Source organism: Variovorax atrisoli 110B, assembly GCF_000382045.1.
Classification (GTDB): Bacteria; Pseudomonadota; Gammaproteobacteria; order Burkholderiales; family Burkholderiaceae_C; genus Variovorax; species Variovorax atrisoli.
Map to the genome: position 1 here is coordinate 57,265 of NZ_KB907463.1, position 109,902 is coordinate 167,166.

The 109,902-nt window shown below is 68.4% G+C and carries 113 protein-coding genes, 1 tRNA gene and 1 pseudogene (1 of these 115 only partly in view); 50 read left to right on the plus strand and 65 right to left on the minus strand.

From position 1 onward, the window contains the following. Together G369_RS0128845 and rocF are read left to right on the plus strand one after the other, a co-directional pair. Positions 1 to 1,395 carry the 3' portion of a prolyl oligopeptidase family serine peptidase gene (locus G369_RS0128845; RefSeq protein WP_019657545.1) on the plus strand. It extends 663 nt beyond the left edge of the window, so only the last 1,395 of its 2,058 coding nucleotides appear in the window; the start codon falls outside the window, past its left edge; it ends in the stop codon at positions 1,393 to 1,395. A gap of 1 nt (position 1,396) precedes the next feature. Further along, positions 1,397 to 2,317, plus strand: coding sequence for an arginase (rocF, locus tag G369_RS0128850; RefSeq protein WP_019657546.1), 921 nt, complete (start codon positions 1,397 to 1,399; stop codon positions 2,315 to 2,317). 133 nt (positions 2,318 to 2,450) lie between these two features. On the opposite strand, the gene G369_RS0128855 is transcribed toward rocF, so the two are convergent. From G369_RS0128855 to G369_RS0128925, 15 genes are all read right to left on the minus strand, one after another. After that, a complete protein-coding gene (locus G369_RS0128855; protein ID WP_019657547.1) occupies positions 2,451 to 3,014 on the minus strand; it encodes a DUF805 domain-containing protein in 564 nt (187 codons plus the stop codon). Between the two features lie 55 nt (positions 3,015 to 3,069). Continuing rightward, a complete protein-coding gene (locus G369_RS0128860; protein WP_019657548.1) occupies positions 3,070 to 4,461 on the minus strand; it encodes a DUF58 domain-containing protein in 1,392 nt (463 codons plus the stop codon). Between the two features lie 118 nt (positions 4,462 to 4,579). Then, the gene (locus tag G369_RS0128865; protein ID WP_019657549.1) at positions 4,580 to 5,575 is read right to left on the minus strand and encodes an AAA family ATPase; all 996 of its coding nucleotides are present in this window, start codon (positions 5,573 to 5,575) and stop codon (positions 4,580 to 4,582) included. Positions 5,576 to 5,589: 14 nt separating this feature from the next. Next, entirely contained in the window at positions 5,590 to 6,867 is a 1,278-nt protein-coding gene (locus G369_RS0128870; RefSeq protein WP_019657550.1) for a DUF4350 domain-containing protein, read from the minus strand. Then, complete coding sequence (locus G369_RS0128875; RefSeq protein WP_019657551.1) at positions 6,864 to 7,553, minus strand: DUF4129 domain-containing protein; 690 nt, start codon at positions 7,551 to 7,553, stop codon at positions 6,864 to 6,866. The genes G369_RS0128870 and G369_RS0128875 overlap by 4 nt, the downstream gene beginning before the upstream one ends. 268 nt (positions 7,554 to 7,821) lie before the next feature. After that, on the minus strand, positions 7,822 to 8,553 hold the full coding sequence (locus G369_RS0128880; RefSeq protein ID WP_026346730.1) for a hypothetical protein: 732 nt from the start codon (positions 8,551 to 8,553) through the stop codon (positions 7,822 to 7,824). Further along, entirely contained in the window at positions 8,543 to 9,532 is a 990-nt protein-coding gene (locus tag G369_RS0128885) for a stage II sporulation protein M (protein WP_019657553.1), read from the minus strand. The genes G369_RS0128880 and G369_RS0128885 overlap by 11 nt, the downstream gene beginning before the upstream one ends. After that, positions 9,529 to 10,269: an RDD family protein gene (locus tag G369_RS0128890; protein WP_019657554.1), complete on the minus strand. Its 741-nt coding sequence runs from the start codon at positions 10,267 to 10,269 to the stop codon at positions 9,529 to 9,531. The genes G369_RS0128885 and G369_RS0128890 overlap by 4 nt, the downstream gene beginning before the upstream one ends. 15 nt (positions 10,270 to 10,284) lie before the next feature. Continuing rightward, entirely contained in the window at positions 10,285 to 10,803 is a 519-nt protein-coding gene (locus tag G369_RS0128895; RefSeq protein ID WP_019657555.1) for an RDD family protein, read from the minus strand. Positions 10,804 to 10,875: 72 nt separating this feature from the next. Continuing rightward, on the minus strand, positions 10,876 to 11,877 hold the full coding sequence (locus G369_RS0128900) for an FUSC family protein (protein WP_019657556.1): 1,002 nt from the start codon (positions 11,875 to 11,877) through the stop codon (positions 10,876 to 10,878). Next, complete coding sequence (locus G369_RS0128905; protein WP_019657557.1) at positions 11,874 to 12,353, minus strand: MarR family winged helix-turn-helix transcriptional regulator; 480 nt, start codon at positions 12,351 to 12,353, stop codon at positions 11,874 to 11,876. Before G369_RS0128905 ends, G369_RS0128900 begins: the two co-directional genes overlap by 4 nt. A gap of 37 nt (positions 12,354 to 12,390) precedes the next feature. Further along, complete coding sequence (locus G369_RS0128910) at positions 12,391 to 13,143, minus strand: DUF2242 domain-containing protein (protein ID WP_019657558.1); 753 nt, start codon at positions 13,141 to 13,143, stop codon at positions 12,391 to 12,393. Between the two features lie 86 nt (positions 13,144 to 13,229). After that, positions 13,230 to 13,892, minus strand: coding sequence for a nucleoside/nucleotide kinase family protein (locus tag G369_RS0128915; RefSeq protein WP_019657559.1), 663 nt, complete (start codon positions 13,890 to 13,892; stop codon positions 13,230 to 13,232). Positions 13,893 to 13,953: 61 nt separating this feature from the next. Continuing rightward, positions 13,954 to 14,475, minus strand: coding sequence for an alpha-ketoglutarate-dependent dioxygenase AlkB family protein (locus G369_RS0128920; RefSeq protein ID WP_019657560.1), 522 nt, complete (start codon positions 14,473 to 14,475; stop codon positions 13,954 to 13,956). A 34-nt stretch (positions 14,476 to 14,509) separates the two neighbouring features. Further along, positions 14,510 to 15,784 (minus strand): Glu/Leu/Phe/Val family dehydrogenase, encoded by a 1,275-nt coding sequence (locus tag G369_RS0128925; RefSeq protein WP_019657561.1) that lies wholly within the window; start codon positions 15,782 to 15,784, stop codon positions 14,510 to 14,512. Positions 15,785 to 16,019: 235 nt separating this feature from the next. Here G369_RS0128925 and G369_RS0128930 point away from each other — a divergent pair, with 235 nt between their 5' ends. From G369_RS0128930 to G369_RS0128940, 3 genes are all read left to right on the plus strand, one after another. Beyond that, entirely contained in the window at positions 16,020 to 16,343 is a 324-nt protein-coding gene (locus G369_RS0128930) for a DUF4148 domain-containing protein (protein WP_020723340.1), read from the plus strand. 125 nt (positions 16,344 to 16,468) lie between these two features. Further along, positions 16,469 to 16,927: a hypothetical protein gene (locus G369_RS0128935; RefSeq protein ID WP_019657563.1), complete on the plus strand. Its 459-nt coding sequence runs from the start codon at positions 16,469 to 16,471 to the stop codon at positions 16,925 to 16,927. Between the two features lie 148 nt (positions 16,928 to 17,075). Continuing rightward, positions 17,076 to 17,543: an Lrp/AsnC ligand binding domain-containing protein gene (locus tag G369_RS0128940; protein WP_019657564.1), complete on the plus strand. Its 468-nt coding sequence runs from the start codon at positions 17,076 to 17,078 to the stop codon at positions 17,541 to 17,543. A 10-nt stretch (positions 17,544 to 17,553) separates the two neighbouring features. On the opposite strand, the gene G369_RS0128945 is transcribed toward G369_RS0128940, so the two are convergent. Continuing rightward, positions 17,554 to 18,258, minus strand: a complete 705-nt coding sequence (locus G369_RS0128945) for a YggS family pyridoxal phosphate-dependent enzyme (RefSeq protein WP_019657565.1) — start codon at positions 18,256 to 18,258, stop codon at positions 17,554 to 17,556. A gap of 51 nt (positions 18,259 to 18,309) precedes the next feature. Here G369_RS0128945 and G369_RS0128950 point away from each other — a divergent pair, with 51 nt between their 5' ends. Both G369_RS0128950 and G369_RS0128955 read left to right on the plus strand, forming a co-directional pair. After that, complete coding sequence (locus G369_RS0128950; RefSeq protein WP_019657566.1) at positions 18,310 to 19,353, plus strand: type IV pilus twitching motility protein PilT; 1,044 nt, start codon at positions 18,310 to 18,312, stop codon at positions 19,351 to 19,353. Between the two features lie 136 nt (positions 19,354 to 19,489). Beyond that, on the plus strand, positions 19,490 to 20,626 hold the full coding sequence (locus G369_RS0128955; RefSeq protein ID WP_019657567.1) for a PilT/PilU family type 4a pilus ATPase: 1,137 nt from the start codon (positions 19,490 to 19,492) through the stop codon (positions 20,624 to 20,626). A 13-nt stretch (positions 20,627 to 20,639) separates the two neighbouring features. Here G369_RS0128955 and G369_RS0128960 read toward each other — a convergent pair whose 3' ends face one another. Then, positions 20,640 to 21,266, minus strand: coding sequence for a TetR/AcrR family transcriptional regulator (locus G369_RS0128960; protein WP_019657568.1), 627 nt, complete (start codon positions 21,264 to 21,266; stop codon positions 20,640 to 20,642). Positions 21,267 to 21,322: 56 nt separating this feature from the next. On the opposite strand from G369_RS0128960, the gene G369_RS0128965 reads away from it, so the two are divergent. Continuing rightward, positions 21,323 to 22,054: a nitroreductase family protein gene (locus tag G369_RS0128965; RefSeq protein WP_019657569.1), complete on the plus strand. Its 732-nt coding sequence runs from the start codon at positions 21,323 to 21,325 to the stop codon at positions 22,052 to 22,054. 81 nt (positions 22,055 to 22,135) lie between these two features. Here the strand turns inward: G369_RS0128965 and G369_RS0128970 are convergent, their stop codons facing one another. Continuing rightward, positions 22,136 to 23,689 carry an MFS transporter gene (locus G369_RS0128970; RefSeq protein ID WP_019657570.1) on the minus strand — a complete coding sequence of 518 codons (1,554 nt, stop codon included), beginning with the start codon at positions 23,687 to 23,689 and terminating at the stop codon, positions 22,136 to 22,138. Then, complete coding sequence (locus G369_RS0128975) at positions 23,686 to 24,168, minus strand: MerR family transcriptional regulator (protein WP_019657571.1); 483 nt, start codon at positions 24,166 to 24,168, stop codon at positions 23,686 to 23,688. Before G369_RS0128975 ends, G369_RS0128970 begins: the two co-directional genes overlap by 4 nt. A gap of 89 nt (positions 24,169 to 24,257) precedes the next feature. On the opposite strand from G369_RS0128975, the gene G369_RS0128980 reads away from it, so the two are divergent. Then, on the plus strand, positions 24,258 to 25,166 hold the full coding sequence (locus G369_RS0128980) for an NAD(P)-dependent oxidoreductase (protein ID WP_019657572.1): 909 nt from the start codon (positions 24,258 to 24,260) through the stop codon (positions 25,164 to 25,166). A 68-nt stretch (positions 25,167 to 25,234) separates the two neighbouring features. Here G369_RS0128980 and G369_RS0128985 read toward each other — a convergent pair whose 3' ends face one another. From G369_RS0128985 to G369_RS0128995, 3 genes are all read right to left on the minus strand, one after another. Further along, positions 25,235 to 26,047 carry a BON domain-containing protein gene (locus G369_RS0128985; protein ID WP_019657573.1) on the minus strand — a complete coding sequence of 271 codons (813 nt, stop codon included), beginning with the start codon at positions 26,045 to 26,047 and terminating at the stop codon, positions 25,235 to 25,237. Beyond that, a complete protein-coding gene (locus G369_RS0128990) occupies positions 26,044 to 26,655 on the minus strand; it encodes an SIS domain-containing protein (protein WP_019657574.1) in 612 nt (203 codons plus the stop codon). The genes G369_RS0128985 and G369_RS0128990 overlap by 4 nt, the downstream gene beginning before the upstream one ends. Positions 26,656 to 26,740: 85 nt before the next feature. After that, complete coding sequence (locus G369_RS0128995) at positions 26,741 to 27,118, minus strand: YraN family protein (RefSeq protein ID WP_019657575.1); 378 nt, start codon at positions 27,116 to 27,118, stop codon at positions 26,741 to 26,743. A gap of 69 nt (positions 27,119 to 27,187) precedes the next feature. Between G369_RS0128995 and rsmI the strand changes: the two genes are divergently transcribed. Beyond that, positions 27,188 to 28,138, plus strand: coding sequence for a 16S rRNA (cytidine(1402)-2'-O)-methyltransferase (rsmI, locus tag G369_RS0129000; RefSeq protein ID WP_019657576.1), 951 nt, complete (start codon positions 27,188 to 27,190; stop codon positions 28,136 to 28,138). Between the two features lie 144 nt (positions 28,139 to 28,282). Here rsmI and G369_RS37835 read toward each other — a convergent pair. Further along, a pseudogene (locus G369_RS37835) lies at positions 28,283 to 28,684 on the minus strand (RNA 2'-phosphotransferase); the annotation flags it as partial. Continuing rightward, positions 28,681 to 29,574, minus strand: coding sequence for a LysR family transcriptional regulator (locus G369_RS0129010; protein ID WP_019657578.1), 894 nt, complete (start codon positions 29,572 to 29,574; stop codon positions 28,681 to 28,683). The pseudogene G369_RS37835 and the gene G369_RS0129010, both read right to left, overlap by 4 nt. A gap of 132 nt (positions 29,575 to 29,706) precedes the next feature. On the opposite strand from G369_RS0129010, the gene G369_RS0129015 reads away from it, so the two are divergent. Continuing rightward, positions 29,707 to 30,210, plus strand: a complete 504-nt coding sequence (locus G369_RS0129015; protein ID WP_020723342.1) for a hypothetical protein — start codon at positions 29,707 to 29,709, stop codon at positions 30,208 to 30,210. A gap of 36 nt (positions 30,211 to 30,246) precedes the next feature. Here G369_RS0129015 and G369_RS0129020 read toward each other — a convergent pair whose 3' ends face one another. From G369_RS0129020 to G369_RS36550, 11 genes are all read right to left on the minus strand, one after another. Further along, the gene (locus tag G369_RS0129020; RefSeq protein WP_019657580.1) at positions 30,247 to 30,975 is read right to left on the minus strand and encodes a glutathione S-transferase; all 729 of its coding nucleotides are present in this window, start codon (positions 30,973 to 30,975) and stop codon (positions 30,247 to 30,249) included. Positions 30,976 to 31,037: 62 nt separating this feature from the next. Next, positions 31,038 to 31,514, minus strand: coding sequence for a hypothetical protein (locus G369_RS38790; protein WP_157773814.1), 477 nt, complete (start codon positions 31,512 to 31,514; stop codon positions 31,038 to 31,040). A gap of 80 nt (positions 31,515 to 31,594) precedes the next feature. Beyond that, positions 31,595 to 33,472: a LysM peptidoglycan-binding domain-containing protein gene (locus tag G369_RS0129025; RefSeq protein ID WP_019657581.1), complete on the minus strand. Its 1,878-nt coding sequence runs from the start codon at positions 33,470 to 33,472 to the stop codon at positions 31,595 to 31,597. Positions 33,473 to 33,489: 17 nt separating this feature from the next. Further along, positions 33,490 to 36,225: a type VI secretion system Vgr family protein gene (locus G369_RS0129030; RefSeq protein ID WP_020723343.1), complete on the minus strand. Its 2,736-nt coding sequence runs from the start codon at positions 36,223 to 36,225 to the stop codon at positions 33,490 to 33,492. A 276-nt stretch (positions 36,226 to 36,501) separates the two neighbouring features. Further along, positions 36,502 to 37,626: an FAD-dependent monooxygenase gene (locus tag G369_RS0129035; protein ID WP_019657583.1), complete on the minus strand. Its 1,125-nt coding sequence runs from the start codon at positions 37,624 to 37,626 to the stop codon at positions 36,502 to 36,504. 21 nt (positions 37,627 to 37,647) lie between these two features. Then, positions 37,648 to 38,745, minus strand: coding sequence for an ABC transporter substrate-binding protein (locus tag G369_RS0129040; protein ID WP_020723344.1), 1,098 nt, complete (start codon positions 38,743 to 38,745; stop codon positions 37,648 to 37,650). A 54-nt stretch (positions 38,746 to 38,799) separates the two neighbouring features. Further along, the gene (locus tag G369_RS0129045; RefSeq protein WP_019657585.1) at positions 38,800 to 39,693 is read right to left on the minus strand and encodes an ABC transporter permease; all 894 of its coding nucleotides are present in this window, start codon (positions 39,691 to 39,693) and stop codon (positions 38,800 to 38,802) included. Between the two features lie 27 nt (positions 39,694 to 39,720). Beyond that, on the minus strand, positions 39,721 to 40,521 hold the full coding sequence (locus tag G369_RS0129050) for an ABC transporter ATP-binding protein (protein ID WP_019657586.1): 801 nt from the start codon (positions 40,519 to 40,521) through the stop codon (positions 39,721 to 39,723). A 19-nt stretch (positions 40,522 to 40,540) separates the two neighbouring features. Next, positions 40,541 to 41,317: an alpha/beta fold hydrolase gene (locus G369_RS36540; RefSeq protein WP_019657587.1), complete on the minus strand. Its 777-nt coding sequence runs from the start codon at positions 41,315 to 41,317 to the stop codon at positions 40,541 to 40,543. Continuing rightward, a complete protein-coding gene (locus tag G369_RS36545) occupies positions 41,314 to 41,736 on the minus strand; it encodes a VOC family protein (RefSeq protein ID WP_020723345.1) in 423 nt (140 codons plus the stop codon). The genes G369_RS36540 and G369_RS36545 overlap by 4 nt, the downstream gene beginning before the upstream one ends. Beyond that, entirely contained in the window at positions 41,727 to 42,302 is a 576-nt protein-coding gene (locus G369_RS36550; protein ID WP_019657589.1) for a hypothetical protein, read from the minus strand. Before G369_RS36550 ends, G369_RS36545 begins: the two co-directional genes overlap by 10 nt. A 74-nt stretch (positions 42,303 to 42,376) precedes the next feature. On the opposite strand from G369_RS36550, the gene G369_RS0129070 reads away from it, so the two are divergent. Next, positions 42,377 to 43,348, plus strand: a complete 972-nt coding sequence (locus tag G369_RS0129070) for a LysR family transcriptional regulator (protein WP_165924626.1) — start codon at positions 42,377 to 42,379, stop codon at positions 43,346 to 43,348. 375 nt (positions 43,349 to 43,723) lie between these two features. Here the strand turns inward: G369_RS0129070 and G369_RS0129075 are convergent. Together G369_RS0129075 and G369_RS0129080 are read right to left on the minus strand one after the other, a co-directional pair. Beyond that, positions 43,724 to 43,798: transfer RNA gene (locus tag G369_RS0129075), tRNA-Arg, on the minus strand. Positions 43,799 to 43,840: 42 nt separating this feature from the next. Continuing rightward, positions 43,841 to 44,512, minus strand: a complete 672-nt coding sequence (locus G369_RS0129080) for a TetR family transcriptional regulator (RefSeq protein ID WP_019657591.1) — start codon at positions 44,510 to 44,512, stop codon at positions 43,841 to 43,843. A gap of 179 nt (positions 44,513 to 44,691) precedes the next feature. On the opposite strand from G369_RS0129080, the gene G369_RS0129085 reads away from it, so the two are divergent. The 4 genes from G369_RS0129085 (at position 44,692) to G369_RS0129100 (ending at position 51,572) form a co-directional block, all read left to right on the plus strand. Then, on the plus strand, positions 44,692 to 45,990 hold the full coding sequence (locus G369_RS0129085; protein WP_019657592.1) for an efflux RND transporter periplasmic adaptor subunit: 1,299 nt from the start codon (positions 44,692 to 44,694) through the stop codon (positions 45,988 to 45,990). Between the two features lie 18 nt (positions 45,991 to 46,008). Next, positions 46,009 to 49,176 carry an efflux RND transporter permease subunit gene (locus G369_RS0129090; protein WP_019657593.1) on the plus strand — a complete coding sequence of 1,056 codons (3,168 nt, stop codon included), beginning with the start codon at positions 46,009 to 46,011 and terminating at the stop codon, positions 49,174 to 49,176. Positions 49,177 to 49,332: 156 nt separating this feature from the next. Next, complete coding sequence (locus G369_RS0129095; protein ID WP_019657594.1) at positions 49,333 to 50,763, plus strand: efflux transporter outer membrane subunit; 1,431 nt, start codon at positions 49,333 to 49,335, stop codon at positions 50,761 to 50,763. 152 nt (positions 50,764 to 50,915) lie between these two features. After that, positions 50,916 to 51,572, plus strand: coding sequence for a c-type cytochrome (locus G369_RS0129100; RefSeq protein ID WP_019657595.1), 657 nt, complete (start codon positions 50,916 to 50,918; stop codon positions 51,570 to 51,572). Between the two features lie 72 nt (positions 51,573 to 51,644). On the opposite strand, the gene G369_RS0129105 is transcribed toward G369_RS0129100, so the two are convergent. The 3 genes from G369_RS0129105 to G369_RS0129115 form a co-directional block, all read right to left on the minus strand. After that, positions 51,645 to 52,199, minus strand: coding sequence for a DUF2946 family protein (locus G369_RS0129105; RefSeq protein WP_019657596.1), 555 nt, complete (start codon positions 52,197 to 52,199; stop codon positions 51,645 to 51,647). 4 nt (positions 52,200 to 52,203) lie between these two features. After that, positions 52,204 to 53,229, minus strand: coding sequence for a YheT family hydrolase (locus G369_RS0129110; RefSeq protein WP_019657597.1), 1,026 nt, complete (start codon positions 53,227 to 53,229; stop codon positions 52,204 to 52,206). Between the two features lie 77 nt (positions 53,230 to 53,306). Further along, complete coding sequence (locus tag G369_RS0129115) at positions 53,307 to 53,759, minus strand: YybH family protein (protein WP_019657598.1); 453 nt, start codon at positions 53,757 to 53,759, stop codon at positions 53,307 to 53,309. Between the two features lie 218 nt (positions 53,760 to 53,977). Here G369_RS0129115 and rutA point away from each other — a divergent pair, with 218 nt between their 5' ends. The 6 genes from rutA to rutF are packed head-to-tail and all read left to right on the plus strand — an operon-like array spanning position 53,978 to position 58,324. Beyond that, positions 53,978 to 55,090 (plus strand): pyrimidine utilization protein A, encoded by a 1,113-nt coding sequence (rutA, locus tag G369_RS0129120; RefSeq protein WP_019657599.1) that lies wholly within the window; start codon positions 53,978 to 53,980, stop codon positions 55,088 to 55,090. Positions 55,091 to 55,106: 16 nt separating this feature from the next. Continuing rightward, positions 55,107 to 55,916, plus strand: coding sequence for a pyrimidine utilization protein B (rutB, locus tag G369_RS0129125; RefSeq protein WP_019657600.1), 810 nt, complete (start codon positions 55,107 to 55,109; stop codon positions 55,914 to 55,916). A gap of 38 nt (positions 55,917 to 55,954) precedes the next feature. After that, a complete protein-coding gene (gene rutC / locus G369_RS0129130; RefSeq protein ID WP_019657601.1) occupies positions 55,955 to 56,347 on the plus strand; it encodes a pyrimidine utilization protein C in 393 nt (130 codons plus the stop codon). A 5-nt stretch (positions 56,348 to 56,352) separates the two neighbouring features. Further along, the gene (gene rutD, locus G369_RS0129135; protein ID WP_019657602.1) at positions 56,353 to 57,159 is read left to right on the plus strand and encodes a pyrimidine utilization protein D; all 807 of its coding nucleotides are present in this window, start codon (positions 56,353 to 56,355) and stop codon (positions 57,157 to 57,159) included. Then, a complete protein-coding gene (locus tag G369_RS0129140; protein WP_019657603.1) occupies positions 57,156 to 57,752 on the plus strand; it encodes a malonic semialdehyde reductase in 597 nt (198 codons plus the stop codon). Before rutD ends, G369_RS0129140 begins: the two co-directional genes overlap by 4 nt. Positions 57,753 to 57,766: 14 nt before the next feature. Next, a complete protein-coding gene (gene rutF / locus G369_RS0129145) occupies positions 57,767 to 58,324 on the plus strand; it encodes an NADH-dependent FMN reductase RutF (protein WP_019657604.1) in 558 nt (185 codons plus the stop codon). 128 nt (positions 58,325 to 58,452) lie between these two features. Here rutF and rutR read toward each other — a convergent pair whose 3' ends face one another. Then, positions 58,453 to 59,157, minus strand: a complete 705-nt coding sequence (gene rutR, locus G369_RS0129150; protein ID WP_019657605.1) for an HTH-type transcriptional regulator RutR — start codon at positions 59,155 to 59,157, stop codon at positions 58,453 to 58,455. Between the two features lie 223 nt (positions 59,158 to 59,380). Here rutR and G369_RS0129155 point away from each other — a divergent pair, with 223 nt between their 5' ends. The 12 genes from G369_RS0129155 (at position 59,381) to G369_RS0129210 (ending at position 71,267) form a co-directional block, all read left to right on the plus strand. Then, a complete protein-coding gene (locus tag G369_RS0129155; protein WP_020723346.1) occupies positions 59,381 to 60,382 on the plus strand; it encodes an isopenicillin N synthase family dioxygenase in 1,002 nt (333 codons plus the stop codon). A gap of 23 nt (positions 60,383 to 60,405) precedes the next feature. After that, positions 60,406 to 60,792, plus strand: a complete 387-nt coding sequence (locus tag G369_RS0129160; RefSeq protein ID WP_019657607.1) for a VOC family protein — start codon at positions 60,406 to 60,408, stop codon at positions 60,790 to 60,792. Between the two features lie 80 nt (positions 60,793 to 60,872). After that, a complete protein-coding gene (locus G369_RS0129165) occupies positions 60,873 to 61,976 on the plus strand; it encodes a BMP family ABC transporter substrate-binding protein (protein WP_019657608.1) in 1,104 nt (367 codons plus the stop codon). Between the two features lie 25 nt (positions 61,977 to 62,001). After that, positions 62,002 to 63,528, plus strand: coding sequence for an ABC transporter ATP-binding protein (locus G369_RS0129170; RefSeq protein WP_019657609.1), 1,527 nt, complete (start codon positions 62,002 to 62,004; stop codon positions 63,526 to 63,528). Next, entirely contained in the window at positions 63,521 to 64,711 is a 1,191-nt protein-coding gene (locus G369_RS0129175; RefSeq protein ID WP_208604413.1) for an ABC transporter permease, read from the plus strand. The genes G369_RS0129170 and G369_RS0129175 overlap by 8 nt, the downstream gene beginning before the upstream one ends. Next, a complete protein-coding gene (locus tag G369_RS0129180) occupies positions 64,708 to 65,640 on the plus strand; it encodes an ABC transporter permease (RefSeq protein ID WP_019657611.1) in 933 nt (310 codons plus the stop codon). The genes G369_RS0129175 and G369_RS0129180 overlap by 4 nt, the downstream gene beginning before the upstream one ends. Then, positions 65,637 to 66,350, plus strand: coding sequence for a cysteine hydrolase family protein (locus G369_RS0129185; RefSeq protein WP_019657612.1), 714 nt, complete (start codon positions 65,637 to 65,639; stop codon positions 66,348 to 66,350). Before G369_RS0129180 ends, G369_RS0129185 begins: the two co-directional genes overlap by 4 nt. 13 nt (positions 66,351 to 66,363) lie before the next feature. Continuing rightward, positions 66,364 to 67,338 (plus strand): isopenicillin N synthase family dioxygenase, encoded by a 975-nt coding sequence (locus G369_RS0129190; RefSeq protein WP_019657613.1) that lies wholly within the window; start codon positions 66,364 to 66,366, stop codon positions 67,336 to 67,338. A gap of 35 nt (positions 67,339 to 67,373) precedes the next feature. Further along, entirely contained in the window at positions 67,374 to 68,420 is a 1,047-nt protein-coding gene (locus tag G369_RS0129195) for an ABC transporter substrate-binding protein (protein WP_019657614.1), read from the plus strand. After that, complete coding sequence (locus tag G369_RS0129200) at positions 68,417 to 69,532, plus strand: ABC transporter ATP-binding protein (RefSeq protein WP_019657615.1); 1,116 nt, start codon at positions 68,417 to 68,419, stop codon at positions 69,530 to 69,532. The genes G369_RS0129195 and G369_RS0129200 overlap by 4 nt, the downstream gene beginning before the upstream one ends. Then, entirely contained in the window at positions 69,529 to 70,452 is a 924-nt protein-coding gene (locus tag G369_RS0129205; protein WP_019657616.1) for an ABC transporter permease, read from the plus strand. The genes G369_RS0129200 and G369_RS0129205 overlap by 4 nt, the downstream gene beginning before the upstream one ends. A gap of 2 nt (positions 70,453 to 70,454) precedes the next feature. Then, positions 70,455 to 71,267: an ABC transporter permease gene (locus G369_RS0129210; RefSeq protein ID WP_157773815.1), complete on the plus strand. Its 813-nt coding sequence runs from the start codon at positions 70,455 to 70,457 to the stop codon at positions 71,265 to 71,267. 3 nt (positions 71,268 to 71,270) lie between these two features. On the opposite strand, the gene G369_RS0129215 is transcribed toward G369_RS0129210, so the two are convergent. Beyond that, positions 71,271 to 72,023, minus strand: coding sequence for a hypothetical protein (locus G369_RS0129215; RefSeq protein WP_019657618.1), 753 nt, complete (start codon positions 72,021 to 72,023; stop codon positions 71,271 to 71,273). A 46-nt stretch (positions 72,024 to 72,069) separates the two neighbouring features. Between G369_RS0129215 and G369_RS0129220 the strand changes: the two genes are divergently transcribed. The 3 genes from G369_RS0129220 to G369_RS0129230 all read left to right on the plus strand — a co-directional run bounded on the left by G369_RS0129220 (position 72,070) and on the right by G369_RS0129230 (position 74,203). Continuing rightward, on the plus strand, positions 72,070 to 72,669 hold the full coding sequence (locus G369_RS0129220) for a LemA family protein (RefSeq protein ID WP_019657619.1): 600 nt from the start codon (positions 72,070 to 72,072) through the stop codon (positions 72,667 to 72,669). 137 nt (positions 72,670 to 72,806) lie between these two features. Further along, on the plus strand, positions 72,807 to 73,652 hold the full coding sequence (locus tag G369_RS0129225) for a TPM domain-containing protein (protein WP_051127669.1): 846 nt from the start codon (positions 72,807 to 72,809) through the stop codon (positions 73,650 to 73,652). A 5-nt stretch (positions 73,653 to 73,657) separates the two neighbouring features. Further along, a complete protein-coding gene (locus tag G369_RS0129230; RefSeq protein ID WP_026346736.1) occupies positions 73,658 to 74,203 on the plus strand; it encodes a TPM domain-containing protein in 546 nt (181 codons plus the stop codon). A 113-nt stretch (positions 74,204 to 74,316) separates the two neighbouring features. Here G369_RS0129230 and pdeM read toward each other — a convergent pair whose 3' ends face one another. Beyond that, positions 74,317 to 75,090 (minus strand): ligase-associated DNA damage response endonuclease PdeM, encoded by a 774-nt coding sequence (gene pdeM / locus G369_RS0129235; RefSeq protein WP_080647937.1) that lies wholly within the window; start codon positions 75,088 to 75,090, stop codon positions 74,317 to 74,319. Here pdeM and trxC point away from each other — a divergent pair. Next, on the plus strand, positions 75,065 to 75,514 hold the full coding sequence (gene trxC, locus G369_RS0129240) for a thioredoxin TrxC (protein WP_019657623.1): 450 nt from the start codon (positions 75,065 to 75,067) through the stop codon (positions 75,512 to 75,514). The genes pdeM and trxC overlap by 26 nt on opposite strands. 12 nt (positions 75,515 to 75,526) lie before the next feature. Here the strand turns inward: trxC and G369_RS0129245 are convergent, their stop codons facing one another. The 20 genes from G369_RS0129245 to G369_RS0129340 all read right to left on the minus strand — a co-directional run bounded on the left by G369_RS0129245 (position 75,527) and on the right by G369_RS0129340 (position 96,968). Next, positions 75,527 to 78,316 carry a ligase-associated DNA damage response DEXH box helicase gene (locus G369_RS0129245; protein WP_051127663.1) on the minus strand — a complete coding sequence of 930 codons (2,790 nt, stop codon included), beginning with the start codon at positions 78,314 to 78,316 and terminating at the stop codon, positions 75,527 to 75,529. Then, the gene (locus tag G369_RS0129250; protein WP_019657625.1) at positions 78,313 to 79,968 is read right to left on the minus strand and encodes an ATP-dependent DNA ligase; all 1,656 of its coding nucleotides are present in this window, start codon (positions 79,966 to 79,968) and stop codon (positions 78,313 to 78,315) included. The genes G369_RS0129245 and G369_RS0129250 overlap by 4 nt, the downstream gene beginning before the upstream one ends. Next, positions 79,965 to 81,095: a ligase-associated DNA damage response exonuclease gene (locus G369_RS0129255; protein WP_019657626.1), complete on the minus strand. Its 1,131-nt coding sequence runs from the start codon at positions 81,093 to 81,095 to the stop codon at positions 79,965 to 79,967. Before G369_RS0129255 ends, G369_RS0129250 begins: the two co-directional genes overlap by 4 nt. Before the next feature lie 97 nt (positions 81,096 to 81,192). Then, positions 81,193 to 81,756 (minus strand): DUF3617 domain-containing protein, encoded by a 564-nt coding sequence (locus tag G369_RS0129260; protein WP_019657627.1) that lies wholly within the window; start codon positions 81,754 to 81,756, stop codon positions 81,193 to 81,195. A gap of 77 nt (positions 81,757 to 81,833) precedes the next feature. After that, complete coding sequence (locus G369_RS0129265) at positions 81,834 to 82,556, minus strand: phosphatase PAP2 family protein (protein ID WP_051127664.1); 723 nt, start codon at positions 82,554 to 82,556, stop codon at positions 81,834 to 81,836. Positions 82,557 to 82,581: 25 nt separating this feature from the next. Then, positions 82,582 to 83,748 (minus strand): Gfo/Idh/MocA family protein, encoded by a 1,167-nt coding sequence (locus G369_RS0129270; RefSeq protein WP_019657629.1) that lies wholly within the window; start codon positions 83,746 to 83,748, stop codon positions 82,582 to 82,584. 168 nt (positions 83,749 to 83,916) lie between these two features. After that, on the minus strand, positions 83,917 to 84,879 hold the full coding sequence (locus tag G369_RS0129275) for a substrate-binding domain-containing protein (RefSeq protein ID WP_019657630.1): 963 nt from the start codon (positions 84,877 to 84,879) through the stop codon (positions 83,917 to 83,919). 160 nt (positions 84,880 to 85,039) lie between these two features. Beyond that, positions 85,040 to 86,050, minus strand: a complete 1,011-nt coding sequence (locus G369_RS0129280) for an ABC transporter permease (RefSeq protein WP_019657631.1) — start codon at positions 86,048 to 86,050, stop codon at positions 85,040 to 85,042. 160 nt (positions 86,051 to 86,210) lie between these two features. Then, entirely contained in the window at positions 86,211 to 87,824 is a 1,614-nt protein-coding gene (locus G369_RS0129285; RefSeq protein WP_019657632.1) for a sugar ABC transporter ATP-binding protein, read from the minus strand. After that, the gene (locus G369_RS0129290) at positions 87,824 to 88,993 is read right to left on the minus strand and encodes an ROK family protein (protein ID WP_019657633.1); all 1,170 of its coding nucleotides are present in this window, start codon (positions 88,991 to 88,993) and stop codon (positions 87,824 to 87,826) included. Before G369_RS0129290 ends, G369_RS0129285 begins: the two co-directional genes overlap by 1 nt. 228 nt (positions 88,994 to 89,221) lie before the next feature. Further along, a complete protein-coding gene (locus G369_RS0129295) occupies positions 89,222 to 89,641 on the minus strand; it encodes a F0F1 ATP synthase subunit epsilon (RefSeq protein WP_019657634.1) in 420 nt (139 codons plus the stop codon). Positions 89,642 to 89,653: 12 nt separating this feature from the next. Continuing rightward, positions 89,654 to 91,054: a F0F1 ATP synthase subunit beta gene (gene atpD / locus G369_RS0129300; RefSeq protein ID WP_019657635.1), complete on the minus strand. Its 1,401-nt coding sequence runs from the start codon at positions 91,052 to 91,054 to the stop codon at positions 89,654 to 89,656. Positions 91,055 to 91,206: 152 nt separating this feature from the next. Continuing rightward, the gene (locus tag G369_RS0129305; RefSeq protein WP_019657636.1) at positions 91,207 to 91,602 is read right to left on the minus strand and encodes a hypothetical protein; all 396 of its coding nucleotides are present in this window, start codon (positions 91,600 to 91,602) and stop codon (positions 91,207 to 91,209) included. A gap of 89 nt (positions 91,603 to 91,691) precedes the next feature. After that, positions 91,692 to 92,567: a F0F1 ATP synthase subunit gamma gene (gene atpG, locus G369_RS0129310; protein ID WP_019657637.1), complete on the minus strand. Its 876-nt coding sequence runs from the start codon at positions 92,565 to 92,567 to the stop codon at positions 91,692 to 91,694. A 33-nt stretch (positions 92,568 to 92,600) separates the two neighbouring features. Further along, the gene (gene atpA / locus G369_RS0129315) at positions 92,601 to 94,154 is read right to left on the minus strand and encodes a F0F1 ATP synthase subunit alpha (protein WP_019657638.1); all 1,554 of its coding nucleotides are present in this window, start codon (positions 94,152 to 94,154) and stop codon (positions 92,601 to 92,603) included. A 38-nt stretch (positions 94,155 to 94,192) separates the two neighbouring features. Beyond that, entirely contained in the window at positions 94,193 to 94,723 is a 531-nt protein-coding gene (locus G369_RS0129320; RefSeq protein WP_019657639.1) for a F0F1 ATP synthase subunit delta, read from the minus strand. Positions 94,724 to 94,731: 8 nt separating this feature from the next. Beyond that, positions 94,732 to 95,202, minus strand: a complete 471-nt coding sequence (locus G369_RS0129325) for a F0F1 ATP synthase subunit B (protein WP_019657640.1) — start codon at positions 95,200 to 95,202, stop codon at positions 94,732 to 94,734. A gap of 82 nt (positions 95,203 to 95,284) precedes the next feature. Continuing rightward, positions 95,285 to 95,548 (minus strand): F0F1 ATP synthase subunit C, encoded by a 264-nt coding sequence (gene atpE, locus G369_RS0129330; protein ID WP_019657641.1) that lies wholly within the window; start codon positions 95,546 to 95,548, stop codon positions 95,285 to 95,287. Between the two features lie 60 nt (positions 95,549 to 95,608). After that, positions 95,609 to 96,478, minus strand: a complete 870-nt coding sequence (gene atpB / locus G369_RS0129335) for a F0F1 ATP synthase subunit A (protein ID WP_019657642.1) — start codon at positions 96,476 to 96,478, stop codon at positions 95,609 to 95,611. A gap of 4 nt (positions 96,479 to 96,482) precedes the next feature. Next, the gene (locus G369_RS0129340; RefSeq protein WP_019657643.1) at positions 96,483 to 96,968 is read right to left on the minus strand and encodes an ATP synthase subunit I; all 486 of its coding nucleotides are present in this window, start codon (positions 96,966 to 96,968) and stop codon (positions 96,483 to 96,485) included. Between the two features lie 157 nt (positions 96,969 to 97,125). Here G369_RS0129340 and G369_RS0129345 point away from each other — a divergent pair, with 157 nt between their 5' ends. From G369_RS0129345 to G369_RS0129380, 8 genes are read left to right on the plus strand one after another with little or no spacing between them, the layout of a single operon-like run. Further along, the gene (locus tag G369_RS0129345; RefSeq protein ID WP_019657644.1) at positions 97,126 to 98,034 is read left to right on the plus strand and encodes a D-amino acid aminotransferase; all 909 of its coding nucleotides are present in this window, start codon (positions 97,126 to 97,128) and stop codon (positions 98,032 to 98,034) included. Beyond that, positions 98,031 to 98,342, plus strand: a complete 312-nt coding sequence (locus tag G369_RS0129350) for a YbeD family protein (RefSeq protein WP_019657645.1) — start codon at positions 98,031 to 98,033, stop codon at positions 98,340 to 98,342. Before G369_RS0129345 ends, G369_RS0129350 begins: the two co-directional genes overlap by 4 nt. A 31-nt stretch (positions 98,343 to 98,373) precedes the next feature. After that, on the plus strand, positions 98,374 to 99,075 hold the full coding sequence (gene lipB / locus G369_RS0129355; RefSeq protein ID WP_019657646.1) for a lipoyl(octanoyl) transferase LipB: 702 nt from the start codon (positions 98,374 to 98,376) through the stop codon (positions 99,073 to 99,075). 7 nt (positions 99,076 to 99,082) lie between these two features. After that, positions 99,083 to 100,102 carry a lipoyl synthase gene (gene lipA / locus G369_RS0129360; RefSeq protein ID WP_019657647.1) on the plus strand — a complete coding sequence of 340 codons (1,020 nt, stop codon included), beginning with the start codon at positions 99,083 to 99,085 and terminating at the stop codon, positions 100,100 to 100,102. After that, on the plus strand, positions 100,099 to 101,499 hold the full coding sequence (locus tag G369_RS0129365; RefSeq protein WP_019657648.1) for a glycosyltransferase family 4 protein: 1,401 nt from the start codon (positions 100,099 to 100,101) through the stop codon (positions 101,497 to 101,499). Before lipA ends, G369_RS0129365 begins: the two co-directional genes overlap by 4 nt. Continuing rightward, positions 101,496 to 102,272 carry a hypothetical protein gene (locus G369_RS0129370; RefSeq protein WP_019657649.1) on the plus strand — a complete coding sequence of 259 codons (777 nt, stop codon included), beginning with the start codon at positions 101,496 to 101,498 and terminating at the stop codon, positions 102,270 to 102,272. Before G369_RS0129365 ends, G369_RS0129370 begins: the two co-directional genes overlap by 4 nt. Before the next feature lie 25 nt (positions 102,273 to 102,297). Beyond that, complete coding sequence (locus G369_RS0129375; protein ID WP_019657650.1) at positions 102,298 to 103,242, plus strand: Gfo/Idh/MocA family protein; 945 nt, start codon at positions 102,298 to 102,300, stop codon at positions 103,240 to 103,242. Next, positions 103,239 to 104,378, plus strand: coding sequence for a DegT/DnrJ/EryC1/StrS family aminotransferase (locus tag G369_RS0129380; RefSeq protein WP_026346738.1), 1,140 nt, complete (start codon positions 103,239 to 103,241; stop codon positions 104,376 to 104,378). The genes G369_RS0129375 and G369_RS0129380 overlap by 4 nt, the downstream gene beginning before the upstream one ends. A 33-nt stretch (positions 104,379 to 104,411) precedes the next feature. Here G369_RS0129380 and G369_RS0129385 read toward each other — a convergent pair whose 3' ends face one another. Both G369_RS0129385 and G369_RS0129390 read right to left on the minus strand, forming a co-directional pair. Beyond that, complete coding sequence (locus G369_RS0129385) at positions 104,412 to 104,903, minus strand: hypothetical protein (RefSeq protein ID WP_019657652.1); 492 nt, start codon at positions 104,901 to 104,903, stop codon at positions 104,412 to 104,414. Between the two features lie 40 nt (positions 104,904 to 104,943). After that, positions 104,944 to 105,186: a GlsB/YeaQ/YmgE family stress response membrane protein gene (locus G369_RS0129390; protein WP_019657653.1), complete on the minus strand. Its 243-nt coding sequence runs from the start codon at positions 105,184 to 105,186 to the stop codon at positions 104,944 to 104,946. A gap of 220 nt (positions 105,187 to 105,406) precedes the next feature. Here G369_RS0129390 and G369_RS0129395 point away from each other — a divergent pair, with 220 nt between their 5' ends. From G369_RS0129395 to G369_RS0129410, 4 genes are all read left to right on the plus strand, one after another. Then, positions 105,407 to 106,939, plus strand: a complete 1,533-nt coding sequence (locus G369_RS0129395) for a class I adenylate-forming enzyme family protein (protein ID WP_019657654.1) — start codon at positions 105,407 to 105,409, stop codon at positions 106,937 to 106,939. Further along, positions 106,920 to 108,053, plus strand: coding sequence for an SLC13 family permease (locus G369_RS0129400; protein WP_019657655.1), 1,134 nt, complete (start codon positions 106,920 to 106,922; stop codon positions 108,051 to 108,053). Before G369_RS0129395 ends, G369_RS0129400 begins: the two co-directional genes overlap by 20 nt. Positions 108,054 to 108,104: 51 nt before the next feature. After that, positions 108,105 to 108,800, plus strand: a complete 696-nt coding sequence (locus G369_RS0129405; RefSeq protein ID WP_019657656.1) for a helix-turn-helix transcriptional regulator — start codon at positions 108,105 to 108,107, stop codon at positions 108,798 to 108,800. Positions 108,801 to 108,990: 190 nt separating this feature from the next. Continuing rightward, positions 108,991 to 109,833, plus strand: a complete 843-nt coding sequence (locus G369_RS0129410) for a DMT family transporter (protein WP_019657657.1) — start codon at positions 108,991 to 108,993, stop codon at positions 109,831 to 109,833. Positions 109,834 to 109,902 lie beyond the last annotated feature (69 nt).

Consider the following 109,902-nt stretch of genomic DNA (forward strand, 5'->3'; position numbering starts at 1 on the left):
GACATGTCCGTGAGCGCCTGGCGCGACAACACGCCCGGCTTCGAGCGCGACTTCGTCTCGCGGCAGATGGACTTCTACGAGAGCGAGACCTGGCTGCGCGGCGCCGACGGCAAGCTGGTGAAGATCGACGTGCCCGACGACTGCGACACCGACATCACGCGCGAGTGGCTGCTCGTCGAGCCGCGCGAGGACTGGACCGTGGGCGGCACCACCTACAGGGCGGGCTCGCTGCTGGCCGCGAAGTTCGACGACTACATGGCCGGCAGCCGCACGCTCACGGTGCTGTTCGAGCCCGACGACACCACCGCGCTCGACGACTACTCGTGGACGCGCAACCACCTGATCGTCAACGTGATGCACGACGTGGTGAACCGCCTCGAGGTGCTCACGCCCCCCGCCGACGGCAAGGGCCCATGGAAGCGCGAGGGCCTGGGCGGCGCGCCCGAGCTCTCGACCATCGCGGCCGGCGGCATCGACGAGGACGAGAACGACGACTACTTCCTCACGGTGAGCGGCTTCCTGCAGCCGACCACGCTCTACATCGGCACCATCGGGCAGGGAGAGCCACAGGTGCTGAAGGGCAGCCCCTCGTTCTTCGACGCCTCGCGCCATCGCGTGAGCCAGCACTTCGCCACCTCCAAGGACGGCACGCGCGTGCCCTACTTCGAGATCGCCCCCAAGGACCTGAAAGCCGACGGCACCAACCCCACGCTGCAGTACGCCTACGGCGGCTTCGAGGTGCCCCTGCAGCCTGCCTACAGCGGCAGCATCGGCCGCGCATGGCTGGACCAGGGCGGCGTGTACGTCGTCGCCAACATCCGCGGCGGCGGCGAGTACGGCCCGCGCTGGCACCAGGCCGCGCTGCAGGAGAACCGGCTGCGCACCTGCGAGGACTTCGCGGCGGTCTCGGAGGACCTGATCGCGCGCAAGGTCACCTCGCCCGCTCACCTGGGCGCCATGGGCGGCAGCAACGGCGGGCTGCTGATGGGCAACATGCTCACGCTGTACCCGCACCTGTACGGCGCGATCGTGAGCGAGGTCGCGCTGCTGGACATGCGCCGCTACACGCACCTGTCGGCCGGCGCCTCGTGGATCGCGGAATACGGCGACCCCGACCAGCCGCAGGAGTGGGAGTTCATCCGCACCTTCTCGCCCTACGAGAACGCGAAGCCGGGGCTGGCCTGTCCGCCCGTGCTCTTCACCACCTCCACCCGCGACGACCGCGTGGGGCCGGTGCATGCGCGCAAGATGCACGCGAAGATGAAGGCACTGGGCTACGACAGCAGCTTCTACGAGAACCTGGAAGGCGGCCACAGCGCGGCCACCGACAACAGGGAGTCGGCCTTCATGGATGCGCTGGGCTACGCCTACCTGTGGCGGCACTTGAGGAGTTGAGATGAGCAATGCCAACGTCACCCTCGAACTGATCGGCGCACCCACCGACGTCGGCGCCAGCGTCCGCGGCGCGGGCATGGGCCCCGACGCGCTGCGCGTGGCGGGGCTGCCGGAGGCGCTCGCGCGGCAGGGCTATGCGGTCGTCGACCGGGGCAACCTCGCGGGGCCGGCCACGCCCTGGACGCAGCCGCCGAGCGGGCTGCGTCATCTCGACGAGGTGATCGCCTGGAACCGCTCGGTCTACGAGGCCATCGACACGGCGCTGGGTGCCGGCCGCGTGCCGCTGATGATGGGCGGCGACCACTGCCTGGCCATCGGCTCGATCAGCGCGGTGGCATGGCATGCGCGCAAGCGGGGCAAGAAGCTGCGCGTGCTGTGGCTCGATGCGCACTCCGACGTCAACACCGAGGCCTCCAGCCCCAGCGGCAACCTGCACGGCATGCCGGTGTCGTGCCTGCTGGGGCACGGACCCTCGGCGCTCACCGGCTGGAGCGGCGAGCGCGCGGCGCTGCAGCACGACGCGATCCGCTTCATCGGCATCCGCAGCGTGGACGGCGACGAGAAGGAAGCCATCCGCACGCTGGGCCTGAACGTGTTCGACATGCGCCACATCGACGAGCACGGCATGCGCACCACCATGACCGAGGCGCTGCAGGATGTCGACGAAGACACCCACCTGCACGTGAGCTTCGACCTCGACTGCCTCGACCCCGCCGACGCGCCCGGCGTGGGCACCGGCGTGCGCGGCGGCCCCACCTACCGCGAGATGCAGCTGTGCATGGAAATGATCGCCGACACCCGCCGGCTCGGCTCGCTCGACGTGGTGGAGCTGAACCCGGCGCTCGACGTGCGCAACCAGACCGCCGAGGTGGCCGTGGAACTCATCGAGAGCCTGTTCGGCAAGTCGACGCTGGCGAGGTAGGAAGAACTCCCCCAGGCTTCGCGCAATTCGTGTCGTTTGTCCTTCCCTTCGCCCGGGGGCGACACCCGCGGACCGGCAGAACCGGTTGCGCGGTGTCTCGCTAACGGGCTCTCCCGAGCCCAGGGGAAATCGATCAGGGCCGCTCGACCTGCGCCGCCTTGGCGCGCGTGCTGTAGCCCTGGTAGGCCGGCAGCGCGATGGCCGCGAGGATGCCGAGCACGGTGATCACCGGCAGCAGCCACGCGCCGATCAGCACGCCGATGCCATTGGGCGGCGGCGGCGCGCCGAAGCGGTTGCGGCCCTTGGTGCCGGGCTTGAAGACCCAGATCAGCGCGACGAAGGGGATCAGCGCCAAGAACAGCATCCAGCCCGACCAGTCCATGTCGTGCGAACGCTGGATGCCGGTCAGCACGTAGAAGACCAGGTACGGGATGGCGAGCACGAAGGTCAGCCCGCCGATCACGCCCTCGGAGCGCGCAAGGCCGGTGAAGCCGAGCACGCCACCCATCACGGCTGCCGCGATGATGAAGATGATGTACGAATAAAGCGTGTACGCCAGGAAGCGCGCCCGGCCGATGCGGCCCTTGGCGGACCACAGCTTGACGGGCTGCACGGCGCCGGATTCGCCCTCGTACACGTCGGCCACCGCGGAGCGCGGCGCGGCGTAAGGATTGGGGTTGGTGAAATCTGTCGTCATGTGTTTCTCTCTCCTCTGCTTTGATTTGTGAAGCGCCCATTGTGGGCAAAGACCTTTACAAAAGGCCAGCCCTTTTGACGGCGTGGTAGCGATTCACCAGCGCCACCGCGAGGTCGGCCGGCTCCACGTCGACCGACAGCGGATCGTTGCCCACCACGCGCGCGAAGGCGTCGCGGCGCGACTGATCGAACAGGTGCGCCGCGGCCACGTCGACCGCGTCGCGCGCATGCACCAGCGGCTGGCTGGCGATGCGCCCGATCACCCGCTCGCGCAGGCTCGCGACCAGCACGAGGTGCTTGCGGCGCAGCAGCTTGATGGCAGGGCGCAGCTCGGCGGCGTCTTCGTCGCGGAAGTTGGTCAGCACGATGACCAGCGCGCGCCGCTTCTGCACGCGCAGCAGTTCCTGCGCGGCCAGGAGGTAGTCGGAATGGGTGGCGCCGGGCTGGATGTCGTGCAGCCGGTTCATCAGCGCGTTGAGCGTGGCGCTGCCCTTGCGAGGGGCGAAGTCGCGCCGCTCTTGCGGCGGGCAGCCGAAGGTCATGGCGCCGACCTCGTCGCCCTCCTTCAGCGCGACGTAGCTCAGCAGCATCAGCGCGTTGAGGGCCTCGTCGAAGTGGCTGGTGCTGGTGCTGCCGTTGCCGTCGGCGCCGCCGGCCTGCTGCGCCGGAGCGCCCTCGTCGGCGCGCATGCGGCGGCCGCAGTCGAGCAGGAACAGCACGCACTGGTCGCGGTCGTCCTGGAACTCGCGCACGATGGGCCGGCGCTGGCGCTGGGTGGCCTTCCAGTCGATGTGGCGCAGCGAGTCGCCGGTCTTGTAGTCGGCAAGCTGGCGGAAGTCGGTGCCCAGCCCGCGCTGCGCATAGGTCTTGATGCCGATCTGCGCGAGCCGCCGGTCGCCCGAGAGCCACGCGTAGCGTGCCAGCGCCGCGAAGTTGGGATACACCCGCAGCCGGCGCGGCTCGCCGAGCGTCTGCCGCACCTCGAAGCAGCCGAGGCGGGTGCGCCAGCGCAGCTGGGTGGCCCCGAACCGAGCCACGCCGCGCTGCGTGGCGGTGGCCGTGTAGCGGATCGCGACGCGCGAGAGCGCCGGCACCGTGTGCTCCTGCGGCAGACCCTCGAAGGCGAAGTGCGTGTCGAGCTCGTCGAACACCGACACCCGCCAGGCCTGCGCACCTTCGTTCACCAGCGTGAGGGTGAGCACCGTGGGCACGCCCAGCGAGAACGCGCCGGGCAGGTTGCGCTCGATGCGCAGCGGCGCGGCGCGCCACAGCCGCAGGCTCTGCCAGAGATCGAAGCCCGCCAGCACGAGGCCCAGCGCCAGCAGCACGCCCGCCGCGAGGGCGACGTATTCCAGCGGCGCGCCCAGCAGCAGCGCCGCCGCGGCGGCAGTGCTCAGGCCAGCCAGCGCCAGCACGGGCGCCCGCGCAGGAATTGGCAGCAGACGCATCAACAGAGCACCGTCCCTTCGGGAAACACCGCGGAACCGGCTTCGCCGGGCCGCGGGTGTCGCCCCCGGCATGGGGTTGGCGCAGGGACGCGAAGGGCGCGAAGCCTGGGGGCGAACGTCATAGCCGTGGTGCTTCGACGCTGTCGCGCGCGGCGCGCAGCAGGGTGTCGACGCTCAGGCCTTCGAGCTGCGCGTCGGGCGAGATCATCACGCGGTGCCGCAGCGCGGGCAGCGCCTGGCGCGCCACGTCGTCGGGCGTGATGAAGTCGCGCCCTGCCATCAGCGCGGCGGCGCGGGCGGCGCGCACCAGCGCCATGGTGCCGCGCGGGCCGGCGCCCGACGACAGCCCCGGCCAGTCGCGCGTGGCGCGCGCGATGCGCACCGCGTAGTCGATCACGCGCTCGTCGGCCTGCACCAGGCAGGCCAGCCGCTGCAGTTCGAGCACCTGCGCCTCGTCGAGGCAGGGGCGCACCGCCTCCAGCGGGAACTGGTTGCCCGCGCGCTGCCGCGTGGTGAGCTGCACGATGGCGTTCTCCTCGCTGTGGCTCGGAAAGCCGATGTCGATCTTCAGCAGGAAGCGGTCGAGCTGCGCCTCGGGCAGCGGATAGGTGCCCTCGGTGTCGATCGGGTTCTGCGTGGCCATCACCATGAAGGGCCGCGGCAGCGCCATGGCCTTGCCTTCGAGCGTGACCTGATACTCCTGCATGACTTCGAGCAGCGCGCTCTGCGTCTTGGCCGGCGCGCGGTTGATCTCGTCGGCCAGCAGCAGGTTGGTGAACACCGGGCCCTGGTGCACGCGCAGGGTGCCGAGGCTGCCGTCGCCGCGCGAGGCGATGTCGAGCACGGCGTGGCCGGTGACGTCCGAGGGCATCAGGTCGGGCGTGAACTGCACACGCGAATAGCGCAGCGTCATGGCCTGCGCCAGCGCCCGTGCGAGCAGGGTCTTGCCGAGCCCCGGCACGCCCTCGATCAGCACGTGGCCCGAGGCCACCAGCGCCACCAGCGTCTGGTCGACCGCCTCGAGCTGGCCGACCACGGCCTGGCCGACCTCGGCGCGCAGCGTCTGCAGCCACTGGGCCGCACGCGTCAGTTCTTCGGGTTGGATGGCTTGCATGGGCGTCTCTCGGTTCAGGATGAAGAGGAAGAAGAAGGTGACGAAGAAGAGGCAGGCCGGGACGTGAGCGGCCCGTTCGCGTCGAGCCGGCGGCGCGCGGTCTCGAGCACTTCCAGGTCGATCGCCATGGCGCCGGCATGGCGGGAGCGGGCCTCGTCCATCGCGCGGGCGAGCATCGCCGGCTCCAGCCCCGTCGCCTGCGCGATGGCGGCTGCTCGCGCCGCCGCGTCGCGACGCGCGTAGCCGCGCAGCTGGCGGCGGGCGGATTCGTCGAGCGCGCGCAGTTGCGCCACGTGCAGCGCAGCCGCGCCGTGCGCGTGCAGGAAGCCGGCGGTGCCGCGCACCTGCTCGGCCATGGAGCGCCGGTGCGTTCCCGCCGAAGGCGCGAGCGGCCCGAAGCGCACCGCCGCGCGCCACAGCGCAGCCGCCAGCGCCAGCAGGCCGAGCACCAGCGCCACCCAGCCTTTCTGCCAGAGCCACAGCAGGAAGGGCTCGCGCGCCTCGTCGGCGACGAACCAGATCTCGGCGCCGCCGCGCGCCTGCACGGCAGCGGCGGCGAACAGTGCGTTGTCGCCGCGCAGGATGCCGTCGTTGTGCCACACGCCCCAGGGCAGCACGGTGACGGAGCCACGGCCGACGGCCACGCGGATCGCCTCGGTGCCGCGCGAGCCGGCCACCGTCCACAGCGCGGGGGGCTGCCTGTCGGCGGGCCGGTAGCGCGAGGGCGACCACCAGGTGCACAGCCGGTAGCCGCGCCCACCCGCGAAGCTCGCAGGCACGGTCGCGGGTTCGGTCACGATGCGGCAGTCCGCGTCCTTGGCGGACGGATCGGGGATGCGCGGGAGGCCGGATCTCTTTTTCTTCTTCGGCTCGGACGCCTCGTCGTTCTTCGCATCATTCTTCTCGTCGGACGCGGGCGGCTTCTCGCGCACCAATGGCAGCCAGTCCTCGAGCTGGTCTCCGCCGACGAGGTAGCCCGGCATCACGAGGTGCCCGCCCTGCTCGACCCACTGGCGCAGGCGCTTGCCGCGCTCGGGGAACATGTCCCAGTGGCTGGAGCCGAGCACCAGCCGCGCCTGCGCGGGCGGCATGGCGTCGAGGCCGTCGCGCTTGACCACCTTCATGCCGAGCTCGCGCAGCAGCACCTGCGCGCCGTAGAAGCGGTTGGTCTTGGCCTCGCCGCTCGCGGGGGTCGACACCTCGGTGTCGGCCCATTCGGTGGCGTTGACCAGCCAGAAGCCGGCCAGCGCCAGCACGAGCACCACGAGGATGCGGACCACCCAGGCGTTCATGCGGCCGCGCCCTTCATCAGGCCGTCGTCCTGCCCGGCGACGGCTGGCCTGGCGGGCAGTTGCGCGTCGAACTCGCCGCATAGCGCGAGCACCTGCGCGGTGGACGGCAGCCGGCCGCCGTAGGCCGCCAGCTGCCAGGCCTCGACCAGCCGCACGAAGAAGGCCTGCGCCTGCGGCGACAGCCGGGTCGCGGCGAGCGCCACGCACTCGCCCTCGGTGCTCGCGGCGCGCACCGGCACCGCATGCGCATGCACGAGCCGCGACAGCGCCCCGCGGTACAGCAGCGACAGCGCGGGCCGGTGCTGGCCGCGCTGCCAGAGGCCGGCGGCGGCATTGCCGATGTCGTCGGGCAGGCTTTCGGGGCGGATGTCGAGGCTGCCCACGTGGCTCGGCAGCTGAGCCTTGCCGGGCCGCGTGCCGCCGGCGCGCACGCGCACCCAGCGATGCAGACGCACGACCAGCCAGGCCAGCGCCAGCGCGGCCAGCCCCCAGATCAGCCAGCGCGCACCCTCGGCCACCGCGCGCACGAAGTCGCGCAGCCAGCCAAGGCTGTCGGCCTTGTGCTCGGGCTCTTCCTCTTCGTCGTCACGCTCCTTGAAGCGCAGCTTCTTCTCGGTCCTGGTGCCGGGCATGTTCGGATCGGCGCGGACCTTGTCGGCCGCGGCCTTCACCTGCTCGCGCGTCAATGGTGTCTCGGCCGCGGAAACAGGCAACGACACCACGCACCCAGCCAGGAGCAGAGCAACCAGCACCCTCATTCCAGGGATACCGTGGAACCGGCTTTGCCGGGCCACAGGTATCGCCCCCTGCAAGGGGGTTGGCGAAGCGACACGAAGTGCGCGAAGCCTGGGGGTGAGCTCCAAGCCCACGCGGAACCGGCTTCGCCGGGCCGCCGGTATCGCCCCCTGCAAGGGGGTTGGCGAAGCGACACGAAGTGCGCGAAGCCTGGGGGTGTCATCGAAATCCACGACGGAACTCCTGCTCGATGTCCCAGGCTTCGAGCTCGACCCGGCGGTTGAGATACATCGCGAAACCCGCCGCCACGTAGAACGGCTCCAGCACGCCGACGACCAGCGCGTAGGCGCCGGCCGCCAGCAGGCTCTGCGCCAGCGAATCGGACTGCGTGAACCACGCGAAGAGGTCGCTGGCGCTGCCTTCGGGCGCGAACCAGAACAGCAGCGACAGCAGGCAGATGTCGAGCGCCATCTCGACGTTGGCGAACACCAGCTGCATGCCGGTGGCGGCGCCGCGCCGTCCGTACAGCAGCTGCGTGCGCCGCTTGCGCCTGGCGCTGCCGCGCTGGCCTTCGAGCTGCTCGATGGCCTGGGTGAACGAGCGCCAGGGCGAGAAGCGCCGCCACAGCAATGTGCGCAGCAGCTGTCCGCCCCACACGGCGCGGCGATTGGCCCAGAGGTCGGACCAGCGAGTCTCCTGCCCGAACACGGCGCGGGAATGGACGAACAGCAGGCTGCGGTCGAGCCAGGGCTTCAGCCAGAAGATCAGCAGGCCGGGCAGCCAGCCTGCGATCTCGACCGTGCAGAGGGCCAGCAGCACCGTGACAACGTAAACCGGCAGGAAGGTGCGCCACACCGATCGCGCATGGCTGCGCACCAGCTGCGCGCCGAGGTCGGCGGCCTCGGCCATCGGCCGCGGCCTCAGCGCGATCGCGAGGCCGTCAACCTGCATGCGCTTCTCCCGCATCGTCGCTGGCGCGCGGCCTGCCCTGCCAGCCCAGGTAGGCCAGCACCAGCAGCCAGCAGGCGCCGCCCACGCCGTACTTCACGGCCGGCGCGATCCAGCGCGCCGACGACCAGAAGGCCTCGATGGCCGCGGCGATCAGCAGCAGCCCGACCACCCCGTAGACGATCACCACCGCATGCCGCGCCGCCAGCCGCAGCGCCTCCAGCCGCGTGTGCCGTCCGGGCGCCACCCACGAATAGCCCAGCCGCAGGCCCGCCGCGCCTGCCAGCACGATCGCGGTGAGCTCGAAGGCCGAGTGCGTGACGACGAAGGACAGGAAGTTCTCGGCATGCCCCGCCGCAATGAGGTAGCCGCCCACCGCCCCGATCTGCACACCGTTGAACAGCACCACCGCGGCGCTGCCGATGCCGGCGAAGATGCCGGCCGCGAAGCAGCGGAACCCGATGCCGATGTTGTTCATGATGTAGTAGCCGAACATCTGCCAGTCGTCGCCCGCGCTGCGCGTGCGGCCGAGCGACTCGGCACCGTCGCCGTACATGGAATCGAACTGCTGCACCGAGCTGGCGTCGAGCAGGTGCAGGATGAAGCCCGGGTCGCGCCAGGCCGCCCAGCCCGCCATCAGCAGCGGCAGCACGAACATCAGCGCCGACACCAGCAGGTAGAAGCGGTGCGCGCGCACCGCCTCGGGAAAGTCGACCAGCGCGAGCCGTGCGAAACGCGCGAGGCCGTAGTCGTGGCGGCGGTAGATCAGCCGGTGCGCGCTTTGCGTGAGGCCCTCGAGGCGCTGCGTGAGGTGGATCGGATAGGCGCGCGCCTGCGCCAGCGCGAGGTGCTCGCACACGCGGCGGTACAGCGTGGCGAGCCGGGCTCCGTCGAACTTGCGCCTGGTCTCGGCCGTACGGATGACGGCCTCGAGCTCGGCCCACAGTGGCGCGTAGGCGGCTTCGAAATCGAGCGGCGTCATCGCACCGCCCTTTCCTGCGCATCGACATTGCCACCTGCGGCGGCACCGGCGCGCCGGCCCAGCACCCACTGCGCCACGCCGAGCAGGCGCTGCGAGGCCGGGGCGCCCGTGGTGTCGGGGCCCAGCACCGGCTCCGCGATGCGGGCCAGTTCGTCGAAGCGCTCGGGCGTGAGGCGCGTGGCGCGCCCGGCCCACGAGACGATGGCCATCTGCTCGCGCGCCGACAGCGGCCGCGCGGGCGCCTGCGGTTCGGCCGGCGGCAGGCTGCCGTGCAGGCTCACCTGGTCGCTGAACACCACCAGCGTGCCGGCGGCCAGGTCGCCCAGGCGCTTGCTGTCGCGGCGCCACAGCATCGACACGATGCCCGCGCCGTAGAAGGAAGGAACGAAGTCGGCCGCGCGCAGCAGGTTGCGCGTGAGCGCGGCGGCGGGCGTGACGGGCAGGCCCGAATCCATCACCACGCGCAGGCCCATCACGCGCTTGCCGGGCGTGGCCGCCGCGCGCGTGAGCTCGAAGACCACCGGGTAGAACCACTCCAGGCAGAAGTAGGCGATCAGCAGGATGCCGAAGCCCATCTTGCCGAGCATGCCGACGGCGATGGAGATCGCCACGAAGATGCCGAGCCGGATCGCGAAGTCGATCAGGTAGGCCAGCCCGCGCGCGACCAGCCCGGCCGGGCGAAGCGAGAGCGCGATGCCTTCGGGGGTCTCGGCGGTGTAGAGCGTGTCGAGGCGCACTGTGGTCGCGCCGGCTCAGGCTTGCAGCACGACGGTGTCGGCGATCTGGTCGTGCAGGCAGCGGCGCGACGCGCGGAAGATGAAGAGGCAGTCGATCAGCACGTAGATCGGGCCGAGCAGCGGCCAGATGCTGGTGAAGAACAACGGGCCGTCGCGCAGCGCGAGGATGCGGCCGATCTGCGCACGCGAGCCGTCGGGCCGCGCGATGCGGATCTTGAAAAGCGCCTTGCCGATGGTCTGGCCGCGGGTGGCCAGCAGGTAGCCGTGCAGCACGAGGTAGAGGACGACGCCGGAAGCCGCGCTGGAGATGCGCGGCTCCCATATGCCGAGGCCGTCGTCTTCCCAGAGGTTGATGGGCGTGAATGTCGCCAGGAGCCAGATCGCCGCGATGGAGATGCCCGCATCGAGCATCGCCGAGAGGAAGCGCGTACCGCGCGATGCGAGTTCGCCCGACTGGCCTCCGCCCGGCTGCACCACGTCTTCCACATGGGATTGCGGAGGCGCGTAGCGCGCGTCCTGCGACTGATCTTCCATGCCCGTCCCTCTCCGAAACGAATGAATTTTCGGAAGATTCTAGGACCTTCGATGTCGGCGCCGGCCGGCGGACTACGTCGGCTGGCGTGCGGCGATGACCGCCTGCAGGCGCCGCAGGTCGTCGAGCAGCAGGTTCAGCGGCGCGGCCAGCAGCGCGTTCGACGCCTCGTGCCGCGATGAAGCCTGCGCGGCGCAGCGGGCCAGCTCGCCCAGGTCGGGCGGGGCGGACTGGCCCGCGAGCGCGTCGGCCATGCCGGCGATGGCCGCACCTGCTGCCTGGGCCGCTTCAGCTTGCGCCGCGGGGGCGAACCGCAACACGCGGTCGAGCACCGTGGCGTCCTGGAAGATGCGCGCCGCCAGCCTGGCCTTGTCGCGATAGCGGCCGCCGGTGGCGCCGCGACGCCACCATCGGGCCTCCAGGTCGGCGCTGCCGGCCAGCGCACTCAGGCGGCCCAGCGACGCGCGCGTGCCTGCCTGGACGCGCTCGATCTCCGCAGCGTCGCTCGGCCGCCGCGATGCGGACATGCGCCTGCCGATGCCGCGCAGCAGCGCCGCACAGCCCTCGTCGAAGCGCATGCCTGCGTGGTACTCCGACATCACCGTCGCGACCGCCAGCGCCACGCCCACGCCGATGCCGATCTGCACCATGCGCAGCATCGCCACCTGGAGCGGCGAATGGCCGGGAATGCCGCCGGCAGACAGGATGATCAGCGCCGCCACCGGCGCGCTGCGCATGCCCGGCACCGAGGCGCTGGCAAACGCGAGCAGCACGACGAAGGCCAGCGTGGTCGCGATCGGCGGTGCCCCGTGATGCTGCAGATAGACGCCTGCCATGCCGGCCAGCGCGCCGGCGGCGGTGCCGCGCACGCGGTCCCAGCCTGCATCGAGCGTAGAGCCGGCGCTCGGGCGCATGACGATCAGCACGCTCATCACGGCCCAGAAGCTCTCGGGCAGTTGCATCGCCGTGGCCACGCCCCAGGCGATGGCCACCGCCGCCGCGAGCTGCGCCCCGGGGCGCCAGCGGCCGTGGCGCCAGGGCTCGGCCAGGCGTTGCAGCGCGCGCGAGCCGCTCATGATCCGGGCAGCTTCGCGCTGCCGTCGACACCGGCGAGTCGGGCGGCGATGCCGTCGATCAGCCCGCAGGCTTCGAGCAGCAGGGCGCGCTGGCGTTCATCGAGCGAGGCGCCTATGGCCTCGGCCAGCGCCGCCTCGCGCGTGCGCATGATCGCCTTCAGCCGGCGCATGCCATCGGCAGTGAGCGACAGCAGCCACTGCCGCCCGTCGCCCGGATGCGGCGCGCGGCCGATCCAGCCCTCGGCCTCCAGTTCGGCCAGCAGCCTTGTCAGCGACTGGAGCTTGACGCGCTCCAGTCCAGCCAGCGTCGTGGGCGTGCAAGGGCCGTGCTGATGGAGCTGGCCCAGCACGCTGAGCTTGGCCACGCTGGGGCTGTCCGCCGCGGCGCTGCCGCTTCGCAGCTGGCGGGCGAGCAGCGACACCGCGCTGCGAAGGCGAGAGGCGCATTGCGCCGGGTCCGGGATGGTGGAAGCCATGCCCGGAATTGTAAGACGTGTCTTGGTATCTGGGGCTTCAGCCCCGGTTGGGAGACGAAGTCACGGGATAGGTGACGGCCGGTGCCGGGTCGGAGGCCGGTGCCGTTGCCGGCGCCGTCAACGGCGCGGGCGCCGCGGCCGGAGAGGCGACCGGCGATGCGACCGGCGACTGCTCGGGCTTCGCCGCGGCCGCCTCGTCCTGCGCTTCCGGGCCTTCGAGGAAGCGGTCGAGCAGCGCGAAGAAGCGGTCGTAGAAGCGCTCGTCGGTCAGCGTCTCGCTGGCCACTTTCACCATCGCGTCGTCGCTGCTGGCGAAAGGCAGCGAGAGAGAGCCGATCGCGCCCACGCCGAGGCTCGCCGAGTTGTTCACCTTCTTGAGCCCGTAGCGGTCCTGCAGGGCGGTGGCGAAGGCCACGGTGCTCCTGCCCGCCTTGCCGCTGCGGGTGCTTTCGCGCGCGCAGACCACGCGGAACTCGACCTCCACATGCACCTCGGCGGCCGGCTGGAAGCTCTTGCGCCCGGTCACGAGGTCGGCGTTGGCCGCCGTGATCATGTAGCCCTGGCTCAACAGGGCACGACGCGCGGCCTCGCAGGTCTCGGCCTCGGTGGCCTCGTAGTCGCGGGTATGGGTGTTGGTGGAACTGAAGGCCTCGGGCTCGTAGCTGACCTGTCGGGAGGCGCTGCCGCAGCCGGCGAGCAGGAGAGCGGCGGACAACAGGCCCGCGGCGAGAACCGATGTACGGACCGAGGCAGGGACGGCGAACAGGGAATTGGAGTGCATGGACGGCATGAAGCGGCGAATGCTAACCGGCGGCCTTGCCGGCAAGCCTTCGAGCGCGCCCGTGCAGCGGCGTTCCCGCCGCGATGCCGAAATTTTCAGGACCAGGGCAGCACGTGATGGGCGCGCACCCGCGTCTGCGCGATCAGCCGCGCGTTCGGGGCGTCGGTGCTCTCCACCCAGGCGCGCGCCTCCTCGGCGCTGCGGCCGAACTGCTGGTGGCGGCGAACCAGCCGCTCCTCGCGCACCGCATCGTCGATGTCCACGTACCAGACCTCATCGAGCATCGCCGCCGCGCCGGCCCATGGGCCGACGTCGTGCAGCAGGTAGTTGCCCTCGGTGATGACGAGCTGCGTCGACGGCAGCACCGCGATCGCGCCGGCGATCGGCTCCTCGATCTCGCGGCGGAACTCGGGCGCGTAGACGATCCCGCCGTCGGGCCGCTGCTCGCGCAGCCGCTGCAGCAGCGCGACGTAGCCGGCGCTGTCGAAGGTGTCGGGCGCTCCCTTGCGTGCGGCTCGGCCGAGCCGTTGCAGCTCGACGTTGGCAAGGTGGAAGCCGTCCATCGGGACCACCTGGGCACGCTGCGCCCCCACCGCCTGCAACAGCGCAGCCGCGAGCGTCGACTTGCCCGCGCCGGGCGCACCGACGAGCCCCAGCAGCCTGCGCTGCCCGCTGGCCATCAAGGCCTGCAGGCGGGCCGCGCTTTCGGGCGGAAGTGGGGGAAGCGGGGGAAAGGTCTGCGCGGGGGTGGTGGTCATCCCCCGAGCGTAGCTTTTCCTTGGGTCAAAAAAGCATCGGCGCGCCGAGGCGGCTGCGCTGTCACTTCAGGATCGAACGAAATGTCAGGCTGATGCGCTCTCCCACGCCTTCCGTCTTGGGAATCGCGTGAAGCCAATCCCGCTGCACCGCGTCCGACATGTAGAGCAGCGAACCATGAGGAAGCGGGTAGTCAAAGCGCAAGCTGCTGTCGGCCTTGCTGCGATATGCGATCGACCGCGTGGCTCCGATCGACACGATGGCAACGCCAGTGCCGGGTGCCAGCGCCGTGGTGTCGTCCGAATGGAAGCCCATCGACGATGTGCCGTCGGCATAGTGATTCAACAGGCAGTTGTTGGGACGAAAGCCGAGCCTGGCCTCGATCCGGCCGCACAGGACCGCCAATTCGGAAGGGATCGGCACCGCCTCGTAGGCCATCTGCGAATAGTCGTACGGCACGCCGAAGCTGGCGGTCTTGCGTGCACGCATGCGCTCGTCCCACGCCACCGCGGACCGAAGCCATTTGAGAAGGGCATCGGGCGACGCGACGAACGCGGGATCGAGCTGGATGGGCGGGCCAATCATGGGCCCGCAGGATACAGGGACCGTCGCTTCGCGATCAGGGGTACAGGCCGCGTTCCTGGCGAGCCATCAGGATGCGCTCGCAGGCCACCGCGTACGTCGCGGTACGCAGCGTGATCTTGTGCTTGTCGGCCGTGTCCCAGATCTGGTTGAGCGCGTTCATCATGATGCGGTCGAGGCGCACGTTGATCTCGTCCTCGTCCCAGAAGAAGGACGAGAAGTCCTGCACCCATTCGAAGTAGCTCACGGTCACGCCGCCGGCGTTGCAGATCACGTCAGGTACCACCAGCACGCCGCGCTCGGCGAGGATGTCGTCGGCCTGCGGCACGGTGGGGCCGTTGGCGCCTTCGAGCACCAGCTTGGCGGTGGTCTTCTGCGCGCGCTCGGCGGTGAGCTGGCCTTCGAGGGCGGCCGGAATGAGGATGTCGCAGGGCGTGTTCCAGAAATCCTCGTTCGGCACGATGTCGCCGCCGGCCTTGAAGCCGACCACGCCGTCGGTGCGCGAGATGGGCACGAGCTTGGCGAGGTCGAGGCCGTTGGTGTTGACGATGGTGCCGGTATGGTCCTGCACGGCGACGATCTTGGCACCGGCTTCGGCGAAGAGTTCGGCCGCGACGGAGCCCACGTTGCCGAAGCCCTGCACGGCGATGCGCGCACCGCGCAGGTCGATGCCGAGGCGTCGCGCGGCTTCGCGGCCGGTGACGAACACGCCGCGGCCGGTGGCCTTCACGCGGCCCAGCGAGCCGCCCAGGTGCAGGGGCTTGCCGGTGACGACGCCGGTGGCGGTGCCGCCGACGTTCATCGAGTAGGTGTCCATCATCCACGCCATGATCTGGGCGTTGGTGTTGACGTCGGGCGCGGGGATGTCGGTGTGCGGGCCGATGATGATGCCGATCTCGCTGGTGTAGCGGCGAGTGACTTTCTCGAGTTCCTGCGGCGAGAGCTTCTTCGGGTCGACGCGGATGCCGCCCTTGGCGCCGCCGTACGGCAGGTTCACGGCGGCCGTCTTGATGGTCATCCAGGCCGACAGGGCCATGACTTCCTCGAGCGTGACGTCGGGGTGGAAGCGGATGCCGCCCTTGCCAGGGCCGCGGCTCATGTTGTGCTGCACGCGGTAGCCCTCGAAGTGGGCGATGCTGCCGTCGTCCATTTCGATCGGCACGTCGACGATGAGCGCGCGCTTGGGGCGCTTGAGGGTTTCGACCCAGCGGGCCAGCGGGCCAAGGTACGGCACGACGCGATCGACCTGCGAGAGATAGGTGCCCCACGGGCTGTTGGCTGTAGGACTGACGAAGGAGAGTTGTTCGCTCATAGGGGTTCCCTTGTTGGTTTGTGAGGGTGGCCGCAACGATAGACCTCCGCCGCACGTTGCGCCATGGCTTATGCGCGCCGCGGAGGCGGTTATGCAAGAGAGGTTGGCAGGCCCGCGATGCCGACATTGCGTCGATGTCATCGCGGCGAGCGCGGGCTGACTGTTTCGCTTCCTAGATTGGCTGGGTCGGCGCCATTTCCGGCGACGGCGAACAACCGATCAGGAGATACCGACCATGCCGCATCGCACGCTTCTTGTTTCTTCCGCCCTTCTCGCAGCCGCGCTGATTCCTTTGGCAGCGTCCGCCGCCGGCGAGTACCACTTCGCGCCTACAGAGGCCGGCGTCACGCGCCACCCCGATCACGCGAGGCAGGACCTGTCGCGCGACAGGGTCGTGGCCGAGCTGGAGACGGCGCAGAAGCAACCCGCGTGGAACAGCGTGAGCCGCGGCGCGCCCTGGCCCGCGGCACGCATCGGCCAGCCCGCCACGCGCGACGCGGTGGAGGCCGATGCCATCAAGGCGATGCGGGCGGGAGCGATCCCCTCGGGCGAGCGATAGGTGCGCGCCTCTTCACCGGAGATGACAGAAACGTCATCGACGGGTTATCGCCCTCACAGGTCCGCTTTTTAGAGTCGGATCACCAGGCAACCAACCAACGTCACATATCAAGGAGTCACCAAGCAATGAGCAAGCAAGCATCCGCCACCCGCTTCATCGGCACCGCCGCCCTCGCCGCGCTGCTGGGCACCATCGCAGCGCCCAGCTTCGCCGGCAACTACGCCGAGGGCGATCCGCGTCCTGTGCCGCTGGTTTCGTCGACCACGCGCGCTGCCGTGACCGCCGATGCGATGCAATGGCTGAAGACCGCGCCCACGCAGGGCTACAGCAGCAGCTACGAGCAGCAGGCGGTGGCGGTCTCGGCCAACTCCCGCGCCGCAGTGGCTGCCGACACGCAGCTGTGGATCCGCTCGGGCCTGGCGGCCCAGCAGAACAGCGAGGCCGGCGCCGACACGATGAAGCCCGGCTACCGCGAGGCCGCGGCCGAGTACGCAAGGCTGCGCGCGAGCCCCGCCTACGGCGCGCTGGTCGATCAGCTCAGGAACCAGCAGGCCGCCGCCCAGCCGCAGACACGGCTTCGCTGACAGAAAGGAACGTGCCGGCCGCCCCTTGCGCTGCCTGGGGGCAAGCAAGGGTAGGCCGACGGCAGTTCCTTGGTTCTATCTCCTACGACCTGATGTCTTAGGCCGCATCTTTTGCCACGATTCGATGCGCGAGCCGGATAATCCTCCGATGCTCGACCTGGACCGCATCGATCTCCGCCTCCTGAAAATCCTTCAGGAGGACGGCCGCATCACCAACCTCAAGCTGGCCGAAGCGGTGGCGCTCTCGCCCACTGCCGTGCTTGCGCGCGTGCAGCGGCTCACGCGCGACGGCTTCATCCAGGGCTACGAGGCGCGGCTCGATCCGCACAAGCTGGGCCGCGGCTTCACCGTCTTCGTCGAGGTGCTGCTCGACCGCACCACCCCCAACGTGTTCGACCAGTTCAAGGCCGCCGTGCAGGTGCGCGACGAGATCATGGAATGCCACATGGTCGCCGGCGGCTTCGACTACCTGCTCAAGACCCGCATGGCCGACATGGCTGCCTACCGCGAGTTCGCCGGCACGGTGCTGTGGCAGCTGCCGGGCGTGCGCGAGACGCGGACCTATGCGGTGATGGAAGAAGTGAAGAACAGCGCGCGGCTGCCGCTGGGGGTCTGAGGCAAGCCCGTCAGGCCCGCTTGGCGTAGTTGCGGCCGCCGAAGATCGCCGTGCCCACGCGCACCATCGTGCTGCCCGCGCTGATGGCTGCCTCGAGGTCCGCGCTCATGCCCAGCGACAGGGTATCGAGCGCGATGCCCGCGTCGCGGATCGACTGGTACACCGCATGCGCGCGCAGGCACAGCTCGCGCTGCGCTTCGAAGCCGGTGGCCGGCTCGGGAATCGCCATGAGCCCGCGCAGCCGAAGTTGTGGCAAAGCCGCCACAGCGCGCGCCAGCGCCAGCGCCTCTTGCGGAGGCACGCCGGACTTGTTCGCGCCGCCGTCCACATTAACCTGAAGGCATACATCCAGCGGCGGCAGGTGCGCCGGGCGCTGGGCCGAAAGACGCTCGGCGATCTTCAATCTGTCGATGCTGTGGACCCAGTCGAAGTGCTCGGCCACCGGCCGCGTCTTGTTGCTCTGCAGGGGCCCGATGCAGTGCCATTCGAGGGAAGAACGCAGGTCGGCGAGGGCTTCGATCTTGTCCAGCCCTTCCTGCACATAGTTCTCGCCGAAGGCCGACTGGCCCGCCGCGTGCGCCTCGCGCACCGCATCCGGTCCGAAGGTCTTGGACACCGCCAGCAGGCGCACGCCGGCCGGGTCGCGGCCGGCCGTTACACATGCCTTCGCGATCCGGTCGTTCACTTGCTGGAGGTCGTCGCCAATCATCGTCATAATCGTCCAAAATCGTATCAAAACGTCACGAAACCCGAGCCGAGGAGCCCCGTGGACATCACCCAACTGCTGGCGTTCAGCGTCAAGAACAAAGCCTCCGACCTGCACCTTTCCGCGGGCCTGCCGCCGATGATCCGCGTCAACGGCGACGTGCGCCGCATCAACGTCGATGCGCTCGACCACAAGGGCGTGCACGCCATGGTGTACGACATCATGAGCGACACGCACCGCAAGCACTACGAAGAGTTCCTGGAGGTCGACTTCTCCTTCGAGATCGACGGCCTCGCGCGCTTCCGCGTGAACGCCTTCAACCAGGCGCGCGGCGCGGCCGCCGTGTTCCGGACCATTCCCTCGAAGATCCTCACGCTCGAGCAGCTCAACGCGCCCAAGATTTTCGGCGAACTGGCGCTCAAGCCACGCGGGCTGGTGCTGGTGACGGGTCCCACGGGTTCGGGCAAGTCGACCACGCTGGCGGCGATGATCAACTACCTCAACGAGAACGAGTACGGCCACATCCTCACGGTGGAAGACCCGATCGAATTCGTGCACGAGTCGAAGAAGTGCCTGATCAACCAGCGCGAGGTCGGGCCGATGACGCTGTCGTTCTCCAACGCCCTGCGCTCCGCCCTGCGCGAAGACCCCGACGCCATCCTGGTGGGCGAGCTGCGCGACCTGGAGACCATCCGCCTGGCGATGACCGCGGCGGAGACGGGCCACCTGGTGTTCGGCACGCTGCACACCTCGTCGGCCGCCAAGACCATCGACCGGATCATCGACGTGTTCCCGGGCGAGGAGAAGGAAATGATCCGCGCCATGCTCTCGGAGTCGCTGCAGGCCGTGATCTCGCAGACGCTGTGCAAGACCAAGGACGGCCAGAGCCGCGTGGCGGCGCACGAGATCATGCTGGGCACCCCGGCCATCCGCAACCTGATCCGCGAGGCCAAGGTGGCGCAGATGTACTCCACCATCCAGACCGGCCAGGGCTCGGGCATGCAGACGCTCGACCAGAACCTGACGGAACTGGTGCGCCGCAATACCATCTCGGCAGCGGAAGCCCGCAGCAAGGCGAAGATTCCCGAGAACTTCCCCGGCTAGCCATGGGGCGCCACGGCTTTTCACTTCGCTGCGCTGCGCGCACCGCCTCCTCCCGTGGGGAAGGCGCGGCCGCCTTGGGAAGGCCCGGCGGTCGGCCGCCAGCAGGTTCTATCTAAACAGATCAAGGAGCGCTCTCATGGAACGCGATCAAGCCAGCCAGTTCATCAACGACCTGCTCAAGCTCATGGTGAGCCGCAACGGCAGCGACCTGTTCATCACGGCCGACTTTCCGCCAGCCATCAAGGTCGACGGCAAGGTCACCAAGGTCTCGCAGCAGGCGCTGGGCGCGCCGCACACGCTGGCGCTGACCCGCTCGATCATGAACGACCGCCAGACGGCCGAGTTCGAGCGCACCAAGGAATGCAACTTCGCGATCTCGCCCACCGGCATCGGCCGCTTCCGCGTGAACGCGTTCGTGCAGCAGGGCAAGGTCGGCATGGTGCTGCGGACCATTCCCGCGAAGCTGCCGACCATCGACGGCCTGGGCATGCCGCAGGTGCTGAAGGACGTCTCGATGACCAAGCGCGGCCTGTGCATCCTGGTGGGCGCCACGGGCTCGGGCAAGTCGACCACGCTGGCGGCCATGATCGACTGGCGCAACGAGAACTCCTTCGGCCACATCGTGACGGTGGAGGACCCGGTCGAGTTCGTGCATCCGCACAAGAACTGCGTGGTGACGCAGCGCGAGGTGGGCATCGACACCGACAGCTGGGAAGCCGCGCTGAAGAACACGCTGCGCCAGGCGCCCGACGTGATCCTGATGGGCGAAATCCGTGACCGCGAGACCATGGAGCACGCGGTGGCCTTCGCCGAGACCGGCCACCTGTGCATGGCCACGCTGCACGCCAACAGCGCCAACCAGGCGCTGGACCGGATCATCAACTTCTTCCCCGAAGAGCGCCGCGCCCAGCTGCTGATGGACCTGTCGCTGAACCTGCGCTCGCTGATCTCGCAGCGCCTGGTGCCGACCGAAGACGGCCTGGGCCGCGTGGCCGCGGTGGAGGTGCTGCTGAACACGCCGTTGATTTCCGACCTGATCTTCAAGGGCGAGGTGGGCGAGATCAAGGAGATCATGCGCAAGAGCCGCAACCTCGGCATGCAGACCTTCGACCAGGCGCTGTTCGACCTGTTCGAGAGCCACTCGATCAGCTTCGAGGACGCCATCCGCAACGCCGACTCGGCCAACGACCTGCGCCTGCAGATCAAGCTCAACAGCCAGCGTGCACGCAGCACCGACCTGGCTGCGGGCACGGAGCACTTCGCGATCGTCTAGGGCTGCGCGCGGTTCACGGCGCCGCCAACCGAGGACGGCGCAGGTAGCCGTAGAGCAAGGCGACCACTTCATCGACGAATTGGGGTCGCTCGAGTACTGCGGGATCGTGCGACGTCGCCTCATGGATGACCGCATGCGCGGCGACCAGCCCGATCCGGATCGCCACGCGCAGATCGGGAACGTGGCGCGCGTACGGCTCCAGAGCCTTTCGCAGTTGCTCGACCCGGTCTTCGTTGTCGATTTCACATCGCACCGACCTCGGCAACTCGTCGACGATGGCCCGATGCACTGCGGGAGCGATCCGGTGTTCGTCGACCATGGCCTGAACGAGCAACACGAGAGCTTCGCGCAAGGTGCGCTGGGCGGGTAGCTGCACGAGGGCTTGCGCCAACTTGCTCTGGGTCTGGAGGATGTGACGCCGCTGCAGCTCCGCGACGATCGCCTCCTTGTTCGGGAAGTACTGGTAGAGCGAGCTGATGTTCACGCCGGCGCGTTCCGCGACCGCGTTCGTGGTCAGTCTCTCCCATCCGAAATTCACCAGAATGTAAGCCGCCGCTTGGGTAATGGCGTCGACAGTAAGCTGCGAGCGCTGCTGGCGCGGGAGTTTCCTGGGTTCGGTGGCCTTGCGGGCGGCTCTCATCTGGCGGCTCCGGAATGCAAGTATCGAAAAACAAAGCATGAGCTTACTATTTGCTCATGAAGACGCAAAGCAGTCCGTCGCTCTGGACGGCATTTCTTGAAATCAACCACCGCCGTCGCGCCATCCGCGATTTCGACAGAACAGCGGTCCTGGCCGATGGCGAAGTCCGCGAGATCCTCACGGAGGCTGCGCGTGCGCCCTCGAGCGGCAATCTGCAGCCGTACCGCTTCCACTGGGTTCGAGACCCGGACATGAGGGCGCGCCTGGCCGCCGCGTGCAACGGCCAGCGCGCCGCAGCGTCGGCTGCCGCGCTGATCGTCGTCGCCGCCAGCCCGCAGATTGCACTCAGCACGGCTTCACAGCAACTCGCCCACGTCTCGGCCGACAGCGAGTTGCCGGAGCGAGCGAAGGTCTACCATCGAAAACAATTGAGGATGTTCCGCCGCGTTCTCGGAACGGGCTCCTGGGCTCCCTGGACACTTCTTACGTCGCTCGCCGCCCTGATTCGACCGGCGCTTTCTCTGCTGCCCGTGGGCCACCTGGGGGGACGCGGCTGGGTCGCGCGGAATTCCGCGTACGCAGCACAGACACTCATGCTCGCGGCCGCCGCCAAGGGCATCGATTCATGCCCCATGGAAGGGTTCTCCGCCCCGAAGGTCGTCGATCTTCTCGGTCTTCCCCGGGGGACAGTCATCCCCGTGATCATCGCGTTGGGATACCGGGCAAGCAACGCCCGCGTCGAACAGCAATGGCGAAGGGCCTCGGCCGAGGCCGTCGTCGAGCACTGAATCCATCGCGGGGACGAACCCCGGGTACGGCGTCGGCGAGATCGTTGTGGCCGCTACCGCACCAGCGGCGGCGATGAGGATCTAGTCGATCGTCTTCTGCCACGCAGCGAACACCCCCGCCGCCAGCGCAATCACCGCCATCGCGGTGAAGCCGTCCAGCGAGGCCATGAAGGTGGCTTGCTGTTCCAGCGTGCGCCACAGCGTGCCCAGCGCCATCGCGCGGGCCTCGCCCGCCGAATGCCCCGTCGCGGCGAAGCCGTGGGTCAGCGAATCGAGCGCCTGCATGAAGCTCGCGTTCGCGGCATTGGCCGATTCGCTCAGCCGCACCTCGTGAAGCGCCAGCCGGTGCTGCTGGAGCGCGATCACGGTCGAGGTCGCGAACGAGATTGCGAGCTGGCGCACCAGGTTCTTCAGCCGATAGCCGTGCGAGAACTCCTCCGCGGCGAAGGGCCTGAAGGTGAGGTTGGCAACGGGCAGCACGACAAAGAGCATCAGCAACCCGCGCAGCAGCAGCGGCACCAGCAGGGCCTCGCGCCCGGCCTGCGGCGTGATGCGCGAGAGCATCCACGCCGCCAGCGCCGCGATGCCGAAACCGATGACGATGAGCCACTTCTTGCGAGCCAGCCGCGCCGAATACTTGAGGTAGACGAAGACCAGCAGCCCCGTCGCGAACGAGGCGGCCCCGGTGAAGTAGCCGGTGTTGCCCACGGTGAAGCCGAGCCCGCCTTCCATCATGCGCGGCAGCAGGTAGCTGAAGCCGGTCGAGAGGTAGTAATAGACGACGTAGAGCGCCAGCCCCACGCGGAACGACGCGTTGCGCAACGCATGCAGGCGCACCAGCGGCGCCGGATGCCGCCACTGCTGCCAGCCGAACCACGCGAGCCCCGCCACGCCGGCGATGGCAAGTCCGACGAGAGCGGGCGAGCCGGCGAAGAGCTCGAAGTGCGAGCGCGTCAGCACCACCTGCAGCGCAGCCTGCGCGAGTGCGAACACCAGGTAGGCGAGGTAGTGCGGTTCGGTGCGCTCGTGCGGCTCGACGTCGCCGATGTCGGGCAGCGTCCACAGCACGAGCAGTCCGATGAGCGCTGCCGCCGGCGCAGTGCTTGCGAACAGCCAGCGCCAGTCGAAGTTGGCGACCAGGAAGGCACCCGCGACGGGCGCCAGCGCGCCGCCGAAGACGATCAGCACCATGAACGCCTTCAGCGCCTTGGCGCGGCGCGCGGGCGGAATGCCGATCTGGATCAGGATGCGGCAGGCGCCCAGCATGGGCCCGACGAAGTAACCCTGCAGGGCACGCGCGAGCGTGAGCTGCATCGAGCTGTCGCACAGCGCCGCGGCCGCGCCGCCGGCAGCGAAGGCGAACATGCACACGGCGAGGTAGCGCCTGTAGCCCAGCCGCTCGATCCACGCATGCTGGTGCAGGATGCCCAGCACGGCGCCCAGCGCGTAGGCGCTGGAGGCCCACACGAGCTCGTCGGGCGACGCATTCACGCCCCCGGCGATGTAGCTGGCGAAGAAGGCGAAGAGCGCGTTGTCGAAATAGTCGATGGCCGTGACGAGGCCGATGGCCCAGGGCAGCAGCGCGACCGCGGCGGTGCTGCCGCGCGAGGGCCACGCCAGGGCCGGGGTGCTCATGGCGCGGGCCGCTCCCTGCGGCGCTGCTCGAGCGCCTCTTCGAGCGGCTCGCCCGCAAGGCGGCGCTCCACGTAGTCCAGGTCGCGCTTGAGCTGCGCCTGCAGCGCCGCGGCTTCCTTGAGCTCGCGCCGAACCTGCGCCACGCGCGCATCGAGCGTCGCGAGCTGGCCCGTGAGCGTTTCGCGCAGCGTCTTGAGCGAAGCGTTCGACAACCGCGGGCGGCCGCCTTCGGCCGGCGCTTCCATCGGCTGCTGCAGCATCGCGGTGATGGCCGTGAGCGAGAAGCCCAGCGATCGCATGCGCAGCACGCGCGCGAGCTTGTCGAGGTCGGCCTGCTCGTAGAGGCGGTAGCCGCCTTCGCTGCGCATCGGCACCACGAGACCCAGCTCCTCGTAGTACTTGAGCGTACGCGGCGTGACGCCGAGCCGCGCCGCGGCATCGCGCACGGTGATGTTGCTGGCGGGGGTCTGGTCGGTCATGATGGGTCGATCCTAGCCAAACCTATACGTTCACGTACAGGTTGGCCGGGGATCCCACCTCTCGTGGAATGGCTTTAAGCTGTGGCCCCATGAGCAGCATCACCCCCCGCACCTACGAATCCATCCCCGCGCAGACAGTGGCCTTCCTCGGCCTCGGCGTCATGGGCGGCCCGATGGCCGGCCACCTGGCCAAGGCCGGCCACCGCGTCACGGTCTACAACCGCACCGCCGCCAAGGCGCAGGCCTGGGCCGACGAATTCGGCCCGCCCGGCCGCCATGCAGCCACCCCGCGCGAAGCGGCGGATGGCGCCGACATCGTGTTCTGCTGCGTCGGCAACGACGACGACCTGCGCTCGGTGGTCCTGGGCGACGACGGCGCCTTCGCCGGCATGAAGAAGGGCGCTGTGCTGGTCGACCACACCACTGCCTCGGCCGACGTGGCGCGTGAACTCTCGAAGGCCGCGCAGGCGCTGGGCCTGCATTTCATCGACGCCCCCGTCTCGGGCGGCCAGGCCGGCGCGCAGAACGGTGCGCTCACCGTGATGTGCGGCGGCGACGCGGCAGTCTTCGAGCGCATCAAGCCGGTGGCCATGGCGTTCTCGCGCGCGGTCACGCTGCTGGGCGAAAGCGGCGCCGGCCAGCTCGCAAAGATGGTGAACCAGATCGCCATCGCGGGCCTGGTGCAGGGCCTGTCGGAAGCCATCGCCTTCGGACAGCGCGCGGGGCTCGACATGGAAGCCGTGCTCGGCGTCATCAGCAAGGGCGCAGCCCAGAGCTGGCAGATGGAGAACCGCGGCAAGACCATGATCGAAGGCAAGTTCGACTACGGCTTCGCGGTCGACTGGATGCGCAAGGACCTGGGCCTGGTGCTCGACGAGGCCAAGCGCAACGGCGCACGCGTGCCGGTGACGGCGCTGGTCGACCAGTTCTATGCCGACGTGCAGCAGGCCGGCGGCCGACGCTGGGACACGTCGAGCCTCATCACGCGGCTGAAGTGACCGCCTGAAGAAAGCAAAAAAGCCCGCGGATGCGGGCTTTTTCATGGGTGGTGGACGGTGCCTCTTTCTCAGCGCACCGGAGAAGTCGTCACCCCGTTCGAGGACGGTGTGGACGACGAGCCCGCCGGGGGCAGCGGGTCCATCGGCGGCAGCGGCACGCGCGAGCCGAACGACGACGGCGCGGACGGCGTGGCCGAGGTGACCGGCGCCGGACCCGTGCCGCCGCGCTGCGCCGCGGCCTGGTTCGCGGCCTGGCTGGCGGCCAGGTCGGCCTCGCTCACGACCTCGACCATGCGCACCACCTTGACCACGCCCGAGACGCCGCGCGCGATCTCGGTCGCGCGGTCGGTCTCGCGGCGCGTGGCGATGCCCATCAGGTAGACCACGCCGCGCTCGGTCACCACCTTGAAGGAGTTCGCGAAGATGTCCTTGGCATCCAGCAGCGAGGCCTTCACCTTGCCGGTGATGTAGAGGTCGTTCGAGCGGTCCTGGAAGGTGCTCGAGGAGCCGACGGTCAGTTCGTTGACCACCGAGCGCACGTTCGCGATGCGGCCCACCTCTTCCTCGACGCGGCGGCGGTCGGCATCGCTGCCGACGGCGCCGGTCAGCAGCACCTGGCGGTTGTAGCTGGTGACGCTCACGTACATCTGGTCGTTGGCGATGTCGCGCACGCGGGCCGCGGCGCGCAGCTCGATGCCTTGGTCGTCGAGCTGTGCGCCCGAGCTGCGGCGGTCGGTGGCCACCATGCCCACGCCCACCACGGCCGCGCCGCCCACGACGAGCGGCACGCAGGCGGAAAGGCTCGTGACCAGTGCGGCGCCCAGTGTCAGGGCGAGTGCGAAACGTTGGGTCGATGTCGTCGTCATGGTCTTGAAGGTCATGAGGAAGCTTCCTGTTCTCCGAGTAGCTGGGCGTCCACGCCGTCGCAAAGGCAGTGCAGTGCGATCTGGTGGATCTCGTGGATGCGTGCCGCACGCTCGTGCGGCACGCTGATCTGTACGTCCGTCTCGCGCAGCGCGCGGCCGATGGTGCTGCCTGCACCCGATGCCGCGTTGCCCAGCAGCGCGACGACGGTCATGTCGCGCTCGTGCGCAGCGGCCACTGCCGCGAGCACCGATGCCGACTGGCCGCTGATGCTCAGGGCAAGCAGCACGTCGCCGGCCTGGCCGAGCGCGCGCACCTGGCGGGCGAAGCGATCGGCATCCGGAGCGTCGGGGCCGTCGGCGGCGGGGTCGGTGGCATCGCCGGGCAGCGCGATGGCGCCGAGCTCGGGCCGCTCGCGTTCGAAGCGGCCCACGAACTGCGCGGCGAACTGGGCCGCCAGCAGGCCGGAGACGCCGGCGCCGCATGCGAGCACCTTGCCGCCGCTGGTCACGCAGGCCAGCAGGGCCTGCATCGCTTGGGAGATGGGTTTGCTGAGTACCGGCCCGGTCTGGTACTTGAGGTCGGCACTGTCGATGAAGTGCTGCTGAATCCGTTGCTCGAGCATGGGGCGGGATGATAACTGGGGGCTGTGAAACAAGACGTTCGAGTGTGGAGCCTGCATTGCGGCTTCAGTTCCCTCGGACGGCGCATCAGCCGGCATCGAAGGCCGCCTGCAGCCAGGTGATCCGGTCCTCCACCAGCACCACGTCGAAGCGGCACGGCGGCACGGTGCGCAGCCGGCTCAGGTAGTGCTGCGCGGCGAACACGATGCGCCGCTGCTTCAGCCCCGTGATGCTGCCGCCCGCGCCGCCGTGCGTGCCGGAACTGCGATGGCGCACCTCCACGAACACCAGCGTGCCCGTGGGAGACGGGCGCGGATCGCGCATGATCAGGTCGATCTCGCCGCCGCCGCGCCCGGGCGTCCGATAATTGCGGGCGAGCAGCACGAGGCCCGCGTCCCGCAGGTGGTCGAGCGCGGCGTCTTCCGCCGCATCGCCCCGATGCTTCGTTGTGGTGTCGGTCTTCATGGCCCTCCCTGGCCGGCTCTCGAGAGTCTTCTTTTTCCTGCTGACTGTTCGTTCCGACGGAGAAACCCCTTGGCTTCACTCGCTCCCGCCTCTTTCGGCGCGGCCCTCGCGGCCGCTCATGATGCCGCGGGTACGCAGCATTATCCGCAGGGCACGCTCTACGTCGTCGCCACGCCCATCGGCAACCTGGCCGACATCACGCTGCGCGCCCTGCACGTGCTGCAGCTGGTCGACGCCGTCGCCTGCGAGGACACCCGCCATACGCAGAGCCTGCTGCGCGCCTACGGCATCGACCGGCCCGGCTCGCAGCTGCTGGCGGTGCACCAGCACAACGAGGCCGAGGCGGCGCAGGCGGTTGTCGCGCGGCTCGCGCAGGGCGAGCGCATCGCCTACGTCAGCGACGCCGGCACGCCCGGCGTGAGCGACCCCGGCGCACGGCTCGCGGCCGCGGTGCGCGCCGCCGGACAGCGCGTGCTGCCACTGCCGGGCGCCAGCAGCGTGACCACGCTGGTCGGCGCGGCGGGGCTGGTGGCCGAGGGCGGAAACGACGGCAACGCCAGCAGCGCTTTCGTCTTCGCGGGCTTCCTGCCGAGCAAGGCCGGCGAGCGCGATGCGGCCGTGCAGGTGCTGTCGCAGGAACCGCGCGCGGTCGTGCTGCTGGAGGCCCCGCACCGCATCGAGAACCTCGCACGCGCCCTGGCCACGCTGGGCGAACGCCGCATCACCGTGGGCCGCGAGCTCACCAAGCAGTTCGAGGAAATCGCCACCGTCGCCGCGGACGCGCTGCCCGACTGGTTCGCCGCCGACCGCGACCGCACGCGCGGCGAGTTCGCACTGGTGCTGCATCCCGTGGCCGTGAGCGGCGACGGCGGGGCCGAAGGCGAGCGCGTGCTGCGCCTGCTGCTGGCAGAGCTGCCCGTGAAGACGGCCGTGAAGCTTGCCGCCGAGATCACCGGCGCCCCGCGCAACACGCTGTACGACACCGCCCTGCGCATCCGCGACGAGGCACAGGAAGACTAGCCCGGCGGGAGCAGGAGAAGGAATTCCGGCGGCACCGCCGCCGTGAGCCACACGCCGTTCTCGGCGCGATGGAAGACGTGCCCCAGCTTGCATGCGGCCTGCCTCGACCTTCAGCACATGCGCCTTGCCGTGGCGCTGCCCCACCTGCACGGCAGTGGCTTCATCGGCGGACAGGTGCACATGCTGCCGCGAGCCAGGCAGCAGGCCTCGGGCGCGGATGGACGCCAGGAAGCGCGTGGCCGTGCCATGGAAAAGAATCGGCGGCGGCTCGACCGGCTCGAAGCTGCGGTTCACCTGCGGCGTGGAATGACCCTGCAGCGCGCGGATGCGCAGCCCGTCGGCCGACAGCTCGTAGCGCTTCTTCGTGCCCGAATCGACCACCTGTGCAACCTCTGCCGCCGTCAGCACCCGCCCTGCGGCCACCGCCCCCGCCACCAACGCATCGATTCCGGCCCAGCCCTGCGCATCGAGCCTCAGTCCGATGGACTCCGGCGCGTGCCGCAATACGTACGCGATGAACTTGCTGATGTCTTCGGGCCTCGTCATCGGGTCTTCCAGTGATCTGCGTACGCCAGCAGTGCGTCCATCACCCGCTGCACGTGCGCGGCCGGCGGCCGGTCGGCCGCGTGGAACACGTGATAGTCGATCGACGGATAGCCCTGCAGCGGAATCGCCACCAGGCCATGGGGAATGTGGCAGCAGGCATTCACCACCGTCAGGCCGAAGCCAAGCTGGGCGAAGCGCAGCATCAGCTCCCAGCCATTGGCTTCGAGCGACGGCTGCAACTGCACCGACTCGGCCTGCAGCAGCCGGCCAAGCAACTCGCGGTGCGGTCTTCCTGCCGGCGGCACGATCAGCGACGCGCCCTTGAGGTCGCGCAGGCGCACCGACTTGCGCGCGGCCAGAGGATGCGTGCGCGGCACGACCAGCACCTGCCCCACGGTCGTCAGCCGCATGGCGCTCAGGCCGGCGGGCACGGTGCCGAGCGGCGCGATGCCCAGGTGCGCCTGCCCCGAGCGCACCGCCTGGATGGATTCGTCGCGATCGCGCGTGAGCAGCTGCAGATGAGGTGAGGCGCCCGCGCCGGAGAAGCGCGAGAGCGCCTTGCCGAGCAGGTAGAGGTAGGCGCCCTCGCCGGCCGCCAGGGTGACCACCGCCGCGTCATCTCCCTGCGCCAGACCCTTCACGAAGCGCTGGTTCAACGCGAGCAGCTCCCGCGCGTGTCGCGCGACCTGCTCGCCGGTAGCGGTGAGTTCGAGAGCGCCGCCCACCCGCACATAGAGCTTCGCATCGAGCTGCTCCGAGAGCTTGCGCACCTTGGCGTGCAGCGCCGGCTGGCTGATGTGCAGAAGGCGCGCCGACTCGCTGAAGTTCAGCGTGTCGGCGAACACGGCGAACGACTGCAGCGCGTCGAGATTGGTGCGGGGAATGTCCATCTGGTTGCCTGTCGCTATCCATTTTATGGATAGCGTATCCAGTATCAGTAGTTCCTGATGATGACCTTCGTTCCTACGATCCGCCTGCTCGACGAAAGACTCGACAGCAACAAAACAAGGAAGGAACACGAAATGAAGAACACATCCGCATCGGAACTCCCCCGTCTCGGCATCGACATCGGCCGCGTGCTCATCGCGGCCGAAAGCACCGACGGCGCGGACACCTCATTCATCGGCGGCTCGCTGCAAGACGCGCTGGACACACCGCCGTACGAAGGCATGTTCGAGGCGGTCGCGCCGCTCGTCGACAGGTTCGAAGGCCGCGTCTGGCTGGTGTCGAAGTGCGGACCGAGCGTGCAGGCCAAGAGCCGTGCCTGGCTGCAGCATCACCGCTTCTTCGAGCGCACGGGCGTGCCGCCCGCGAACCTGCGCTTCTGCCTTCAGCGCCCGCAGAAGGCCGACCACTGCCGTGAACTGCGCATCACCCACTTCATCGACGACCGCAGCGACGTGCTGCGCCACCTCAAGGGCATCGTGCCGAACCGTTATCTGTTCGGTCCGCAGCGCAAGCCGGTGACGGTGGATGGGCTCGTGCTGCTGCCGGCGTGGAAGGACGCCGCCGCACTCGTCGGTTGACCGATCGGCCAGCGGGTGCGCCGAATGCCTGTGTCGCTAGCCGTCCAGCTCGGCGTAGCGCCTGAAGATGCCGTCCTCGTTGAACGCGATGCGGCGCGGGCTCTGCAGGTAGTCATGCACGCGCTGGCGACGCCGCACATTGGCATGCAGTTTCTCGACCGCGGGCGTGGCAGCGAGCGCACGGGCCGCCGCCTTCGGAAAGGCATATCGCAGGCCGTCCACGAGCTGGAACAGCGACAGATCCGCATAGGTCAGCGTGTCGCCCACCAGATGCAGGCTGCCCGCGGGATTGCGCTGCAGCACCCGCTCGAACCAGTTGAGGAATTTCGGGATGCGCTCATCGCGAAAGGCCCGCGCGCGCATCACCGCCGCATCGCGCTGGTCCTCGTAGTAGGCGCCGACCGAGATCGGATGGTGCGTGTCGTGCGCCTCGGCCACCACGTCGGCGATGGTGAGCTGCAGCTGGTGCGTCCACAACCCGTCGGACTCGCCCACGCCCGACAGGCCGAGCCGCGGCCCGAGGTACAGCAGGATCGCGGCGGTTTGCCCGACCACTATGTCGCCGTCGACGAGAAATGGCGGCGCAAAGGCGGGACGAGCGCTGTCGGGATCGCCCAACCGCTCGCCAAGAGCGGATTCACCACCGCCTTCGGCTTCGGGCAACCGCGCTACATCGACATAGTCCGCACCGGCGGCCTCGAGCGCGAGCCGAACGAATTCACCGCGACCCTGGATGGTGGGCCAGTAATGGAGTTGGTAGGGCATACGGAGATGGTGGCATGGGTGTAGCGATTTGCGAAGTCTCAGGCGGCGCGAAAAAAATGAGCCTACGGCGCACGCGTAACAGGCGGCAAGAGCACGCAGAACGCATCTTCAATGTCTTGGGCGGATGGCGATGCACCATCCGACCTCATCTCGAAGGTCTTTATCTTTTTTCTATTGGTCACGAAGTTCATCATTCTCGGGCCATTTTTTCTGGAATACACCATGATTCCATCCAACCCCTCGTCAACCTCTCTTTCGGCATCCCTGAAAGACTTCAGAAAGCGATTCAGCTGTCGAAGAGATACTCGATCCTTTTCCAAAAAAACTCTCTTGACCAGATCATCGGTTATTCCAGCAGGACGTTTTTTCATGTAGAGCGTCGACCCCCATTCACGCCAATGGACCCCACACTCCGCATCGACCCTTCTTGATTCCACGAATTCCTTGATCACCTTATTGACAATCTCTCGATGCGGACTCTCATCCAAGTTGACCCAAACGACAAGTCTATCGTCTCTATAACCGGCAAAGGATCTCAAGGAAAATCCATAGAGAAGAAAAGCAGCAAGAAACGAAATTAATAGCTTATTAAAAGAAAAACAAGACATCGACCACCCTTTCAAGAAATATCTTCACTCAAGCTTCCACTCTTCTTTCCGGCAGCATCCGGGGGAATGCCCAAGATCAGATTCAACGACACAACGCTCGCTTCGTCCAAACCTGGATCGGCTAGATCCTTCTTCGCCTGTTCGTAGTAAGAAATGGGGACGAAATACTTCAAATAACTCGAGCTCCCGCCTCTCTTGATTTCCAATTTTCCGTTTTTATTCCTCACCTTCACTGGGGTTCGCAACTCTCTGGCAAAAACAGAAAATCTGATCCGGTTGTGCTGGTTGCCTCCAAGAAGAATCAAATCCTCATCGCCGCTTTTCGCATAAACAAACCCGACGTGCCGACCATGGCCCTGTTTCGAAGTGACCATAGCAATGGCTCCGTATATTGGCCTCTCCAATTCGACGAACAGCGGGTTTCTGACTTTAGGTAGCGTCTTCTCCGAGTTTTCTCTTGGCCCGTCGACTTCGTAGAACCCATGCGCGCGGGCTTTCGCCACCTTGCGATTGGGAAAACCAGCGTTCTCGATTGGATATTTCGCCTGCATCAGGCACCAGTTCACAAAGGCGGCGCACCACGCATTGCTGTTGCCGTACATGGCCTTGAGTCCGTCATCTACCTCGACGTGGTAATTGATCTTGTCTTGGAGCGTGAGCTCGAGTTCTCCCTGCCTGAGCTTCGCTTCCGCAACGGCAATGGGCATCCAGGGAACACGCCCTGGCACCGGATTGATCAACGCCAGAACCTTCCCCGTCCCCTCCTTCGATCGCTCCGAATCCGATGACCTGATTCCGGAAGGAATGGGCGGCGGTTGAGGAGAAACCGCCTTTCGCGTCGATGGCACTGCCGGCACTATCGGTGCCTCCGAGCTCGGTGGCTTGGCGGCAGCTGCGGCAGGAGGAGCAGTCGAAGGTTTGTGATCTGGCTTGGTCTTGCCGCTCCCCGCAATCAACAGCACCTCACCCGGATAGATCCTGTCGTGCCCCCGTTCGTTGGCCTCCTTGATGGCTTCCACGCTGGTGCGATACAGCTGCGCGATCTTCCAGAGACTGTCGCCCGGCTGCACGACATAGCTCATGGGCTTTCTCTGCCCATGGGTCGAACTGTTGATCTTTTCCGAGCCGGCGACGCCCTTCCACCTCTTGAATTTCGCCAGAAGGTTGAAATCCTTTCCGAGGTCACCCTGAATGGCTCCGACCGCCACGACCTCCTTGCTCTTCGGATCCATCACCTTGACGTGCACGGTCGACTTGTCGGCGGGGTGAATCACGGGAGGAAATCGCCCTGCGGCATCGGACTTGACGACTTCCTCCCTGTCGCCTCTTTGCAGAATGATCTCCGTGCCTGGCAACGGCTGGCTGCCATCGGTCGCGTTGATCCTGCTCACGGCAACCCAGGTTTCCTTCCGCGTGTCGGCGTTCGCGTGGTAGCCCTCGATCTCGGCGATGCTGTTCACGATCTTTTCGAGCTCGGCGTCACTGCACTCGCCGATCTTTCTGCCAGCCGGGATGCCGCTGGTCTTGAGCAGATCGCGTATGTATTTCTCCGTATCGTTTTCCTTTTTCGAGGCGTAGACGGGAACGGCTTCGGAGATCGTCCTGTCGCCATGCAGGCGCTTCAGGTTCGCCTTCAGTTCCTCCCGGCCGGCGCCTTCATCGGGAAAGATCAGGAAGGTCCTGCCCGATCTGGTGGTGGCGAATCCGATGTAGCCCTTTGCTTTCCTGGGCTCCGGCACGCCGTCGACCTTCCGAGCGGTCAGGTCGCCGGGGTTGTTGATGCGCCAGGGCAGCGTTCCGCCCGAGCGCAGCAGGTGGCGGCCGTCTTCGCAGATGAACTCGGCGACTTCGATGTTGGGGTGGTAGGTGGCGGATATCAGTCTGGGCATGCTGGTGTTTCCCTTGCTCAAGCCAAGCCGTTCAGATGGGCTTCGACGGCGGATTCGGAAAGAAAGTGGCCGGGGTCGAAAGCACCCGCAGCAGACGCATACATGGCGTCTTCCGCTCCCGGCGATCCGGTCTCGCCGTCGTCATCTGTTCGGTCATCGTCTTCCGCGCCGCCAGGCTCGCTGCGGATCGTCGGAACGGGCGTCCAGTCCCACGCTTCCTCTCCCACTACCAGAACTGCCTCGTCCGGCGTTTCGAACGCGACGCGGGGCAATCGCCCGTCGTCGGGAATGACGCCTTCGGCCAGCGTCCGGCGCTTCTCGTCGAGGATCCTGTAGGGCAGCCCCGACATGCCGACGTGCTTGAAGATCTCGTCGCTGCCAAGGGGCGCGAAGCGCACGCTGTACTTGTCGTCGTGGCTCACGCCTTCCATGCGCCGGCGCTTGGCCATGTCCATCGGCCCTGCATAGCTGTGGGTGGCCGCGTGCTCGCGCCAAAGGCCCTGGGTGCCGTGGACGATGCCCGAGGCACTCCACCTGGAAAAGCTGCCACCTCCGTTGACGACGATCTCGTCCCTGGCGGTGATGCTGATCCTGTCGGACTCCAGCTTGATGTCGAGCCTGGCCAGCAGGTTGATGCTGTTCTGCAGCGCGACGATGTCGATGCCGGCCGTGGCTGCCGTCAGGCGGATCGCCTTGTATGCGAAGAGGCGCACAGCCTCCTTCACGCTCACCAGAAAGCTCCTGCCGGCGCTGATGCTGGTGTGCGCGCCGCTGCTCAGCGCGTTGTGCGTCATGCTTGCGATGTGGGTGGCACCCGCCGCCGTGCTCTGGATGCCGGCCGCACTGGCAAGCACGAGATGCGGTTCGCAGAGTTCAGGGAAACCTCCCTGCCGCGAAGCTCGGCCCTTGATCGCATCGTTCTGTTCCCTGAGGGCCTCGGTGACCGCGTCCTGGTCGCCCGCCTCGTGCGCCTTCGCCTCCTGCGCAGTCTGGCTCTGGCGTTCATGCAGGTCGCGCGCGGCCGCCAGTCGTGCAACCGTTTCCCCAAGATCGGTGATGTGCGCATCGGCTCCGGGCCTCGGCTCGGTGCTGAGCAGCAAGCCCCTTGCGGCGCGCACCGCGGCATGGCCATCGGTACGCAGCTCGGCGCCCTCGCCGCGGTCGTCCTTGCGGCCTGCCGTGCCGTCGATGCGCCCGATGTGGCCGAGGCTCAGGCTGCTGCTGAGATGGTCGCTCTTGAGCTGCGCCTGGATCTTTCCGGGCAGATCGTCCAGCACCAGGTGGTTGCCGCGCGATCCGCCTAGTGCGCCCGCGTTCAATTCACGGCTGCGGAGGCCCGAGAGGTTGCTCTGCTCGGGCAGCCGCCATGCGGGCATGTTCTCGGCATTGAACACACGGCCGGTGATGATGGGACAGTCCGGGTCGCCGCCGAGGAAATCGACGACCACTTCCTGGCCGACGCGCGGCAGCGCAGCCGCCCCGAAAGTCTCTCCGGCCCAGGCCATGGACACACGGATCCAGCAGCTGGAGTTCTCGTTGCGCTGCCCGACACGATCCCAATGGAACTGCACCTTCACGCGGCCGTACTGGTCGACCCAGATCTCCTCGTTCTTCGGCCCGACGACGATGGCAGTCTGGGGTCCGCGGGTGCGGGGCTTCGGAGTGATGCGCGGCGGGCGCCACGCATGGCTCACGGGCTGCGCATCGAAGCCGAAGCGCTGGACGGAGCCTTCGCCGGCATCGGCGCCCTCGGTGGCCCGGAGGTTCTCCTGCAATACGTAGTCGACGGCAACCACGAGGTGCTTGCGGTTCTGATCGTCCCTCGGGTGGCCCGCCAGCTCGAAGATGCAGCCCGGCGCAAGTTCTCGCCTGTTGGAGCGACCGCTGGCAACGCTGCCGCCGCTCAGTTGCTCTTCGACGCGCGTGCGTGCATATGCTTCGCCATCGTCGTAGTGCCTGTAGCCACCGGGCCATTCGTACAGCTCTAGGTCGTCGTGCGCGTGGCCGCAACGCATCTCGCGTCGGCTGGAGAGATCCGCCTTTGGCTTGAGAGGGTCGTAGTCGTTGGTGAAGTGCAGGCCGGAGCGGACCTCTTCTCTCGTGCGCCATTCGTAGACGCGTTCGTTCCCCGTCACCCCACCCCCGGTCATTCCCGCCTTCTCCAGCGGATGAAACCGCACCGTCTCTCCGCCAGGCATCGGATCGTGCGAGCTCAGCACGTCGTCCGCGAACACCAGCACCTGCCGCTGCGCCTCGTGCCGGAAGTAGTAGTAGATGCCTTCCAGCTCGCACAGCCGCGAGACGAAGGAGAAGTCGCTCTCGCCGTACTGCACGCAGTACTCCCACGTGCGGTACTCGCGGGCCAGCCGCTTCTCCATGGCGTAGCCGTAGGCTTCGAGCACGTCGGCGACGATGTCCGGAACGGTCCTGCCCTGGAAGATGCGGAAGTCGCTTCGCCGCGTCGCGAGCCACAGCCACGGGCGCAGCCTCATGCGGTAGAAGCTGTGCCGTGCGTCCTCTTCGGCCAGGCCGAAGGACGCGACGACACCGCCCAGGTAGCGCGTGCCGCCGCTCTCGGTCTGCATTGCCACGGTGGCGGTCTTGCCGAGCAGCGCCTTCGGATCGATGCCGTTGCTGCTGCCGAGCAGTTCCACCTCGAAGTCGTGGAGCTGGCTCAGCGCCTCGCGGCCGGTCAGCCGGTGGAACTGAAGCGCTTCCCCCAAGGGGGTCTGAATGGAAACCCGGCGCGTCATCGCACCGCCGCACACGCAACGGCGCACGGCACCGGGCGAACATGCCGGCGCGTGCCATCGAAGATGGACATGGATCCTCCCTGAAATCATTCATTGCCGCTCTGGTCGGTGGCATGTTTCGTCGGAGTATCCAAGCGCTCGGCGTCTTTCGTTCGACGCCGGCGAATGCGTCAGCGGAACCGTGAACGAATGCTCGCAGCGGCGGCGGTGCCTCTGCCTGCGCCGGAGCGCAGATGTCGATTGTTCACAAGCCGCGTGAGCTTCGGCCGATGCGCATCACGCGTTCGCGAACCTGTCCGCATAGGCGCGGAACATCGCGTTGCGCTCGTCGAGCGCCTCCTGCGTTGCGGGCACCATGATCGGCGCGCCTTCGCTCGCGAATGCCTGGCACTGTTCGACATACGGCCGCAGCTTCTCGTGATAGACCGGCGACGCCGCCGCCATGTCGCCGCCGTGCTCGGTCCACGTGGTCGCCAGGAGCTCCGCCGAGACCATCGCCAGCGTGGTGCCCATGCCCGACAGCAGCGCTGCGCAGTGCCCCGCATCGCCGATGACCGCGACCTTGCCCTTGATCCAGCCCGGCATGCGCGTCTGGCTCACCGAGTCGAAGTAGAAGCCCTTGGCATCGGGGTCGATGAAGGCCGCGCGCATCGCAGGCACCTGCCAGGCATCCACGCGGGAGAGGAACTGGTCGAGCAGCCTGCGCTGCGCATCGAGGTCGCGGTAGTCGTAGTCGATCTCGGGGCTGGCGACGATCATCATCCCCTGCGGCCCGTCGCCGGCGTCGCGCACGGCGATGGTGAGGCCGGGCACGTTGAGCATCGCGCGTCGCCATTGCCGACCCGGCGGCAGATCGACGAGCGCGACGTAGTGGCCGAAGTGCCGCACGTAGTCCTTCTCCGGCCCGAAGGCCAGCCTGCGCACGTTGGAGTGCAGGCCGTCGGCGCCCACGACAAGGTCGTAGCGGCCCGTCGCGCCATCGGTGAAGCCGACGTCCACTCCGCCCGCGCGATCGTCGAGCGACACGATCGAAGTCCTGAAGCGGAACTCCACGCCCGATGGAATGGCGTCCAGCAGGATCCGGTTGAGGCGGTCGCGGGTGATCTCGATGTCCTCGTCGGTCTCGTTGGCGAACCAGCGCAGGTCGAGCGTGGCGACCTGGTTTCCGCTGCCGTCGAGCACCGGCGCCGGCTCGACGATGGCGACCTTCTCCTCGGCGATCCTCTGCAGGATGCGCATGCGCTGCGCGGTGCCGAGCGCACGGCCGCGAACATCGATGGGCGCGCCGCCCGGGCGCAGCCCGTCGGCGCGCTCGACCACGGTGACCCGGTGGCCCAGGCTGGCGAACCAATAGGCGGCCGACAGGCCGGCCATGCTGGCGCCGGAAACGAGTACGTCCATGGGCTGATCCTCCTTCTGCGGCTACAGCTTGAATTCCCGGGCCATCTGGATCACCGCCTGCTTGTCGAAGGCGTTGATCTCGTCGATCAGCTCGTTGGTGAAAAGCCGGTTCGGGTCGCCGAGTTCGCTGGCGAGCTTCGGGTTCTTGCTGGCTTCGGCGGCCATCTCGACGTTGGCCTTCCATTCGGCCGGCGACGACGCGCCCATGCGCTGGTCGGGATCGCCGGGGCGGCGCATCCAGCTGTTCTTGCGGTCCTTGAGGATGAAGGCGAGCTCCTTGCGTGCGTCGTCCTCGCTGCGGCCCTTGGGCCGGCTCTCGGGATAGACCGCCCAGTGCAGGTCGATCGCGGCTTCGAGGTTCGCGTTCGAGAACAGGGTCGACTTCGCGATGCCCTGGAACAGCGCCACCAGCGACTTGCGGTCCTCCTTGAGCATCTTGCGCGGCACGCACATCCAGCCCGAGCCCACCTGCGCGAACCTGGGCGTGAGCGGCACGTAGCGCAGCTTCGTCCCCACCAGTTCGATGCGGGCTGCTGCCGTGTCGAAGGCCACCATCGCGTCCACGCGGTCGTTGTCGATCGCCGCGCCGGCGGGCGCGCCGTCGCCGATGGCGATGTACTCGCAGCCGTCGTCCTTCAGGCCCAGCTCGGCCAGCATGGTTCTGGTGATGACGATGCCGGTGTCGCCCTGGCTGCGCACGCCGATGCGCTTGCCCGCGAGGTCGGCGGCCGACTTGATCGGGCTGCCGGGCTTCACCACGATGACGTTCGCATTGCGCGGCAGCCACTTGTAGACGCTCACCAGGTCGAGCGACGGGTCCTTCGCCATCGCGGGCAGCAGGATGCCCGGCACCGCCGGCCCGAAGTCCACGTGGCCGGCGCGCAGGCTCTGCAGCGCCTGCGTCATGCTGGACATGTTGACGTACTCCACGTCCACGCCGCCGGGCTTGTAGAAGTTCAGCTTCGGGTGCTGGCCCGCGGTGCAGAAGCACTGCTGCGGGTCGTTCACCGCCGCGGTGTTCGCCACCTTCATCACCCGCACACTCTGCGCCAGCGCCGGCAGGCTCCCGGCCAGGCCGAGGGCACCGAGGCCCAGGCCGAAATCACGTCGCGTCAACATGGCTCGCTCCTTCATACGGAAAAACAGGAATCCTGAATTGCGGGGATGCGGCGTTCAGACGTTCACCGTCCGCTGCGAGGTGTCCGCCGGCATCCAGTGCAGCACGCGGCGCTGGATGCGGCGCAGCAGGTCGGTCATCACGATGCCGATCACCGAGAGCACCACGCACACCGCGAAGCTGCCGCCGGTGTCGGCCTGCGCCTCCATCTGCAGGATGAGCACGCCCAGCCCCGCCTGCGCGCCGACGAACTCGCCCACCACCGCGCCGACCACGCTGAAGGCAGCGGCCATGTTCAACCCCGCGAAGATGTAGGGCAGCGCGCTCGGAAACTTGGCCTTGCGGAAGATCTGCCACTGCGTCGCCGAGAGCGAGCGCAGCAGGTCGATGCGGTCGGGGTCCACCGCCTTGAAGCCCGCGATGCTGGTCACCAGCACGGGGAAGAAGGTGAGCAGGCAGATGATCATCACCTTCGAGCCGATGCCGAAGCCCAGCCACACCACGATGATCGGCGCGACCGCCACCTTGGGCACGCTCTGCAGCGCGGCGACGTAGGGCTCCAGCAGCGCCTCGACCCTCGGCATCTGCGAAACCACGATGCCGATCGCGAGGCCGACGCCGCTGCCGACGAGAAAGCCCAGCAGGATCTCGGTCACGGTCACGCCGCCGTGGTACCAGAAGCCATCCTTCGCGAGCGGTCCGGTGGCGAGGCCGCGCCACAGCGCGACCAGGATGTCGCTCACCGGCGGCACGAGGTGCTGCGGCACCTCGAAGAGCCGCACCCCCGCCTCCCACGAACCGAGCAGCGCGGTGAGCAGCAGGATCGACTGCACCCGCGTCGAGGCGAGCGGATTGGCGCGGCGGCGCGGCCTGGGGCTGGTGGCGGGGGCCGGCGCGCGGTCGCCGGATAGCGCAGGAGAGTCGGACTTGGCGAGCATGGCGGTAGTCATCTGGTGGCCTCTTTGAATCGAACGGAATCAGTCGAACGAAGCCGCATGCGAGAAGCGCTCGCGGATCGACGCGGATGCGGCAGCGAAGTCGGGGTGCGACATCACGTCCATCGAGCGCGGGCGCGGCAGGTCCACGGGAAGCACGCGCTCGAGCGTGCCGGGGCGCGGCGACATCACGAACACCCTGTCGCCGAGGAACACCGCCTCGGGAATCGAGTGCGTGATCAGCACCACCGTCTTGCCGCTTTCCATCCAGATGCGCTGCAGCTCCAGGTTCATGCGCTCGCGCGTCATCGCGTCGAGCGCGCCGAAGGGCTCGTCCATCAGCAGGATCTTGGGGTCGTGCAGCAGCGCCCGCGCGATGGAGGCGCGCTGCTGCATGCCGCCGCTGAGCTGGCGCGGCAGCTTGTGCTCGAAGCCTTCGAGCCGGACCATCTGCAGCAGCTGCATCGCCCGCTCGCGCGCCTGCTTCGCGGGAATGCCCAGCACCTCGGCGGGCAGCATCACGTTCTCGAGGATGGTTCGCCACGGCAGCAGGATCGAACTCTGGAACACCACGCCCACGTCGCGCCGCGTGCCGTGGATCGGCTGGCCGTCGAGCAGCACGCGGCCGATGTCGTAGTCGAGCAGGCCCGCGAGGATGCGCAGCAGCGTGCTCTTGCCGCAGCCGCTGGGCCCGACGATGGTCACGAAGCTGCCCTGCTCGATGCTGCAGTCGATGTCCTTCAGCGCGAGCACGCCTTCGCCGCCGTCGCCGAAGTGCTTGGACAGCCCTTCGATGCGGATGTAGTCGGCGCGGCCGCGCGCACGGTCGTGGTTCGGGCTCATGGCCTGGCTCCTTCGGGTTTCAGTTCTTGAGGAAGCGCACGATGTGCTGCGCCAGCATCTGCGGCGCCTGCATCGCGGTGACGTGGCCGATGCCGGGCAGCAGCACCGCATCGGCGCCGCGGATGCGGCCGGCCATCGAGAGCGTCACGCTCGCGGGCACCACGCGGTCGAGCTCGCCGGCCAGCACCAGCGTGGGCGCGACGATGTCGGCCACGCCCCTCTCGATGGCGGTCAGCGCGGTCGCCATCCGCCGAGCGGAACGCGCCGAGCCGGGCCGCGCGCTCGCGAAGATGCGCCGCAGTTCGGGCCGCTGCTGCAGGAAGGCTTCGGGAAAGAACCATGTCGCCAGTTCTTCCGCGGTGGCCGGCAGCCCGCTGCGCAGCTCGGCCAGGCGCTTCGCGTCGGGGCACAGTTCTTCGTAGGGCCTCGGCAGCGGCCAGGTGCTGCCGAGCACGAGGTGGTCGACCGAGCGCGGATGAAGCAGCGCCAGTGCCTGCGCGACGCGCCCGCCGAAGGACGAGCCGAACACGTGCGCGCGCTTGAAGCCCAGCGCCTTGATGAGCCGCTGTGCATCGTCGGCAAGATCGGCCAGGGTCGATGGGCGCTGCGGCCCTTCGGTCTCGCCGCAGTCGCGCTGGTCGTAGGCGATCACGGTGAAGTGCTTCGACAGATGCGGCACCAGCGCCGAGAACATCTGGCGCGAAGCTTCGGCGCCATGCATGAGCAGCAGCGGCGGGCCTTCGCCCTCGCGCTCGAAGGCGACGCGCAGTTCGCCGGCCTGCACGAAGCCGGTCATGCCGCGCCCCCTTCCTCGCCTTGGCGTTCTTCCTGGTCCATCCAGAAAGTCATCTCGATCTTCAGGCCGCGCGGATCGTGCAGAAAGAGCTGGTGGATCGCCCAGCCCGGGATCGGCGCCTCGGCGAACGCGACGCCCTGTGCATGAAGGTGCGCGCGCATCTCGGCAAGCCCATGGGAGCGGAACGAGATGTGGTCGACGTGGCCGGTGACGGGCTCGACAGGCTCGTCGGGCATCGAAAGATGCGCGTAGAGGTGCACGATCGGTTGGCCGTCCGCATACAGCCAGGCGCCGGGCGCGGGAATCTCCGGCCGCGCGCCGACGGTGAGGCGCATCACGCGGGTGTAGAAGTCCAGCAGCGGCGGCAGCTCGTGCGGCGCGCAGCGGATCGTGAAGTGGTGCAGGGCGGTCACAGGCATGGCGTTTCCTCGAAGCTGTAGGCCAGTCGGGGCGCGACAGGCACCCAGCGCGCGGCGGCGAGCGCCAGCATGCGGATGCCCAGCACCTCCTGCGGCAGCCAGTGCTCGCGCGTGCCGAAGACGTTGAAGGTGGCGAAGCAGGTCCGCCCCTGCATCAGCGGCACGTTGACCACGCTGCGCAGGCGGTATTCGCGCATCTGCTCGAAGTCGTCGAAGTTGCTCGCGAGCACGTGCTCGCCCTCGCCGACGAACACGCGGCCGCGCACGAAGAGGCATTCGCTCCACGGCGTGAGCGTCTTGCGCTTCGCGCCGTTCACCGGAAAGCTCGACGCCTCCGACGAATAGAAGCGGCGCAGCAGGACCTGGCCCGCCGCGTCGCCATCGGTCGTCACGTTCTGCTGGATGCTGAAGATGCTGCCGGGCGCGACCTGCAGCCGGCGCTGGTCGATCAGCCGCATCGCCTCGCCGGCGTCCTGCGCCTCGGCCAGCGAGTCCAGGAAGGCGGCCGTGATGGCGGTGCCGGCAGCGACGGCGGAGGTTGTTTTCAGTGCAATGGTCGGGTCCATGGGAAAAGTCTAGGACCCTCGATTCACCAAAGTGAAATAATTTCTGATAGCTCGATAACCGTGGAGTTATGGCCTTGCCCACCGCCCGCGACCCCGCCGCCGAACTGCAGCGCGCGCTGCTCTCCCGCCTCAAGCTGCGCCAGCTTTCGCTGCTGCAGGCCATCGACCGGCACCGCACGCTCGGCCGCGTCGCCGCCGAGATGCAACTGAGCCAGCCGGCGATCACCAAGGCGCTGCACGAGGTGGAAGACATCTTCGGCAGCACGCTTTTCGAGCGGACCAGCAGAGGGCTGGTGCCCACGGCCGCGGGCGAGGCGGTGCTGCGCTACGCGCGGCGCTGGCTCGCCGAACTCGAGGCGACCGCGCGCGTGCTCACCTCGCTCGAGGCGGGGCGCGCCGGCCGCCTTCGGCTGGGCTTCACGCAGCAGGTGCCCCAGCAGTTGATGTCGGCCGCGCTCACGCACCTGCTCGACCGCACGCCGCGCATTTCGGTGATGGCGCGCGAAGGCACCACCGACGAGCTGGTCGCGAGCCTCATCGCGCGCGAGCTCGACTGCGCCATCGGCCGCTCCTACGACGGCGACGCGACCGGGCTGGTGCAGGAGGCGATCCACGAGCAGGAGCCCTGCCTCGTGGTCGGCGCGAAGAACGTGCGGCGTCTCTCGCGCGGCCCGCTGGACTGGGCCCGGCTCGCGCAGCTCGACTGGATCCTGCCGCCGCCGAACACGCCGATGCGCAGGACCTACAACGCGATCTTCGTCGGCGCGGGCGTGCAGCCGCCGCTGCCGATCCTGGAGACCACCTCGATCCGCAGCATCGAGACGGCGCTGCGCCAGGAGCCCAACGCGATCACCATCTTCGCGCGCGACGTGGTCGCCGGAATGGAAGGCGCGGGTCACCTGGCGGCGCTGCCCCACCGGCTGAGCTGGAACCTGCCGCCGGTGAGCTTCTTCACGCTGAAGGAACTGGAAGCGCACCCGACCGTGCAATCGCTGCGCGCCGCGGTGGTCGAGACCGCGCGGCGCATGAAGCGCGCGGCGGGCTGAGCGCCAGACACCGTCGCCGTTGAACACGGCGACTCGGCTTCGCCTGTCTCGCCTTTCTTCTCTACTTTCTTTCTTATTTAAAGATAGTAGTAGTAGATAAGGGTAAACCCTGCCTGTGGAAAGTACCGCTTTTTCCTTGCGCGACAAGGACTTGCAGTCCCCGTACCGCTGTGAGCGCGTGTGCTTCGGTGCTGCATCGGAAAAGGGAACAACATCCGGCAAGCGGCTGCGACTGTGGATAACGCATGACTTGTGCCGGGACTGTCCCCAGGTTTTCTGTCGGCGGCGCCCATCGCCCGGATCGCACAGGCTGCGCGAACGAGGAGCCGGAAAACAAAAAAGCCGGACACATGGGAATGTGTCCGGCTTGGTGTCTGGTCCCGCCGCCAGGAATCGAACCTGGATCTCAGCCTTCGGAGGGCCGAATTCTATCCGTTGAAATACAGCGAGGAATCGGGTCCGGTTTGCACCGGAGTCCGACATTATCGCCTATCAGGCGGCGGCTGCTTCCGCCTCGGCCGCGACGGGGGCAGCCGGCTGCGGCCGGGCGAACCCGAGCCCCGCCAGATAGACCCTGAAGGTGCGCCTTCCGGTGGGTACGAGGTCGAAGGCCTCGGGGTCGAGCAGCCAGTTCTGGATGAGGCCGCTGATCAGCGCATGCAGCCCCTGCGCCGCCACGTGGCCCGGCACCGGCAGCTTGATGCGGCCGCGCCGCGCGGCCAGGCGCAGCGCCTTCTCGAAATCGGTCACGCAGGCGTTGCGCGCGTCCAGGTGGCGCTGCTGCACCGAGGCCATGTCGTGCGTGTACTCGACCTTGTGGGTGGCGACGTCGAACACGCGGCGCACCTGCGGGTCGGTGGTCATGAGGGTGAGCGCGTGGACCATGCCCTCCTCGATCTCGGCCAGCGGATCGTCGACGCCAGGCGCGGCGGCCGCCCTCGGCGCGGCCTCCAGCGGCAGGATGACGCGCTCCATCATCGCGTTGAAGAGGTCGGCCTTGTCCTTGAAGTGCCAGTAGATCGCGCCGCGCGTCGCGCCGGCCTGCTGCGCGATCTGCTGCAGCGTGGTCTGCGAAACACCTTGCGCCTGAAACAGCAGCTCCGCGGCATCGAGCAACCGATGCCGCGTGGCCAATGCTTCTTCCTTCGTACGACGTGCCACCAAGTCTCCTGATTTGTAAAGACAACGCCCTCTATGTATCGTGGGGCCATTGCTCGGCCTGTCACTATACATCCATGAATGTATGTAAACTAGCCGGCTTCCCCGATGGCCTCCCTGGCTGTACAGGTTTCCGGTTCACGCCGCGAACGCGCCATCTCCCGTCTTCGCTTCAAAGGAATCGCATGCCCCTCCTGCATGTTTCGCGCCCATCGTCCTTTTCGCCGCGCCTCGCGACCGTGGCGGCCGTCGTCCTGCTGGTCCTTGCGGGCTGTGGCAAGAGCGATGCGCCCGCAGGCGCGGGCGCCGGAGGCGGCGGCGGTCATCCGGCTCCCGAAGTCGGCGTGATCGTTGCCACGCCGACCGACGTCGGCCTCGTCACCGAACTGCCCGGCCGCCTCGAGGCCTCCCGCGTCGCCCAGGTCCGCGCCCGCGCATCGGGCATCCTGCTGAAGCGCGAATTCCGCGAAGGCAGCGACGTGAAGGCCGGCCAGCTGCTGTTCCGCATCGACCCGGCACCGCTGGTGGCCGCGACCCAGAACGCGCAGGCCACGCTGGCACGCGCCGAAGCCAACGCGGTGCAGGCCAGGGCCCTGGCCGAGCGCTACAAGCCGCTGGTCGAGGCCAATGCCGTGAGCAAGCAGGAATACGCGACCGCCGTGGCCTCCGCCAAGCAGGCCGAGGCCGACGTGGCATCGGGCCGCGCGGCGCTGCAGACCGCCAAGATCAACCAGAGCTATGCCGACGTGACCTCGCCCATCGCGGGCCGCATCGGCCGCGCCCTCGTGACCGAAGGCGCTCTGGTGGGCCAGGGCGACGCCACCGAGCTCGCCGTGGTGCAGCAGATCAATCCGCTGTACGTGAACTTCACGCAGTCGGCCTCCGACGCGATGAAGCTGCGCCGCGCCGTGGCCGCCGGCCAGTACAAGCGCGCGAGCGGCGAGGAAGCCGCGACCATCCGCGTGGTGCTCGAAGACGGCACCGACTACCCGCTCGAAGGCAAGCTGCTCTTCTCCGACCTCACGGTCGACTCCACCACCGGCCAGGTCACGCTGCGCGCCGAAGTGCCCAATCCCAAGGGCGAGCTGCTGCCCGGCCTGTACGTGCGCGTGAAGCTCGAGCAGGCCCAGGCCACCAACGCGATCACGGTGCCGCAGCAGGCCGTCACGCGCACGCAGCAGGGCGACACGGTGTCGGTGGTCGACAAGGACGGCAAGATCAGCAAGCGCACCGTCAAGATCAGCGCCGCCAAGGACAACCAGTGGGTGGTGCTCGACGGCCTGAAGGCCGGCGAACAGGTGATGGTCGACGGCTTCCAGAAGCTGCAGATGATGCCGCCGGGCACGCCCGTGAAGGCCGTCCCGTGGACCAAGCCGAACCCCAACGGCGGCGCAGCCAAGCCCGCCGCCGAGGCAGCCGCGCCCGCGGCAGCCGCCTCCGCCGAGAAGGCTCCGGCCGACAAGGCCCCGGCCGAGAAGAAGTAATCAGGAGCGCGCCCGCAAATGGCCAAATTCTTTATCGACCGACCGATCTTCGCCTGGGTGATCGCACTGTTCATCCTGGTGGTGGGCGGCGTGTCAATCACCCAGCTGCCGATCTCGCAGTACCCGCCGGTGGCGCCGCCCGCCATCGTGATCAACGTCGCCTACCCCGGCGCCTCGGCGCAGACGCTCGAGGACAGCGTGCTGTCCGTCATCGAGCGCGAGATGAACGGCTCGCCGGGCCTGATCTACATGGAATCGGTGGCCCAGGCCGACGGCACCGGCTCCATCACGATCAGCTTCGAGCCCGGCACCAACGACGACCTCGCGCAGGTGGACGTGCAGAACCGGCTGTCGCGCGCGACGCCGCGCCTGCCCTCCGCCGTGACGCAGCAGGGCGTGCGCGTGGACAAGTCGCGCAACAACTTCCTGATGTTCGTGATGCTGTCCTCGGACAACCCGAACTTCGACCCGGTTGCGCTCGGCGACTATGCCGCGCGCAACGTCGTGCCCGAGCTGCAGCGCGTGGTCGGCGTGGGCCAGGCGCAGCTCTTCGGCTCCGAGAACGCGATGCGCGTGTGGATCGACCCGGCCAAGCTGCAGGGCTTCAACCTGTCGGCCACCGACGTCAACAACGCCATCCGCGCGCAGAACGCGCAGGTGTCCTCGGGCACGCTGGGCGACCTGCCCAACATTCCCGGCCAGGCCATCGCGGCCACGGTGACGGTGAACGGCCAGCTGGTCAACGTCGAGCAGTTCAAGAACATCGTGCTGCGCGCCAACACCGACGGTTCGACCGTGCGGCTGAAGGACGTGGCGCGCGTGGAACTCGGCGGCCAGTCGTACGCCACCTCGGCGCGCCTGAACGGCGTGCCCGCGGTCGGCGTCGGCGTGCAGCCCACGCCCAACGGCAACGCGCTGCAGTCGGCCAAGGCGATCCGCGCCAAGATGGCCGAGCTCGAGCGCTACTTCCCGCAGGGCGTGAAGTGGGCCATCCCGTACGACAGCTCGCGCTTCGTGCAGATCTCGATCAGCGAAGTGGTCAAGACGCTGCTGGAAGCCGTGGCGCTGGTGTTCCTCGTGATGTTCCTCTTCCTGCAGAACTGGCGCTACACGATCATCCCGACCATCGTGGTGCCGGTGGCGCTGCTGGGTACCTTCGCCTCGCTGCTGGCGCTGGGCTTCTCGATCAACGTGCTGACCATGTTCGGCATGGTGCTGGTGATCGGCATCGTGGTGGACGACGCCATCGTGGTGGTGGAGAACGTCGAGCGCATCATGAGCGAAGAGGGGCTCTCTCCACTTGAGGCCACGCGCAAGGCGATGCGCCAGATCTCGGGCGCCATCATCGGCGTGACCGTGGTGCTGGTCTCGGTGTTCGTGCCGCTGGCCTTCTTCGCGGGCTCCACCGGCAACATCTACCGCCAGTTCTCGGCGGTGATGGTGGCCTCGATCGCCTTCTCGGCCTTCATGGCGCTGTCGCTCACGCCGGCGCTGTGCGCCACGCTGCTCAAGCCGGTGGAAGCGGGCCATCACCATGAGAAGACCGGCTTCTTCGGCTGGTTCAACCGCGGCTTCGCACGCACCGCCAAGGGCTACGAAGGCTTCGTCGCGCGCATCCTGCGCCGCGCCGCACGCTACCTCGTGATCTACGTGGCGATCATCGCCGCGGTGGTGTTCACCTACACCCGCCTGCCGAGCTCGTTCCTGCCTCAGGAGGACCAGGGCAACATCATCGTGAACGTGCAGCTGCCGCCGGGTGCGACGCAGGAGCGTGCGCTGTCGGTCATGCAGCAGGTCGAGGGCTTCATCCTGAAGCAGCCCGAGGTGCAGAGCATGGTGGGCGTGATGGGCTTCAGCTTCTCGGGCCAGGGCCAGAACGCGGGCCTCGCCTTCGTGACGCTGAAGGACTGGGAAGAACGCAAGGACCCGGCCCACTCGGCCAGCGCGCTCGCCGGCCGTGCCTTCGGTGCGCTCTCGGGCATCCGCGACGCCTTCATCTACCCGCTGAGCCCGCCGCCCATTCCCGAACTGGGCAACGCCAGCGGCTTCAGCTTCCGCCTGCAGGACCGCGCCGGCGCCGGCCACGACGCGCTGATCGCCGCCCGCAACCAACTGCTGGGCATGGCCTCGCAGAGCAAGGTGCTGGCGCAGGTCCGTCCCGACGGCCTGGAAGACGCGCCGCAGCTGCAGATCGACATCGACCGCGACAAGGCCAACGCGCTGGGCGTGAGCTTCGACGCGATCAACGCGACGCTGTCGACCGCTCTGGGTTCGAGCTACATCAACGACTTCCCGAACCGCGGCCGCCTGCAGCGCGTAGTGGTGCAGGCCGACGCTCCGGCGCGGATGCAGCCCGACGACCTGCTCAAGCTGAACGCCAGCAACACGCAGGGCCAGCCGGTGCCGCTGTCGGCCTTCGCGACCACCAAGTGGGTCACGGGCGCCACGCAGACGGTGCGCTACAACGGCTATCCGGCCATCCGCATCAGCGGCGACGCGGCACCGGGCTACAGCACCGGCGCGGCGATGGCCGAGATGGAGAAGCTCGCATCGCAGCTGCCCGCCGGCTTCGGCTACGAATGGACCGGCCAGTCGCGCGAGGAAAAGCTCGCCGGCTCGCAGGCCATCATCCTGTACGGCTTCGCGATCCTGGCGGTGTTCCTCTGCCTGGCCGCGCTGTACGAGAGCTGGTCGATCCCGCTGTCGGTGATCCTGGTGGTGCCCCTGGGCGTGCTGGGCGTGCTGCTGGCGACGATGCTGCGTGCGTATTCGAACGACGTGTACTTCCAGGTGGGCCTGATCACGATCATCGGCCTGTCGGCGAAGAACGCGATCCTGATCATCGAGTTCGCGAAGGACCTGCAGGCGCAGGGCAAGGGCGTCATCGAGTCGGCCCTGGCCGCCGCCCACCTGCGCTTCCGCCCGATCATCATGACCTCGCTGGCCTTCGGCCTGGGCGTGGTGCCGCTGGCGATCGCCTCGGGCGCCGGCTCCGCCAGCCAGCGTGCCATCGGCACCGGCGTGCTCGGCGGCATGCTGACGGGCACCGCGCTGGCCGTGATCTTCGTGCCGGTGTTCTTCGTGGTGGTTCGCAGCCTGTTCAAGGGCAGCAAGCGCCAGCAAGAAGCCGACAAGCGGCATGCCGAAGCCGCCGGCATCGGCCCGGAGGAAACCAAGCATGACTGAACTCGGGCACACCCCCAGGCTTCGCGCACTGCGTGTCGCTTCGCCAACCCCCTTGCAGGGGGCGACACCTGCGGCCCGGCAGAGCCGGTTCCGCGGTGTTTCCCGAACAGGCCGCGCAGTGCGTACAGCGCGAACGGCCATGGAGTCGCAATGACAATGACGAAATTCATTCCCACAGCCCTGGCGGCGGCGATGCTGCTGGCCGGCTGCTCGCTGATCCCGACCTACGAGCGCCCTGCGGCGCCGGTGCCAACCACCTACCCGGGCGACCCGTCGCAGCCGCCGGGCCAGGCCGCGGCCAACCTGCCGTGGCAGGACTTCTTCACCGACCCGCGCCTGGCGGGCCTGATCCGCACGGCGCTCGCGAACAACCGCGACCTGCGCGTGTCGGTGCTCAACATCGAGCAGGCGCGCGCGCAGTTCCAGATCGAGCGCTCGAACCTGTTCCCCGCGCTCGGCCTGACGGGCACGGGCTCGCGCTCGAGCCCCAACGCCTACCAGGCGATCGACCCGAGCCAGGGCAGCGTGGCCTCGCAATACAGCGTCAACTTCGGCTTCACCTCGTGGGAGATCGACTTCTTCGGCCGCATCCGCGCGCTGAAGGACCAGGCGCTGGCGCAGTACCTCGCCACGGACGAGACCCGCAAGGCGGTGCAGATCAGCCTGATCGCGTCGGTCGCCAACGGCTGGCTCACGCTGCTGGCCGACGACGAGCTGCTGGAGATCACGCGGCAGACGATGGTCACGCGCGAGGAATCGGTACGCCTCACGAAGATGCGCTTCGACAACGGCGTGTCCTCCGAGCTCGACTTCCAGGCCGCGAACTCGCTGCTGGAAACGGCGCGCGCCTCCTATGCGCAGCAGCAGCGCACCCGCTCGCAGGACGAGAACGCCCTCGCCCTGCTGCTGGGCGCGCCGGTGCCTGCAGATGCACTGGCGGGTGGCGCCAGGGGCCTCGACGGCATCAAGCCGATGCCCGACGTGCCGGCCGGCCTGCCCTCCGACCTGCTGGCCGAGCGGCCCGACATCCGCTCGGCGGAGCAGCAGCTGATCGCGGCCAATGCCAACATCGGCGCGGCGCGCGCGAACTTCTTCCCGCGCGTGTCGCTGACCAGCTCGATCGGCACCGCGAGCAGCGAGTTCTCGGGCCTGTTCGACCGCGGCTCCAAGGCATGGTCTTTCGCGCCCACGGTGACGCTGCCGATCTTCGACGCAGGCCGCAACATCGCGACGCTCGACTCGGCCAAGGCCGGGCGCGAGATCGCGGTGGCGCAGTACGAGAAGTCGATCCAGACGGCATTCCGCGAAGTGGCCGACGCGCTCGCAGGCCGCGCCACGCTCGGCGAGCAGGTTCGCGCGCAGCGTGCGCAGGCCGATGCGGAGGCGGTGCGCTTCAAGCTCTCCGACCTGCGCTATCGCAACGGCATCGCCAGCGCGCTCGACCTGCTCGACGCTCAGCGCTCGCTGTTCACCGCGCAGCAGTCGGCGGTGACGACGCGCCTGCTGCAGCTGCAGAACCAGGTCACGCTCTACAAGACGCTGGGCGGCGGCTGGGCCACGCGCGAAGGCGACGGCGGCAAGGGCTGAGCCTCGAGGGCGTCTCGCAGCCCCGGCAGGGGCCGAGACGCCAAGGCGTCCCATAAGGGAGGTCCCTTGCCCCTGTCGGCGGGGGCTCTCTCTATAATCGCCGGTTGGTTAGGAAAAGCCCCCCGACGAGCCCCCGATAATTGAGGACGCGAATGAGCGCAGACCCGCATTACCAGGCCACAGAAGAAGCCCACACCGGGCCGATCAAGAACCCGAAGCAACTGCTGCTCGCGGTATTTTTTTCCTTCATTGCCCCGATCCTGATCATCATGGGTCTTGTCTCCTACGTGGCCTCGGGCAACAAGCCCGCAGGTACCGCGCAAGGCGACAACATGGCGCTCTACGGCGTGACCAAGGAAGCGCGCGACCGCGAAGTGGCCGAGCGCCTCAAGAAGGTCGGCACCATCGAGATCCGTGACGCCAACCGTCCACTGGCCACCGGAGAGGCCGTGTTCAAGGCCCAGTGCGTCGCCTGCCACGGCGCTCCCGGCATTCCCGGCGCGCCCCACCTGAACGACGCCGCAGCCTGGGGCCCGCGCATCGGCCAGGGCTACCCGACGCTCCTCGAACATGCACTGAAGGGCAAGGGCGCCATGCCCCCGCAGGGTGGCGGCGACTTCGAAGACCTCGAAGTGGGCCGTGCCGTGGTCTACATGGCCAATGCCGGCGGCGCCAAGTTCCCGGTGCCCGATCGCCCCGCTGCTGCGGCCGGGGCGCCGGCCGAGGGTGCTTCCGGCGCAGCGCCTGCCGAAGGCGCTGCGGGTGCGGCTCCTGCTGCAGCTGCTGCGGCGAGCGCTCCAGCCAAGTAAGCGTTTTCCCTGATCTCCTCATGAAAGAACAAAGCCGGCCCCGCGCCGGCTTTGTTCTTTCTGCATTCGGCCTCAGGCGTGCGAGGCGGCTGCGTGGCGCTCGGCCGGGCTCAGCACGTGGCCGAAGCGCAGGGGCAGTTCGCTTGCCTGCACCGGCTCGGGCGTCCAGATGCCGCGCTCGATGGCCTCTGCGGCGATGCCCACGTCCTGCGTGTGCACGAGCCCGAGCCCCATCGGCGATGCCAGATAGAGCCTGCCGTCCTCGTCGAGGAGGCAGCCCGACACCTTGGCTGCCGTGCCCGTGTGGGCCGTGACGGTGAAGCCGCCGCCATCCGCCTCCTCGGCAACGCGCCACACGAGGGGCGCGGCCTCCAGCTCCACGTACACGCGCTGCGGGCCGTTCTGGAAGAACCACTGGCCCTCGTCGTCGTGCTCGTAGTTGCGGTGGATGAATTCGATCAGCTTGTCGTGCCGCAGCATCGAGCCCTTGGCGGTGCGGAACGGGCCCTGGGCCTGGGTGCGGTCGTCGCGCATGTACCAGTTGCCGCGCGCGTCGAGGCCGAGCCAGCCGTAGCAGTGCGGCACGTTGGGCCACTTGGCCAATGCTTGCTTGACGATGTCATCCATGGCGTCATTCTCTTCCCGGCGGCAAGCCCCCACCGTCAGCGGAAGTGCCGCCGTGCAGCTGCAGCCAGCCGCCGACCTGTTCCGGCATGCCCCGCACATGACCCGGCGGCAGCCCCATCGGAAAGCCGACGTGCCCGCCGTGTTCGGGCTGCCACAGCGTGACGTACGAGCCGACCTCGCCGGGCTTCGGCAGGCTGCAGGCCGGAATGAAGGGATCGTTGCGCGCGTTCACCACGAGGGCCGGCACCCGGATCGAGGCAAGGTGCGGCTTCGCCGAGCCCCGCGCCCAGTAGTCGTCGGCATCGCGGAAGCCGTGCAGCGGCGCGGTGAAGACGTTGTCGAACTCGTAGAGGTTGCGTGTCGACACCAGCCGCTCGCGGTCGAACAGGCCCGGAAACTGCGCCAGCTTGGCCAGCGCCTTGGGCTTCATGGTCGAGAGGAACATGCGCGTGTAGACCAGCCTGTTGAAGCCCTTGCCGATGGCTTCGCCGCCCGCGGCGAGGTCGAGCGGCGCGCAGACCGAGGCGACGGCACTCACCACGCCGGAGGCGGTCTCCCCCGCTTCGCAAGCCCATCGCATCAGCGCATTACCGCCCAGCGACACGCCCGCCGCCAGCACCGGCCCGCCGCCCTTGCTCGCGTGCTGCTCGCGCATGCGCGCGAGGATCCAGCCGATCTCCTCGAAGTCGCCCGAGTGGTAGGCGCGCGGCGCGAGGTTCATCTCGCCGCTGCAGCCGCGGAAATGGGGCACCGCGAAGGCCATGCCGCGCGAGGCCGCGAAGGCGGCGAAGGCCTCTGCGTAGTGGCTTCGCGAGGAGCCTTCGAGCCCGTGGAACAGCACCAGCAGCGGCCTCGCCCCGGGCATCGCGGCGTCGACGAAATCGACGTCGATGAAGTCGGTGCCGTCGGGGGTCGACCAGCGCTCGCGGCGGTAGACCGGCGCTGGCCCATCGAAGCGGCGGGCGTAGAGCGCGGGCCAGATGGTCTGCAGGTTGCCGCCGGGCAGCCAGCGCGGCGCAGCGTAGCCCATCGCCTCGAGGGAAGAAGTTCCGGCCGCGGCGGCCGGGGAGAAGGAAGCGACCGGGGAGAGCATCGATCGATCGTCAATCAATGCAGGACCTGGGGCGGATCGTTCGCGTCGTCCGGCTCGCGCGCGGTGCCGGGGCTCGCATGGTGCGCCACCATGCGCCAGCCCTGCGCGGTCTTGTGATAGACGTTGGTGGCCAGCACGAAGGCATGGCGCGGGCCCTCGGCGGTGAGCACCTCGATGCGCTCCAGCACGTTGTGCACGGCGCTCGCGAGGGACTCGATCTTGCGCACCCGCGCCGGCATCGCATGGATCGCGCCGTTGCCGAACATCTGCTCGAAGGCCGCGCGGATCGCCACGGCCCCCACCAGCCGCGGGCCGCCGGGGTGCACGCAGAACACCTCGTCCTCGTCGGCCCAGCAGGCCATCAGCGCATCGATGTCGCCGCGCTGCAGCGCTTCGTAGAAAGCCGTCTCGACGTCGTCGGCGGTGCCGCCGATGGCCGCTGCGGCACGGAGTGGGGTCTTGGGCATGGCGTGATTTTGCCCCGCCCTCCGTGACGCGGGCACTGCACCGCTTTGGTCCTTGCCGCACCGGTCGGCCGCAGTTCGGGCGGATCGCATGCTCCGTTTTGGACCAAATGGTCAAACCCAGGATGCCTGCTTTTCGCAAGTCTTTGATTTGAAAGGATTTATTCAACTGGCACGCCGCATGCATGGAGCCTCCCGAACCCGCAACAGGAGCCCTTCCAATGAACGTCGGCATCTTCATTCCCATCGGCAACAACGGCTGGCTGCTTTCCGAGAACGCACCGCAGTACAAGCCCAGCTTCGAGCTCAACAAGGAGATCACGCTGAAGGCGGAGCGCTACGGCGTCGACTTCGCGCTGTCCATGATCAAGCTGCGCGGCTTCGGCGGCAAGACGGAGTTCTGGGACCACAACCTGGAGTCCTTCACGCTCATGGCCGGCCTCGCCGCGGTCACCAGCAGGATCAAGCTCTTCGCCACCGCCGCCTCGCTGGTGATGCCCCCGGCCATCGTGGCGCGCATGGCCTCCACCATCGACTCGATCTCCAACGGCCGCTTCGGCCTGAACCTCGTCACCGGCTGGCAGCGGCCCGAGTACTCGCAGATGGGCATGTGGCCCGGCGACCAGTTCTTCGGCACGCGCTACCAATACCTGTCCGAATACATCCAGGTGCTGCGCGACCTCTGGGGCAAGGGCTCGTCCGACTTCAAGGGCGACCACTTCAAGATGGACGACTGCCGCCTCAGCCCCCGCCCGCAGGCCGACATGAAGGTGATATGCGCCGGCCAGAGCGACGCAGGCATGGATTTCTCGGCCAGGTACGCCGACTACAACTTCTGCTTCGGCAAGGGTGTGAACACGCCCAAGGCCTTCGCGCCCGCGGCCGACAAGCTCATCGAGGCCACCGCGAAGACCGGCCGCAAGGTCACCACCTACGTGCTGATGATGGTGATCGCCGACGAGACCGACGACGCCGCGCGCGCCAAGTGGGAGCACTACAAGGCCGGCGCCGACCACGAGGCCATCGCGTGGCTGGGCCAGCAGGGCGCGGCCGACACCAAGTCGGGCGCCGACACCAACGTGCGCCAGATGGCCGATCCGACCTCCGCCGTGAACATCAACATGGGCACGCTGGTCGGCTCCTACGCGAGCGTCGCGCGCATGCTCGACGAAGTGGCCGAGGTGCCCGGCACCGAAGGCGTGCTGCTGACCTTCGACGACTTCGTGCAGGGTGTCGAGGCCTTCGGCGAGCGCATCCAGCCGCTGATGAAGAGCCGCGCGCACGTGCACAGCCCCGTGCCCTCGCAGGTCGAACCCGAGCGCCTCGCGGCCTGAGCGGAAGGAGCGCCACGTGACCACTCCCGCACGCAACACCACCCTCACCTCGAACACGCCCGTCGGCGCGCCGCGCGCGCCCGGTGCACCCGCGCCGCTGATACTGCCCGCGCGGCCCGAACCACTGGCGCTGCACGCGAGCGACTCGGCGCTGATCGTCGTCGACATGCAGAACGCCTACGCCTCCATCGGCGGATACGTCGATTCGGCCGGCTTCGACATCTCCGGCGCGCAGGGCACCATCGCCGGCATCGTGCGCGCCATCGCGGCGGCGCGCGCGGCGGGCATGCTGGTCGTGTTCCTGCAGAACGGCTGGGACGCGAACTACGTGGAAGCCGGCGGCCCCGGTTCGCCCAACTGGCACAAGTCGAACGCGCTCAAGACCATGCGCGCCAGGCCCGAGCTGCAGGGCAAGTTCCTCGCCAAGGGCGGCTGGGACTACGAGCTCATCGAGGAGATGAAGCCACAGCCCGGCGACATCGTCGTGCCGAAGACGCGCTACAGCGGCTTCTTCAACAGCACCCTCGACAGCACCCTGCGCTCGCGCGGCATCCGCCACCTGGTGTTCACCGGCATCGCCACCAACGTGTGCGTCGAATCGACGCTGCGCGACGCCTTCCATCTCGAATACTTCGCCGTGATGCTGGAAGACGCCACGCACGAGCTCGGCGGACCCGCCATCCAGAAGGCATCGGTCTACAACGTGGAGACCTTCTTCGGCTGGGTGTCCACGACGGAGCACTTCTGCAGCACCTTCGCGCCCTCCCTCGGTACCCAGGCCGCTCAAGCCGACCAGGCCGCCAAGGCCGAAGCGGCCGTCGCCTGATTTCCCCTTCCCACCCTCTTCGACAAGGACCCTCCACCATGCCCAAGCAAGCCATCATTCCTCCCGGCACCGGCGTTCCCATCGCTCCCTTCGTCCCCGGCACGCTCGCCGACGGCGTGCTCTACGTGTCCGGCACGCTGCCCTTCGACAAGGACAACAACGTGGTGCACGTCGGCGACGCGAGCGCGCAGGCCAGGCACGTGCTCACCACCATCAAGGGCGTGGTCGAGGCCGCCGGCGGCACCATGGACGACGTGACCTTCAACCAGATCATGCTCAAGGACTGGGCCGACTACGCGAAGATCAACGCGGTGTACGCCGAGTTCTTCCCCGGCACCAAGCCCGCGCGCTACTGCATCCAGTGCGGCCTGGTGAAGCCCGACGCGCTGGTCGAGATCGCGTCGATCGCGCACGTGGGCAAGAAGGCCTGAGCTTCATGAGCGCGCTGCACTACGAGGTGCACGGGCCGTCCGATGCAGCGGCCACGGTGCTGCTGTCGTCGGGCCTCGGCGGTTCGGCCGGCTTCTGGCAGCCGCAGCTCGGCGCGCTGACCGCCGCCGGCTACCGCGTCATCGCCTACGACCAGCGCGGCACCGGCCGCAGCCCCGCCGCGCTGCCCGAGGCCTACGCCATCGCGGACATGGCCCGCGACGTGATCGAGATACTCGACGCGACGAACACCGCGCGGTGCCATTTCGCCGGCCATGCGCTCGGCGGCCTCGTCGGACTGCAGCTTGCGCTCGACGCGCCTTCGCGCATCGCGAGCCTCGCGCTCGTCAACGCGTGGTCGAAGCCCAATCCACATTCGGCGCGCTGCTTCGATGCGCGGCTCGCGCTGCTCGGCGCATGCGGCCCGCGCGCGTACGTCGAGGCGCAGCCGATCTTTCTCTATCCCGCCGCCTGGGCCGCCGAGAACGCGCAGCGCGTGGCCGACGAAGTCGATCACGCCTTCGCGCACTTCCCGGGCGAATCCAACATGCGGGCGCGCATCGCCGCGCTGCGCGCCTTCGACATCGACGCCCGCCTCGCCGACATCGTCGCGCCCGCATTGATCGCAGCGGCCAGGGACGACACGCTCGTGCCCTGGACCTGCTCGCAGCGCCTGGCCGATGGCCTGCGCGACGTCACGCTCGACTTCATGCCGCACGGCGGCCATGCCCACAGCGTGACAGAGGCCGACGCCTTCAACCGCAGCCTGCTCGACTTTCTCTCGCGGGTCAGTGCACCCGCCGTTCCAGCATGACCCTCAAGAACACCCTCGACGACGCCGCGCTGTCGCTGCTCTTCACCGGCGCGCGCACCCACAACGGCTGGACCGACGAGCCCGTCACCGACGCGCAGCTCGCGCAGATCTACGCGCTCGCGAGCCTCGGCCCCACATCGGCCAACTGCTCCCCCGCGCGCTTCGTCTTCGTGCGCACGCCCGAAGGCAAGGAGCGCCTCGCGCCGGCGCTCTCCAAGGGCAACCTCGAAAAGACCATGACCGCGCCCGTCACCGTCATCGCCGCGTGGGACCGCAAGTTCTACGACAGGCTGCCCACGCTGTTCCCGCACGCCGACGCGCGCAGCTGGTTCACCGGCAGCCCCGAGGCCGCGCACGAGACTGCCTTCCGCAACGCCAGCCTGCAGGCGGGCTACCTGCTGCTCGCGGCGCGCGCGGTCGGGCTCGATGCGGGCCCGATGTCGGGCTTCGACAAGGCGAAGGTCGACGCGGCCTTCTTCGAGGGCACCGACTGGACCGTCAACTTCCTCATCAACCTCGGCCATGGCGACACGTCGAAGCTGTTCGGCCGCCTGCCGCGGCTGGCCTTCGACGAGGCCTGCCTGCTGGCCTGAAGGAGTCACGCGAGATGCTGCACAACGCCATGGCCTCGAACCCTGCTTCATCGTCACCCAACCCAGCCCTGCTTCCGCAGGGCCTGCAGAAGGCCGACTACCGCAACGCGATGGCGCGGCTGGGCGCGGCGGTGAACATCATCACCACCGACGGCCCCGCAGGCCGCGCGGGCTTCACCGCATCGGCCGTGTGCAGCGTGACCGACGAGCCGCCGACGCTGCTGGTGTGCCTCAACCGTTCGGCCTCGGTGTACCCGGCGTTCAAGGCCAACGGGGTGCTGTGCGTCAATGTGCTGGCGGCCGGGCACCAGTCGCTGTCCACGCTATTCGGCGGCAAGACGCCGATGGACGAGCGCTTCGCCGCGGCCCGCTGGAGCAGCAAGACCACCGGCTCGCCGGTGCTCGACGATGCGGCCGTGTCCTTCGACTGCCGCGTGGTGCACGCGACAAGCGCAGGCACGCACGATGTCCTGTTCTGCGAGGCCGTCTCGATCGCCATCGGCGGTGCGGCGCAGGGCCTCATCTACTTCGATCGCCGGTATCACGAGATCGCTGCGCCGCCGCAGCACTGATTCGTTTTATCCCCTCTCCCCTCGGGGAGAGGGTTAGGGTGAGGGGCAACGGCGCTCGCAGGAGCAGCAGTGACTTTCAGGCCGCCACCCTCACCCCAGCCCTCTCCCAAGGGGAGAGGAAGCAGGCCTCAGCGCGGCACGATGCCCTGCAGCACGATGCGCTGAACGTTCTCCACCGCACGCTCGAAGAAGGCTTCGTCTTCCAGCGTATGCCCCGACAGCGCCTGCACCTGCACGCCGAAGTCCGCGTAGTGCTGCGTCATTGCCCACAGCCCGAAGATCAGGTGGTGCGGATCGACCGGCGCCAGCTTGCCCGCATCGATCCATGCGCGGATCACTTCCGATTTCTTCTCCACCAGCGTGCGCAGTTCGCGATCGAGTTCGTCGCGCAGCAGCGGTGCGCCCTGGATCATCTCCAGGCAGAAGAGCCGCGACGCATCGGGCCGGTCGCGCGAGATCACCAGCTTGCGGCGGATGTAGCCGCCGATGGCCTCGACCGGGTCCTGCTCGGCGCTGAAGCCGCGCAGCGGTTCGAGCCACAGCGCGAGCAGGTCGCGCAGCACGTTGACGTAGAGCTCTTCCTTGTTGGCGAAGTAGTAGAGCAGGTTGCTCTTCGACACATCGGCGCGCGCGGCCACCTGGTCGATGGAGGTGCCATGCAGGCCGAAGCGCGAGAACAGCCCCAGCGCCGCGCCGAGGATCGCGCTGCGCTTGTCCTCGATCTGGCGCAGCCTGCGGTTCACCGCGGACGCGCTGCGCACCGCAGGCTTCGCGCGCTTGCGTGCGGGACTCTCCTTGCTGGCGCTCGCGGCCAGTGCTTTGGTCTTCGGCATCTTCCCTCGATCCTCCCTCGTTCGTTCGTTCGATCGGTCGGTCCTGCCTCGGCAGGCGTTACGGCGCACCACTGTAAGGCCGTGGTGCATCGCCTTGCGCCGCGACCGCCTTCGCGGCACGGCAATTCGCACCATGCTGACGCGACGGATGGGTTTTGTCCATTTGGTCCAACTGGCACAGACGTTGCATGGCGAAAGGCATGCCAAGCAAGAGGAACCTGCCATGACCCTGCTTTCCGTACCCATCATCGATCTCGCGCCCTACTTCGCCGGCACCGCCGAAGGCAAGGCGGAGGTAGCGAAGAAAGTCGACGAGGCCTGCCGCAGCATCGGCTTCCTCGTCATCACCAACCACGGCATCTCGCCCGAGCTGATCTCGCGCGTGTCGTCGCTCTCGCGCAAGTTCTTCGACATGCCCCTGGGCGAGAAGCGCAAGGTCGATCGTCCGCGCGAAGACGCTGTGCGCGGCTACAGCGCGGTGGGCGAGGAAGGCCTCTCCTACAGCCTGGAGGAAGCGGCACCGGGCGACCTGAAGGAGTCGTTCTCCATCGGCCCCTCGAACGTGCCGGACGACGACTACCACCGCGGCCCCGCCGCAGGCCCGCACTTCGAGCCCAACAGCTGGCCGCCGCTCGAGGGCTTCAAGGAGGCCTACGAGCAGTACTTCGAGGCGATGAGCGATCTCTCGCGCTCGCTGATGCGCGTCTTCGCGCTCGGCCTCTCGCTGCCCGAGACCTTCTTCGACGACAAGATCGACAAGCACATCAGCATGTTCCGCGTGCTGAGCTACCCGCCCCAGCGCGAGCAGCCGCTGCCCGGACAGCTGCGCGCGGGCGCGCACAGCGACTACGGCAGCCTCACCATCGTGCTGCCCGACGACAAGGGCCTGCAGGTGTTCAACAAGGCCGGCCAGTGGGTGGACGTGCCGCAGGTCGAGGGCGGCCTGGTGGTCAACATCGCCGACCTCATGATGCAGTGGACCAACGACCAGTGGGTGTCGACGCTGCACCGCGTGATCAACCCGCCCTTCGAGGTGGCGAGCACCAACCGCCGCCAGTCGCTGGTGTTCTTCCACCAGCCCAACTACGACGCGATGGTCGAGTGCCTGCCGAGCTGCCTCGCGCCGGGCGAGCAGCCGAAGTACGCGCCCATCTCATCGGGCGACCACCTCACCTCCAAGTTCGTCAAGCAGACGACCTTCGGCGGCACCAAGGTCGCGGCCTGAATCCTCGGAGGCGCCCGGATCACATGGCCCACCTGTCCTACGTCAACGTCTTCGCGAAGGACGTGGTCGCGCTCAGCGGCTTCTACCAGCGCGTGTTCGGCTTCAAGGAGATCGAGGCGATCCGCTCGCCCATCTTCCGCGGGCTGGACACCGGCAAGTCGAGCCTCGGCTTCAACGCGCTCGATGCCTACGAGCTGCTGCACCTGAGCGAGTTCTCCGACACGCGCGGCGTGAAGTTCCTGCTGAACATCGACGTCGACAGCCAGGCCGACGTCGACCGCATGGTGCCCGTCGCGCTCGAGGCCGGCGCCACGCTCGTGAAGGCGCCCTACGTCACCTACTACAACTGGTACCAGTCGGTGCTGCTCGATCCCGAGGGCAACGTGTTCCGCATCAATTTCATGATGTAGCGGCGCGCGGCCCTCGCCTCTCTTCTCTCGCTTCTGCTTTTCCCTCCCCCGTCTTCACGCTCCTCACGAAAGGTTGCTCCATGCCGCGCATTTCCTCCAACGGCCCGGCCCTCGGCCTGGCACTGACGCTCGCAGCCTGCGGCGCCTCGTTCTCGCTGCCGGCCGCCGCCGACGGCTTCACGCTGAAGGACAAGCCGAAGATCGCGATGCTCTACTTCGGCCCCAAGAACGACGGCGGCTGGACGCAGGCCTTCGACGAGGCCCGCGTGAAGATCGAGAAGGAGATCGGCCAGAAGATCCAGTTCGTGGAGAACGTGCCCGAGGACGCGTCGGCCATCAAGCCCGCGGCCGAGAAATTCATCCAGCGCGGCGCCAACATCGTGATCGGCACCGCCTTCGGCTACTCCGACAGCTTCAAGGACCTGGCCGCCAAGTACCCCGACGTGGCCTTTCTCAACGGCTCTGGCACCACCAACGGCAGCAACCTCGAGTCGTTCTACGGCCGCACCTACGAGAGCCAGTACCTCTGCGGCATGGCCGCCGGTGCCGCATCGAAGACCGGCAAGCTCGGCTTCGTCGCGGCCAACCCCTTCGGCGTGGTGAACTGGACCATCAACGCCTTCGCGCTCGGCGCGCAGAAGATGAACCCCAACGCCACCGTCAATGTGATCTACACCGGCGCGTGGAACGACCCGGTGAAGGAGCGCGCAGCCGCCGCTGCGCTCATCGACCAGGGCGCCGACGTGATCGGCCAGCACGTGGACAGCCCCACGCCGCAGATCGTCGCGCAGGAGCGCGGCGTGTACGGCACCGGCCACCATCGCGACCTGCGCCAGTTCGCACCCAAGGCAACGCTGTGCTCCTCCGTGTGGGTGTGGGACCGCTTCCTGACGCCGGAGCTCAAGAAGATCATGGCCGGCGGCTGGAAGCCAGCGCAGTACGGCGCCTTCATCGAGATGAAGGACGGCGGCACCGACATCGCCGGCTTCGGCCCGGCCGTGCCCAAGGACAAGGCCGCCCTCATCACCGCCGAGCGCGACGCGATCATGAAGGGCAAGCAGATCTACGCCGGCCCGCTCGCCGACCGCGACGGCAAGGAGCGCGTGGCCAAGGGAGCCGTTCTTTCGGACGCCGACCTCTGGAAGATGGACTGGTTCGTCAAGGGCGTGGTCACGCAGAAGTAGGCCCGCAGACAAGGCAAGGCCGCACATGCCCAACGCGCTCGAACTCACCGGCATCCGCAAGTCCTTCGACGGCTTCGCGGCTCTGACCGACGCCCACTTCGCAGCGCGCTGGGGCGAGGTGCACGCGCTGCTCGGCGAGAACGGCGCAGGCAAGTCGTCGCTGATGAACATCGCGGCCGGGCTCTACGCGCCCGAAGCCGGGCAGCTGCTGGTGGACGACAACGCGGTGCGATTCGCCGGGCCGCGCGATGCGGCGAAGCACCGCATCGGCATGGTCCACCAGCATTTCAAGCTGGTGCGGCCCTTCACGGTGGCACAGAACATCCTGCTCACCGCGCCGCCGCCGGCGGAGTTCCAGAGCCATGGCGAGCGGCTGCGCGAGATCACGCGCGACATCCGCAACAAGGCCGCGGAGCTGGGCTTCGACATCGATCCGTCGAAGCGCGTCGATGCGCTGTCGGTCGCCGAGCAGCAGCGCGTGGAGATCCTCAAGGTGCTGCTGGCGGGCGCGCGCATCCTGATCCTGGACGAGCCCACGGCCGTGCTGACCGACCAGGAGGCCGCGCGCCTGCTGCAGACGGTGCAGGGCCTGGCGCGCAAGGGCTCGGCGGTGGTGCTGGTCACGCACAAGATGGCCGACGTGAAGACCTACGCCGACCGCGTGACGGTGATGCGCGGCGGCCGCACGGTGGCCACGCTGAAGCCGGAAGAAGCGTCGGTGGCCGAGCTGGTGAAGCTCACCGTGGGCGAATCGATCGCCGCGCAGGGCTTCCAGCCCTCTGCGGCGCCTCGCGGGCCGGTGCGCCTTTCGGTGCGCGGGCTGCGCACGCCGGCCTCGCCCGAGGGCCGCCGCGTGCTCGACGGCGTGGACCTCGAACTGCATGCCGGCGAGATCTACGGCCTCGCCGGCGTGGGCGGCAACGGACAGGGCGAGCTGGCGGGCGCGATCATGGGCCTGGACGGCGAACCCACCGAAGGCGAGATGCGGCTCGAAGGCCATGGCGACCTGAAGACCATGCCCGCCTCGGTGCGCCGGAGCATCGGCATCGCGGCCATTCCCGCCGACCGCTACGGGCTCGCGCTCGCGGGCGGCCTCTCGGTGGCCGAGAACTACGCCATCGGCCGCGTGCACACCGGCCGCTACGGCCCCGTGTGGCGCCTGCGCCGCGGCCGCATCCAGAGCGACACGCAGGAAGCGGTGCGCGCCTTCGACGTGCAGGGCGTGCGCTCGGTCGCGCAGAAGGCGGCGCTGCTCTCGGGCGGCAACGCGCAGAAGCTGGTGCTGGCGCGCGAGTTCGGCAAGTCGCCCACGCTGGTGCTCGCGCACAGCCCGAGCCGCGGGCTCGACGTGCGCGCCAGCGCCGAGGTGCACGCCAGGCTGCGCGCCGCACGCGACAGCGGCGCGGCGGTGCTGCTCATCAGCGAGGACCTCGACGAGGTGCTGCAGCTCGCCGACCGCGTCGGCGTGATGACGCGCGGTCGCATCGCCGGCGAGTTCGCGCAGCCCGCGGACCGGCAGGCCATCGGACAGGCGATGGTGGACCATGGCTGACGCATCCCTCATGGCCGACATGGCAGCTCCCTCTTCCACATCCTCCACGCCTTCCAAGGCATCTGCTGCCGTCGCGCACGAGGTGCCGCGCACGGTGCAGCCCGTGCAACCGCTGGCACGCCGCCGCTACGCGCTCGAGATCCGCCAGCACATGCCGTGGCGCTGGCAGGCGCTGATCCTTGCGGCCGCGCTGCTCGCGGGCTTCGCGATCTCGGCGGCGATCCTCATCGCGGCGGGCGTACCCGCCGACGAGCTCGCCAACGAGTTCGTGACCCAGACCTTCTTCGACGGCCAGAACTTCCGCGCCGTGCTCTTCCAGGCCGCGCCGATGATCCTCGTCGGCCTCGCGGGCTGCGTCGCCTTCCGTGCGCGTTTCTGGAACCTCGGGCTCGAAGGCCAGATGATCTGGGGCGCCATCGGCGCGACCACCATCTCGATGTGGCAGATCGGCCCCGAGAACCTGCGCCTGCCGCTCATGTTCGTCGCGGCCATCGGCTGCGGGCTGATGTGGGTGCTGGGGCCCGCGTGGCTCAAGCTCAAGCTCGGCGTGAACGAGATCATCTCAACGCTGATGCTCAACTACATGGCAGCCAACTTCCTGCTGCACCTGGTCTACGGCAGCTGGAAGGACCCGAAGGACAACTTCCCCTACTCGCCGCAGTTCCGCGCCTTCGAGCGGCTGCCCGAGCTGGGCGCGGGCATCGGCAGCTCGATCCTGCTGGCGGGCGTCGTCGCGCTGCTGGCGTGGTGGCTCGCGAGCGTGAGCCGCATGGGCCTGTACCTGCGCTTCGTCGACGCCAACCCGCGCATGGCGCACGCCAGCGGCGTGCCTGTGCGGCGCACCATCTACGGCGCGGTGCTGCTGTCGGGCGCGATGGCCGGGCTCGCGGGCTTCGCGGTGGCGGCGGGGCAGGAAGGTCGCCTCACGCAGGCCTTCTACCAGGGCTACGGCTTCTCGGGCATCCTCATCGCCTTCCTCGCGCGCAACAACCCGCTGGCGGCCACGGTGGTGGCGCTGCTGGTGGCGGCGCTCTTCGTCACCGGGCGCAGCCTGCAGGTGTTCTACCAGGTGCCGTTCTCGATGGTGCAGCTGATCCAGGCGGTGATCGTGGTGTGCGTGGCGTCGAGCGACTTCTTCATCCGCCACCGGCTGCGCCGCGTGGGCGGGGAGGCCGTGCAATGACAGGCGGCATCGTCCTCAACTGGCTCGCGAGCACGCCGGACTTCGCGGTGCCCTATGCGCTCGCCGCGCTCGGTCTCATCATCTGCGAGCGCGCGGGTGTGCTCGCACTCGGCGCCGAGGGACTGATGCTGGTCGGCGCGCTGGCCGGCATCGGCGCGCAGATCGTGATCGGCCAGCCGGCCGTGTCGCTGGTGCTCGCGATGCTGGCTGCCAGCGTGGTGTCGGTGCTGTTCGCGGTGATGGTGATCTGGCTGCGCGTGAACCAGGTGATCGCCGGGCTCGCGCTGGTGTTCTTCTGCCAGGGGCTCACCGCGCTGGTGGGCTCGATGGCCGAGTGGACCAACCATGCGACCGAAGGCATCGGCACGATGGGCCTGTGGCCGCTGTCGATGCTGCCCGGCGTGGGCCGGATCTTCGAGCAGAACGCGATGGTGTGGCTCACGCTGCCGATCTTCGGCGCGGTGGCGTGGTTCTTCGCGCGCAGCTCGGCCGGCCTGCGGCTGCGCGCGGTGGGCGAGAACCCGCAGGCGGCCGACGCGGCGGGCATCCGCGTGACGGCATGGCGCTTCGCGGCGGTGCTCGCGGGCTCGGCGCTGGTGGGGCTGGCGGGTGCCTACATCTCGGTGGTCAGCACCAAGCTGTGGATCGCCGGCATGACCGGCGGCCGCGGCTGGATCGCCGTGGGCCTCGTGATCTTCGCTCGCTGGTCGCCGTGGAAGGCGCTCGTCGGCGCGCTGCTCTTCGGCTGCATCGAGGCGCTGATTCCCCAGCTGGCCGCCGCCGGCGTGCAGCTGCCGCAGTACTTCGTGATGATGACGCCGTATGCGGTGACGCTCGGCGTGATGGTGTGGGTCGCGCTCTCGCGGCGCGGCGCCGATGAAGAGCCCGGCGCGCTGGGCCAACCCTACGTGAGAGAAGAGCGCCGATGAAGGCCTGGGTCTACAACGAAGAGCGCGAGCTCGACGCGGCGAAGTTCGCCGACTACCTCAATCCCGCCACCACCGCTGTCGTCTCCATCGACATGCACCGCGGCCACCTCGACGACAGCCCCGACTGCCCCTGCCCCGCGCCGCGTGCGCGCGACGTGGTGGCGCCCATCGACGGCTTCCACGACGCGGTGCGCGCGCTGGGCGTGCGCATCGTGCACGTCAGGTCGGTGCTGCGGCCCGGCGGGGTGGACGACATCAACGGCATTCCGTCGGCATGGCGGCGCACCTTCCCGCTGCACGTTGGCGAGATCCCGAACGCCGACGCGCACGCCATCGAAGGCTCGAAGTGGACCGAGTGGGTCACGCGCGTGGAGCCCGGCGACATGCGCGTAGACGGCAAGCGCCGGCTCTCGGCCTTCTATCCGACCGACCTCGACTTCCTGCTGCGCAACCAGCGCATCGAGACCGTTGTGCTCGACGGCGGCTTCACCGACTGCTGCGTGCTCAACACCGCCTTCGACGCCAGCAACCGCAACTACCGCGTGATCGTGCTGCGCGACCTGGTGCGCGGCACCGACGCGCACCTGGAGGGCGCGGCGCTGGCGATGGTGTCGCTGCACCTGGGGCTGGTGATGGACTCGCGCGAGCTGCTCGACCAATGGGGCGGCGCGCCCCGCCATGGCTCTTCTCCTTCTCCATCCCTTTCCTGAGATCCGACGCCCGATGCCGAACTCCATTCCCCTCGTCGACCTCGGCGGCAACCTCGACCCGAGCACCCCCGCGGCCAAGACTTCCGCCTTGCAGCTGCACGAAGCGCTGAGCACCATCGGCTTCGCCTACATCTCGGGCCACACCGTGCGGCGCGCCACGCGGGACGCGGCCTTCGCGGCTTCCCGCGAATTCCACGCCTCCACGCTCGAGCAGAAGCGCTCGCTCGCGATCAACGCCTTTCATCGTGGCTACATGGGCATGGCCACCTCGACCATCGTGACCTCGTCGGTGGCCAAGGTCACGCGGCCGAACATGAGCGAATCGCTGATGCTCATGCACGAGCTGCCGCCCGACGACCCGGGCCTGCTCGCCGGCCTGCCGATGCAGGGCCCGAACCAGTGGCCCGGGTGGCTGCCGGGCTTCAAGCCCGCGATGACCGCGTACGTGAGCGAAGTGGACGCGCTGGGCCGCTACATCGTGCGCCTGATCGCCATGAGCCTCGGCCTGGAGGCGCACGCGCTCGACCACCATTTCGAGCGCCCGACCACATTCCTGCGCGCGCTTCACTATCCGCCGCAGCCGCCCGTGGAGGACGACCAGATGGGCTCGGCGCCGCACACCGACTACGGAATCATCACGCTGCTCGCGCAGGACGACTCCGGCGGCCTGCAGGTGCGTCCGCGCGGCGGCGACTGGATCGAGGCGCCGCCGATTCCCGACACCTACGTGCTGAACGTCGGTGACATGCTGGCACGCTGGACCAACGACCGCTTCGTGTCCACGCCGCACCGGGTCATCAACCGCTCGGGAGGCGACCGCTACTCGCTGCCCTACTTCCTCGATCCCGGAATGGACGCGCTGATCGAGTGCCTGCCCACCTGCACCGACGCGCGGCATCCCCCGCGCTACGAGCCCGTCACCTACGGCGAATACCTGCTCGAGCGCCTCGACAAGAACTACGCCTACCGCAAGCAGGCCAACGCCTGAGCGGCCTCTCTTCCATCTTCCCCAGGACCTCCACCATGAAAAACTTCTCCCGCCGCGACTGCCTGCAAGCCATGGCGGCTGCGGCCGGCATGTCCGCACTCGCGATGCCCGGCATGTCTCTCGCCGCGCAGAGTCTCGTCGTCAACACCTACGGCGGGCGCTGGGAGAAATTCTGGCGCTCCGACCTGATGCCGATGTTCACGAAGTCGGCCGGCGTGGACACCACGCTCGACGTGGGCCTGGGCAAGAACTTCGTCGCCAACCTGCGCGCGGCAGGTGCCGCGAAGCCGCCCTACAGCATCCTGATGGTCAACGAGAACATCGCGAGCCTGGTGCGCGCCGAAGGCTACTTCGAGCCCATTCCCGCGGCCAAGGTGCCCAACCTCGCGAACGCGTACCCCATCCTGCGCAACCCGGACGACAACGGGGTGCGCGGCATCGTCTCGACCATCGGCATCGGCTATCGCAAGGACCTGGTGAAGACGCCGCCCAAGTCGTGGTCGGACCTGTGGAGCAACCCCGAGTTCAAGGGCAAGATCGGCCTCTACCAGATTGGCAACACGGCCGCGATGCTGTTCCTGCTGATGACGGCCAAGCTCTACGGCGGCTCTCAGGACGCGATCGACCGCGCCTTCGTCGAGATCAAGAAGCTGCTGCCGTTCACGCAGGCGGACTGGAGCGGAACGCTTTCGACCATGCTCACGCGCGGCGACGTGACGGTGGCGGTGATCGACTTCCCCGAGATCGTGGCGCTGCAGAAGAAGGGCGTGCCGGTGGAGATGGTCGTGCCCACCGAAGGCGTGCTGGCCTTCGAGCAGTCGTTCAACGTGCTGAAGAATGCGCCGGCCAAGGAAGAGGCCTACAAGTATCTCGACTTCATCCTGCGCGCCGACGTGCAGGAGATGATGGCCAAGGAATTCTTCACCTCGCCGACCAATGTGCGCTCCAGGCTGTCGCCCGAGCTCGCCAAGGACGTGCCGGTGAGCGGCGAGCGCATGAAGTCGATCTTCCAGTTCGACTGGACCAAGGTCAATCCGCAGGTCGCGGCCATCACCGACCGCTGGAACCGGGAGATGAAGTGAGCGCGTCCGCCCCCACCCGCACGGCGACCGGCCGGCGCACCACGCGGGTGTCGCTCGACGGCCTGCGCAAGCGCTTCGACAACGCGCCGGCACCGGCCATTGCGCACCTCGACCTGAAGACAGAGGAAGGCGAGTTCATCTCGCTGCTGGGCCCGAGCGGCTGCGGCAAGACCACCACGCTGCGCTGCGTGGCCGGGTTCGAGTTTCCCGACGAAGGCCGCGTGCGCCTGAACGACGAGGACATCACCGACCTGCCGCCGGAGAAGCGCGACATCGGCATGGTGTTCCAGAACTACGCGCTGTTCCCGCACCTCACGGTGTGGCGCAACCTCGCGTTCGGCCTGGAGATGCGGGGCATCGGCAAGGCCGAGTGCAAGCGCCGAATCGACGACGTGCTCGCGATGGTGCAGCTCACCGCGATGGCCGAGCGCTACCCGCGCCAGCTCTCGGGCGGCCAGCAGCAGCGCGTGGCGCTGGCACGCGCGCTGGTCATCGAGCCGCGACTCCTGTTGCTCGACGAACCGCTCGCCAACCTGGACGCGGTGCTGCGCGAAGACATGCGCGTGTTCATCCGCGAGTTGCAGAAGCGCGTGGGCATCACCACCCTGTATGTCACGCACGACCAGTCGGAGGCGATGGTGATGTCCGACCGCGTGGCGGTGATGCTCGGCGGCCGGCTGCTGCAGTTCGACGTGCCCGAGGCGATCTACATGCGTCCGCGCAGCGTGGAGGTGGCGCGCTTCATCGGCCGCTCGAACCTCATCGAAGGCCGCGTCGAAGGGCTCACCGACGAGCCCGGCCCGTACCCGACCTACCGCGTGAGCACGGCGCTCGGCAGCGTGCCGGCAAGCCACGACCAGCCGCTGGCGACGGGCCAGCCGGTGCACGTGACGATCCGTCCGGAGGCGATCCGCTGGCGCAACGACGGCCCCTACGCCGGGCTGGTGCAGTCTGCCTATTTCCTCGGCAGCACGGTGGAGCACATGGTGCAGTGCGCCGGCGGCCAGAGCCTGCTGGTGCAGACCTCGCCGGGCCAGCGCGCGGAGGCCGGAGCCGAGGCGGCCTTCGCCTTCGACCCGGGCCACGCCTGGATCATCGCGGCTGCGCCATGAATGCCGTGATGACGGCCGAGGCACCGGTGCACGGCGCCGACCGGCTCCATGGACGCAGGGCACGCAAGGGACGCCCGGGCCGGGGCGCGTTCTGGCTGATCGCTCCCGCGCTGGTGCTGATCGGCGTCTTCCTGGTGCTGCCGTACCTCAACATCATCGGCATGAGCCTGCGGCCCACCGCCGTGGGCGCGCCCTATGGCGCGGGCTTCACGCTCGCCAACTACGCCAACGCGCTGAGCGACGGCTACATCCTCGGGGTGCTGGCCGACACGCTGCTGCTCGGCGTCACCACGGTGCCGATCTGCCTGCTGCTGGGCTACCCCGTCGCCTACCACCTCGCACGCACGCGCTCGCGCTGGGGCGGCCTGCTGTACGTGCTGGTGCTGTCGCCATTGCTGGTGGGCGTGGTGGTGCGCAGCTTCGGCTGGCTGATCCTGCTGTCGGGCAACGGTGTCATCAACCGGGCGTTGATCGATCTCGGGCTGATATCGACGGCCCTGCAGCTCATGAACAACCGGCTGGGCGTGACGATCGCGCTGGTGCACGTGTTCCTGCCCTTCATGATCCTGCCGCTGGTGGGTGTGATCCAGAGCATCGATCCGACGCTCGAACAGGCGGCGCGCTCGCTCGGCGCCTCCCGGCTGAAGGTGTTCTGGCGGCTCGTTCTGCCGATGTCGTGGCCCGGCATACAGGCCGGCACCATCCTCGTTTTCGTGCTCACGCTCAGCGCCTACGTGACGCCGGTGATGCTCGGCGGCGCCCAGGTCAAGACGATGTCGGTGCTGGTGGTGCAGAACCTGATCGACAACTTCCAGTGGCCCGCCGGCGCGGCGCAAGCACTGGTGCTGTCGGCCTGCGGCATGGTGGCCGTGTGGCTGTACGCCCGCCTCACCGGGCGCTTCATGAAAGGCCTGCAATGACGATGAAGCGCAAGCCACTGGCCGCGCGTGCGGCCGATGCCATTGGGCTGGCCTACGTCGGCGCGGTCTACGTGTTCCTGCTGCTGCCGATCGCGGTGATCGTGCTGATGTCCCTCAACGCGGGCGAGTTCCTCACCTTCCCGCCGCAGGGGATCTCGCTGCGCTGGTTCGGCGCGCTCTTCGCCAACGAAGCCTTCATGCGCGCCATCGGCACCTCGCTGCAGGTGGCGGCCATCGCGACGGTGTGCTCGAGCGTCATCGGCGTGGCCGGCGCGCTCTACGTGGTGCGCCATGCCACGCGGCTGCGCGAGGGCCTGCGCATGATGCTGATGCTCCCGCTGATGCTGCCCGAGATCCTCACGGCGATCGCGCTGCTGTTCTTCCTGTACGCGAGCGGCATCGGCACGCGCACGATGTTCGGGCTGGTGGTGGGGCACGTGCTGGTCACGCTGCCCTATGTGTTCACCAACGTGGCGTCGGCGCTCTACAACCAGGACGGCACGCTGGAGCAGGCCGCGCGCAGCCTGGGCGCATCGCCGTGGCGCGCCTTCGTGCGCGTGACGCTGCCGCTGATCAAGCCGGGCATCATCACGGGCGCGCTGTTCGCGTTCGTGATCTCGTTCGACCTGTTCAACATGTCGCTGCTGCTCAAGGGCATCGGCATGACGACGCTGCCGCTGCAGCTGTTCGACTACCTGCGCTGGGACTTCGACCCGACGGCCGCAGCCGTGTCGACGGTGAGCATCGTGGTCACGCTGGTGGCGGTGATCTGCGTCGATCGCACCGTGGGGCTGCGCTCGCTGCGCTTCGGCTGAGGCCTAGGGCCGGAGCCACGCGCGCGCCGCGCCCTCCATGTCGCCCTGCGACGCGCGCCACACCATCTCGGGCGCGGCCACGTGCACGCCGGGCGGCGCGATGCGCAGCGTCACGTCGACCAGCTCGGCCACCTTGGCCGCGCGCACCGGCTGCTCGCTGCTGGGCACCATGAAGCGCACCACCGACAGCATCCAGGCAGCGACGCGCTCGAAGGGGTTGGCGAGCTTCGCATTCGCCGGCTTGCGCGCCGAGCGCACGAGGATCACGCGCTCGAAGCCGCAGGCCACCACCGCCTGCTCGTCGAGGCTGGCCAGGCCGCGCTTGAGCGCCTCGGGCAGCCGGCCCTGGTCGTGCGGCAGCACGATGGCCAGCGTCTGCACGCCGCACGAGCGCAGCCAGCGGGCCAGCTCTGGCAGGTCGGAGGGCTCGGGCACCCACAGCGCGCGCTCGCGGTCGTGGTACAGGCGCGGCGGGTCGAAGGCGATGATGGCGGTGTGGGCCGAGGTCGGCGGCCACTGCGCGATGGGCAGGCCGGGGCTCAGGTAGGTCTCGACGCCGCGCAGCCCGTCGCGGATCGGCTCCTTCGCGAGCACTCGGGTGTGCGCATGACGGTGGCTGCCCGCCAGCCGGCGCAGCAGCTCGGCACCCAGCGCACCGGTCGCTCCCGCGATCAGCAGCGTGCCGAAGGCGGAGGAGGCAACGGGCAATACCGCACGGTTGGCGGCTTGCAGGGCTTGCAGCGGATCAAGGGCCATGGAGCCGCCTATGCTACCTTCCGCATCTTCTGCGGAGGTAATGCAAATGATGATGAAGCGCTGGTTCCTGATCCTTGCGGCGGTCGTTTCCCTGAGCGGCTGCGGCTACAACCAGTTCCAGTCCCTCGACGAGGCCAGCAAGTCGGCCTGGAGCGAGGTCCTCAACCAGTACCAGCGGCGCGCCGACCTCGTGCCGAACATCGTGGCCACCGTCAAGGGCGAGGCCAGCTTCGAGCAGGACACGCTCACCAAGGTGGTCGAGGCGCGCGCCAAGGCCACCTCGATCCAGGTGACGCCCGAGACGCTCAACAACCCCGAGGCCTTCAACAAGTTCCAGCAGGCGCAGGGTGAACTGTCCTCGGCACTGTCGCGGCTGATGGTGGTGTCGGAACGCTACCCCGACCTGAAGGCCAACCAGGCCTTCCGCGACCTGCGCGTGACGCTGGAAGGCACCGAGAACCGCATCACCGTGGCGCGCAACCGCTACATCGAGAGCGTGCAGGAGTACAACGTGCTCGCGCGCAGCTTCCCGACCAACCTCACGGCCAAGATCTTCGGCTATGCGCCGAAGCCGAACTTCTCGGTGCAGAACGAGGCGCAGATCTCGACCCCGCCCACGGTCGACTTCAGCCCGAATAAAAAGTAACGCCCCCAGGCTTCGTGCACTTCGTGTCACTTCGCCAACCCCCTCGCCGGGGGCAACACCGGCGGACCGGCAAAGCCGGATCCGCGGTGTTCCTGGAATGGGGCGCGCGCTTGCTGGCGGCGCTGGTCGCGGGCTGGATGCTGCTGGCAGCAGGTGGTGCGCTGGCGCAGAGCCTGCTGCCGATTCCCGCGCTGACGGCGCGCGTGATCGACCAGACCGGCACGCTCGACAGCGCGCAGCGCAACGGCCTGGAGACCAAGCTCGCGGCCTTCGAGCAGCGCAAGGGCTCGCAGATCGTGGTGCTGATGGTGCCGACCACCGCGCCCGAGGACATCGCCAGCTACACGCAGCGCCTGGGCGACGCCTGGAAGGTCGGCCGCAAGGACGTCGGCGACGGCCTGCTGGTGGTGGTGGCCAAGGACGACCGCAAGATGCGCATCGCGACGGCCAAGGCGCTCGAAGGCGCGGTGCCCGATCTCGCGGCCGCGCGCATCATCGACGAGGAGATGAAGCCGCGCTTTCGCAACGGCGACTTCGCGGGCGGGCTGAACGCGGCGGTGGACCGGCTCATCGGGCTGGTCGACGGCGAGCCGCTGCCCGAGCCCTCGCGCAACTCCGGCGGCAGTGGCAACGAGGGTTTCGACTGGGAGAACCTCGCGATCTTCCTGTTCGTGGGCGTCTTCGTCGGCGCGCCGATCGCGCGCGCCGTACTCGGCAAGAAGCTGGGCACGATGGTCGTGGGCGGCGGCGTCGGGGTGGTCGTGTTCTTCATCACCACCAGCATCGTCATCGCGGTGATCGCGGGCTTCGTGGCGCTCATCGTGTCGCTGGTCGCGGGCACGGGAAGGCCTGGCGGCGGTGGAGGTGGCGGCTGGAGTTCCGGCGGGGGTGGCTGGAGCAGTGGCCGTGGCGGCGGAGGCGGTGGTTTCAGCTCCGGCGGCGGCGGCAATTTCGGCGGCGGCGGCGCGTCCGGGGACTGGTGAACACGATGCGGACCACGAACACCGAACCGAACGACGCGGGCCTCTTCGCGAAGCTGGGCCGCATCTGGCGCCACCGCTGGATCGACGAATCCGAGGTCCGGCGCGCGCTTCCTCCGGCTGCGCTGGAGCGCCTTGCGCACCGCGTGACGGCGAGCGAGCGGCGCCACAGCGGCGAGATCCGCATCTGCGTCGAGGCCGGCCTGCCGATGTCGTACCTGTGGCGCCATGCGCCGCCGCGCGAGCGTGCCGTGACGCTGTTCGGCAAGCTGCGCGTATGGGACACGGCGCACAACAACGGCGTGCTCATCTACCTGCTGCTGGCCGAACACGCCATCGAGATCGTGGCCGACCGCGGCATCGACGCGCACGTGGACGACGCCGAATGGGCCGCGATGGCACGGCGCATGAGCGCCGCCTTCCGCGAGGGCCGCTTCGAGGACGGGCTCACGCAGGCGCTGGAAGAGATCTCCGCGGTACTGGTGGAACACTTCCCGCTGGCCGAAGGCGAGCTCGACGTGAACGAGCTGCCCGACGAGCCCGTGGTGCTCTGATTCTTTCTCCCTCCCCCTCTGGGGGAGGGCGGGGGTGGGGGCACGCGGCGTCCGCACTGGGCGCCCTGCCTGCCCCCATCCCAGCCTTCCCCCAGAGGGGGAAGGAGCAAAAGTCACTCTTGGACAGGCAGCGCCCAGATGGCATCGCCGCCCACCGCATGAAAGCGCCGCCCCGGCGCCGATTCCATCAGCCACCCGCCCGTGAATTCGCCGAAGGCCGGCAGCACGGCCTGCTGCCCGTCGCTTGCGAAGCAGGGCAGCCGCACGCTGTCGCGGCCCCGGCCGTGGAGCCTGCAGACGGGATGCAGATGCCCGGCGAGCACGAAGTGCGTGGCATGCGTCTGCGGGTGGTGGCAGCAGGCGAAGGGGCCCAGCAGGAAGGGCTCGTCGACCACCTCGATGCCGAGTTCCGGCGGCGGATCGCCGGCGCGGCTGTCGTGGTTGCCGCGCACCAGGGTCATGGCGACGGCCGCATGGCGCGCACGCCAGGGCCCGACGGCGGCGAGCACCGTGCGCGCCTGCGCCGCGTGGAGGAAGTCGCCCAAGAACACGATGCGGCCGGGCGCATGCCTTTCGATCAGCGCGTCGAGCCGCGCGAGGTTCTGCTGCGTGGTGCCGCCGGGCACCGGCTGGCCGAGCGCGCGGTAGGTCGCGGCCTTGCCCAGGTGCAGGTCGGCCACGAAGAGCACCCGCTGGCCGGGCCACCAGAGCGCCCGCTGGGGCAGCAGGTGCAGCAGTTCGCCCGCCCAGTCGACGACGAGCGGCGAGGTGGATGTATCTGTATCTGGAGATCTCACCCGGCCAGTGTCGCAAAACCTGCGATTGCCTTGCAAAGGCCCTCCAGAGCCCCATCTGCCTGCAATGACCGAATCGCCACCGCTGCACATCGTCTGTCCGCACTGCCACACGACCAACCGCGTCCGCGCGGCGCAGCTGGGCAGCGCACCCGACTGCGGCAGCTGCCACCGCCCGCTGTTCACCGGCCATTCGACGGCATTGGCGGACGCCGCCACCTTCGAGCGCCACATCTCCCGCAACGAGATCCCGGTGCTGGTCGATTTCTGGGCGCCCTGGTGCGGCCCCTGCCGACAGATGGCGCCGGCCTACGAACAGGCGGCTGCCCAGTTGGAGCCGCACGTGCGGCTGGCCAAGGTCGACACCGAGGCGGTGCCCGCCCTGGGCGCTCGCTTCAACATTCGCAGCATCCCGACGCTGGCGCTGTTCCGCGGTGGCCGCGAGGTGGCGCGGCAGGCCGGCGCGATGGGCGCAGCGGACATCGTGCGCTGGGTGAAGGCGCACGGCGCGGGCTGAACCTATCTCGCATCAGAGCGGCGGCAGCGGCCTTGAGGGCCGCGACGGCCGCCTGCGGTCGCGCCGCTGGCCCACCGGCTTCGGCGGCTTGCCCGGCCCTTCCTGCCCGAAGGCGAGCGTCCCCTTCACCCGCTCCACGCCGCCTGCCGTGACCACACCGCCCGCGGCCTTCTCGAGCTGCTCGACCATGCGCGCGATGCGGTCGGCCACGTTCTCGTTCGACAGCTTCTCGCGGAACAGCTCCACCATCAGCGGAAACGAGAACGGCGTGGGCCGCACGAGCGGCTTCAGCACCAGCCGCTGCGTGGTGATGCGCTCGAGGCTCGCGCGCAGGCGGCCGATCTCGAGCTCCTGCGCCAGCAGCTCCTGCTCGGCCTGCAGCAGCAGCCTGTTGCCGGGGTCGTACTTGCGGAACACCTCCCAGAAGAGCGACGACGAAGCCTGCAGTTGCTTGCTGCTGCGCTTCTCGCCCGGATAGCCCTGGTAGATGAGGCCCGAGACGCGAGCGATCTCGCGAAAGCGCCGCTGCGCCAGTTCGCCCGCGTTGAGCGATGCCAGCACCTCGTGCAGCAGCGCCGCGCGCTGGTCTTCGCCCTCGCCCTGCGGCAGCGTCAGCACCTGCGGCAGCAGCGCCGGCCAGTCGACCTCGGTCGCGCTCAGCAGCTCGAAGCCGTAGTCGTTGACCGCGATCGAGAAGGTGCGGGCCTCGTGCTGCGCGACGCGCCACGCCAGGAGGCTCGCGAGCCCGAGGTGCACATGCCGGCCCGCGAAGGGGTAGAGGAACAGGTGCGAGCCCTCGCGCGTGCTCAGCGTTTCGGCCAGGAGCGTCTGCGGCGTGGGCAGCGCCGACCACTGCTGCTGAATCTCCAGCAGCGGGCGCACGCACTGCAGCTCGGGCGAGTCGTAGCGCCCTTCGCCGGCCTGTGCGAGCTGCTGCACCACCGCGTCTGCCAGCGTGTTCGACAGCGGCATGCGCCCGCCGCCCCAGCGCGGCACCGCAGCCCGCTTGCCGCTGGCGCGCCGCACCCAGGCCGTCATGTCGTGGATGCGCACGAGTTCGAGCAGGCGGCCGCCGAACAGGAAGCAGTCGCCAGGCTTCATGCGCGCGACGAAGCTCTCCTCCACGCTGCCGATCTTCGAGCCGCCGAGGTACTGCACCGAGATGCTCGCGTCGCTCACGATGGTGCCGATGTTCATGCGGTGCCGCCGCGCCAGGCGCGCATCGGGCACACGCCACACGCCCTCGGCATCGGGCACCACGCGCTTGTAGTCCGGGTAGGCCGCGAGCGACGGTCCGCCCTGCGCCACGAACTCCAGGCACCACTGCCAGTTCTCGCGAGAGAGGTTCTCGTAGGCGGCCGTTCCCCGCACCTCCTCGTACAGGTCGTCGGGCACGAAGCCGCCGCCCAGCGCCACCGTCACCAGGTGCTGCACCAGCACGTCGAGCGGCTGCTCGGGCGAATGGCGCGCCTCGATGTGCCCGGCCGCGATGGCGGTGCGCGCGGCCGAGCCTTCCACCATCTCCACGCTGTGCGTGGGTACGAGCGTGATGCGCGACGGCCGCCCCGGCGCATGGCCCGACCGGCCCGCGCGCTGCAGCAGCCGCGCCACGCCCTTGGGCGAGCCGATCTGCAGCACGCGCTCCACCGGCAGGAAGTCCACGCCCAGGTCGAGGCTGGAGGTGCAGACCACAGCCTTCAGCTCGCCGCTCTTCAGGCCCAGCTCTACCCACTCGCGCACCTCGCGGTCGAGCGAGCCGTGATGCAGCGCGATGAGGCCCGCCCACTCCGGCCTGGCCTCCAACATCGCCTGGTACCAGATCTCCGCCTGCGAGCGCGTGTTGGTGAAGACCAGCGTGGTGCTGCTCGCTGCGATCTCCTCGATCACCTGCGGCAGCATCGTGAGGCCCAGGTGCCCGCCCCATGGAAAGCGCTCGGCCACGCCGGGCAGCAGCGAATCGATGACGAGCTTCTTCGGCACCTGGCCCTGCACGAGCACGCCGTCCTCATGGCCCAGCAGCGCATGCATCGCCTCGTGCAGGTTGCCCAGCGTGGCCGACATGCCCCAGACCGCGAGGCCCGGGTTCCAGCGCCGCAGCCGCGCGAGCGCAAGCTGCACCTGCACGCCGCGCTTGTTGCCCAGCAGCTCGTGCCACTCGTCGACCACCGCCATGCGCACATGCCCGAGCACCTCGCGTGCATCGGCGCGCGCGAGCAGCAGCGAAAGGCTCTCGGGCGTGGTGACGAGCACCGTGGGCAGGCGCTGGTTCTGCGCGCTACGCTCGGCCGACGTGGTGTCGCCGCTGCGCGCACCGGCGCTCCATGGATGCACCCGGGCGCCCAGGGCTTCGAGCGGCTGCTGCAGGGCCCTCAGCGTGTCGGCCGCCAGCGCGCGCATCGGCGTGAGCCACAGCACGGTGAGCGGATCGGCAACGGACCGGGCGTTCGGCCGCTCATTCGCCGACGCGGCCGTCTTGCGCGCCCGCACGAAGGCCTGCAGCGCACCGAGCCACACCGCATAGGTCTTGCCCGCGCCCGTGGTGGCATGCAGCATGCCCGACCTGCCATCGGCGATCGCCTTCCAGACCTCGCGCTGGAACTTGAAAGGCTTCCATCCGCGCTCGGCGAACCATGCATCGAGCGCGGCCTTGACTGCCTTGCTCCTTCCCACTTCGGGGGAAGGTCGGGATGGGGGCAGGCGGACGTCGACGGGCAGCGCCTTCTCGGTGCGCCGCGCGCCCCCACCCCTGCCCTCCACCAGAGGGGGAGGGAGTGAAGACGGGGCTTCTGGATCGCTGCTCATTCGGGCAACAACGCCGCCAGCGTCTGAAGCGTGTCGGCCTCTTCCACCGGCTTGTCCTCGCGCCAGCGCAGCATGCGCGGAAAGCGCACCGCGATGCCGCTCTTGTGCCGCGTGCTGCGCGCGATGCCTTCGAAGCCGAGTTCGAACACCAGCGTGGGCTTCACGCTCTTCACCGGGCCGAAGCTCTCCACGGTGGTCTTGCGGATGATCGCGTCCACGCGCGCCATCTCGGCATCGGTGAGGCCCGAGTAGGCCTTGGCGAAGGGCACGAGCCTGCGGTCTTCCTGCCCGGGCGGGCCGTCCCACACCGCGAAGGTGTAGTCGCTGAAGAGGCTGGCGCGCCGGCCGTGGCCGCGCTGCGCGTAGATCAGCACCGCGTCGACGCTCAGCGGATCGATCTTCCACTTCCACCACACGCCCACGTCCTTGGTGCGGCCCACGCCGTACTGCGCGTCGCGGCGCTTGAGCATCATCCCTTCCACGCCCATGGCGCGCGCCGCCTCGCGCTGGCGCGCGAGGTCGGGCCAGTCGGAGCCGGCGAGCATCGGGCTGGGCAGCAGCGAGGGGTGGTCCATGCGCCCGACCAGTTCGTCGAGCAGCACGCGGCGCTCCGACTGCGGCAGCGCGCGCAGGTCGCGCCCCTCCCATTCGAGGATGTCGTAGGCCAGCAGCACCACCGGTATGTCGCGCAGCAGCTTGGCGCCGAGCGTCTTGCGGCCGATGCGCTTCTGCAGCTCGGCGAAGGGCTGCACGCGGCCCTCGCGCCAGACGACGATCTCACCGTCGAGCACCGTGCCGTCGGGCAGCGCCTCGCCGAGCGCGGCGAGTTCGGGGAAGCGCTCGGTCACCAGTTCCTCGCCGCGCGACCACACCCACACCGTGCCCGCGCGCGTCACCAGCTGCGCGCGGATGCCGTCCCACTTCCATTCGACGATCCAGTCCGAGGGCGGGCCCAGCACCGCGTCGAACTGCTCCAGCGGCAGGTTGAAGGGATGCGCAAGGAAGAAGGGATAGGGCTGGCCGCTGGTCTTCTGCTCCTGCTCGGTGCCCGACTCCGGAGCGATGAGCGACTGGTAGTCGGCGGCCCGCGGCCTTCCTCCGATGTGCGTGTAGCCCATGAGCCGCTGCGCCACGCGCTTGGCGTCGATGCCGCCCACGGCCGCGAGCGCCTGCGTGACCTGCAGCTTCGACACGCCGACGCGGAACGCGCCGGTGATGAGCTTGAAGTACACCAGCCGCTCCTCGGGCGCGAGCTGCCGCCACTGCGCACGCAGGCGGTCGGCAAGCTCGTCGGGCGCGTTCTTCGCGGCGTCGCGCAGCGGCAGCAGGTGCTGCTCGACCCATGCGGCAAGGCCCAGGTCGTGCGCGGCGGTGGGTGGCGGCAGCAGCAGCGCGATGGTCTCGGCCAGGTCGCCCACCGCGTCGTAGCTCTCGTCGAACAGCCACTCGGGCAGGCCCGCCGCCTCCTGCGCGAGCAGCCGCAGCAGCTTGACGGGCACCAGCTGGCGCGGCTTGCCGCCCGCGAGGAAGTAGACGGCCCAGGCCGCATCCGCCGGGTCGGCCTCGCGCAGATAGCGCTGCAATGCGGCCTGCTTGGCGAGGTTCGACGTGCTGGCGTCGAGCTCGTGATAGAGCGCGGCGAAGGCCTTCACGGCATTTCTCCTTCCCCTTCTGGGGGAAGGTCGGGATGGGGGCTCTCGGCCTCCTCATCGAGCGCCGTCTGCCCTCTCCCCTGCCCGTCCCCAGAGGAGGAGGGAGTCTCCTGATCATCTTCATCGCCGTACTCGGTCCTGAACGACTGCGCATCGAGCCCGTTCTCGGTGAGCCACCGCACCATCACCTGCACGCTGCCATGCGTGACGAACACACGCTCGGCCCCGGTGCCGGCGATGGCCTGCTGCAGGCCGGGCCAGTCGGCGTGGTCGGACATCACGAAGCCCCGGTCCACGCCGCGCCGCCTGCGCGCGCCGCGCAGCTGCATCCAGCCGCTGGCGAAGGCGTCGGCGTAGTTGCCGAAGCGCTTCATCCATGGCGAGCCCTGCGCGGAAGGAGGCGCGAGCACCAGCGCGCGCTTCAGCAGTGCGGCATCGACGCCTTCGTCTCCCACGCGCAAGGTCGGCGGCAATGCCACGCCGGCCGCCCGGTAGACGGCATTGAGCGGCTCCACCGCGCCGTGCACGACGATGGGTCCGATGCTCGCGTCCACGCCGTGCAGGATGCGCTGCGCCTTGCCGAAGGCATAGCAGAACAGCACCGAGGCGCGACCGGCTTCGGCGTTGGCGCGCCACCATGCGTCGATCTGCGCGAACAGCACCGGCTGCGTGGGCCAGCGGTAGACCGGCAGGCCGAAGGTCGATTCGGTGATGAAGGTGTCGCAGGGCACCGGCTCGAACGGCGGGCAGGTGCCGTCGGGCTCGGTCTTGTAATCGCCCGAGGCCACCCACACGCGCCCGCCGTGCTCGAGCCGCACCTGCGCCGAGCCCAGCACATGGCCCGCCGGATGCAGCGAGACGCGCACGCCGTGGTGCTCGATCACCTCGCCGTAGGGCAGCGTCTGCAGCGCGATGTCGCGGCCCAGGCGCGCGCGCAGCGTGCCGGCGCTGTCGGTGTGCGCGAGGTAGTGCCCGTGCCCGGCTCGCGCGTGGTCGGAATGCGCATGCGTGATGACGGCGCGCGCCACCGGCCGCCAGGGGTCGATGTAGAAATCGCCGGGCGGGCAGTACAGGCCCTCGGGCCTGGCGACGACGAGGAGGTCTTCTTCCTGCTTTGCGGGGGGCATGGCCCGCCATCGTAGGCGCTGGCGGGCTTCTGCGCCGCCGTGCGCCGGGCGCAAAGCGTTGTGGGCGGGCGCCTACCCGCCGGCCCGACCCGGAACGCTAGGGGCGCCTGGGGCCGTTCTTCATCATGTCGAGCACGTTCATCTTCATGCCGTTGGGCATGACCATGTCGCCCGGCTTCTGGTCGGCCTTGCAGGGGCCGAGCCACCTGGCCTCCATGGCGCTCGTTCCTTCGGCGCGGCCCATCAGCGGCGGGCTGTAGGTGGACTTGCTCTCCATGCGGTAGGCGGTCTGGAAGTCGCCGCTGATCACGGCGTGCGAGGTGGCCACCGTGTTGCCGATCTTGCAGACCGAGTCCATGACCAGCTTGCCGCCGTCCGAGCTCAGCGCCTGCTTGGAGCACATGTCCTTGCCCATGCCCTGGCCCATGTCGCGCAGCGCCTTGTCGGTGGCGGCGTCGATGCACTGCTGCACCGTGTGGGCGCCGCCGGGGCCGGCGGCCTTGCCCGCGGCTTCGCCCGCCTGGGTCCGGATTTCCCAGAGGCCGGGCTTGCGCGAGGGAAAGTCGAGCGCGAACGCGGGCGCAGCGACGAGGCCGGCGGCCAGGAAGGCCGCGATGCAGGCCCCGATGTCGGCTTCGACGGCGCACAGGCGAATCTTCATGGCGGTCTCCGGTTCCTTCGAGTGGCGAAGCCCGGGTTGTACCGTGCGCACCGCCGCGCCGGAATACCGCGATCGGCCTACGCCGGTGCGGCCGCCGCGGCGCGCTCGCGCGTGGCGAGGCCGAAAGCCACGCCCAGCGCCAGGCCGCCCAGCACGTCGATCAGCACGTGCTGGCGCACCGCCATCGTCGAATAGACGATGCCCACGGCCCAGGCCACGTTGACGGCGCGCAGCCAGGCCGGCGCTCCCACCGCCCGCAGCTGGCGCGCCAGCGCCACGCAGGTGAACACCGAGAACGACACGTGCAGCGACGGAAAGGCATTGCCCGCCGAGTCGACCATCTTGAGGAACTGCAGCGAGGTGCCGGGAGTGGTCTCGACCGCGAAGTTGGGAATCGCCGTGGGCAGGAACCAGAACACGAGCAGCGCCAGCAGCGTCATCGCCGCGCAGCCCAGCGAGAAGCCGACGAGCTCGCGCATGTCCCGGGCCAGCAGCACCGGCAGCGCGATGTAGCCCCACAGCGAGAGATACACCGGCAGCAGCCATGGCCAGAAGGCGACGAGCCCGTCGATGGGCGTGAGGGGCAGCACCCAGGCCTGGCCCGCGTTCCTCATGATCCAGAAGTACAGCGGGAAGAAGCCGAGCGTGGCGACGGTGTTGCCGACCAGCTTCAGCGGAAACAGCGTGATGCAGCGCCTCCACAGGCCCGCGAGCCATGGCGGCAGCATCGATGGAGGCGATGCTGCAGAAGACGAAGAAGAAGAGGTGGAGGACGTGGCGTCGGACGCGGGAGGTGTCATGGAAGCCCGGGCAGCGCGCCGCGCGCTACCAGGGCGTCCACTTTAATTCGCTTTTCGCCGAAGCCACCGTGCGTTCGATGAAGCGCACGCCGCGCGCGCCGTCCTCCACGCGCGGGTAGTCGGCCGCCAGCGGATCGGCCGGCCGGCCCGCGAGCCTGGCGCGGATGTCCGCCGCCACGCCCGCGTACACGTTCGCGAAGGCCTCGATGAAGCCTTCCGGGTGCCCCGCCGGCAGCCGGCTCGCGCGCTTGGCGGATTCGCACAGCCATGGCGCGCCGCGCGTGAGCACCTGCAGCGGTCCGTCGTGCGGCAGGTGCACCAGCCGGCTCGGCTGCTCCTGGTGCCATTCGAGCGTGCCCAGCGTGCCCGACACGCGCAGGCGCAGGTCGTTCTCCAGGCCGGTGTTGATCTGCGAGGCCACCAGCACGCCACGCGCGCCGCCCTCGAAGCGCAGCAGCAGGCTGCCGTCGTCGTCGAGCATGCGTCCCGGCACCAGCGCGCCGAGGTCGGCGCACAGGCTCTCGATGCGCAGGCCGGTGACGGTGGCCACCAGGTTCTCGGCATGCGAGCCGATGTCGCCGATGGCGCCCGCAGCGCCGCTGCGTGCGGGGTCGGTGCGCCAGTCGGCCTGCTTGTTGCCGCCACCGGCTTCGACATGGCTCGCGAGCCAGCCCTGGTTGTATTCGACGACGACCTTGCGCAGCTCGCCGATCAGGCCCGAGCGCACCATCTCGCGCGCCTGCCGGACCATCGGGTAGCCGGTGTAGTTGTAGGTGACGCCGAAGACCGTGCCCTTGTCCGAGACGGTGGCTACCAGCGCGTCGGCCTGCTCGCGCGTGTGCACCAGCGGCTTGTCGCACACCACGTGGAAGCCCGCTTCGGCGAAGGCCTGAGCCACCGGAAAGTGCACGTGGTTGGGCGTGACGATCGACACGAAGTCGATGCGATCGTCCTCGGGCCGCCTCAGTTCGTCGGCCAGGAGTGCCTGCCAGTCGCCGTGGTTGCGCCCGTCTGCCAGGCCGAGGTCGCGGCCCGAGGCGCGCGCTTTCTCGGGGCTGGACGAGAGCGCGCCTGCGACGAGCTCGATCTGCCCGTCGAGCGCCATGGCCTTGCGGTGCACGGCGCCGATGAAGGCGTCGCGGCCGCCGCCGACCATGGCGTAGCGCAGTTTGCGAGGGGGTGTGTCTGTCATCGATCGTCTCGGCGTTTCCGGAAACTGTTCCCTCTCCCCTTGGGGAGAGGGCTAGGGTGAGGGTGGCGGCATTTGCGCACGCACCGTTTTCGCCGGCACCGCTGGCCCTCACCCCAACCCTCTCCCCCAGGGGGAGAGGGAGCAAGGCGGGCCTGCCGCTTCAGAACATCAGAACGGCGAATTGGGGTGGTAGAAGTCCTTGGCGTTTTCCTTGGTGATGAGCACCGAAGGAATGATCGTGGTCGCCGGCAGCTTCTCGCCCTTCAGCCGCGCCTCGGCCGTGAGCTTGATCGCGTCGTAGATGAACTTGGGCGAGTAGCTCACGTCGGCCGTGATGCGCGGGTCCTTGCCGTCCATGATGGTCTTGACCATGCCTTTGGCGCCCGCGCCGCCGAAGATGATCTTGATGTCGTCGCGCTTGGCCTGCTCGACGGCCTTGAGCACGCCCACGGCCATGTCGTCGTCGGCGGCCCAGATGGCGTCGATGTTCTTGAAGCGCGTGAGGTAGTCCTGCGTGACCTTGAAGGCGTCGTCGCGGTTCCAGTTGGCGTACTTGGCATCGAGCAGCTTGATGTCGGGGCTGCTCTTGAGCACCGCGTTGAAGGCGTCCATGCGCTCGTTGTCCAGCGTGGTCGCGATGCCGCGCAGCGCCACCACGTTGCCCTTGCCGTTGAGCTGCTTCACGATGTATTCGGCCGGGATCTTGCCGAAGGCGGTGTTGTCGCCGGCCACGTACGCGTCCTGCGCGCTGGTGTCGGTGAGGCCGCGGTCCACCACCGTCACGTAGGCGCCCTTGGCCTTGACCTGGGCCACCGGCTTGGTCAGCGCGGCCGACTCGAAGGGGAACACGACCAGCGCGTTGATCTTGGTGACCGTCGAGAGGTCCTGCAGCTGGTTGGCCTGCTCGGGCGCGTTGGCGGCCGTCTTGATGGTGATCTTCAGGTCCTTGTGTTCCTTCTCCAGGTCCTTCTTCGCCTGGTTGGCCCAGTAGTTGATGCCGCCCATGAAGCTGTGCGTGGCCGCGGGAATCGAAACGCCGAGGTTGACCTTCTCCGCGGCGAGCGCGGGCAGGCTGGCGAACGCTGCGGCGGCAACCGCCGTTAGAGCGAGGCGTCGGGTGAAAGTCGTCATGCTGGATGTCTCCTTGTGGTTGATGAGGGAACGGGAACGGAAAACTGAGCCGATGACCGGTTCGCGCCACGCCGCGGAACCGGCTTCGACGGGCCGCAGGTATTGCCCCCGGCGAGGGGGCGGCGCAGCGGCACGAAGCGCGCGAAGCCTGGGGGAGAGTTCATCTCCTGCCTCTTTGGAGGAACGCCACGATGATGATCACGAAGCCCTGCACCGCCGCGTTCAGGTACACGCTGATGATGCTGGTGAGGTTCAGGATGTTGCTGATGACCGAGAGCAGGATTGCGCCCACCACCGTGCCGGTGATACTGCCCGCGCCGCCCTTGAGCGCCGTGCCGCCGACGATCACCGCCGCAATGGCTTCCAGCTCCCACAGCAGGCCGGTGGTCGGCGAGGCCGAGCCCAGCCGCGGCACGTACAGCAGCGTCGCGATGCCCACGCACACGCCGAGCAGCACGTAGGTGAGGATCTTCACGCGGTCGACGTCCACCGCCGCGTAGCGCGCCACCTGCTCGTTCGAGCCGATGGCCTGCACGTAGCGGCCGTACGCCGTGCGGTTGAGGATGAGGCCGCCCACGACGGCGACGATCACGAACACCCACACCGGCACCGGGATGCCGGCGAGGCTCGCGTAGTACACGGGCGCGTAGAGGTCGGACAGGTCGTTGTCGAGCGTGAGCGCGCCGCCGTCGGCGAAGTACGTGAGGTATGCGCGGAAGATGCCCAGCGTGCCCAGCGTCACGATGAAGGGTTCGATGCGCCCCTTGGTGATGAGCAGCCCGTGCGCCAGCCCGAACACCGCGCCGAGCACCACCGCGAGCACCGCGCCCATCACCACCGCCAGCAGCGGCGAGCCCGAGGCCGGCCCGGCCCAGTTGATGAACATGATCACGCTGCCGGCGATCAGCGCCGCCATAGAACCCACCGACAGGTCGATGCCGCCCGAGATGATCACGAAGCACATGCCCACCGCGATGATGCCGATGAAGGCCGTGCGCGTGAGCACGTTCATCGCGTTGTCGAGGGTCGCGAAGTCGCCGTTCAGCAGCGTGCCGGCGATGCACAGCAGCACCAGCCCGATGACGGGGCCGAGCCCGTGCAGGCGCTCGGTCCAGCGCGGCTTCGCCTCGCTGCGGTGCGTGGTTTCGGCGGAATCGGTAGGGGAAGCCATGTCTTATCGATTCGTTGGGGCGTGCAATTGCGACTCGGCAGCGAGCGCAGCGAAGCTCGTTCGGGGAACACCGCGGAACCGGCTTTGCCGGCCCGCTGGTGTTGCCCCCTGCAAAGGGGTTGGCGCAGCGACACGAAGTGCGCGCAGCCTGGGGGTTAGCTCATCTGGTTCCGGTGGCATGAGCGATCAGCTCCTCTTCTGTCAGATGGTCGGCGTCGAGCGTGGCGACGATGCGGCCCGCGCGCATCACTGCGACGCGGTGGCACAGGCCGATCAGCTCCATCAGCTCCGACGAGACGACGATCACCGCGAGCCCTTCGCGGGCGAGTCGCTGGATCAGGAAATAGATGTCGCGCTTGGCGCCCACGTCGACGCCGCGCGTGGGCTCGTCGAGCACCACCACCTTCGGCCTGGGCTGCAGCACCTTGGCGAGCGCGAGCTTCTGCTGGTTGCCGCCCGACAGGGACGAGGCCTTCACGTCGAGCGAACCGGTGCGGATGCCGTAGTCCTTCACCGCCTCGGCCAGCGCACCGCGCTCGGCCTCCGGCTTGAGCCAGGGTTGCGCGTAGCGCTCCAGCGCCATCAGCGTGAGGTTCTGGCGCAGGCCGAAGTCGACGTGCAGGCCCTTGCCCTTGCGGTCTTCGCTCAGGTAGGTGAGGCCGTGCCGCGCCGCATCGCGCGGGTTGCGCCAGCCCTTGCCGTGCGCGACGGGCTTGCCAAGCATCTCGACGCTGCCGCCGCTGGCGGGCCGCAGGCCGAGCAGGCCCTCGAAAAGTTCGGTGCGGCCGGCGCCGACGAGGCCCGCGAAGCCGAGGATCTCGCCGGGGCGCACCTCGAAGCTCGCGTCCTGCGCCCAGCCCGGCACGCTGAAGCCCTGCACGCGCATGGCGGGTGCGCTTGCGGTGGTCACCGGGTCGCGCGGCGGGTAGAGGTCGGCCAGCTCGCGGCCCACCATCAGGTTGGCCATCTGCTGGCGCGTGACCTCGGCCGTCGGCGCGCGCGCGACGAAGCGGCCGTCGCGCATGACGATGACATCGTCGGTCACCTGCTCCACCTCGTCGAGCTTGTGCGAGATGTAGACGATGGTCACGCCGTCGGCGCGCAGCTGCGCGATGAGCTTGAACAGGCGCTCCGTCTCGCCGGGCGTGAGCGTGGCGGTGGGCTCGTCCATCACGAGCAGACGGGCACGGCGCGCGATGGCCTTCGCGATCTCGACGAGCTGCTTCTCCGCGACGATGAGCCTGCGCACCTTGGTACGCGGGTCGATGTTCAGGCCGACCGCCGCGAGCGCGGCGGCGGCATCGCGCTCCATGGCGACGTCGTCGAGCAGCCAGCCCTTCGAGGCAGCGCCGGGCCGCTCCAAGCTTCCTTGCTCCCCTCGGGGGACGGACGGCGCGAAGCGACGGCCCAGGGGCCACATCTTCTTCTCGTGACCGAGGAAGATGTTCTGGGCCACGTTCAGGTCCTCGGCGAGGTTGAACTCCTGGTGGATCAGCACGATGCCCAGCGCCTCGGCATCGCGCGAACTCGCGAACTGCTGCGGCTGCCCGTTGATCTTCAGCGTGCCGCCGCTGGGCGACTCGTAGCCCGCGAGGATCTTCATCAACGTGGACTTGCCCGCGCCGTTTTCGCCGAGCAGGCCGTAGACGCGGCCGGGTGCGAGCGCGAAGCTCACGCCGTGCAGCACCTGCACCGGACCGAAGGCCTTCACGATGCCGTCGAACTCGACGGCGACGCTACCCTTGTCCGTCGCCTGGCTGGCGGCCGTGTCCATCATGGCGCCACCCCGCGGGCCTTCAGGGTTTCCTGCATCGCGAGCACCCCGGCGCCGATCACGCCGCCCTGCATGCCCAGCGGCGTGTACTGGATTTCCAGGTGCCGCGTCGAAAGCGCCAGCGAGCGCTGGTACACGCTCTGCCGCACGGCAGCCAGGAACAGCGGCCCGATGCGCGTGATGCCGCCGCCGATGAACACATGCGAGGGATTGAAGAAGTTGACGACCGACGCGAGCATCTGCCCGATCAGGCTGCCCGCGCGCTGGATGATCGCGTTGGCGGCCGTGTCGCCGCCCCGGCTGGCCTGGCCCACGTCGATCGCGTCGATGCGGCCGTGCTGGCGCAGCACCTCGGCCAGCGCGGCGCTCTCGCCCGCTTCCGCGGCCTGTACCGCCATGCGCGTGATCGCCGGTCCGGCGGCCATCGCCTCGACGCAGCCGAGGTTGCCGCAATGGCAGCGCGGACCCTCCTGGTCGACGCAGATGTGGCCCACGTCGCCGGCCGAACCGGCGGCGCCGCGGTACACCTCGCCGTGGCACACGATGCCGCAGCCGATGCCGGTGCCGATCTTGATGACGAGGAAGTTCTGCAGCGAGCGCCTGAGGCGCCACAGTTCGCCGAGCGCCATCAGGTTCACGTCGTTGTCGACGAAGACGGGAGCGGCGTAGTCCTCACGCAGGTAGTCGCGGATCGAGAAGCTGTCCCAGGCGGGCATCAGCGGCGGATTGACGAGCTGGCCGATCTCGAAGTTGACCGGGCCGGGCACGCCGATGCCGATGCCGAGCACGTCCTTCGCGGTGTGGCCGCAGCGCGCCAGCAGCTCGCGCATCAGCACGCGCACTCGGGCCAGCACGACTGCCGGCCCTTCGCGCACGTCGGCGGGTTCGTCGTGCTGGGCGAGCACGCTGAGGTCGGGGCGCAGCACGGCCACGTCGAGGCTGGTGGCCCCGATGTCGACGCCGACGAGCACGCCGAGCCCGGCATGCAGCTGGAGGTTTTCGGGGCGGCGCCCGCCCGAGGAGCGTTGCAGGCCGGCCTCGGCGAGCAGGCCCTGGTCGACGAGACCGGCGATCAGCCCGTTGGCCTTGCTCTTGGAAAAGCCCAGCTGCTCCGCCATGGCATGGCGCGAACCGCCGGCCGACCAGAAGGTCGTTTCCAGCAAACGCATCTCGTCCGCAGTGATGCCACTCCAGGGTGCCACGCGCCTTGTCTCCAGTGTTCTTGTCTTGCGCCAACGGCCAGGCCGCCGGGCGAAGACGAATACTAGGTGGCGGGCTTCAGCCGGACAAGGCCAAACTTCGACCTTATTTAGGTCAAAGACGGTTGCTTCCGAAGGATCGCAGGACGAAAAAAAGCCGCCTCGAGGGCGGCTTTCTTGTGCTCCGGCGAAGGGAGCTTACTTCTTCTGACGGTACTTGCGCAGCGCCGCGATCTGGGCGGCCATCACGGCCAGCTCCGACTGGGCCATCGCGATATCGATGTCGCTCTTCGCGTTCTTCAGCGCTTCTTCGGCTGCGGCCTTGGCCTGGTTGGCCTTCTCGTCGTCGAGATCCTTGCCGCGGATCGCGGTGTCGGACAGCACGGTGACGGCGTTCGGCTGCACTTCGAGGATGCCGCCGGCCACGAAGACGAACTCTTCCTTGCCGTCGGCGGTTTCGATGCGCACGGCGCCGGGGCGGATGCGCGTGATCAGCGGGGTGTGGCGCGGGAAGATGCCGAGCTCACCGGCTTCACCGGGCAGCGCGACGAACTTGGCTTCGCCCGAGAAGATCGACTCTTCCGCGCTGACCACGTCCACATGAATGGTGCCTGCCATGGTGATTCCTTCTTAAGCGACCTTCTTGGCCTTCTCGAACGCTTCGTCGATGGTGCCGACCATGTAGAACGCCTGCTCGGGCAGGTGGTCGGCTTCGCCGTTCACGATCATCTTGAAGCCGCGGATGGTTTCGGCCAGCGGCACGTACTTGCCGGGCGAGCCCGTGAACACTTCGGCCACGTGGAACGGCTGCGACAGGAAACGCTGGATCTTGCGGGCACGGGCCACGGCCAGCTTGTCTTCCGGAGCCAGTTCGTCCATGCCCAGAATGGCGATGATGTCGCGCAGTTCCTTGTAGCGCTGCAGCGTGCCCTGCACGGCGCGGGCCACGTTGTAGTGCTCTTCGCCGACCACGTTCGGGTCGAGCTGGCGCGAGGTCGAGTCCAGCGGGTCCACGGCGGGGTAGATACCCAGCGAAGCGATGTCACGCGACAGCACCACGGTGGAGTCCAGGTGGGCGAAGGTGGTGGCGGGCGACGGGTCGGTCAAGTCGTCGGCAGGCACGTACACGGCCTGGATCGAGGTGATCGAGCCGACCTTGGTCGACGTGATCCGCTCCTGCAGGCGGCCCATTTCCTCGGCCAGCGTCGGCTGGTAGCCCACTGCGGAAGGCATGCGGCCCAGCAGAGCCGACACTTCGGTACCGGCCAGCGTGTAGCGGTAGATGTTGTCCACGAAGAACAGAACGTCACGGCCTTCGTCGCGGAACGACTCGGCGATGGTCAGGCCGGTCAGCGCCACGCGCAGACGGTTGCCCGGGGGTTCGTTCATCTGGCCGTAGACCATGGACACCTTCGAGTCCTCGAGCTTCTCGAGGTTCACGACGCCCGAATCGGCCATCTCGTGATAGAAGTCGTTGCCTTCGCGGGTACGTTCGCCCACGCCTGCGAACACCGACAGACCCGAGTGAGCCTTGGCGATGTTGTTGATGAGTTCCATCATGTTCACGGTCTTGCCCACGCCGGCGCCGCCGAACAGACCCACCTTGCCGCCCTTGGCGAACGGGCAGACCAAGTCGATCACCTTGATGCCGGTTTCCAGCAGGTCCTGCGAGGGCGACAGTTCGTCGTATGCGGGAGCCTTGCGGTGGATCGAAGCGGTGAGCTCCTGGCCCACGTCGCCGCGCTCGTCGATCGGACGGCCGAGCACGTCCATGATGCGGCCGAGGGTGGCCTTGCCGACCGGCACGGTGATGGGAGCGCCGGTGTTGGTCACGATCAGGCCGCGACGCAGACCGTCGGACGAGCCCAGTGCAATGGTGCGCACCACGCCGTCGCCGAGCTGCTGCTGAACTTCGAGGGTCAGCCCGCCGCCTTCGAACTTCAAGGCGTCGTAGACCTTGGGCATCTGGTCACGCGGGAACTCCACGTCGACCACGGCGCCGATACATTGGACAATTTTTCCTTCAGCCATGGCGTTTCCTTCTGGATGGATCTCAATAAATTTGCGACAGGTTCTTGCAGAAGCGTCCTGCTGCCAAAACGGGCCGCTTGTGCAAGAAAGCCGGACGGGCCGGCATCCTTGAATTTCTCTTTGCCTTGCAGTCTTCGCTGTCTAGTTCTTCATCAGCACTTCATGGCCGTCGCCTGAGCGGCGAAGGCGTCCGAAGCGGCCTTGCAGGCCTGGCCCAGGGCGGCCTTGTCGGCGCCCATCGAAGCCCAGGTGGCCTTCGTCTGATCGAGGCTTGCCTTCATGGCGTCGGCAGCTGCACCGCTTTGCGAAGCGACGCAGGTCTGGACCTTCGCCAGGTAGTCGTTGCATTCCTGCGGCAGGTCGGCGGAGGCCGTCGGCGCTGCGGCGGGAGCTGCCGCCGGCGCTGCTGCAGGAGCAGGCGCGGGAGCCGGAGCGGGCGCAGCAGGTGCAGCGGCGGGAGCAGCCGGTGCAGGTGCAGGCGCCTCTTCCTTCTTGGAGCAGGCGGTCAGTGCGGCGGCAACGGCCACCAGAGCAAGCATCTTCTTCATTTTGCGCAGAGTCCCCTAAATAAAGGCCTTGGGTTACCGGGGACGCGAAACGCCCCCGATCAGCAACGCGGCCTGTTGCATTGCTTCAATCAAACGCCTGCGGCAGCGGCCGCGCCGGACACGATTTCCGACAGTTCCTTCGTGATGCCGGCCTGGCGGGTCTTGTTGTAGACCAGCTTCAGCTCGTTGATCACGTTGCCTGCGTTGTCGGTCGCGGCCTTCATGGCCACCATGCGCGCCGAGTGCTCGGACGCCATGTTCTCGGCCACGGCCTGGTAGACCAGCGATTCCACGTAGCGCACCAGCAGCTCGTCGATCACGCTCTGTGCATCGGGCTCGTAGATGTAGTCCCACGAGTGATGCGCCGGATCGGCCTGCAGCGTCTCGGCCTTCAGCGGCAGCAGCTGCTCCACCATCGGCTCCTGCTTGATGGTGTTGATGAACTTCGTGTAGCACAGGTACACCGCGGACAGCTTGCCTTCGGCGTAGGCGTCCAGCAGCGTCTTGACCGGCCCGATGAGCTTGTCCAGATGCGGCGTGTCGCCCAGCTGCGTCACATGGGCCACCACGCGCGCGCCGATGCGGTTCAGGAAACCCAGCCCCTTGTTGCCGATGGCGACCGACTCGACCACGTTGCCCGCTGCTTGCGCTTCGCGCAGCTTGCCGGTGACGGCACGCAGCAGGTTGGTGTTCAAGCCGCCGCACAGGCCCTTGTCGCTGGTCACGATGATGAAGCCGACGCCCTTGGCGTCGCTCGTCTTCATGAAAGCGTGGGTGTACTCCGGGTTCGCCTTGCCGAGGTTGGCTGCGATGTTGCGGATCTTTTCGCTGTAGGGGCGAGCGGCGCGCATGCGATCCTGCGCCTTGCGCATCTTGGAAACCGAGACCATTTCCATGGCCTTGGTGATCTTCTTGGTGTTTTCCACCGATTTGATCTTGCCGCGGATTTCCTTACCAGCTGCCATGAGAGCTCCTTCTTGCGTCGGTCAAGGCGTCGATCAGGCGAACGACTTCTTGAACGCGGTGACGGCTGCCAGCAGTTCGGCTTCCGATTCCTTGTCCAGAGCCTTGGCCTTCTCGATCTTGTCGAGCAGCGCGGCGTGGCTGGACTTCAGGAACTGGTGCAGGCCGTGCTCGAAAGGCAGCACCTGCTTGATCTCGAGGTCGTCCATGAAGCCCTTGTTCACGGCGAACAGCGACGCACCCATCAGCGAGATCGGCAGCGGGCTGTATTGCGGCTGCTTCAGCAGTTCGGTCACGCGGGCACCGCGGTCGAGCTGCTTGCGGGTGGCTTCGTCGAGGTCGGAAGCGAACTGCGCGAACGCAGCCAGTTCACGGTACTGGGCCAGGTCGGTACGGATACCGCCCGACAGGCTCTTGATGATCTTCGTCTGGGCCGACGAACCCACGCGCGACACCGAGATACCGGCGTTGATGGCGGGGCGGATACCTGCGTTGAACAGGTTGGTTTCCAGGAAGATCTGGCCGTCGGTGATCGAGATCACGTTGGTCGGAACGAAGGCGGACACGTCGCCGGCCTGCGTTTCGATGATCGGCAGTGCGGTCAGCGAACCGGTCTTGCCCTTGACTTCACCCTTGGTGAAGGCTTCGACGTAGTCGGCGTTCACGCGGGCTGCGCGCTCGAGCAGACGGCTGTGGAGGTAGAACACGTCGCCGGGGTAGGCTTCGCGGCCCGGGGGACGGCGCAGCAGCAGCGACACCTGGCGGTAGGCGACGGCCTGCTTCGACAGGTCGTCATAGACGATCAGCGCGTCTTCGCCGCGGTCGCGGAAGTATTCGCCCATCGTGCAGCCCGAGTAGGCCGCGACGTATTGCATGGCTGCCGATTCGGAAGCGGATGCCGCGACCACGATCGTGTAGTCCATGGCGCCAGCTTGTTCCAGGGCGCGCACCACGTTCTTGATCGACGAAGCCTTCTGGCCGATCGCGACGTAGACGCAGGTCATGTTCTGACCCTTCTGGTTGATGATCGCGTCGATCGCCACGGCCGTCTTGCCGGTCTGGCGGTCGCCGATGATCAGCTCGCGCTGGCCGCGGCCCACGGGCACCATCGAGTCGATGGACTTCAGGCCGGTCTGCATCGGCTGGTCGACCGACTTGCGGGCGATCACGCCCGGTGCGACCTTCTCGATCACGTCCGTCATCTTGGCGTTGACCGGACCCTTGCCGTCGATCGGCTGGCCCAGGGCGTTCACCACGCGGCCGACGAGCTCGGGGCCCACCGGCACTTCCAGGATGCGGCCCGTGCACTTGACGGTGTCGCCTTCGGAGATGTGCTCGTACTCGCCCAGAATCACGGCGCCCACCGAGTCGCGCTCGAGGTTCAGTGCCAGGCCGAACGACGGGACGCCGTCGGCAGTGGCGGGGAACTCCAGCATTTCGCCCTGCATCGCGTCGGACAGGCCGTGGATGCGCACGATGCCGTCGGTCACCGACACCACGGTGCCTTCGTTGCGGATGTTGGCGCTGACCCCGAGGCCCTCGATGCGGCTCTTGATCAGCTCGGAAATTTCTGCGGGATTGAGTTGCATGACTCTTTCCTTCTTTCTTTGTAAGGGGCCGGGAGCCGTCAGGCCACCAGCGCAACTTTCATTTGTTCAAGGCGCGCTTTGACGGAGGTGTCGAGCACCTCGTCGCCGACCACCACACGGATGCCGCCGATCAGTTCAGGCTCTTGGCGAACCGTGACCTGGAGCTTGCGACCGAAGCGCTTCTCGAGCGCGGCAGACACATTGGCCAATGCAGCGTCCTCGATCGGGAAGGCGCTGTAGACCACTGCGTCGGACGAGCCGCTTTGCGCGTTGGCGAGTGCCCGGAACTGCTTCGCAATTTCCGGCAGCACCGAAAAGCGCCCGTTCTCGAGGAGTGCGGACAGGAAGTTCTGGGCAGGAGCGGCCAGCGGTGCACCGAATGCACCGGCGACCACGCCGATTACCTGTTCGGCCGTGGCCTTGGGGTTGTCGGCGAACTGCTGGAGCTCCGGATTGGCCGCGATGGCGGCAATCTTTTCGAGCCAGGCGCTGGTTCCGGCCACGTCGGACGACGATGCCTTGAAGAGCGCCTCGGCGTAGGGGCGTGCGATGGTGGCGAGTTCTGCCATGGCTTCTATCAGAGTTCGGTCTGCAGACGGGCGAGCAAATCGGCGTGAACGCCCGCATTCACTTCCTTGCGCAGGATCTGCTCTGCGCCCTTGACTGCCAGTGCCGCCACCTGCTCGCGCAGGGCTTCACGGGCCTTCAGTGCCTGCTGTTCGGCTTCAGCGCGTGCGGCTGCAACGATCTTGTTGCCTTCCTCGGTCGCGCGGGCCTTGGCCTCTTCAACGATGGCCTGGGCGCGACGTTCGGCGTCGGCAAGACGTTGTGCGGACTCGTTGCGGGCCTGGCCCAGCTCGGCTTCCACGCGCTTGTTGGCGGCGGACAGCTCGGACTTGGCCTTGTCGGCTGCAGCGAGGCCTTCGGCGATCTTCGCAGCGCGTTCGTCAAGCGCCTTCGCGATCGGCGGCCACACGTACTTCATCGTGAACCCGACCAGGATCAGGAACACGATCATCTGAACGATCAGGGTACCGGTAATGCTCACTTTTCACCCTCTCTATGGGATTGAATCGAAGCCATTCGCTAGCAGGGCCAGGGAACGACGACGCAGGTCCGACGAGAAAGACTTACTTCGGCAGGTTGGCGATTTGCGACAGGAACGGGTTGGCCGTTGCGAACCACAGGGCGATACCGGTGCCGATAATGAACGCGGCGTCGATCAGACCGGCCAGCAGGAACATCTTGGTTTGGAGTTCACCCATGAGTTCGGGCTGACGTGCGGCCGACTCGAGGTACTTGCTGCCCATGATGCCGATGCCGATACATGCGCCCACAGCGCCCAGACCGATGATCAGGCCGGCGGCCAGTGCAACAAAGCTAATAACTTCCATGATGACTCCTAGAGGACTTTGGTTGAAGAGAAAAACAAAAACAAGAACGAAAGCAACTGATCAGTGGTGATCGTGGGCCTGGCCGATGTAGACCAGCGCCAGCATCATGAACACGAAGGCCTGCAACGTGATGATCAGGATGTGGAAGATGGCCCAGGCCGTGCCCGCGATGATGTGGCCGATGGCCAGGCCGATGCCGGTGGCCGACAGCGACCAGGCACCGCCCATCAGGGCGATCAGCAGGAAGATCAGTTCGCCGGCGTACATGTTGCCGAACAGCCGCATGCCGTGCGAGACGGTCTTGGCGACGAACTCGATCAGCTGCATGGCGAAGTTGAAGGGGTACAGCGCCCAGTGGTTGCCGAAGGGTGCGGTGAACAGCTCGTGCACCCAGCCGCCCAGGCCCTTGATCTTGACGTTGTAGTAGAGGCAGACCAGCAGCACGGCGACCGACATGCCCATCGTCACCGAGAGGTCGGCGGTGGGCACGACGCGCAGGTAGGCGTGGTGCGGGTCTTCACCGGCGAGATGGAAGATCTTGGCCCAGATCGCCGGGAACAAATCGACCGGGAACAGGTCCATTGCGTTCAGCAGGAAAATCCACACGAAGATCGTGAGCGCCAGCGGGGCCACGAACTTGCGGCTGGTGGCGTTGTGGACGATGCCCTTGGCCTGCTGGTCGACCATTTCGACGAGCAGTTCGACAGCCGCTTGAAAACGGCCAGGAACACCCGAAGTGGCCTTGCGGGCAGCCAGCCAGAGCAGCCAGCAACCCAGGATGCCGAGCGTGATCGAGAAGAAGAGAGAGTCGAAGTTGAAAACCGAGAAGTCGGCCACACCTCCAGGCTTGGAGCTTTGCAGGTGCGTCAAATGGTGAATGATGTATTCACCAGCGGTCTGACCATGTTCCGCAGCGTTTTCAGCAGCCATTCGGTTACTCGTCTCTCAGTTTCCGGCGCCGGGGCGAGAACATCACCGCCAACCAGGCCGCCTTCATTGTCACCACCAGGCCGACCAGCATTGCTGGCCAGCTCAGCGCCGTAATCAGCCTCGGCGCGGCGATCAGCATCGCCACGGACAAGGCCATCTTGACCATTTCCCACAGGAAGAATCCGAACACCGCAGCGCCCGGATTCAGGGAGGAAAACCGGCCGGTCAGCCCCCGCGCGAAAACCGCCGACGGGACAACCACCGCGATCGCGCCGTAAGCGGCGGACCACCCCAGATTTTGCCTCCCCGTCAGTCCCCAGGCAGCCAGAGCCACCACCAGACCGACAACCAACTGACCCGCGATCACCCGCCACGGGGAGATCGATGGGTTCTTTGCTCGCAGCTCACGCGCCTCGTCGGCGGTCAGCGGCTTGAATTCTGCGTCGAGTCCTTCAGGGGCCTCCGAGTCATGACGGGCGATTGTTTTCATTTCGAATGAAGCCCGGATGACGACCCAGAATTTCTACAAAGCCATTGATTATAAGTAAAAACCCAGCCTGTCCCGCCACCTGTGGTGTCGCACACGCAAAACGGCGCCGCATTCCCTGACCGGAGCCCGACGTGGCGTGCGCAACCATAATTCCGGCATGCACCCTATCACCGACGCCCTCCCCGCCACGCTTTGTTACCTCGATGGCGAATACACCGCACTGCGCGACGCGAAGATCAGCGTCCTCGACCGCGGCTTCATTTTCGGCGACGGTGTGTACGAATACGTCCCCGTCTACCTCGGACAGCCCTTCTGTTTCGAGGAGCACATGGCCCGCCTCGACCGCTCCCTCGCCGAGCTTCAGATCGAGAACCCGCTGTCGCTCGCACAGTGGCGCGAGATCGTGATGCGCCTGGTGGCACCCGCTGGCGAGGCGCCGCAGTCGGTGTACTTCCAGGTGACGCGCGGCGTGGCACCGCGTGACCATGCGATGGTTCGTGGCCTGCGCCCCACGGTGTTCGTGATGGTGAACCCGCTGCCACCCATCTCCGACGCCGTCCGCGCCAAGGGCGTGGCCTGCGTCACCGCGGCCGACTTCCGCTGGCAGAAGGCGCACATCAAGAGCACCAGCCTGCTGGGCGCCGTGCTCGCGCGTCAGATCAGCGTGGAGGCCGGCGCAGCCGAAACCATCATGTTCCGCGACGGCTGGCTCAGCGAGGCTTCGTCGAGCAACGTGTGGATCGTGAAGGACGGCAAGCTGATGGGCCCGCCCAAGAACAACCTCGTGCTCACCGGCATCCGCTACGGCCTCTTCGAGCGCATGAGCAGGACGCTCGGCATTCCGTTCGAGCTGCGCCCCATCTCGCGCGAGGAAGTGTTCGCCGCCGACGAAGTGCTGATCTCCTCGGCCAGCAAGGAGCTGCTGCCGGTCGTCACGCTCGACGGCAGGCCTATTGGCAATGGCCGCCCCGGCCCCATCTACGAGAGCTTGTACCAGGCCTACCAGGAGGCCAAGGTACACAACGCGCGCAAGCAGCAAGAGCAGAAACACGGAGCCCCGGCATGACCGACAGCAACACCCCCGCCACCGAAACCACCTCGATCCCCGATCCGCGCAAGGAATCGCTGATCGAGTACCCCTCGCAGTTCCCGATCAAGGTGATGGGCGCCAAGGTCGACGGGTTCGTGCACGCCGTCACGCAGATCGCCGAACGCTTCGACCCGACCTTCGACGCCACCACCGTCGAGCTGCGCGACAGCAAGGCCGGCAACTACCTCGGCGTGACCATCACCGTCACGGCCACCAGCCGCGAGCAACTCGACGACCTGTATCGCGCGCTGTCCTCGCACCCGATGGTCAAGGTCGTGCTTTGAGCTGCAAGCCGTTCGCGCGGCAGGCCACGCAATGACAGACACAGCCGCCATCTCCGTTCCGGCCGTCGAGCCGGTCGCGCTGGGCCGCGTCGACTACGCCGACACCTTCGCGGCGATGAAGCAGTTCACGCTCGAGCGCATGCCCGAGACGCCCGATGCGCTATGGATTTGCGAGCACGATCCGGTCTTCACGCAAGGCATCGCGGGCAAGCAGGACCACATCCTGAACCCCGGCGCCATCCCCGTCGTGCAGACCGACCGGGGCGGCCAGGTCACCTTCCACGGCCCCGGCCAAGTGGTGGCCTATCCGCTGATCGACCTGCGGCGCGCGGGCTACTTCGTCAAGGAGTACGTCTACCGCATCGAGGAATCGGTGCTGCGCACGCTGGCGCACTTCGGCGTCACGGGCCACCGCGTGGCGGGCGCGCCGGGCATCTACGTGCGGCTGGACGACCCGTTCTCGCACGCGGCGCTGACCGGCCCCATGCCCGCGGCGGACCCGTTCCGCGGGCTCGGCAAGATCGCGGCGCTGGGTATCAAGGTGAGCCGGCACGCCACCTATCACGGTGTGGCGCTCAACGTGCGGATGGACCTCGAACCCTTCTCGCGCATCAACCCTTGCGGCTACGCGGGGCTGCAGACGGTCGATCTTTCTACAATCGGCATCCAAACCACATGGGAAGAAGCCGCCTCGGTGCTGGGCCAGAAGCTCTGCACCTTCCTGGCGCCTTGACACACCAATGAGCACCACCGAAGTCGTCCCCGCACCCGTAGTGAGAGAGGCCCAGAGCGCCGAAACCTACAACCCCCTGGCCAAGCAGAAGGCAGCGGCCAAGCTGTCACGCATTCCCGTCAAGGTGGTGCAAAGCGGCGAAGTGCTCAAGAAGCCCGACTGGATCCGCGTCAAGGCCGGCAGCCCCACCACCCGTTTCTACGAGATCAAGCAGATCCTGCGCGAGAGCAACCTGCACACCGTCTGCGAAGAGGCCTCCTGCCCCAACATCGGCGAATGCTTCGGCAAGGGCACGGCCACCTTCATGATCATGGGCGACAAGTGCACGCGCCGCTGCCCGTTCTGCGACGTGGGCCACGGCCGCCCCGATCCGCTCGACAAGGACGAGCCGATCAACCTCGCGAAGACCATCGCCAAGCTGCGCCTGAAGTACGTGGTGATCACCAGCGTCGACCGCGACGACCTGCGCGACGGCGGCAGCCAGCACTTCGTCGACTGCATCAGGAACATCCGCGAGCTCTCGCCCACCACGCAGATCGAGATCCTCGTGCCCGACTTCCGCGGCCGCGACGACCGCGCCCTCGAGATCCTCAAGGCCGCGCCGCCGGACGTGATGAACCACAACCTGGAAACCGCGCCGCGCCTCTACAAGGAAGCGCGCCCCGGCAGCGACTACCAGTTCAGCCTGAACCTGCTCAAGAAGTTCAAGGCGCTGCACCCCAGCGTGCCGACCAAGAGCGGCATCATGGTCGGCCTGGGCGAGACTGACGAAGAAATCCTGCAGGTCATGCGCGACATGCGCGCCCACGACATCGACATGCTGACCATCGGCCAGTACCTGTCGCCGTCGGGCTCGCACCTGCCGGTGCGCCGCTACGTGCACCCCGACACCTTCAAGATGTTCGAGGAAGAAGCCTACAAGATGGGCTTCAGCCATGCGGCGGTGGGTGCGATGGTGCGGTCGAGCTATCACGCGGACCAGCAGGCAGGACACGTTCTGGCCGGCGGCGCGCCGGCGCTCGATTGACCCTTCCGGAGGCCGTCTCCAACCCGGACTCCACGAAGTCCGGCAAGCCCCTGCACATCCTGCTGGCGATGTGCTACCTGCTGCACCGCACGGGCGCGGAGATGTTCACGCGCGACCTGGCGATGTGGCTGCGCCGCCGCGGGCACGCCGTCACGATCTTCGCGACGGCTTTCGGCGACATGGCGAACGAACTGCGCTTCGCCTCCATCGCCTGCGTCACGGACCTGGCCGACATGGCAACGCGGCCGGATGCGATCGTCGGCAGCACGCACCAGGAGACGGTGCGTGCCTTGATGCACTTCCACGACGTACCGGTCATCACGATCTGCCACGACCGTAGCGACGATCATGGGCGACCCGCGCAGTTCGCGCAGGTCGCGCGCCATGTGGCGGTCGACGAGAACTGTGCGGAGCGGCTGGTGCACGAATTCGGCATCGCGCGCGAACGCATCGAGCTGATACAGAACGGCGTCGACCTTGCGCGCTTTCCCAGGCGAGGTGAACTGCCCACCAAACCCCGGACGGCGCTGGTCTTCAGCAACTATGCCTCGCACGACTCGCAGCTGGAGGAAATCCGCGCCGCCTGCGTGCAGCGCGGCCTCTCGCTGGACGTGATCGGCAGCGGCACGGGCAATCACCTGCCCGATCCGGCCGAGGCGCTCGGACGCTACGACATCGTCTTCGGCAAGGGCCGCTGCGCGACCGAGGCGCTGTGCACCGGCAATGCGGTGGTAGTTCTCGACCCGGTCTGGGGCATGGGAGAAATGGTGACGGCGGCGAACGTTGCCCATTCACGCCGCTGGAATTTCGGCCGGGCATTGCTCGTGCGGCCCATCACGCGCGAAACCGTGGGCGCCGAACTCGACCGTTACGACTCGCAGGACGCAGCCCATGCCGCGAGCTGGATGCGTGCCACGGGCGGGCTGGATGTCACGCTCGGTGCACTCGAAGACTGCGTGCGGAGCGCGGTGCTGCAGCACCCTGTGATCGAAGTGCCCGCGGGCCAGCGGACGGAGGAGGCTTCGCGCTACGTGGCGGACTGGATCCGCCGCGGGTATCCGTCGGCAGCGCATGTGAACATCGCGTCGCTGCATCAGCATGTTGCGGGGCTGCAGCAGTCCTTCAACGAACATCAACACATGTACCAGGCGCGGATCGAACAGCTTGAAGCTCAAGCCATGCGACAGCAGGCCGAGACCCGGCTGCAGATAGAGCAGGCGCGCGCCGACGCGGACGCGCGCATCTCGGAAGCCGAGCACAAGACCCATCAGGCACGCGCCGAACTCGCGCAACTCCAGGCGCAGCTGCGCGAGGTCTACGCCAGCCGTTCATGGCGCGTGACGAAGCCGCTGCGCCGGATATCGACCCTCGTGCAATCCAACGCCCCTCGCTCATGAAATCGCTGGTGATCGCCGCACATTCTGGCCACGAGCTGCTGCTGTGGAAGTGGCTGCGCAACGAACGGCCCGACTTCGTGGTGCTGACCAATGGCGCCGGGTCCTCCGGCGTTCCGCGGCTCGAACCCACGGTGGACAACCTCGCGCGCGCAGGTGCCAACTGGATACCCGGCGTCGTGCAGCCTGTTGCGGATGCCGACATCTACCGCTCGCTGCTCGAAGGCGACACCGGCCTTTTCGCACGATGGGTCGAAGCGTTGACCACGCACGTCGTCGATCAAGGCATCGAATGCATCGTTGCCGACGAGGCCGAGGACTACAACCCGTCGCACGACTTGTGCCGCCTGCTGGCCAACCAGGTCGCCGCGCGCGCAACGGCGCGCGGCCGGACGGTGACCTCGTTCGGCTACCCCACGGTGGGGCATCCGAGTCCGCCGGCACGCCTTGATTGCGAGCGCCACGTCGTGGTCGAGCTCGACGAACGCGAGCTGCAGGCCAAGCTCGATGACATGCACGGCTACGCGCGCAGCTTCGGCGGCCAGCTCGAAAAGGAGCTGGCCGGCTTCATCGCCGAGTTCGGCGCCCGGGCCTATGGCCGCGAATGCCTGTTCGCCGCCCAGCCCACGCGCTACGAGCAATCGCAGCCGCCCGCGACCAAGCCGGCCTTCGAGATCTTCGGCGAGGAGCGCGTGGCTGCGGGCGTCTACAAGCACGTGATCCGGGGCACCCACCTGCAGGCCGTGGCAGACAGGCTGCGCGGCCTGGTGCACTGACACGACAGTCCCTGCCGACGCCTCGATGACCTTCACCACGCTTGCCAGCGACGACAGCGTCGCAGCCATTGCCACCGATGCGGCGGGCGCGCTCGACGACGCCGCACTGTCCCACGCAGTGATCGGCCTCGGCCGCTTCGGCTGCGTGCACGCGCGGAAGCTGCTGGCGCTCGACGGATTCCGGTTGGCCGCGCTGGTGGACTGCTCGGCGTCGGCCCGAGTTGCCGACGAACTTGCCAAGCTGCCGCTGATGTCCGGGCTTGAGGAACTGCCGCCAGGCATCGAATCGGCCACCATCGCCGCCAACGACGAGGCGCATGCCGGTCTCGCGCTTGCACTGATGCGCAGGGGCTGTCACGTCCTCGTCGAAAAGCCGCTTTGCGTGGACCGGCGCGACGGCCTGCTGATGATCCAGTCCGCACATCAATGCGGCGTCACGCTGGCCACCGGCCACATCGAGCGGTTCAACCCGGTGTTCGACGCCGCGATGCTCGGTCGGCTGCGAAATGCGATGACGAGCCACCGCCAGGGCTCGGTCCCGTTCATGCGATTCAGCCGCTGTTCGACCCGCGTCGCTTCGGCCAAGGAGAGCGTGCTCGACCTGATGGTGCACGACCTGGACCTGTTCGCCTGGCTTTGCGCCGTTCCATCCGAGGCGCCACTGGAAGTGCTCGAGCGGCACGTCGGCGGGCAGAGCGTGCGCGCTCGCGTTCGGCTGGGGACGCTGATTGCCGAGTTCGAAAGCGGGTACGGCGGCTCGGCGAGCGCCCGACTGCAGTTTTTCGAAGGAGGCCGGGAGCATCAGCTCGACCTGCGCGACGACGCGCGTGCTCAAGGGCATGCCGACGACGCGCTGGCGCGCCAGTACCGGGCCTTCAGGCAAGCCATCCTGGGCCGACCCAGCCGCATTGCCTCAGGCGCCGACGGTCTCGCGGCAGTGACGCGGGCCTGCCAGGTGCTGCGGGCATGAAGATCCCGTTGTTCCGGCCCGCCGCATCTTGCGAGCCAGAGGCAACGCGGCTGTCGGAAGCATTGGCAGCGGTACTGCGTAGCGGCACCTACATCCTGGGCCCGCAGGTCAAGGACTTCGAGGCTCGCCTTTCGGGCCTGCTCGACGGCCGTGAGACTGTGGCGGTGGGGTCGGGCTCCGAGGCCCTACTGCTGGCCTTCAAGAGCCTGGGCGTCGGAAGCGCGGGCGGGGGTGACGCGCTCGACGAGGTGCTGCTGCCCGCTTACACCTTCGTCGCATGCGCGGAGGCAGTGATCGCCGCCGGCGCGCGGCCGGTCTTCGTCGACAGCGCGCCTGGCGACTTCCTGCCTGCTCTCGCCGGCTTCCGCAATGCCCGCACTCCACGCACGCGCGCAATCCTCGCGGTCGGCCTCTTCGGCGACGCAAGCAGCCTGCCCGAGTTGGCCGCCTACTGCAGCGACGAGAGCCTGCTGCTGGTCGAGGACGTGGCGCAATGCCTCGGTGCCCATGCCTCCGACGGCACGCGCACCGGCAACGCCGGCACCTGGGGCGATGCCGCGGCGATGAGCTTCTATCCCACCAAGACGCTGGGCGCGGCCGGCGATGCCGGGGCACTGGCCTTCAGGAACCCGGAACACGCGCGCAAGGCACGGCTGCTGCGCAACCACGGCTACGACGACGGCCTGCACCGCTGCCTGGGCCACAACAGCCGCATGGACGAGCTGCAAGCCTGCCTGCTCAATGCCGTGATGGACGGGTTCGCGCAGCACATCGCACGGCGTCGCGAAATCGCCGCGCGCTACCTCTCGGCCTGGGCGGATCTGCCGCTGCACCTGCCTCCGGCTACGGCCGGCCACGCGTGGAACTACTTCGTGGTCGGACTCGGCAATTCGGGCGAACGTGCGTCCTTCGCGACGCGGATGGCCGAAGCCGGTGTCGCGACCCGGGTCTACTACGAGCAGCCGCTTCACCATCACGAGGCGCTGCGGCCCTGGCACGGCGGCGTCAGCCTGCCGCATGCCGAGCGGCTGGCCGCGTGCTCGATCGCACTGCCGCTCTATCCGACGCTTGGCGAGGACGAGGTCGAGTACGTCATCGACGCGGTGCGCCAGGCCGTGCTGGATCCAGCGAGCTGAAACGGCCTAGCCAGGCCGAGCCGAGTGAGCGACTCACCCGCGCGTCGCGTTCTCCTTCATCTTCGCCAGCGCGATGGCGATCGCGGCGCCGCCCAGCGTCTTGATCAGCCCCGAGTGCTGCGCATAGAACTGGCTCACCTCGTCGATCACGCCCGCGTGCTGCTGCTCGGCGTGCGTGGCGATCTCGGTCACCTGCGCGGGCGAGAGCTGCGAGGCCTGGTCGGGCGTGATCTGCGTCTGGCCCGGCTGCAGCATGCGTCCGAGCACGCCGCCCGCCAGCGCCGAGGCGGCCGCCGGCCCGAGCGTGGCCAGGATCTGGTTGAGCACGCCCGCCTGCTGGGCCGGCGAGGACTGGCCGAAGAGCTGGCCCACGGTGTCGCCGAAAGGCGGCGTCTGGTCCGAGCGCATCGCGGCGGCGAGCCCTGCGCCCAGTTCGCCGGGCGAGGCATGCTGCGCGACCTGGTCGAGGTGGGCCTCGGCGTTGTTGTTGCCGATGGCCTGCTGGAGGATGTCGAGTAAGCCCATGGAGAACTCCTTGTCTGTGGTGAAGGCGGGAGCGCCCGCCTCAGCGGCTCACGAGGTGCCAGACCCCCAGCAGCACGGCTGCGCCGACCACCGAGGCGATGAAGCCGGCTCCCGCGCCCGCTGAATACCAGCCCATGGCCTGCCCCGCATAGGTGGCGACCAGCGAGCCCGCGATGCCGAGCACCGCCGTGAGGATGAACCCCATCGAGTTGTTGCCTGGCAGCACGGCGCGGGCCAGAAGCCCGGCGATGAAGCCGATCAGAATCGTCCAGATGATGTGCACGGTAGCTCCCTGTTGGTGACAGCAAGCGCCGCCGCTGCTTGGCGGACAGCGCCCGGGGATCGTGTTCCCGCGTTCCTGAGCGCCAACTGACGGCGCGCCGTCCTGCCGCCGCGCGGTCGCCAAGGCGCTGGCTGGAAGCGGGAGCATTTCGCTATCCTGCCGGCTGGCCAAGAAGAAGGAAGAGATGACTTTGCAAACGCACCCTGACGTCCAAGCCGCCATGGAACGCAGTTTCGGCGCCATTGCCGACCTGGTCCGCCTCCACGCAAGACACACGCCCGGCCACGCTGCGCTGTCGGACGCGAACCGCACGCTGGACTACCGCTCGCTCGACGCGCTGATGGACCGCGTCGCGGCCAGCCTGCAGCGCGACGGGCTCAAGGCCGGCGACGCGATCGCGATCTGTGCCTCGTCGTCGGTGAACTACGCGGCCGTGTTCCTGGGCGCGCTGCGCGCGGGCGTCGCGGTGGCACCGCTGGCCCCCGGCTCCGCTCCCGCGAGCCTAGCGCGCATGATCGAGGATGCCGATGCGCGCATCCTCTTCAGCGACGCATCGGCGGCCGAGGTGATCGGCCCCGCGAAGGAAGGCGGCATCGCGCGCGTGGCGCTCGACGGCTCGCAGGTCGGCCGCGGCATCGACGAATGGCTGGCGCCTGCCGGTGCGCGGCCCGAGCCCGTCGATGTGCAGCCGGGCTGGGCCTTCAATATCATCTATTCGTCGGGCACCACGGGCGAGCCCAAGGGCATCGTGCAGGGCCATGGCATGCGCTGGGCCCACGTGCAGCGCGGCGCGAAGTACGAGTACGGGCCCGACTCGGTCACGCTGCTGTCGACGCCGCTGTACTCCAACACCACGCTGGTGGTGTTCTTCCCCACGCTGGCCTTCGGCGGCTGCGTGGTGCTGATGCCCAAGTTCGACGCGCTGGGCTACCTGCAGCTGGCGCAGCAGCGCCGCGTGACGCACACCATGCTCGTGCCGGTGCAGTACCAGCGGCTGATGGCGCATCCGCGCTTCGACGAGCACGACCTGTCTTCGTACAAGCACAAGTTCAGCACCAGCGCGCCCTTCGGCGCCGCGCTGAAGGCCGACGTGCTCAAACGCTGGCCCGGCGGGCTGGTCGAGTTCTACGGCATGACCGAGGGCGGCGGCACCTGCATCCTGGAGGCGCACCTGAATCCCACGAAGCTGCACACCGTGGGCCGGCCCGCCGAGGGCAGCGACATCCGCCTGATCGACGAGGAAGGCAACGAGCTGCCGCGCGGCGACACCGAGGTGGCCGGCGAAGTGGTGGGCCACTCGGCCGGCATGATGACCGGCTACCACCGCCAGCCCGCGAAGACGCGAGAGGCCGAGTGGTTCGATGCCACCGGCAAGCGCTTCATCCGCACCGGCGACGTGGGCCGCTTCGATGCCGACGGCTTCCTGACGCTGTTCGACCGCAAGAAGGACATGATCATCAGCGGCGGCTTCAACATCTACCCGAGCGACCTCGAGGCCGTGCTGCGCGGCCATTCGGCGGTGGCCGACGTGGCTGTCGTGGGCGTGCCTTCGGAGCAGTGGGGCGAGACGCCCGCCGCCTTCGTGGTGCGCCGCGAGGGCGACGCCACGAGCGAAGAGGAGTTGCTGCAGTGGGCCAATGCCCAGGTCGGCAAGACACAGCGCCTGGCGCGCCTCGCCTTCATCGACGAGCTGCCGCGCAGCGCGATCGGCAAGGTGCTCAAGCGCGAGCTGCGTGAACTCGCCGTCCGCTGACACCGGCGCGGCCGCAGCGCCCGACCACGGCGGCGGCGGCAACGGCCTGCTGTGGGTGCTGGTCGCCGTGGCGGTGCTGTTCGCGTTCCTGCACCCGCGCGCGCCCATGGACTGGCTGCGCCTGGTCGACTGGCAGACCGTCGGCGCGCTCGCCGGCCTGCTGGCCATCACCCAGGGCGTCGAGAAAAGCGGCATGCTGCAGGCCACCGCCCAGCGCCTGCTCGCCCGCACCCACAACCAGCGCAGCCTCGCGATGCTGCTGACGGCCAGTGCGGCCTTTCTATCCGCGCTGGTCACCAACGACGTGAGCCTGTTCCTGCTGGTGCCGCTCACGCGCGTGCTCGCCACCCAGGCGCACCTGCCGCTGGCGCGGCTGGTGGTGCTGCAGGCGCTCGCGGTGAACGCGGGCTCGGCCCTCACGCCCATCGGCAATCCGCAGAACCTCTACCTCTGGCACCGCTCCGGCGAGGGCTTCGTCGCCTTCATGGGGATGATGGGCCCGACGGTCGCGGTGATGCTGTTCTGGGTCTTCGTGGCGGTGTGGCTGCTGGTGCCGCGCACGCCGATCGAGCTCAAGCCGCAGGCCGAGGCCGCGCCGGTGCAGCCGCGCATGCTGGCGCTGTCGGGGCTGCTGTTCATCGGCTTCGTGATCGCACTCGACCGGCACTGGCTGCTCGCGGGCCTGGGCGTGGTGTTCGGCGTGTTCCTGGTGAGCTATCCGCGCGTGCTGCGCGGCATCGACTGGGCGCTGCTGGCGATCATCGCGCTGATGTTCGTGGACCTGCGCCAGCTCGCGCAGCTGCCCGCGGTGGTGGCGCTGCTGGGCCACTGGCCGATCACCGAGGGCTGGCGCGCGTACCTCGCGGCGATCGTCACCTCGCAGTTCATCAGCAACGTGCCGGCCGCGATCCTGCTGGACGGCCACGTGCGCGACCTGCCCGCGCTGGCGGCCGGGGTGAGCGTGGGCGGCTTCGGCTGCGTGCTGGGCTCGCTGGCCAACCTGATCGCGCTGCGGCTGGCGAAGCTGCCCCGTGGGCTGAGCGAGTTCCATCGCATCAGCATTCCGTTCCTGGTCGTCTGCGCAGCATCGGCGCTGCTGCTGCGGCTGGGGTGACAGCGGCGGTGCGGCGTCGGACAATCGCGTTCTCCCTTCCCGCGTCCTCCCATGCATACGCCCGCCACGCACACCCTGGCCCTGCGCGACTACGGCCACTCGCACGGCAGCCACGCGCACGACCATTTCCAGGTGCTGATCGGCCTGGACGGTGTGCTCGAAATCGAGGTGGAAGGCCGAGGCGCCGGCATCGCCGCGGGCGAGGCGCAGGTGGTGGCGCCGGGCGACCGGCACGACTTCAGCGCGCGCAGGCACGGCGCCGTGTGCCTGGTGCTCGACACCACGCAGCCCGCATGGGCCCGCTGCGCCGAGCGCGCTCCGCCCGGTTCGCCGCAGTTGCACGCGCTGGCGCGCTACCTCGCGCAATGCATGAAGCAGCCACAGGCCTCGGCACTGGCGCTGCAGCACGGCCCCGCGCTGCTGCTGGAGGCCTGGAGCCCGTCGCCGGCGTCCTCCGCCGACTCGCGCCGCCGCCGCATCGACTGGCACCTGCTCGCCGACTGGGCCCGCGCCCGCTGGCACCAGCCGCTGGCCGTGGCCGACCTGGCGGAGGTCGCCTGCCTGAGCCCCAGCCAGTTCGCCCAGCGCTGCCGCGACGAGCAGGGAATGGGCGCGATGCAGTGGCTGCGCTCGATGCGGCTGGCGCACGCGCGGGAGCTGCGGATGGGCGGCATGAGCGTGGCGGAGACGGCGAGGCGCACCGGGTACCGTTCGCCTTCCGCTCTTACGGCAGCGCTGCGGCGCTGACTTCCCCCTCCCCCGCTGGGGGAGGGTCGGGGTGGGGGCACGACGGCGCCAATGGAAAACACGTCGCCTGATAGACGGCCTGCCCCCATCCCGGCTTTCCCCCAGAGGGGGAAGGAGCAACACCCAAACCATCGTTTCGCGACGACGAACCGTCATTGCGCGACGACCGCATCGCGTAGCCTCGCCGTCCATGCCATCGACCGCCTACGCACTGATCGCCATCGCCCTGTGGACCACGCTCGCTTCGCTGGGCACTTCCCTGTCCCACCTGCCGCCCTTCCTGCTCACCGGGCTGGCGCTCATCATCGGCAGCGTGCCGAGCTGGCCGCTGGTGCTGCGCGACCGCGGCGCCTGGAAGGTGCCGCCGCGCACGCTGGCGCTGGGCATCTACGGGCTCTTCGGCTACCACTTCCTGCTGTTCATCGCGCTGCGCTACGCGCCGCCGGTGGAGGCCAACCTGGTCAACTACCTCTGGCCGCTGCTGATGGTGGTGCTGGCGCCGGTGCTGCTGACGGGCGTGTCGCTGAGGCCGCTGCACCTGGTGGCGGGGCTGCTGGGTTTTGGCGGCGCGGCGGCGGCGATCCTGGGTGCAGGCGGGGGCGGCGGCGTTTCCGCCGCGGGGTACTGGGGCTTCGCGCCGGCGCTGGCCTCGGCCTTCGTCTGGGCGAGCTATTCGCTGTGGACGAAGCGCGTGCCGGCCTTCCCGACCTCGGCGATCGGCCTGTTCGGACTGGTCTCGGGGGTGCTCGCGCTGGCCTGCCATGCGGTGCTGGAGCCCTCGGTGTCGCTGACGGCCCGAGACTGGGCGCTGCTCGCGCTGTGCGGCCTCGGCCCGCTGGGGGCGGCCTTCTTCGTGTGGGACATGGCGCTCAAGCGCGGCGACGCGCGGCAGATCGGCATCCTGAGCTACATCACGCCGCTGGGCTCGACGGCGCTGCTGTTGCTGGTGACGGGCCGTCCACTGACCTGGACCATCGCGCTGGCGGCCTGGCTCATCATCTCGGCGGCGATCATGGGCACGCGCGTGCGTTGATCGCGGCGATGCGGGCGTGCTGAATCAGGCTGTATCCGACGGCGCGCCTTCATCTTTTCTGGCTAGAGT

What these genes read in the sequence shown, in the direction of transcription:
- rocF (WP_019657546.1), top strand. Translation starts at nt 1,397, where the DNA reads ATGAGCAATGCCAACGTCACCCTCGAACTGATCGGCGCACCCACCGAC.
- G369_RS0128855 (WP_019657547.1), bottom strand. Translation starts at nt 3,014, where the DNA reads ATGACGACAGATTTCACCAACCCCAATCCTTACGCCGCGCCGCGCTCC.
- G369_RS0128860 (WP_019657548.1), bottom strand. Translation starts at nt 4,461, where the DNA reads ATGCGTCTGCTGCCAATTCCTGCGCGGGCGCCCGTGCTGGCGCTGGCT.
- G369_RS0128865 (WP_019657549.1), bottom strand. Translation starts at nt 5,575, where the DNA reads ATGCAAGCCATCCAACCCGAAGAACTGACGCGTGCGGCCCAGTGGCTG.
- G369_RS0128870 (WP_019657550.1), bottom strand. Translation starts at nt 6,867, where the DNA reads ATGAACGCCTGGGTGGTCCGCATCCTCGTGGTGCTCGTGCTGGCGCTG.
- G369_RS0128880 (WP_026346730.1), bottom strand. Translation starts at nt 8,553, where the DNA reads ATGCAGGTTGACGGCCTCGCGATCGCGCTGAGGCCGCGGCCGATGGCC.
- G369_RS0128885 (WP_019657553.1), bottom strand. Translation starts at nt 9,532, where the DNA reads ATGACGCCGCTCGATTTCGAAGCCGCCTACGCGCCACTGTGGGCCGAG.
- G369_RS0128895 (WP_019657555.1), bottom strand. Translation starts at nt 10,803, where the DNA reads ATGGAAGATCAGTCGCAGGACGCGCGCTACGCGCCTCCGCAATCCCAT.
- G369_RS0128900 (WP_019657556.1), bottom strand. Translation starts at nt 11,877, where the DNA reads ATGAGCGGCTCGCGCGCGCTGCAACGCCTGGCCGAGCCCTGGCGCCAC.
- G369_RS0128905 (WP_019657557.1), bottom strand. Translation starts at nt 12,353, where the DNA reads ATGGCTTCCACCATCCCGGACCCGGCGCAATGCGCCTCTCGCCTTCGC.
- G369_RS0128910 (WP_019657558.1), bottom strand. Translation starts at nt 13,143, where the DNA reads ATGCCGTCCATGCACTCCAATTCCCTGTTCGCCGTCCCTGCCTCGGTC.
- G369_RS0128915 (WP_019657559.1), bottom strand. Translation starts at nt 13,892, where the DNA reads ATGACCACCACCCCCGCGCAGACCTTTCCCCCGCTTCCCCCACTTCCG.
- G369_RS0128920 (WP_019657560.1), bottom strand. Translation starts at nt 14,475, where the DNA reads ATGATTGGCCCGCCCATCCAGCTCGATCCCGCGTTCGTCGCGTCGCCC.
- G369_RS0128925 (WP_019657561.1), bottom strand. Translation starts at nt 15,784, where the DNA reads ATGAGCGAACAACTCTCCTTCGTCAGTCCTACAGCCAACAGCCCGTGG.
- G369_RS0128930 (WP_020723340.1), top strand. Translation starts at nt 16,020, where the DNA reads ATGCCGCATCGCACGCTTCTTGTTTCTTCCGCCCTTCTCGCAGCCGCG.
- G369_RS0128935 (WP_019657563.1), top strand. Translation starts at nt 16,469, where the DNA reads ATGAGCAAGCAAGCATCCGCCACCCGCTTCATCGGCACCGCCGCCCTC.
- G369_RS0128940 (WP_019657564.1), top strand. Translation starts at nt 17,076, where the DNA reads ATGCTCGACCTGGACCGCATCGATCTCCGCCTCCTGAAAATCCTTCAG.
- G369_RS0128945 (WP_019657565.1), bottom strand. Translation starts at nt 18,258, where the DNA reads ATGACGATGATTGGCGACGACCTCCAGCAAGTGAACGACCGGATCGCG.
- G369_RS0128955 (WP_019657567.1), top strand. Translation starts at nt 19,490, where the DNA reads ATGGAACGCGATCAAGCCAGCCAGTTCATCAACGACCTGCTCAAGCTC.
- G369_RS0128960 (WP_019657568.1), bottom strand. Translation starts at nt 21,266, where the DNA reads ATGAGAGCCGCCCGCAAGGCCACCGAACCCAGGAAACTCCCGCGCCAG.
- G369_RS0128965 (WP_019657569.1), top strand. Translation starts at nt 21,323, where the DNA reads ATGAAGACGCAAAGCAGTCCGTCGCTCTGGACGGCATTTCTTGAAATC.
- G369_RS0128970 (WP_019657570.1), bottom strand. Translation starts at nt 23,689, where the DNA reads ATGAGCACCCCGGCCCTGGCGTGGCCCTCGCGCGGCAGCACCGCCGCG.
- G369_RS0128975 (WP_019657571.1), bottom strand. Translation starts at nt 24,168, where the DNA reads ATGACCGACCAGACCCCCGCCAGCAACATCACCGTGCGCGATGCCGCG.
- G369_RS0128980 (WP_019657572.1), top strand. Translation starts at nt 24,258, where the DNA reads ATGAGCAGCATCACCCCCCGCACCTACGAATCCATCCCCGCGCAGACA.
- G369_RS0128985 (WP_019657573.1), bottom strand. Translation starts at nt 26,047, where the DNA reads ATGACCTTCAAGACCATGACGACGACATCGACCCAACGTTTCGCACTC.
- G369_RS0128990 (WP_019657574.1), bottom strand. Translation starts at nt 26,655, where the DNA reads ATGCTCGAGCAACGGATTCAGCAGCACTTCATCGACAGTGCCGACCTC.
- G369_RS0128995 (WP_019657575.1), bottom strand. Translation starts at nt 27,118, where the DNA reads ATGAAGACCGACACCACAACGAAGCATCGGGGCGATGCGGCGGAAGAC.
- G369_RS0129010 (WP_019657578.1), bottom strand. Translation starts at nt 29,574, where the DNA reads ATGGACATTCCCCGCACCAATCTCGACGCGCTGCAGTCGTTCGCCGTG.
- G369_RS0129015 (WP_020723342.1), top strand. Translation starts at nt 29,707, where the DNA reads ATGAAGAACACATCCGCATCGGAACTCCCCCGTCTCGGCATCGACATC.
- G369_RS0129020 (WP_019657580.1), bottom strand. Translation starts at nt 30,975, where the DNA reads ATGCCCTACCAACTCCATTACTGGCCCACCATCCAGGGTCGCGGTGAA.
- G369_RS0129025 (WP_019657581.1), bottom strand. Translation starts at nt 33,472, where the DNA reads ATGCCCAGACTGATATCCGCCACCTACCACCCCAACATCGAAGTCGCC.
- G369_RS0129030 (WP_020723343.1), bottom strand. Translation starts at nt 36,225, where the DNA reads ATGACGCGCCGGGTTTCCATTCAGACCCCCTTGGGGGAAGCGCTTCAG.
- G369_RS0129035 (WP_019657583.1), bottom strand. Translation starts at nt 37,626, where the DNA reads ATGGACGTACTCGTTTCCGGCGCCAGCATGGCCGGCCTGTCGGCCGCC.
- G369_RS0129040 (WP_020723344.1), bottom strand. Translation starts at nt 38,745, where the DNA reads ATGTTGACGCGACGTGATTTCGGCCTGGGCCTCGGTGCCCTCGGCCTG.
- G369_RS0129045 (WP_019657585.1), bottom strand. Translation starts at nt 39,693, where the DNA reads ATGACTACCGCCATGCTCGCCAAGTCCGACTCTCCTGCGCTATCCGGC.
- G369_RS0129050 (WP_019657586.1), bottom strand. Translation starts at nt 40,521, where the DNA reads ATGAGCCCGAACCACGACCGTGCGCGCGGCCGCGCCGACTACATCCGC.
- G369_RS36540 (WP_019657587.1), bottom strand. Translation starts at nt 41,317, where the DNA reads ATGACCGGCTTCGTGCAGGCCGGCGAACTGCGCGTCGCCTTCGAGCGC.
- G369_RS36545 (WP_020723345.1), bottom strand. Translation starts at nt 41,736, where the DNA reads ATGCCTGTGACCGCCCTGCACCACTTCACGATCCGCTGCGCGCCGCAC.
- G369_RS36550 (WP_019657589.1), bottom strand. Translation starts at nt 42,302, where the DNA reads ATGGACCCGACCATTGCACTGAAAACAACCTCCGCCGTCGCTGCCGGC.
- G369_RS0129085 (WP_019657592.1), top strand. Translation starts at nt 44,692, where the DNA reads ATGCCCCTCCTGCATGTTTCGCGCCCATCGTCCTTTTCGCCGCGCCTC.
- G369_RS0129090 (WP_019657593.1), top strand. Translation starts at nt 46,009, where the DNA reads ATGGCCAAATTCTTTATCGACCGACCGATCTTCGCCTGGGTGATCGCA.
- G369_RS0129095 (WP_019657594.1), top strand. Translation starts at nt 49,333, where the DNA reads ATGACGAAATTCATTCCCACAGCCCTGGCGGCGGCGATGCTGCTGGCC.
- G369_RS0129100 (WP_019657595.1), top strand. Translation starts at nt 50,916, where the DNA reads ATGAGCGCAGACCCGCATTACCAGGCCACAGAAGAAGCCCACACCGGG.
- G369_RS0129105 (WP_019657596.1), bottom strand. Translation starts at nt 52,199, where the DNA reads ATGGATGACATCGTCAAGCAAGCATTGGCCAAGTGGCCCAACGTGCCG.
- G369_RS0129110 (WP_019657597.1), bottom strand. Translation starts at nt 53,229, where the DNA reads ATGGGCTACGCTGCGCCGCGCTGGCTGCCCGGCGGCAACCTGCAGACC.
- G369_RS0129115 (WP_019657598.1), bottom strand. Translation starts at nt 53,759, where the DNA reads ATGCCCAAGACCCCACTCCGTGCCGCAGCGGCCATCGGCGGCACCGCC.
- rutA (WP_019657599.1), top strand. Translation starts at nt 53,978, where the DNA reads ATGAACGTCGGCATCTTCATTCCCATCGGCAACAACGGCTGGCTGCTT.
- rutC (WP_019657601.1), top strand. Translation starts at nt 55,955, where the DNA reads ATGCCCAAGCAAGCCATCATTCCTCCCGGCACCGGCGTTCCCATCGCT.
- rutD (WP_019657602.1), top strand. Translation starts at nt 56,353, where the DNA reads ATGAGCGCGCTGCACTACGAGGTGCACGGGCCGTCCGATGCAGCGGCC.
- G369_RS0129140 (WP_019657603.1), top strand. Translation starts at nt 57,156, where the DNA reads ATGACCCTCAAGAACACCCTCGACGACGCCGCGCTGTCGCTGCTCTTC.
- rutF (WP_019657604.1), top strand. Translation starts at nt 57,767, where the DNA reads ATGCTGCACAACGCCATGGCCTCGAACCCTGCTTCATCGTCACCCAAC.
- rutR (WP_019657605.1), bottom strand. Translation starts at nt 59,157, where the DNA reads ATGCCGAAGACCAAAGCACTGGCCGCGAGCGCCAGCAAGGAGAGTCCC.
- G369_RS0129155 (WP_020723346.1), top strand. Translation starts at nt 59,381, where the DNA reads ATGACCCTGCTTTCCGTACCCATCATCGATCTCGCGCCCTACTTCGCC.
- G369_RS0129160 (WP_019657607.1), top strand. Translation starts at nt 60,406, where the DNA reads ATGGCCCACCTGTCCTACGTCAACGTCTTCGCGAAGGACGTGGTCGCG.
- G369_RS0129165 (WP_019657608.1), top strand. Translation starts at nt 60,873, where the DNA reads ATGCCGCGCATTTCCTCCAACGGCCCGGCCCTCGGCCTGGCACTGACG.
- G369_RS0129170 (WP_019657609.1), top strand. Translation starts at nt 62,002, where the DNA reads ATGCCCAACGCGCTCGAACTCACCGGCATCCGCAAGTCCTTCGACGGC.
- G369_RS0129175 (WP_208604413.1), top strand. Translation starts at nt 63,521, where the DNA reads ATGGCTGACGCATCCCTCATGGCCGACATGGCAGCTCCCTCTTCCACA.
- G369_RS0129180 (WP_019657611.1), top strand. Translation starts at nt 64,708, where the DNA reads ATGACAGGCGGCATCGTCCTCAACTGGCTCGCGAGCACGCCGGACTTC.
- G369_RS0129185 (WP_019657612.1), top strand. Translation starts at nt 65,637, where the DNA reads ATGAAGGCCTGGGTCTACAACGAAGAGCGCGAGCTCGACGCGGCGAAG.
- G369_RS0129190 (WP_019657613.1), top strand. Translation starts at nt 66,364, where the DNA reads ATGCCGAACTCCATTCCCCTCGTCGACCTCGGCGGCAACCTCGACCCG.
- G369_RS0129195 (WP_019657614.1), top strand. Translation starts at nt 67,374, where the DNA reads ATGAAAAACTTCTCCCGCCGCGACTGCCTGCAAGCCATGGCGGCTGCG.
- G369_RS0129205 (WP_019657616.1), top strand. Translation starts at nt 69,529, where the DNA reads ATGAATGCCGTGATGACGGCCGAGGCACCGGTGCACGGCGCCGACCGG.
- G369_RS0129210 (WP_157773815.1), top strand. Translation starts at nt 70,455, where the DNA reads ATGAAGCGCAAGCCACTGGCCGCGCGTGCGGCCGATGCCATTGGGCTG.
- G369_RS0129215 (WP_019657618.1), bottom strand. Translation starts at nt 72,023, where the DNA reads ATGGCCCTTGATCCGCTGCAAGCCCTGCAAGCCGCCAACCGTGCGGTA.
- G369_RS0129220 (WP_019657619.1), top strand. Translation starts at nt 72,070, where the DNA reads ATGATGATGAAGCGCTGGTTCCTGATCCTTGCGGCGGTCGTTTCCCTG.
- G369_RS0129225 (WP_051127669.1), top strand. Translation starts at nt 72,807, where the DNA reads ATGCTGCTGGCAGCAGGTGGTGCGCTGGCGCAGAGCCTGCTGCCGATT.
- G369_RS0129230 (WP_026346736.1), top strand. Translation starts at nt 73,658, where the DNA reads ATGCGGACCACGAACACCGAACCGAACGACGCGGGCCTCTTCGCGAAG.
- trxC (WP_019657623.1), top strand. Translation starts at nt 75,065, where the DNA reads ATGACCGAATCGCCACCGCTGCACATCGTCTGTCCGCACTGCCACACG.
- pdeM (WP_080647937.1), bottom strand. Translation starts at nt 75,090, where the DNA reads ATGTGCAGCGGTGGCGATTCGGTCATTGCAGGCAGATGGGGCTCTGGA.
- G369_RS0129245 (WP_051127663.1), bottom strand. Translation starts at nt 78,316, where the DNA reads ATGAGCAGCGATCCAGAAGCCCCGTCTTCACTCCCTCCCCCTCTGGTG.
- G369_RS0129255 (WP_019657626.1), bottom strand. Translation starts at nt 81,095, where the DNA reads ATGCCCCCCGCAAAGCAGGAAGAAGACCTCCTCGTCGTCGCCAGGCCC.
- G369_RS0129260 (WP_019657627.1), bottom strand. Translation starts at nt 81,756, where the DNA reads ATGAAGATTCGCCTGTGCGCCGTCGAAGCCGACATCGGGGCCTGCATC.
- G369_RS0129265 (WP_051127664.1), bottom strand. Translation starts at nt 82,556, where the DNA reads ATGACACCTCCCGCGTCCGACGCCACGTCCTCCACCTCTTCTTCTTCG.
- G369_RS0129270 (WP_019657629.1), bottom strand. Translation starts at nt 83,748, where the DNA reads ATGACAGACACACCCCCTCGCAAACTGCGCTACGCCATGGTCGGCGGC.
- G369_RS0129275 (WP_019657630.1), bottom strand. Translation starts at nt 84,879, where the DNA reads ATGACGACTTTCACCCGACGCCTCGCTCTAACGGCGGTTGCCGCCGCA.
- G369_RS0129280 (WP_019657631.1), bottom strand. Translation starts at nt 86,050, where the DNA reads ATGGCTTCCCCTACCGATTCCGCCGAAACCACGCACCGCAGCGAGGCG.
- G369_RS0129285 (WP_019657632.1), bottom strand. Translation starts at nt 87,824, where the DNA reads ATGGACACGGCCGCCAGCCAGGCGACGGACAAGGGTAGCGTCGCCGTC.
- G369_RS0129290 (WP_019657633.1), bottom strand. Translation starts at nt 88,993, where the DNA reads ATGCGTTTGCTGGAAACGACCTTCTGGTCGGCCGGCGGTTCGCGCCAT.
- G369_RS0129295 (WP_019657634.1), bottom strand. Translation starts at nt 89,641, where the DNA reads ATGGCAGGCACCATTCATGTGGACGTGGTCAGCGCGGAAGAGTCGATC.
- atpD (WP_019657635.1), bottom strand. Translation starts at nt 91,054, where the DNA reads ATGGCTGAAGGAAAAATTGTCCAATGTATCGGCGCCGTGGTCGACGTG.
- G369_RS0129305 (WP_019657636.1), bottom strand. Translation starts at nt 91,602, where the DNA reads ATGAAGAAGATGCTTGCTCTGGTGGCCGTTGCCGCCGCACTGACCGCC.
- atpG (WP_019657637.1), bottom strand. Translation starts at nt 92,567, where the DNA reads ATGGCAGCTGGTAAGGAAATCCGCGGCAAGATCAAATCGGTGGAAAAC.
- atpA (WP_019657638.1), bottom strand. Translation starts at nt 94,154, where the DNA reads ATGCAACTCAATCCCGCAGAAATTTCCGAGCTGATCAAGAGCCGCATC.
- G369_RS0129320 (WP_019657639.1), bottom strand. Translation starts at nt 94,723, where the DNA reads ATGGCAGAACTCGCCACCATCGCACGCCCCTACGCCGAGGCGCTCTTC.
- atpE (WP_019657641.1), bottom strand. Translation starts at nt 95,548, where the DNA reads ATGGAAGTTATTAGCTTTGTTGCACTGGCCGCCGGCCTGATCATCGGT.
- atpB (WP_019657642.1), bottom strand. Translation starts at nt 96,478, where the DNA reads ATGGCTGCTGAAAACGCTGCGGAACATGGTCAGACCGCTGGTGAATAC.
- G369_RS0129340 (WP_019657643.1), bottom strand. Translation starts at nt 96,968, where the DNA reads ATGAAAACAATCGCCCGTCATGACTCGGAGGCCCCTGAAGGACTCGAC.
- G369_RS0129345 (WP_019657644.1), top strand. Translation starts at nt 97,126, where the DNA reads ATGCACCCTATCACCGACGCCCTCCCCGCCACGCTTTGTTACCTCGAT.
- G369_RS0129350 (WP_019657645.1), top strand. Translation starts at nt 98,031, where the DNA reads ATGACCGACAGCAACACCCCCGCCACCGAAACCACCTCGATCCCCGAT.
- lipB (WP_019657646.1), top strand. Translation starts at nt 98,374, where the DNA reads ATGACAGACACAGCCGCCATCTCCGTTCCGGCCGTCGAGCCGGTCGCG.
- lipA (WP_019657647.1), top strand. Translation starts at nt 99,083, where the DNA reads ATGAGCACCACCGAAGTCGTCCCCGCACCCGTAGTGAGAGAGGCCCAG.
- G369_RS0129370 (WP_019657649.1), top strand. Translation starts at nt 101,496, where the DNA reads ATGAAATCGCTGGTGATCGCCGCACATTCTGGCCACGAGCTGCTGCTG.
- G369_RS0129375 (WP_019657650.1), top strand. Translation starts at nt 102,298, where the DNA reads ATGACCTTCACCACGCTTGCCAGCGACGACAGCGTCGCAGCCATTGCC.
- G369_RS0129380 (WP_026346738.1), top strand. Translation starts at nt 103,239, where the DNA reads ATGAAGATCCCGTTGTTCCGGCCCGCCGCATCTTGCGAGCCAGAGGCA.
- G369_RS0129385 (WP_019657652.1), bottom strand. Translation starts at nt 104,903, where the DNA reads ATGGGCTTACTCGACATCCTCCAGCAGGCCATCGGCAACAACAACGCC.
- G369_RS0129395 (WP_019657654.1), top strand. Translation starts at nt 105,407, where the DNA reads ATGGAACGCAGTTTCGGCGCCATTGCCGACCTGGTCCGCCTCCACGCA.
- G369_RS0129405 (WP_019657656.1), top strand. Translation starts at nt 108,105, where the DNA reads ATGCATACGCCCGCCACGCACACCCTGGCCCTGCGCGACTACGGCCAC.
- G369_RS0129410 (WP_019657657.1), top strand. Translation starts at nt 108,991, where the DNA reads ATGCCATCGACCGCCTACGCACTGATCGCCATCGCCCTGTGGACCACG.